Source organism: Paenibacillus sp. sg306046 (assembly GCF_059821225.1).
The window spans coordinates 1-115343 of the sequence record NZ_JCAMRT010000011.1; the positions used below are offsets into that span (position 1 = coordinate 1).

The window sequence follows — 115343 nt, forward strand, 5'->3', positions numbered from 1 at the left end:
GCCGGACAACTGCCGTCTCAGCTAATCTTTCTTCATCATACACTCGCTCCCATCTGTCTGCTAGGTGGGGGGGCTATTTGACGCTCACGTGGAAGAAGCCGAGAACGAAGGCGAAGAACCTGCGAAAGCTGGGTGTACCGGAAGGACAGGCCTACCAATGGGGAAACACAAGACTGGGCTACTGGCGAATAGCCGGGAGCGCAATCTTGAATCGCTCTGTTACAAACGAAAGGCTCGCACAGGCAGGGTATTATGACTTCCCTGCGCAGTACGAGCGTCTACGTCAAATGCACTCAAACGGTTGAACCGCCGTGTACCGAACGGTATGCACGGTGGTGTGGAAGGTCGGCTGCTCAACTAATAGGTAGCCTCCTATCCGATTCTCTGGATTGATGTTTTCCTCACCCGAAGTTGACTTGTGGGAATTTAGTGTTATAATTTGTTTGAACGTTCATTCAACATTAGGGGGTTTATATGGGACCAAAAACAGATAACAACACCAAGATCAGACTTGTTGCAGCAGCCTTGAAAGTGCTTGCCGAGCAAGGATATCATAAAACCTCGATGAAGGAAATTGCCAGAGAGGCTGGTGTCGCGCAAGGCTTGATCAATTATTATTTTCCCAGCAAGGACGATCTGATGTTTGAAGTATTCCAGATGGAGAGTCTTAAATATGCGGAGGAGATGCAACGGATCGCGGACATCCCGAAGGGCGAGCATTTCATACGGCATGCCCTGGAGGTTCCCAAGGGGATGGTGAATGCCTACCCGGACTGGCATCGATTGCGTTACGAGCTGTTTGCAATCGGACTTCGCAGCGAGGCTGGTAGACAAAAAATAAAAGAAAGCCTGGCTGCAGGACGTCGTCTTGTCCATCAATATTTGGATACTTTTTCGAATAACGATCATGTCAACAAATCGGCATTGGCCTCGATTATAAACGTGGTCATCGATGGACTTGCGCTAGAGCTTATGGCGGACCCGAATTATGATATTGAAGCCGCCTATCTTACATTTGCAGAGCTGCTCGAAGCTTATTTGTCGGAGGGAAGGAGATGATTTTTTTTGAAATATTGTTGAATGAACGTTCAAACAAAAAATGGAGGAGATAAGCAATGCTAGAGTACGCAAGCCTGGTTTTATGGCTGCCTTATATCGCTTTATTGGTACACACAATAGAGGAACTGCCCGAATTCTCATCGTGGTCGACCCGTCATTTTCGAGATATGTCTGCCATGCAGCATGCCGTCATCCAATCTATTATGTTGATTGTTTTGTTAGTATGCTCCGTCATGGCAACGGCGGAGGAGAGCAATGGCGTCTGGATCATTATAGTTGCAGGATTTCAGCTTCATGTCGGTCTTAATGCATTGTTTCATATCGTCATGGCCGTTCGTTTTCGTGAATATTCTCCAGGGATGCTGACGGGCATCGCGGTGTCTCTTCCGACGACCTTCGTGTTTTTTGGTTATGTAAGCCAGCATGCCATCCTGACAGGGACGGCATACGCGATTGCGATAACGGCCGGAGTGCTGCTGGCGGCTGCTGCTGTCGGAACTTTATTTCTACCCCGCAAGTCCAACAAAAAAACGATGAGGGCGGAGATATAATATGATTTTGTTCCTTGTAGTGCAAATGCTTCTCGCTATTCTTTTCCTTTTCTCCGGCTCTGGCAAGCTACTCGGCTGGTCTTCATACAAAAGAAGCTTTAAGCATTTGCGATTGCCCAAACGCATTCGCATTCTGGCAGGAATTGTTCAATTAATGGGGAGCATTGGATTAATTACAGGCTTTTGGTTCTCCTCGGCGACGGCAGCATCTGGCCTATTATTGTCGTTAACGATGTTTGCGGCCATTGCATCGCATATTCGAGTCAAGGATACACTGGTTCAAACCGCGCCTGCGATCTTTGTATGCATGCTCACCGTTTTACTGCTCTTCATATAGGCAGCGTTGCATCTGATGACCGGTCTCAAAAAGAGTTTTCAAAAACTATGAGGTGTGCCGTTTTCGCGAATCCAAACTAAGCAACCCGCCTTCCAAGGGGCAACACAGACGCATTTCAAGTCGGGCAAGAGGTTTTAGTGACTGGCTTTGAAATGGGAATGACACATACGGGCGGTTTTTCGGAGTATGTGCAAGTTTCCGAAAGATGGATTGTTCCACTTCCAAGCAGGCTTTCCTTGCGTGATGCAATGGTCATCAGTACAGCTGGTTTTACTGCCGCCCTCTCAATTGATACGTTGGAAAGCAAAGGGATGACAAAATCTGAACAGCCTGAAATTTTGGTAACCGGAGCTTCTGGCGGTGTGGGTAGTGTGGCACTTCGGCTTTTATCGCAAAGCGGCTATAAAAATATATCTGCACTAAGTCGCAAAAAACAAGAAGAAAGGCTGTTTTTATCACTTGGAGCGAAAGAAGTTGTTTACCCGGAAGATGTGATAGCAGAGAAATCAAAACCTTTGGGGCAGCAGCGATTCCATTATGTACTTGATACAGTAGGCGGGAATGTGGCATCTGCTCTAATTCCTCAAATATACTATGGTGGAAGTATCAGCATGTGTGGCAATGCTGGCGGTATTAAAATGGAGACGACGGTGCTTCCATTCATACTACGCGGAGTGAATATACTTGGCGTTGATTCCGTAAATTATCCCATAGAAAAGCGCACTCATCACTCATATATGGAAGCGATTTGCGGATGAATGGCATATCATGGACTCATTATGCATTCATGAAATTGAATTAGATGAATCAGGCAGTACGTTCTCCGCAATTGAACAGGGAACGCATGTCGGGAGAACTATAGTTAAAATTAATTAATAGATTCGGTGAACTACCAAGCACAAAGTTAACGAAAAAGAGGGCGCCAAATCAGGTGTCCTCTTTGCGTTGTACAGCTAGCCGTTAGACCACCACAGCGGGATAGTGGAAACATTGTAATATTCTAAAATTTAGCAATAAGACTGCTTCTTCGAGTTTCTGCAAGGAGTAATGGTAAATCATCAGCATAGGAAAGGCTTCATGAAAATTTCATGGCTCTCAAGTTAGAGTCGCATTGCTGCTCAGTTGCCCTGTAGAGAAGCGAGCTGCTTTTTCATGCCAAGGTTGACTTAGGTAGAGGACAAAAAGGAATGTGTTCGAAGCCGAGCTGGAAGTGACTGGGTAGGCCGTATGTCCAATGATAGTTTTCAGCAAAAAGGCGTTAGCACCCTATAGCGGCTTTTTGCTTTCAAGATTTTTCGATTGAGCGAGAAAACTATTGCCTCTCCTACCCGATTCTGCCCCCAAAATGAACAGGCTTATAGAAAGAGAAATTCGATGCTGCTCCTTGTTACGGAGAGCAGCAGATTTGCAGCAAGGAGGCATGTGTGATGGATAACAGCAGGCACTTCCTCCCCTTTTTTACTTCGACCGAATTGCCGGGATCTAACAAAAGGAAGGTGGATGAAGGACAAAAGGCGATGGAAAGCGGATCAATACGCGAGATTCAACTGGGCCGAACTCCATACATCGTGCACAGCCATTACAGTGGAACGGATATCATGAGGGAGAAACTCAGGAGACTGGTGCTAAGAGGTTGGCAGGACGAACAGCATACGCCTTCTTCATCTTACTGGCAGCGAAAAACGCTTGCTTCCGCTATCCGGCGTTAGGTAAACTAGGGGTACCAGATTGCTGCCGCAGGTGCAGGCAGATCACCGAAGGAGCTACTTAATTTGAACAAGCGTCATCTTTATCTCGATTATACGTCCATCTCATTGCGATTGGATGCTCTCGCCGAGGAAATCCGGCAGGCTCAGTTCGACGGCATCATGATTATTTTGCGAGGCGGAGCGTTTGCTGGCATTCATCTGGCTTTTTTGACCGGAGTCCCTTTTTATTTTGTCCGGTATGACCGCTCTAGCCGCGAGGTTGTGCCGATCGGACAGCTGCCGCCGGCGGGCGCTTCGCTGCTGCTGTGTGAGGACTTTGCGGGCAGCGGTAATACGCTGCTGGATTGCAAGGCATTTCTGCAAAACATGGCTTACTCTTGCTCTACGCTTGTCGTGTGCCGGGACCAGTTGTCCGCTTCGTTGCCGGATTACAGCTGCTTCTATTATGAAGGAACGGATGCGCGGTTTATTTTGCCGTGGGAGCGGTACCGCATCAATCAGCAGGCCGTGGAGGAGCTGCAGGTGGAGGCGGATCATACGTATGAACGGACCGCATGGGATATGGACGGTGTATTTGTCCGTGATGTGGAGTCCGCGCATTACCGGGAAAGCCTGGACGATGCGCTCGCGCTGCGCGACACGCTCCGACCGGCCCCGTATGCGCCGCAGGTGGCGGAAGGGGATATGATCGTAACCGGACGCCCGCTGGTGGACCGCGAACGGACGCTGGCTTGGCTGCACCGGCATGGCTTGGCCGTACCGGCCGTGTTTCGCGACGATGAGATTATCGAGCCGACATCGGAAAGCACCGCCCGTTGGAAGGGCAAGCGCGCACTGGAGCTGGGCTTTACCCACTATGTGGAAAGCGACGCCGAGCAGGCGGCGCATCTCGCTGCGTTGTACCCGGAGCTGCGTGTAACCTGGTGGAATGAAGGGAAGCCGGTGCAGCTGCAGGCGGCGCACTCGTCGAATTATTCGTTTCATCAGGCGCAAAGTGTGGGGTAGGTAGGCTGGGAGCGTGATCGAGGGGGCGGAAATAATCTGTGAGTGAGACCGAAACCGAAACTTGCGTTCCAACGGGTGTGAAGCTAAAAGAGACCGGCTTCGGATACACCTTGTCCTTAATTGGCGGAAAATATAAAATGGTGATTATGTATTGGCTATATGAGCATAAAGTGATGAGACATAACGAGCTAAAGCGAAGCATAGGCAGCATTTCCTTTAAAACGTTAAGCGTTATGCTAAAGGAAATGGAAGCAGACGGACTCATCATTCGCAAGGAATTTCCCCAAGTGCCTCCGAAGGTTGAATATTATTTGTCTGAACGAGGGCAATCGCTTGTCCCGCTGCTGGACCTGATGTGCAGGTGGGGAGAGCAAAACCGGTTGCCTGCTTCCGCTTCTGTTTTCGCTCCGGCCTCTGCCACACGCGAGTAGCTTTCATGCATCAAATCAGAAGAAGTATCTCCTTCTACAGGACATACTTCTTCTTTGCTTGTGATCCAATCGAGATCAGAGGAGGGCAGTTGAACCAATAGATTGGGAACTGCAGCACAAGATGCTGATGAGCCTCGATTAATTGTTGTTCGTTTGCTGTATTCAGCAGTCCGTCCGGGTAAGCCGTATACAACTCGTGCACGGTGTATGCTTCAGGATGTTTGTTAAGCTCCTGGACCCATCGTTTGTTGATCGCTGATGTTTCGATACTTGGATGGGCTACGACAATAAGTGTCTTCAAAATGTTGTCCTCCTCGCCTTGTATGCAACAGCTTGAGTATAAAGCTCCTGCTTCAAAAAGATAAGTATGCACTTTTCGTACAGCTACTTACCTAAAGGTGAGTGTAGCCGATGATCGTCTGCGGGCGAAGCATCGGCTTTTTGCGCTTGAAGTTTCTTTCGTCGTTTCCGGTAGAAACGGGTAGGGCGGATTTTACAATAAATTCACACAATATTCAATAAAACGTCATGGAAATGCAACAAAGGAGGCGAAACCTTTGATCAGCTTTCATCAGGTGCAAAAGCATTACGGCAGCTTTCACGTGCTCAAGGACATTCATTTGCACATCAATCAGGGCGAGGTCGTCGTCGTCATTGGTCCGTCCGGCTCCGGCAAAAGCACGCTTGTCCGCTGTATCAATCAGCTCGAAACGATTACGAGCGGCGAGCTGATCGTGGACGGGGTCAAGGTAAATGACCGCAGCACGGATCTGAACAAGCTCCGCCGCGAGATTGGCATGGTGTTTCAGCATTTCAACCTGTATCCGCATAAAACGGTGCTGCAAAACATCATGCTCGCCCCGGTCAAGGTGCTCGGCGTCTCCGAGGCAGAGGCGAAGGAAACGGCTATGTTTTACTTGCAAAAGGTTGGCATTGCGGACAAAGCCGGCAGCTATCCGGCCCAGCTGTCCGGCGGCCAGCAGCAGCGGGTGGCGATTGCCCGCGGGCTGGCGATGAAGCCGAAGGTTATGCTGTTTGATGAGCCGACCTCGGCGCTCGACCCGGAGACGATTGGCGAGGTGCTCGACATCATGAAGACGCTGGCCAAGGAAGGGATGACGATGGTCGTCGTCACGCACGAAATGGGCTTCGCCCGCGAGGTGGCGGACCGGATCGTCTTTATGGACCAGGGCCGCATTTTGGAGGAGGCGCATCCGCAGGAGTTTTATGCCCAGCCGCGCGAGGAACGGGCGCAGCTGTTCCTGAGCCGTATTCTGAATCATTGATCAGCCCGGCGGCTGCACGGCAGCCGGAATTACAAATTCGAGAAAAGGGTGGATGCACGATGAAGAAAACATGGAGAAGCCTGACCGGTCTTACGCTTGCCTTATTGCTTGGAGCGACAGCGCTGACTGCCTGTACGAAGGTCGAACCGGCCTCAACAGGCAAAGCAGGCGACGGTGCAGCGGCGAGTGCCGGAGCGGGAACGCTCGGCGAGATCAAGAAACGGGATAAATTCGTCGTTGGCGTCAAATACGATCTGAACCTGTTCGGGCTGAAGGACCCGGCTTCCGGTAAGGTCGAGGGCTTCGATATCGACATCGCGAAGGCGATTGCAAAGAAGCTGCTCGGCGATGAAAACAAAATCGAGCTGAAGGAAGTGACGTCCAAAACGCGTATCCCGATGCTGCGCAACGGTGAGATTGACGCGATCATCGCGACGATGACGATCACGGAGGATCGGAAGAAGGAAGTGGACTTCTCGGATATTTATTTTATGGCCGGTCAATCGTTCCTGGTGAAGAAGGACAGCCCGATCCAGTCGATCGCGGATATGAAGAAGGGCACGAAGGTCGTCACCGCCAAGGGCTCCACCTCGGCGGCCAATATCCGGGCCAAGGCTCCGGACGCGACGGTGCTGGAATTTGAAAACTACGCGGAGGCGTTCACGGCGCTCAAGGCCGGACAAGGCGACGCGCTGACGACAGACAATGCGCTGCTCTTCGGGATGGCGAAGCAGGACCCGAGCTTCCGTGTGACCGAGGGTACGTTCACCGAGGAGCCATACGGCATCGCGATCAAGAAGGGCGACGACGAGTTCGTGAAGGCAGTCAACGATACGCTGAAGGAACTGAAGGCGAACGGGGAATACGATAAAGTGTACGAAAAATGGATCGGCGCCAAGCCGCACAACTAATTCGCCAAAGGAGCTGAGCGCATGCTTGATCTGACCGTGCTGACCGAGCATTGGGGCATGTATGCGGAAGGGTTCGTCAACACGGTCAAGGCAAGCGTGCTTGCCCTGATCGGCAGCTTTCTGCTGGGGACGGTGCTGGCTGTGTTCCGTATCGCGCCCTACCGGGTGTTGAACGGACTCGGCGCGGCCTACGTGGAATTTCTCCGCAACATTCCGCTGCTGCTCGTTGTCTTTCTGTTTTTCGTCGGCTTGCCGGCGGTGGGCATCGTTCTGGAGCCGTTCGTGGCGGGGACGCTTGGCTTGACGGTGTACACGTCGGCTTTTATTGCGGAGACGATCCGCGCAGGTATCCTGTCGGTGCCCAAAGGACAGCTGGAGGCGGCCCGTTCGTCGGGCCTGACCTACGTCCAGGCGATGACCTACATCATTTTGCCGCAGGCGATCAAAATCGTGATTCCGCCGATCGGCAACCAGTTTATTAACCTGGTGAAGAATTCCTCGATCCTCGGTGTCATTGCCGGGCTGGATCTGATGTATTTCGCCGACCTTGTGTCGACGCAAACCTTCATTACCTTCGATGTCTATATTTTCGTGGCGTTGTTTTATTTGGCGCTGACGATTCCATTAAGCTTGCTGGTCGGCTATCTGGAGCGCCGTCTGGAAGTGAACCGCTAGAGGGGGGAGACAAATGGATTTTATCGGCGCATACGCTCCCGAGCATCTGAGGTTTCTGCTACAGGGCTTCGGGGTTACGCTGGAGGTCGCATTTTACGCGATTGTGTTTAGCTTTATCCTCGGCGTTGTGCTGGGCGTGCTCCGCTTCGCGAAAATTCCGGTCGTCTCCTGGCTCGTGGTGCTCGCGGTCGAGACGGTGCGGAACCTGCCGCTTCTGCTGATCATCTTCTTCACCTACTTCGCGCTGCCGGAGATCGGGTTCAAGCTGGATAAAATGTTCGCCGCTGTGCTGGCACTCGTCATCTTCGAATCGGCGATGATCGCCGAAATCGTGCGCAGCGGTCTGAAATCCGTCGACCGGGGGCAGGTGGAGGCGGCTCGTTCGTCCGGTCTGACCTACGTGCAGACGCTGTGGCATATTTTGCTGCCGCAGGCGCTGCGCCGGATGGTGCCGCCGATGGTGAGCCAATTCATCTCGCTGCTCAAGGATACGTCGCTGGCGGTTGTCATTGCATTGCCAGAGCTGATGAACCACGCGCAAATCATTAACGCACGCAATGTCAACTACGTCATCCCGATTTTCGTCGCGGTCGCCATCATGTACTTCGCTGTCAATTATGCGCTGTCGGTGCTGTCGAGAAGATTGGAGCGCCGTGTTTCCTGACCTCGGTTAATTTTTATGCATGAAGGACCGCCATTTTCTTGTACACTAGAGATGGCGGTTTTCCTGTTCCTGACGGTTTTAAACCGGTTCATGCCGGGGCAGCCCCCATAACGGACGAAGGGAGTGAATGAGCGTGCGGGAGAAGCTTGTTATTATAGGGGTGATTATGCTGGCAACGGCCTTTTTCGGGGAAATGAAGGTCAATCCGTTTGGCGGCTCCTTCCGTTTCTCGCTGGGCATTGCCGCGTTTTTTTTCGGCTTGCTGTGGTTCCGCTCTGTCCCGGTGCTGTCCACCGGCTTCTTGACGGTGCTGTTCATCCTTTGCTTCCGCACCGGGCTGGACAAGCTGGCGTATGGGCTGCCGTTTGCGGACAGCCTGCATGCTCATCTGCCGTCGGCTGTCTTCTATATTACGTTTACGGTGCTGCTGCATCTGAGCAACGCGCGCAGCCATCTGGATTACCCGTTCCGTGTCGGACTGATCGGGACGGGACTTGATTTTATTTCCAACGTAGTTGAGCTGCTGGCGCGGCAGGCGCTGGGCGACCCCGTTGCGCCGACCTGGCAGACATTGCCGCTGCTGCTGCTGTTTGGCTCGCTTCGCAGCTTGTTTACGGTTGGCCTTTACAACAATTTCACGATCCGTCAGGTGCGCGCTGTCGGGGAGTTCCGTCGGCAGGAGCTGGAACGGCTGCGGATGATGAATACGAATTTGTACGAGGAAGCGTTCTATTTGCGCAAGTCGATGGCTCATCTTGAGGATATTACGCGGGAAAGCTACCAGCTGTACCGGCGGCTTGGCGAGGACCGGCATGACAGCGCGCCTGTGGCGCTTCGCGTCGCGGAGCATGTTCATGAGGTAAAGAAGGATTCGCAGCGCATCCTGGCCGGGTTGTCCAAGCTGATGCATCAGGAGGAGCTGGCCGAGCGGATTTCGATTGCCGAGCTGTGCCGGCTGGTTGTCAACACGAACCGCAACTATGCGGAGATGCTGGGCAAGCGGATTGCGGTTGACGAGCAGTGCGGCGTTGATCTGGCGACCTCGCGGATCTACGAGCTGCTGTCCGTGCTCAATAATCTCGTGGCTAACGCGGTTGAGGCAAGCGGGGCGGCTGGCAGGATTGAGCTGACGGTTGCGCTGGACGGGCGGGAGCTGGTGTTCCGCGTGCAGGACGATGGGCCGGGCATCCCGGAGGAGGAGCAGGAATGGGTATTTCAATCCGGCTATACGACGAAGTATGATAGAGACGGGAACGCCTCAACCGGCATCGGCTTGACCCATGTGAGAGGCATCGTCCACAGCCTGGACGGGCGAATCGAGCTGAGCTCGCGCGGGCGGGGGGCTTGCTTCGAGGTGCGTGTACCGACGAATCAACTATTGAAAAGGGAGGGCGCTTCCGATGCTCCAAATTTTCCTGATTGAAGACGATGCGGTCGTGCGGCGGATGCTGGACCGGATCATTCATGAAAGCGGACTTGGCGAGGTGACGGGACAGGCGGAGGACGGCGCGCTTGTGTCGAGCGACCAGCTGTATGGCATCGATGTGGTGCTGATTGATCTGCTGATGCCCGGCATGGACGGCATTCAGACGATCCGCAAGCTGCAGGCCGGCGGGTTCACCGGACGGTTCATCATGATCTCACAGGTTGAAAATAAAGAGATGATCGGCGAGGCTTACCAGCAGGGCATAGATACATTCATTCATAAGCCGATCAATCGGCTGGAGGTGCTGTCCGTGCTGAAGCGGGTAGCCCATCATATTTCGCTGGCGGTGTCGCTGCACTCGATCCGCAAGTCGCTGCAGCTGCTGGACAGCGCCGGTGCAGAGCCTGCTCCCGGCGGCCTCGCTGCTCGCAACGGGTTAAGTGACGCAGGCGCAGGAGCAGGTGCAGGGAGCGTTAGTCCCACCTATAGCTCCTATGAGCAAAGCGCATTGGAGCAGAGGGTCAAGCAGCTGATGCTGCAGCTCGGCATTGCCGGGGAAGCGGGAGCGCCTGACCTGCTGCTGATTATGCAGTGGCTGCAGAAGGAAGGACGGAGCGGCGAGCCGCTGCATGATCTACAGCTCAAGGAGCTGTACATCCAGACGCTGCAAAGGATGCAGCAGACGGGCGGCGGCGCGGGTGGGGCAGCGGCGGCGCTGGCGAGTGGCGGAGCGAGCGGGGCGGCGAGTGCAGCAGCGGTGGGTGCTGCGGGCGCGGGCGGTGGAGCGAATGGGACGGGGGCGAGCAAAGGCGCAAGCGCTGCAGCAGCAGAGGCGGGCTTGGCTGCGGCTGGAGACGGTCGGGCTTCGGCCTCTACTTCGGCTGATGCGCGGCAGCGTCAGCGGCAAGAGCAAGCGCCGGGCAGCGGCTTGGCCGAGCCGGACGGCGGGACAGGCGACTTGCAGCGCGAGGTGCGCGCGATGGAGCAGCGTATTCGCCGGATGGTGCTGCAGGCGTTCACGCACTTGTCCTCACTTGGCTTGTCGGATTACGGGAATCCGACATTCGAGCATTTCGCGCCGCGGCTATTCGACTTTCAAGAGGTGCGGCTGCGCATGCAGGAGCTGGAGCAGGACGAAAAGACCACGAAGTGCCGGATTAACGTGCGGAGATTTTTGTCGGTGTTTTATATGGAGCTGCATAGTGAATAGGGAGAGCGTGGCGATTAGAGTAGACCGGGTGAGTTGCTTGAAGCGGACTGGTCTGCATGAGAGGAGCGGACAGATAGGTCACTTTGTTGGAGTAGGCTTGTTGAATAGGGCTGGCTGCTATAGGGGTTTCAGTATTTGGATTATTAGGGTATTAGGAAATAAGAGTGAATGCTGACGAGCAATAGGGGCTTCGGTGCTGGGCTTCCAGCAGTGGCGTTCCGACCGGTTTTCGAGGATTGAGCCACTCTTTCGGCAGACTTTCAATCCTCGAAAAAAAGCGAAGCCAGACCCTGTACGGCGTAGCCACAAGCATTGGTTTGAAATTAAGCTGTAGTCTTGGCTGGTGGAGGCCAATCGCGAAGGAAGCTTGTTAGATGGATCACTGATTTTGATGAACGATGATGTTGTGTCTACAAAGACGAAGAAAGCGCCGTCTCCCAAAGGAGGGATTCACGGCGCTTTTCTGGCTTCACAACCCGTCAAACGTCAAAGCATGATGTTCCTTATGATTTATAGCCATAGTCTAGTCCTCCTTGACTTCTTTTATTCCAAACAGTACAAGTTCTTTGATTCCTAGATTCCTTTATTATATTGTTCGCTAAATACCAGTGATCGGGAAGGGGATTTGCTGCTACGATTTAGGACGGAAAGCCGCTGGATGAGAAAATAAAGTCGTAAGCTGCGGCTCGATCCAAGCTTTGAAAAAGCATACTGGAGAACATTTGTGAGGTGTGAGTGTTTCCAGGGTGTGAGCTGCAAAAAACGCCAATAAGAATTTCGCGTCCTGGAGGATTGGGGTAAAGTAAGGAGGCAGGGCTAAGGCTGCCGAAAAGACTCCTCCAAGACTTTCCGGCGGGTTTTCGAGGATTGAGCCACTTTTTCAGCAAACTTTCGATCCTCGAAAAAAAGCGAAGCCAGACCCTATACAGCGTAGCTGCAAACCCGCGTTGCGTCTCGATTTTTTGGCGGCCATTGACGTCGGTAGCAACGTGACCCGACAAATATAGGGAATCGAAACCGCTCAACTGCGTAGAGCGGTTGACTCAGCAACATCGCCCAGCAAATGTAGAAGATTTGCAACCTCTTCAAATCATCCGTGAGTAAAGTAATATGACCAACACCACCAGCCGTCCGAACCGGGACGGCTTTTACTTCTCCCATCCCTCCCATCCCTCCCATCCATTCCCCGTCCACCACTTCCAGTTTATAAAATTTTAAGAATTGTTTTACCTCCGCTTTAGAACTGGTTTAGCGGCAGTTAACGGCAATCGGATAAGATAGAGTCAGGGAAGCAGCAATGAGGCAGCGCAACGATGAAACAAGGCAACGTGGTTTCCCGGCATTCTGGCAAGCCAAGAAGAAAAAGGAGGCAGCAGCAAACGATGAACAAGAAGCTGGCAATGATGGGGCTGGGCGTGGCGGTAGGCGGTATGATGCTGGTGACAAGCGTGTACGCAGGGGTCGGCGAAACGCCGGGCTATGAGACGTTTAAGTCGGCGGTGAAGCAGACGGCCCGGGTGGACAATGTGACCCGTCAGGTACTCGTATCGGTGCAGGACAACGGCAATTCGCTGCTGAAGGTGACGTCTACGATGAAACAGGATCGCGGCAGTCGCTCAGGCAGCGCCGAGGTGGCGGTGACGAGCGGCGCGGATACGCAGACGGTGCATCTGTATAACCAGGACGGGAAGCAAATTGTGAAAACAGAGGATTCGGACGTGTATAAGGTACTGGAGCTGGGAGAGCGAAAAGGCAAGCTTCAGCGGGAGCATGACGGTGCTTCGCATGCACCCGATGCGCAAACGGTCGCCGAGGTGGAGCAGGTTGTCGATGCGCTCGTTGGCAATCTGAAAAATTATGTCACGATGAGCGAGGGCGCGGGGAACGTGAAGGATCTGCATTTCAAGCTGTCCGGCAGCCAAATTTCGCCAGTAGTGAACACGCTGGGTTCGCTGGCGATCAAGCATGGGACTTCGGCTCAGACGAGCACAAGTCTGCCAACGAAGGCAGACACGTTTGGCGTGGATCTCCAAACCTTGCGCAGCAGTATGCCGCAGCTGGTGAGCGACATTAAGCTTGATGTCGTCGAAGTAAATGCAACAGTGGACGCCGATAACCACCTGACGAACCAGTCGGCCGAGCTGCGTATTTCCGGCAAGGATGCACAAGGAGCCGATCATGATGTTGTGGTGAATGTAGGAATGACGCTGTCGAGCCTGAACAATACGACGCCGGATACGGTTGATTTGTCCGGCAAGCAAGTGGAGAATGTCAAGCTGGAAGGACCTTCCCATAAGCGCTGGGGCGGCAAGAGCGAATAGCTCACGCGAAGCTAGCCTGCCCGCCCGAAGCTCCACAGGGAGCTTGCCTCATTCGGCGCGCAGAAACAAACGGAGGCGGAAAGCCTGATACGCTTCCCCCTCCGCTCTACGTCTGTAAGGTAATCTGTAACGTAAAGGGTGAGTCACGATGAAGCCAGTCGCAGAGGTCAGGCAGCTGACGAAGCGCTACAGCAACCGCCGCGGTGTCGAGAATATTCAGATGACGGTGCAGCAGGGAGATATTTACGGTTTTTTCGGCCCGAACGGGGCGGGGAAAACAACGGTCATGAAAATCATGGCCGGGCTCAGCCGTCCGGACCAGGGCGAGGTCAGGCTGTTCGGGCATGCCGTAGCAACGCAGTATGAACAGGCCATGGCGAAGGTCGGCGTGCTGATCGAGACGGCGGAGGCGTACACGTATATGAGCGGGCGACGCAATCTGGAGCTGGCGGCGCGTTTTTATCCCGGTATTGGGCAGTCGCGGATCGACGAGGTGCTGGAGCTGGTCGGCCTGACGCCATACGCGCAGGAGAAGGTCGCCGGTTATTCGCTCGGGATGAAGCAGCGGCTTGGTCTGGCGGCGGCGATGCTGTCGAAGCCGGAGCTGCTGATTCTCGATGAGCCGACCAACGGCCTGGACATCGAAGGGACGGTGCAGATTCGCGAGCTGATTTTGCGGCTGGCCGGGCAGGAGCGGACGACGTTCCTGATCTCCAGTCACCTGATCCACGAAATGGAGCTGATGTGCAACCGGATCGGCATTATTCATGAAGGGCGGCTTGTGCGCGAAGCGTTTGTCGCGGAGCTGCAGGCGGCGGGCGGGACGCTGGAGCAGGCGTACTTGCGGGAGCTTGAACAGGTCAGGAGGGCGGCTGCTCATGCATAGCTTTAAGGCAAGTGTATACAATGAATGCGTCAAGCTGGCGGCCAGACGGAGAACGTTATTTTTCCTCGCGGTTGTACTCGCGCTGCCGATCCTCGCTGGCGGCTTGCTTTCGTCGTTCCAAAGCGGCATCGGGATCGGGGCGATCGCTTCCGCCGACTTTCCGATATTGATGCTGAATGTGCTGACAACGGTGTTTTTACCCTTGTTTGTCGCGATCGGGGCGGCAGATGTGTTTTCCGGGGAGATCGGCGACCGGACGATGAAGCTGACGTTGACCCGTCCGGTCAGCCGGTTTAGCGTGTTTGCAGCCAAGCAGCTGGCGCTGCTGCTGTACTTGGCGCTGTATCTGGTCGCCGGCTTGCTGTCCTCAGTTGGCTCAGCGCTGTTTTTTCAGCATTTCGGCGGGCCGGGAACGGTGCTCGATTGGCTGCTTGCTTATGGGGCGGCAATGGTGCCGCTGGCCGTGCTCAGTATTGCGGCGGTTTGTGTGGCGCAGCTGTTCGCAAGCAGCAGCACGGCGCTGACGGTCAGCCTGCTGTTGTACATCGGCCTTAAGGTGGCGGCGTTTTTCGTACCCCAGGCTGGCGTGTATTCCCCGACGGCGTATATGGATTGGCATCTGCTTTGGCTTGGCGGACCGACGGGCGACGGAAAGCTGTCCAGCATCTTTATGTTTCTGACGGCGTGTAGTATATTGTTTTTTACGGCAGGGTTTTACCAGTTTGATAAAAAGGAGTTCTGATCCGGATGTCGATTCGCTTGCGGCTGGTGCTATCCTATGTGGCAATGCTTGTGGTGCCGCTCATTCTCTCTGTGCTGGCCGTCATCCTGATCGCTGTCGCGATGCTGGGCAGCCTCAAGTCGGTATTCCAGGTCGATGCCGTGTCCGGGCACGGCAATGCGATCAAGTGGGTGGTCGAACAGGAAGCGGAGATCGCGGCTTTTGTCCAAGCGAAATCCGAAGTGAGTCCGGATCAGTTTCTGGATGCGGCCTTCGCGCAGGAGCTGGAGGAGCGGCTGCACAAGATCAACATGGGGTTGATCATTCGGAAGGGCGATCAGATTGTGTACGCTTCCCCGACGGCGAAGGAAAGCGGGTCGAGCAGCCTGGCTCAGCTTCCCCCCTACGGCAGCGGCTCCGAAAAATTCAAGCCCGGCAAGGGAGCGCTGTGGATGACGCATCAATCGGATTTTTTGTTCACGGATCAGGGAAAAGGGACGGTGTTCATTTACCTGGACGGCAGCCCGCTGCAAAAGTACTTGCGCCAATTTTCCGCTACCGCCTTTTTTGCGTTTATTGCGATTCTTGTACTGACGAACGGCGCACTGACGTATCTGGTGTCGCGCAGCATCATCCGGCCGCTCCGGGCGCTCAAGCGCGCTGCGGAGGAGATCAAGGACGGCAATCTGGATTTTCAGGTCGTCCCCCAATCAAGGGATGAGATCGGCGAGCTTAGCCGCGCCTTCGAGGAGATGCGGCGCAGGCTCAAGCAGTCTGTGCAGCTGCAGCTGCAATATGAGGAAAACCGCAAGGAGCTGATTTCCAACATCTCGCATGATCTGAAGACGCCGGTGACGGCGATCAAGGGTTATGTGGAAGGGATTATGGACGGGGTGACCAATTCGCCCGACAAGCTGGACCGGTACGTGAAGACGATTTACAACAAAGCGGTCGATCTGGACCGGCTGATTGATGAATTATTTTTGTTCTCCAAGCTGGATCTCGGCAAGGTGCCGTTCCAGTTCGAGACGGTGGATCTGAGCGCGTATGTGCAGGATTGCGCCCAGGAGCTGATGTTTGATCTGGAGAAAAAGGGAGCCAGCTTTCAGCTCAGCCAGCTGCCCGCTGTGCCGCTGCTGGTGACGGCTGACCGCGAGAAGCTCAAGCGTGTGCTGCTGAATGTCATCGGCAATGCGATCAAATACAGCGATGAAGCAGCTTGCACGATCCGCATGGCAGTGAAAGCAAGTGACGGCCAAGCCGTCATTGAAATAGAGGATAACGGGCAGGGCATCTCCCCGGAGGCGCTGCCGCATATTTTCGACCGGTTTTACCGGGCGGACGCCTCGCGTAATACGGCGACCGGCGGGAGCGGGCTGGGGCTGGCGATTGCCAAGCAGGTGATGGAGGAGCACGGCGGACGAATCTGGGCGACAAGCACCGTAGGCCGGGGGACAACGGTGTACCTGGCGCTGCCTGTGTCGGAGCCGGAGCGAGCGGAGGGACGGAGATGAGACGGATTTTAATCATTGAGGACGAGCCGAGCATTGCGGAGCTGCAGCGGGATTATCTGGAAATTAACGGCTATGAAGCGGATATCGAGCTAAGCGGGGATCGCGGGCTGCAGCGTGCGCTGAGCAGCGAATATGATCTGATCTTGCTCGACCTGATGCTGCCCAAGGTGGACGGCTTCGAAATTTGCCGCCGTATTCGCAGCGAGAAGGACATTCCGATTCTAATGGTGTCGGCCAAACGGGAGGACATCGACAAAATACGCGGCCTGGGCCTGGGCGCCGACGATTATATTATGAAGCCGTTCAGTCCCGGCGAGCTGGTCGCCCGCGTGAAGGCGCATTTGGCCCGGTATGAACGGCTGATGGGCAGACGCGAGGCCCGCAACGACGAGGTGCGCATCCGCGGTTTGCTGATCGACAAGACGGCCCGCCGCGTATTTGTGAATGACCGGGAGGTTGCGTTCACGACAAAGGAATTCGACCTGCTGACGTATTTGGCGATGAACCCGAACCGGGTGTTCAGCAAGGAGCAGCTGTTTGACCACCTGTGGGGGATGGATGCGTTAGGGGAGATTGCGACGGTTACCGTCCACATCCGCAAGCTGCGGGAGAAGCTGGAGCAGGACCCGTCCAATCCGCAATATATTGAAACGATCTGGGGCGCGGGCTACCGCTTCCGGATTTGAACCTGCGCATACAAGTCGGACTGTCTGTCAGCGGAGACGATGGTCCGGCTTGAGCTGTCGCGGCTGCGGACCGGGATTCAAAGCTCCTGCAGCCAGCGGAGCCGGTACACGTTCATGCCCGTCTGCCCCAGCTCCTCCAGCAGGCCGTAATTGGCCCAGGCGCCGACGACGGCTCCGATGCCGGGAACCAGCTGCAGCAGCTTGCGGAAATCAATCGTGTCGCGGTATTCCTGCTGCAGCTGCCGCCAGTTCACCTGCTCCCCGACGGTTTCGCCCGGAGGCAGCGTCTGCGCATAGTCGGGCCAGCTGTGGAGGGTCGCAAGCAGCGCGGGCTTTTTCTCGTGGCCGGAGTAGGCGAGCTGGAACATGTATAGAATGTACAGCCGTTCCCGGTAATCCTGTGTCGAATGCCCGTACACATGGGCCAGCTCGAACAGAAATTTCATTTTGATCCCGATCAAAATCGGAAAGTCCGCCAGGCCCAGCAGCAAGCCGCCTGCCCCGGCTCCCGCTCCTTCGGCGGCGGCCAGCTTTTTGTAGAAGCTGAGCAGCTCTTCGGCGCGCGCATCGCGCAGCGCGAGGGAGAGGTCCGTGAGCGGAGCGGTTTTCGGCGTGTAGTCCATCGTAAATAACGCGGTTTGCACGATCCCTTTGACGGCTGCTGTAATCGCGGCATGTACCTTCTCCGGAATGACCTGGTTGATGCGCGACTGAACGGAACGCGAGGTTTTCTCCAGCAAGCCGGGCGGCTTGAGCAGCTCCTTCTCCCAGCGGATCAGCGCACGGGAGGTTTGCTGTTCATACAACGTATACGATTCCTTGTTTATTCGCACGATTCTCATCCCCTTGGCTTTGTAAATGGCTCATGGTAGTTGATACGCAGCCGGAGGCTAAAGTATGCACGGGCCGGGCAAGCCGAATAGCCGGAGCTTGGGCGACAGCACCGCTGCAGGTGTGCTATGCTTGATCGTAGACAAACGTTTGAGCCACAGGGTTCTGGCGAACGGGCGAGAAGGGACGGAAAAACATGACAGAGCCAACATGCCGCTGCGGCTGGGTCAATCACGACCCGTTGTATGCAGCGTATCACGATCAGGAGTGGGGCGTGCCGATTCATGAAGACCGCAAGCTGTTTGAAATGCTCATTTTGGAAGGCGCGCAGGCCGGTCTCAGCTGGTATACGGTGTTGAAAAAAAGAGACCGCTACCGCGAGGCGTTCGATGGCTTCGAGCCGGCAGTAGTGGCCAGATACGGGGAGGACAAGCTGGCCGCGCTGCTGGAGGACGCCGGGTTGATCCGCAACCGGCTCAAGCTGGCCGGAACGGTGCGGAACGCCCGTGCGTTTTTGCAGACGCAAGCCGAGTTTGGCAGCTTCGACCGGTATGTATGGCGGTTCGTCGGCGGCTCGCCGAAGGTGAACCATTGGACCTCGCTGAGCGAGGTGCCTGCCAGCACGCGGGAATCCGAGTCGCTGAGCAAGGACTTGAAGAAACGCGGCTTCACGTTCGTCGGCTCGACGATTTGTTATGCTTTTATGCAGGCGACCGGCATGGTCATGGACCATACGACGGACTGCTTCCGTTATGCGGAGCTGGCGCACTGAGGCTGGCTTTGTCGGGTAATCCAAGTTATCCATATCAAGTATTCCGGCGCTTCCGCCCACGTCATTCGTGGACGGAGGCGTCTTTGCGTTTGTCCCGGGAGGGAGAGAGAGCCAGAGCGGGAGCCGCGGGCGCTCAAGGGGGAGATCCGCGAACCGCTGCCTTTCTGTTCTTCTTTCACGATAAAAGCAACTGTTTTCCGGAAAATGGATGTCTGCCCATCCGTGCGACGGCTTCGCTGAATAGTCTATGGATAGATCGGGCAGATTCCGTGCGGATTGCGGGCTATTTGAAAGGAGGAAAGCGGATGAAACGCCGACTGGATGCCGCGATCGTTACGCCAGGTACATTTCTCATCCCGTCAGGCACAAGCAGTTCGGTGGAGACGGTTGCTGCGGAGGTGGCAGGCCGGCTGCAGGAGCATATTTCGATCGCTGTGCTGGGTCGTCAAGGGCTTCGCCAGCGCTCAAGGGAGAGATTGAACGGCGTTGATTATGTGAGGGTCCCCGCCCCGTCGCCCGGCGTCTATATTCGTTCGATCAGCCGCCAGCTCGGTCGACTGCGCCCGTATGTGATTCAGGTTGAAAACCGGCCGAGATTCGTTCGCGTGCTCAAGCGCCGGCATCCCCGGGCGCGAATTTGGCTGGCGCTGCATTCGGTCATCTTTATGTCCAGACCCCATATCGGTCGGCGGGAGCTGAGACGTTGTCTGGCCGCGGCGGACCGGATTATTGTGAACAGCCATTATTTGCGACGGGAGCTTATCCGGCGTGCGCCGCGTGCAGCGGACAAAATTGCGGTTAACCATCTGGGCGTTGATCCGGTGCGGTTTAGTTCACGCTGGACGCCGGAAGGAATGAGCAAACGGCAAGCTTTTTTGTCCGCGCGGGGCTTGGAGGGGCGCAAGCTTATTTTGTATGTCGGTCGGCTGATTCCGATCAAAGGGGTCCATCATCTGCTTGCCGCGATGCCGGCCATCATCCGCAAGGCGCCGAAGGCGATGCTGCTCATTATCGGGAGCGCTTCTTATGGCTCCAACCGGATGACGCCTTATGTGCGGCGCTTGCGCAGCATGGCGCGCGGCTTGCCCGCGCATGTCCGGTTTGTGCCGTACGTGTCGCACCAGGAGGTAGACAAATGGTTCCGGCTCGGCGATGTGCTCGCGGTTCCTTCCGTTCGGCATGAAGCCTTCGGGCTAGTCAATGTGGAGGCAATGTCGGTCGGCGTGCCTGTGGTCGCCACCCGGACGGGCGGGATGCCCGAGATCGTGCTTGACGGTGTTACCGGATATATGGTCGATCCGGCTGATCCGGTAGGCGGTCTGGCCGACCGAATCTCGACGCTGCTGCGTGATGACAAGCTTCTGCGGACGTTCGGGGAAAGGGGCGTGCAGCGGGTCGCCAACTATTTTACATGGGACAGCACGGCCCGGCGCTGGCTGGAGCTGCTGGACGACGAGCGGACTTAGCATGTAAATTTCCAGGCATAGGGGTCATTAGGGGGCATGGCCTGGCTGCCAGAAATGACACGAGGCACGGTATTTTTGCCGCAAGTGCGCCCGCGATTACGTTTCGCGGGTTTTTTGGCTTGGGCGAAGGGCGGTGCCTATTTTTTGGAGGGCGAATGACCAAGACATAGGTAAATGCATATGTTACAAATGACTACTCAAGTGAACATAGTATGAATTGCCTTACAAGATAAGAAGGCATTAAGGAGGATCTGGAATGAAAAAGGAGAGCCGCCGTAGTCAGGGCAAACTGTTTTCGCCGAAAAAACGGCGAGGAAGTTCGTTCATTAACGAGTTAAACTGGTTGAATGAAGAAAAAAACCCGGAACTGGACACGAAAAATCTCAGCGAAATTTCTGATTCCGATATCATGAACGACGAATTAGCTTATGAAGCAGCTGATCCAGAGACGCTTTCTCCAGCCCCTGCCCCTGCTTTGCAGGATGCAGCGCCTGCTCCGGCCGCTTCGTCTCACCGTTCCGGGCAGCTGAAAACGCCGAAAACGGCGGGAGTCAAGGCGGTCGCTATTCCGCGTACGACCATGTATACGGATGACTTGGCCGATGAGTCGGTCACAGGCGAGAAAATCGCCCGTTATGCCATCGACCGTACGAAAATCAAACGCGGCGCCGTCGGAAGAGAAAGCATCGCCGATTACGCCGTAGACGGCTCGAAGCTGGCCGACCGCAGCGTAAATCAGCAGAAGCTGGTTCCGGGCGCTGTGACGGATACCCACCTCGCGCATGGCGCGGTGACGACAGACAAAATTCAGGACCGCGCCATTAGCGGCGCCAAGCTTCAAAACAACAGCATTACGTCCGATAAGCTGGCCGACAAGACGATTGATTCGATTAAAATCGCCGAAAGATCCATTCAATCGAAGCACTTGGCGGAGGAAGCGATAACCGGCGAGCAAATCCAGAATCAGTCCATTACATCGGATAAAATCAAAAGCGGCGCGGTGCACACGGTCAACCTGGCGAACAGCTCGGTCAATACGGCTAAGCTGGCTGACGGATCCGTGACGGCGGAAAAGCTGAGCGACTTATCCGTAACGGCCGCGAAGCTGGTCAACGGCGAGATCGGAGCCGATAAGCTGGCGACCGGGTCGGTTACCGAAGACAAGATGGCTCCATGGAGCGTTTCTGCGGAGCATTTGAAGCCTAAGTCGATCGTTCCCGAGCATCTGACGCCAGGTCTGATCCGCGGCATCCATATTTCCCCGAAGCAGATCGAGGCCGGTCACTTGACGGAAGAGATGGTGCAAACCGCACATCTGAGGGACGGCGTCGTTACGGGCTCGAAGCTGGCTAAAGGTACGGTGCAAGGGAAGCATTTACAGGATGCGTTGATTGAGAGCAAGCACGTTCAGGCCGGCGCGATCGAGACGCACCATTTGGCGGCGCGCAGCGTCACGGGGGAAAAGCTGGCGGCGATCAGCATCGGGACTCCCCAGCTTATCGACGGGGCTGTGACGGCGGAGAAGCTTGCCGAGCAATCGGTCAATTCGCGCAAGCTGGGGAAAGGCGCGGTGAAAAGCGAGCATCTGTCCGCAGGGGTCGTAGGTACGACGAATTTGGCCGATCAATCGGTGCAAGCTGGCAAGCTGGCGCCGAAGTCTATCGGCGTGGATCATCTCCAATCGCGCGCCGTTGCGACCGAGAAGCTGGCTGATCGCGCCGTGACAAGCGAGAAGCTGGCCCCCGGCTCCGTGCATGCGCAGCATCTGCATGAAGGCTCGGTCTTGACGGGACATCTGGGCAATCACAGTGTAACGACCTCCAAAATTTCAAGCGAATCCATCTCGACGGATAAGCTGACGAATTTGGCGGTTACGACGGAGAAAATCGGCAATGCGAGCATCACGTCGGAGAAGCTGGCCAGGGAGGCTGTTCAATCCGAGCATCTGGGACTTGGCGTCATTCAGCACATTCACCTGGGCAAGGAGAGCGTGAAGACGACGCAGCTGGAAGCCGGGGCCGTTACGCGGGAAAAGGTTCAAGACGGCGCGATTTCGACGGAAAAGCTGGCTGAAGGCTCCGTCATGTCCGGCCAGCTGGCCGAAGGCGCCGTTCAAAACCTGCATCTGGCTCCGGGCTCGGTCGATAGCAGACGGATCGCTTCTTTTGCCGTAGGTACCGGGCATCTCATGGAGAACGCTGTGACGACGGAAACGCTGGCGCCCGAATCCGTAACCGGGGATAAGCTGGCTGCCGAAACAGTGACCGGCGAGAAGCTGGCTCCATCCGCTGTGACAACAGGGAAGCTGGACGACGAGGCGGTCACGGGCGAGAAGCTGGCTGCGGAATCGGTGACGAGGGAGAAGCTCGCGCCGGAGTCGGTCACAAGTGAGAAGCTCGCTACGGATTCCGTGACGAGCGACAAGCTGGGCATCGGTGTCGTGACGAGTGATAAGCTGGCCGTCGAAGCGGTGACCAGTGAGAAGATTGCCGAGTGTGCGATTCGTACGACTCATCTGGCGACAGGTTCTATAGACAGCAGCAGGCTGGCTGTGGCGGCTGTTGGTACGGAACAGCTTGCGGAGGGCAGCGTGACGGTTGAGAAGCTGGCATCGGAAGCGGTCACGGGCGAGAAGCTGGCCGCTGAAACGGTGACAAGCGAAAAGCTGGCTTTCCATGCGGTGACGACTGATAAGCTGGGAGCCGGAGCGGTGACAGCGGAGAAGCTGGCTGCCGAGTCGGTCACGCAGGAGAAGCTTGGAGCCGAATCTGTCACCGTGGAGAAGCTTGCGGCGGAATCGGTGACGAGCGCGAAGCTGGGAGCGGAGTCTGTGGTCAGCGAGAAGCTGGGAGCGGAGTCGGTGACGACGGAGAAGCTTGCGGCGGAGTCGGTGACGAGTGAGAAGCTGGGAGCGGAGTCGGTGATCAGCGAGAAGCTGGGAGCGGAGTCGGTGACGACGGAGAAGCTTGCGGCGGAGTCGGTGACAGCGGAGAAGCTGGGAGCGGAGTCGGTGACAGCGGAGAAGCTTGGAGCGGGGTCGGTGACGAGCGAGAAGCTGGGAGCGGAGTCGGTGATCAGCGAGAAGCTGGGGGCCGAGTCGGTGACAAGTGAGAAGCTTGCGGCCGAGTCGGTGACAGCGGAGAAGCTGGGAGCGGGGGCGGTGACGAGCGAGAAGCTCGCGGGAGAATCGGTGACGAGCGGCAAGCTGGGCGAAGAGTCGGTAACGACCGATAAGCTGGCTGCCGAGTCCGTGACGAATGAGAAGCTGGGAGCGGAGTCGGTGACGACGGAGAAGCTTGCGGCGGAGTCGGTGACGAGTGAAAAGCTGATGCCCGAGTCGGTGACGAACGATAAGCTTGCGGCGGAGTCGGTGACCAATGAGAAGCTGTCGTCGGGAGCTGTCACGACGGAGAAGCTTGCGGCGGAGTCGGTGACGACGGAGAAGCTTGCGGCGGAGTCGGTAACGAGTGAGAAGCTTGCGGCGGAGTCGGTGACGAGTGAGAAGCTTGCGGCGGAGTCGGTGACGAGCGAGAAGCTTGCGGCGGAGTCGGTGACGAGCGAGAAGCTTGCGGCGGAGTCGGTGACGAGCGAGAAGCTCGCGGCGGGGTCGGTGACGAGCGAGAAGCTGGGAGCGGAGTCGGTGACGAGCGAGAAGCTGGGAGCCGGGTCGGTGACGAGCGAGAAGCTTGCGGCGGAGTCGGTGACGAGCGAGAAGCTTGCGGCGGAGTCGGTGACGACGGAGCAGCTCGCAGCGGAGTCAGTGACGACGGAGAAGCTTGCGGCGGAATCGGTGACGAGCGAGCAGTTGGCGGCGGAGTCGGTGACGAGCGAGCAGCTGGCATCCGAGTCAGTGACCAGCGAGAAGCTGGGAACGGAGTCGGTGACGACGGAGAAGCTGGCGATGGAGTCGGTGACGAGCGAGAAGCTGGGCACGGAGTCGGTGACGAGCGGCAAGCTTGGCGCTCAGTCGGTGACGAACGAGAAGCTGGGCAATCAGTCGGTGACGACGGAGAAGCTCGCTATAGGCTCAGTGACGAGCGAGAAGCTGGCGACGGAATCGGTGACGAACGCCAAGCTGGGAGCAGAGTCCGTAACATCGGGTAAGCTCGGTGCGGAGTCGGTGACCAGCGATAAGCTGGCAGCGGAATCGGTCACGGTGGAGAAGCTGTCGTCAGGAGCTGTCACGACGGAGAAGCTTGCGGCGGAATCGGTGACGACGGAGAAGCTGAGCGCGAAGTCGGTGACGAGCGAGAAGCTGGGCGCGAAAGCGGTGACGAGCGAGAAGCTGGGCGCGAAGTCGGTGACGAGCGAGAAGCTGGCGACGGAGTCGGTAACGAGCGAAAAGCTGGGCGCGAAAGCGGTGACGGGCGAGAAGCTTGCGGTGGAATCGGTGACGAGCGAGAAGCTGTCGTCGGAGTCAGTGACGAGCGAGAAGCTTGCAGCGCAGTCGGTGACGAGCGAGAAGCTGGGCGCGAGGTCGGTGACGAGCGAGAAGCTTGCGGTGGAGTCGGTGACGAGCGAGAAGCTTGCGGTGGAGTCGGTGACGAACGAGAAGCTTGCTGCGGAGTCGGTGACGAGCGAGAAGCTTGCGGTGGAGTCAGTGACGGTCGAGAAGCTGGGCGCGAAGTCTGTGACGAGCGAGAAGCTCGCCGACGAGTCGGTGACGACGGAGAAGCTGTCGTCGGAGTCGGTGACCAGCGAGAAGCTGGCGATGGAGTCGGTGACAAGCGAGAAGCTGGCACTGGAATCGGTAACGAGCGAGAAGCTGGCGATGGAATCCGTGACGGCTGAGAAGCTGGGAGCGGAGTCTGTGACGAGCGAGAAGCTGGGCGAGAAGTCGGTGACCAGCGAGAAGCTGGCGATGGAATCGGTGACGAGCTCGAAGCTGGCCGCAGGGGTGGTGACGAAGGAAAAGCTGGGCACGAAGTCGGTCACGACGGAAAAGCTGGCGCCGCAGGCGGTGACGACGGAGAAGCTGGCAATGGAATCCGTGACAGCTGAGAAGCTGGGAGCGGAGTCGGTGACGAGCGAGAAGCTGGGGGCGGAGTCGGTAGCGACGGAGAAGCTGGCGGATGGCTCCGTCACGGCGGAGAAGCTGGCGAAGCGCTCCATCCTCTCGGCCCATATTTGCGACGAGTCGATCGACGGTCTTCACATTAAGCAGGAGACGGTCTCCGGCTATCACCTGCTGCCGGGCACGATTTCCATGCTTCATCTGGAGCCAACGCTGCAAGTTCTGCTCAGCGGAGTGTCCGCAAGAAAAACGACGGCTTTCAAGGCCGCGGATTCAAGCGGTAAAGCCGCCAGAGCTTCGACTCAACTGGAGGAAACGGTCGAAGATCTTGATAAACTGGGCGTCACCTTGCATGCTTATTCGTCCGATGCCGCCGCCGATGCGAAGGAACCGGTCCACGAGGCAGGGCGGGTGTCCGCAGTTCCGGCTAAAGGAGCCATTGTGCAGCAGTTCGGGCTCGGCGCGTTTGTTCTCCTTCCGAAGGAAAAAACAGTTGAGGTCATCGTAACTTTCGATTCTGCGTTCGCCGACGATCAGTACGCGCTGGTAGCAACGTCCTCCCATACAGACAGCTATGCCGTTATCAAGCAGAAGGAGCCAGGGAGTGCAATCATTGAAATGGTGCGTGCGAAATCCGCGACGACAGCCCAGCTTGAAGGGTTCGTCAACTGGATCGCCATGGGGAATGCAGGCGAATAAGACCTCTGACCTGGCACAGGGTAAGCCTGATAGGTTCATCGTAAGCGTCAAATCAGCCTCTTTATCCGCAGCGCCTTCTTACAGGCAATGGCGGTGAAGAGGCTTTTTTCTGGCAGGCGAAGCGAACCATTTTCCACCTTCCTCACGGGTTAATCCCCCATTAATCGTACAAGTATTGTGCATATCCTAACTATAGGAAGTAAAAGAGACACGAGGATGAGGGACAACCGGGGAAGGACGGACAGAACGCTTATGAGAATTGTAGTCATTGACGGTCATTCTCTGGCCGGTCGGATGATCTTGCCGTACTTGAAGGAGCAAACGGCTTATGAGGTTTTTTATACCAGTCATGTGAAGGCACACAGGCCCTCCGGCTTTTATTTGGATGCCTGCGATGCCGTTATGGTTGAAAAGCTGCTGCGTGCGGTTCGTCCTGATGTCGTGATCAACACCTTGAGCATCAGGAACGAGCAGGCCCGGCAGCAAGAGGTAAAGGCTTACCGGCTTAACGGACTGTTTCCCCAGCAGCTGGCCGATTTGGCGGATGAATCCGGCGCGCAGCTTATTCACATCAGTACGGACAGCGTTTATTCAGGAGACCGGGGTTCGTATCCGGAGCGGCATCTTCCAGACGGCAACACGGCGTACGCCCGGACGATGGCCTTGGGCGAGGTGATGAGGCTTCCTCATCTTACGGTGCGGACCTCGCTGCTGGGACCCGAGGAAGGACAGGCGGATTTCGGACTGCTCGGCTGGTTTTTGCAGCAAAAGGGCGCGGTCAAGGGGTTTGCCAACGTTTCCTGGAACGGGATTACTACCTTGGAGCTGGCCAAGTTTGTCCATCACGCAATCCGGCAGCCGGCGCCGGTGAGCGGCGTCGTACATTTGGCGGCCCCGGTCACCATCAGCAAATACGAGCTGCTTGAGCTGCTCAAGCAGGTGTTCGGGAAAAGCGAGGTTATCGTTCGCAAGGACGATTCGATTACGCTGGACCGGACACTGCGGTCAACGCGCAGGGACCTTGGCTATTCGCCTCCGGGTCATGAAGCGATGCTCGGAGAGCTGCGCGACTGGATGATGGGGCATGAGGACTTGGCGGCACGTTAAAAAGGAGGGGGGAACCCCTCCTTTGCGTTTCAATTGCCGAGGCGGAGTGTTAGGTTAGGGCTTTCTCGCCACCTTAGCCTCCTGTGCCCGCTTCTTCACGAGCCTGCCGCGTGCCTCCAGCCGATACAGGGAGAGCAGCCTGGCTGCGGTATGCTTCCAGGTGAAATTTTGATCGACATGAAGCAGGCATTGGTCGCTCATGCTGCGGCGCAGCGAGTCGTCCTGGAGCAAGCAAGCGATGCTCTGAGCCAGCTCCTCGACAACCTGCTGCGGCTCGACCAGGTAGCCGGTCTCCCCATGCTTGACGATTTCCGGAATGCCCCCGGCCCGTGTCGCCACGACGGGCACGCCCATGGCCATCGCTTCCACGTTGACAAGGCCAAACGCTTCTCGGCCGAACGAAGGGACAGCTACGACATCGGCCAAGTTAAACCACCGATCAATTTCATCGTGCGGAACGTAAGGAACGAAGGTAACGTTGGCTTGCGTTTTCTTGACTCTGCGGTGAAGCTGACGTACATACGAAGTAAGGCGGGGCGAGCCGTAGAAGGCTCCGCCGACGACAACGAGCTGCGCTTCGGGCACCTGCTCGGCTACCGCGGGCATCGCCTCGACAAGATGATGCACCCCCTTGATCGGCAGCAGCCGGCCGACATACAGAATGATTTTTTTATCCTCAAGGCCCCAGTGCTTCAGTACCGCCTTGCGGCGCTTCTCGTTGTCCTCCGTCCAGCGCGAGCAAAACTGGCTCGTGTCGACGCCTAAATAGTTCACGACAATTTTAGATTTCGTCCACGGGTAGCGGCGAATGATGTATTGCGACAGAAACCGGCTGTTGACCACTATTTTGTCGGCCAGCCGCAGCGATTGGATTAACTCGGTCCTGGTAATAGATCTGGGAGAGATGAAGGTGGCCGAGTGCAGGGATAAATAAACCGGGCAGCCGGGCTTTCTTTTTTTCAAATAGGTGACGAACTTCGGCCGGTTTTCCACCTGGATGACTGTGGGCCTGGTCCTTAGCAGCTGCTGGCGGACGCCTTCGATATAGCTTTGCGATTTGCTTCTTCGCGGTCTGATGTACGTGATGCCATCCCGCACCTCCCGCGCCGGCAGCCGGGCTGTTTTTCTTCCGAAAATGTACAGCTTTACATCGTCCTTCAGATGCTCCGCTACTTGTTCGATGACGGTCTCGACCGAGCTGCTTTTCGGCGACGGGATGACAAATGAGCCTGGGGACACGATGCAAATTCGCGGCTTTTTCACAAGCACTCCCCTTTCGTTTGGTCTATCTCCGTTTTCTGCGTCTCCGTCTACGCATGACCTTTCCTGTTCCCTTCCCGAAATCAAGCGCGACTTTACCGGTCATTCGGGCAATCCGCGGAGCGAGAACGACAGCGTTCACCCCGCAAGAAATGATTGCGACATCGAACGACTTTCTGCTGGCTTTTACTTTTCTAAGCGTTCGATTGATTTGTTTGTAATGCGAAAAATAAATGGCGCCGGTCACCTTGAGCCGGAACGGCTTCCTGCGAAGCAGCTTCCTTAGCCTGCTCGCATGCCTGGAAATAACGAGCACTCTTCGTTTGCGCAGCGTGTTCCAAAAAACTCTCTTCATCGGCAAGGTTCGGTTGATGGTGGCATTGCAGGTAACCTTCGGTCTCAGTCCGTAAAATCTGAACACTTTGTTCGTAAGCGGCCTCTTCATGCTTTTTGGAGCTTTGATAGTGCGGTCTCTTTTGGCAAGGATGCCGACAACGGTCGCCCGGCGGATGGCATGAACCATCTGGTTGCGCAGCTTCAAGTTCGGGAGCGTAACGCCCTTTTGCCCCCGGTTTGCTCTAATGGCCCACCGCTTGCGAAGCACCTGCCTGACTTTCCACACCGAGTTTTGCGCCATGACCAGATTCTCGCCGTCTCCGATGCGAACCAAGGAGAATGGTTTTTTGGCTTTCAGCGCCCGGTTTATTCTGCGGATGAGCTGCCTCCAATTCAAATGCCTTGCCATGTTCGCTCCCTGCCTTTCTTTCGTCCTTCCCTATGGTATTCGGCTGGGGGCGAATGCTCTTGTGCGGATGTCCATCGTCATAGCGATAGATGCACATATTCAGGCGCGCCTGAGCCATTCGTCTATTCCCTTCGACATGGACGCACATAGAATAAGCTATGACTATGGGAGGTGAACATGAATCCTCATGAATCATTCAAAATTGACAGAAACAGCAAAGGCCGTTGTGGCCGTAGTCGGTTTGGGGTATGTAGGGCTTCCCCTGGCGCTGCTGTTTATGAACAAAGGTTTTTCTGTGATTGGAGTCGATTTGGACCCGCGGAAACTCAATCTTCTGAGACAAGGCAAAAGCTATGTCGAGGATATAACCGACAGCGAAATCAGCTCGGCCCTCTCATCTGGCCGTTTCCGCGCTGAGAGCAGCTATGACGACATAACAAGCGCCGGCTCCGTCATCATCTGTGTGCCGACACCGCTGAATCATTTTCATTCTCCCGATCTCAGCTACTTGATTCAAGCCGCGCGGGAAATCAATTACCGGCTCGTGAAGGGCCAGTTAGTCGTCTTGGAGAGCTCTACTTACCCGGGGACAACGACAGAGGTCGTCAAGCCTATTCTGGAGAAATCCGGATTGAAGGCAGGCGTTGACTTTCACATCGGCTATTCCCCCGAGCGTATTGATCCGGGAAACAAGGCGTTTCCTATAGAAGCGATCCCGAAAGTCATTAGTGGCGTTTCAACGGAATGTCTGCGAAGAATGGATGAATTGTATGGCGCCGTGTTCAAGAAGGTGCATCCCGTTTCATCAACCGATGCCGCCGAGTTTACGAAGCTGCTGGAAAATACGTACCGGCTAATTAACATCTCATTCGTTAATGAGCTTGCGATGGTTTGCGATACGATAGGCATTGATGTATGGGAGGTCATTAACGCAGCGAAAACAAAGCCCTTCGGATTTACCGCGTTTTATCCGGGGCCAGGCATCGGCGGTCACTGCATACCAGTCGACCCCATGTATTTGCAATGGAAAATCAGGCAATACGGGGCCGATTCGACATTTATCCGCACCGCCAACCGAATCAACCTGGATATGCCGAATTATGTGATCCGGCAGCTGCAGACCGTCCTGTCTCCGAAGCCGCTGGAGGATACGAGCATCCTGGTGTATGGCGTTGCTTATAAGCCGGATGTGGCTGATCTGCGCGAATCCCCGTCGATGGACATCTTGAAGCTGCTTGTGGAAGCGGGGGCCAGCGTACAGTACCATGATCCCCACTCGCCGGAGCTGGATTTGCTGGGGGAGAAGAAACGCTCCGCAGCACTAACGGAAGATTTGCTGAAGCAGACGGATTGTGTACTCATTGCGACGAATCACTCCGACATGCCGATAGATTTCATTTTGGAACACGCCCCGCTCGTGTACGACACACGGAATGTGACGAGCGGACGGAGCGGCAAAGCGGTTGTCGTTCGGATGGGCGGAGGAGACATAAGCTAATGCTTGCGGGAGATGACTTCTGATGCTTGTCAGGAGTCATCTTTTTCATGTTCCGATGCGCCTGCCCTGTCCATGAATGGCTTTCGCGCTTTCTCCCGATCGTCTGGCCAAACTTAAAGGACCTGCAAGCCGGCCGCTTTGTTCAAAGCGTCCAGCCTGTAGGTCCTCGTTCAAGGCAGAGCGAAAGGCGGTTCCGGCCGTCAGCGGGTTAGAGGCGAAAATTGCGGAGCGTTTTCTGGACCTTTTTCGGATTTGTTTGAAATGACCGGTTGCGAAGCAGCCGTTGATTTAACCGATTTCGCTTATGAATGACGATCATAAAGTTTTTGTTGCCTTTCCTGGTCAGCACCTTATGCTTTAGCAATTTAATAACGAAGTTATGCCCACGGGTGAGGTTATACTTGCTTCCGTTTAAATAGTTTTCCGTTTTGTAGATTAACGTATAGAAGGGCGGGGATTTGAAGGAGGCGTAGGTGACCCGGTTGCGGACAGCGTCGTAAATGTACCCCCTTTGATTGATCAAGGCTTGGGTGCCGGGCATGAAGCGCCATTGCTTCAGCTGCCTGACCATGGATTTGTGATACATATCGTCACCGTCGAGGCGAGCGAGATACAAGTAGTCGTAGCCTTTGATCAATTTCTTGATCTGGTTGTCGTAGCTGCTTCTGCTGACGAATCGAACGTTGTTCGGAAGCGGTCCGTATTTGGCAAGCTCTCGCTTGATCAGCGGCTCCGAGCTGTCGGCAAATTGAACCAGCGCCACAAAATCCTGCTCGGTTTGCCTCTTTAAGCTTCGCAGCGTGTAGGTCATAAATACCGACATGCGGTAACGGATCCAGCGGGGCGTCAAGCCGATTTTCCATTTTGGCTCCGCGGATGATCTCGAATTGAATTCAATTCCGATGATGATTCTCTTCGTTACCAACACGTATCTCTCCTTTTGCACGGTTATGGCTCAGCCTGATGTTTGCTTCGTGAAGCGATTCCATCGTGCCTGCATCCAGCCACCAGCCGTGCAGAATATCAAACGTAAGCGTCCCGTGAGAGGCGTATACGTTGTTGACATCGGTAATTTCCAGCTCTCCCCGACCGGACGGCTTAATGCGTCTGATCGCTTCAAACACGCCCCCGTCATACATATAAATGCCGGTAACCGAATACGACGATTTTGGATCGGACGGCTTTTCTTCGATGTGGAGGATGTGGTTGCCGTCAAGCACCGGAACCCCGTAGCGGCGGGGATCGTCGACCTGCTTTAACACGACCCTCGCTCCTTGCTCCTGCTTTCCGAAGCTTTCGACCATACGATCGAGCGGCTCCTCGAACAAATTGTCTCCGAGCAGGACAACGAACTTTTCAGTCGGATGTATAAAGCCTTCGGCCGCTGCCAGCGCCTGTGCGATTCCGCCGGCCTCCTCTTGTATTTTGTAGGTGATGCTTACTCCCCACGACTTGCCGCTTCCAAACAACTCGCAAAACAGGCCCGCAGACTGCGTTCCCGTCACGATTAAAATATCCGTGATTCCTGCGCTGCGCATTTTATCGACAGCATAGTAGATCATGGGGTAGTTCCCCACTGGCAGCAAATGCTTATTCATATAACTTGTCAGCGGCCGAAGGCGTGTTCCGGTGCCTCCTGCGAGTACGACACCTTTCAAAGTAAAACCTCCTCATCCTGTACATCTTGTTCATTTGACATCCTAGTATATGTGACCGGTCTGCGTAAGGTATGGACGAATACGACAAGGGGCGATTTTTCGGGCAAGAGACTATGGAGTATGCGCCGTTGCCGATGATGGGCGGGGTCATATACTGAAATGTGCGTTTACGTCAGTTGGCAGGAGCCAGGTCGAAAGGTGGAGGAACGAGTTGGCCGAATTAACTTGGGAGCAAGTACTTGAAAAAATCGAGCATGCGCTTGACGGGCAGCAGCCGCTATCGCTGGTAAGAATAGGCGATGGGGAAAATGTGGTCATGGCGCAACGGACAATATGGAGCCTCAGGAAGGTGCTGAGGACGGCATGGGCGAGACGGGCGAACCATCCGCGCCGCCGGAGGCGTAATGCCCGGATCGAGCATCGGGAGAAAGGGGTGACCCTTCCTAATTTGAGGCTGCGCAATCAGATGGTTCGCGCTATCCGGAGAGCTACGATCGTCGGGATTTTACCGCATAAGGACAACCTGTTTCCCAAAAAAGTAAGACGCGTGCTCACCAATAAAGTATTCCGATACTACAAATTGAAGCCGCGCTACACGTGCAACGCCTTCATAAACTGCACGCTGGCGACTAAACTCGAGTTCTGGGAGGCGCTAAGGAACCGGAGAATACTCCTGATTACTGAGCATGCCAAGAGGCTGGAAAAAGTGCTTCAAAGCGAACCCTACGGGCTTAACATTGCGGATGCGATCAGATTCACCCATTACAGACAGCTCGGCCGCACTTTAAGGCTGGTGAGGGCGAGGAAGAGCCAATTTGACATCGCCCTTCTATCCTGCGGGGTGAACGCCGTCGTGCTTGCGCCGGAAATTGCGAGGTTAACCGGTAAAGTCGCGATTGATTTCGGAAAAGGCACGAAAATCGTATTGGAGCAGAAGGAGCTGCCTTTGGCTGCAAAGGCCAAGGAGACTACTGACCGCGAGGTGGAGCTGCCGCCTGCCGAGCAGATCGCACAGATCGCACAGGCCGTACAGGCCGCACAGAGCGCACAAACCGAGCATATCGAGCAGGCCGAGCGTGGCGGAACGGCTGAGCCATAAAGCGATGTACAGCGCTCAGACCTGGAAAGAAGCGCTGCCGGAGTTTCAAGATGGAGCTGCAAGGCAGCAGGTCATAAGGTGCTTGCAGCGCAGCCAGGGCTATCCTCGGTCGTAGGCACGGCCTCCGGATAGCCCCTTAGATTTACCTTGAATTTGCCGGGCAAAACGGCAACATTCGAGCCTGCCCAACATACTTTGATTACACATAGTTAACGGGAGTTGAGGAAGCGATGGTTCTGCGTGCCAGGAAGCCCAGAAGAAAACAGGAAGGCGTTACGGTCATTACAGCGACGAATCGGCCGGAATTTCGCAATCAGATGCTGGACAATTACAGACGCCAGTCCTTTCCCAAGAAAGAATTGATCATTGTCTTGAATCATGATGCCGTCGATGCCGATACGTTCCTGGATAAAGACAAGCAATCGGGCGATATCCGCGTATACCAGCTTCCCGCCTCGAAGTCGCTTGGAGCTTGCTTGAACTATGCTGCGGCCAGAGCAACATACGATGTGATCGCCAAATTCGACGATGATGACTATTACGCTCCGGGCTACTTGAAGGAGGGGGTCTGGACGCTTCAACGAACTAAAGGGGATGTGACCGGAAAGCATGCCTTTTACATGTATTTGGAAGAGAATAGCGAGCTTTATTTGGCACATATGCCGCACCGCAAACGAGTGGCCGGCGCAACGCTGCTATTTCGTAAAAAAGTTTGGAATCGTGTGAAGTTCATCAACCTGCGATCCGGCACAGACATGAGATTCCTTCGGCATTGTCTGGCGAAAGGGTTCGCCCTTGTTTCCTCGTCTCCGTACAACTTTGCGGCAATCCGCAGAAAAGACCAGAGCTCGCATACGTGGAAGTGGCAGACGAATGCGAGCAAATTAAAGCTGCTCCGGGCCAAGCGGGTAGCATGTACGCAGGATTACCGGCCTATCGTGAACCGGAAGTGAGGGCTGCCGGACTAGAAGGGGACATAATGCTTATCAGGTTGAAAAGGAAGTTCTCTTCTGGCTACGCCTGCGTAATTTTCCCACTTGGATATTTTCCACTTCGTGTGCAGCCTGGCTCTAGAGTGCTCAATCTGGCTGTCTTCATGGTTATCTTGACCGCTGACCTCGCTGCCGTCGTATTCGGAATCGCGCTGTATCCCTACATTGTCGGCCGCCCATAGCTTCTTGCCGGCGATCAGGGAGCGGATACCAAAGTCTAAATGCACGTCTTGCACCGGAAGATTGCGTTCGTCAAATCCGCCGATCGTATCAATTAGCGTCCGATGCAGCATGAATCCGGAGAACTCCAGACGGTCCGTGAAGGAGCCGGTTTTACCCGCCGTGTCAGGCTGCTTTTCCGCCGAGGGCGCCGGCTGCGCCAGGCTTGGGGCAGATAAGGCGTCCGTCGTTGACGCTTTAAGCCCGGCTTGCCGCCCAGCGCCCACGATCCCGATCTCGGGGTTCGATTTAAGCCGCCAGAGCATCCGTGACAGCCAATCCTTCGACACGATCGCATCGTCGGCAAGCAGCACGATATACTCGCCTGAGGCCGCCCTGATCCCTTGGTTGAGTCCCTGAGCCACTCCTCTGCCCGGCCGGTTCACAACGACCCGGACGCCTTCCATGCTTCTCAACTCCGCCAACGCGCGCTCATTTCGGCCGTTGTCTACCATAATCAGTTCATAGGGTTTCGGGGAATACTTCCGAATACTTGCCAGGCAAGCATTCGGGAAGGCCCATTCATCCCGCCGTTGAATAATGATAGACACCAGCTCCGGCGTGTAGGATTTCAAGCGCCAGCGGCTTCGTTTCCCCATCCACAGCTTTACTCCGCTCATCACCCGGAACGATCTAGGTTCTTTTTTTTTTATTTGTTTCATTTGCTTGCTGAAAATTTTTCGCGGCCCTTTGCCGAAGTCGATCGCCACCCTGCCCGTTGATCGTGCAATCAAGGGAGCGAGGATGACGGCATTGACGCCGGCTGAAATGAGCGCCACGTCAAAGTTGGCTTTCATCCGCTTGGCTGTGCGCAACGTCGTCCTGATTTGGCTGTAATGGGAGAAGGAAATGGCGCCCGCAATTTCGATCCGGTAAGGACTCCGTTCAAGCGCTGCTTTGAGTCTGGCGGCTTGTTTCGTAATAATCAGCACTCTCCGGCCTCTCATTACATCCCAAAACTCTTTGCGCCCGGCAAAAAATCGGTTAATGCACGCGTCGCATGTATGTCTCGGCTTTAATTTATAACGTTTAAAGACTCGATTCGTCAATGGACGCTTCATATACTTCGGGGCCGCAATCCGCTTGTCGTTGGGAGGAAGAATACCGACGATCGTGGCCCGCTGCAGGCCTTGAATCATCCGGTTGCGAAGCGCCAGATTGGGGAGCCGCACCCCTTTTTGCCCCTTATTGGCCCGCTTGGCCCAGGGGGTGCTCAGTACCCGCTTGCGGGTCCAGATCGAGCCTTGGGCCATACATAAATTTTCACCGTCCCCGACGCGTACGAGAGACAACGGCTCTTTGCGGTCCAGTGCCCGCTTAATGCGTCTCAGCACCTGATGCCATCTCAAATTAGCCAAAACATTCACTCCCAAGGTTTTCTAGCTTTTAGTTCTACATGTTATGAAGCTCGAATCCGCGATGCTTGTGCTATTGTTCTGCAACAGAAGACTACAGCTGCTTCGAAAAAAGATGGATGAAACTGCTTTGCATTTGTCCACGAATATTTAATATTTTTGCATATTATAGTATATGTTTGTAGACAAGGGGGAACCTGACTTGGCCATTAAATTATTGATTGCCGGACACAATTTCAATTTCATGAAGGAGCTCATTGAAGTGTTCGAAAAGCACTCCACATTTAACATCAAGCTGGATATGTGGCAAAGTCACGATCGACACAATGAGAGACTGAGCCGAGAACTTTTGAATTGGGCAGATGTAATTATTGCTGACTGGTTCCTGGGCAATGCGGTGTGGTATTCCAAAAATAAGAAGCCACATCAAAAGTTAATTGTCAGATTTCGAAGATTTGAACTAACTAAAAAATTTCCAAAGCTAGCGAATGTAAAAAATATTGATAAAGTTATTTGTTCGAGCCGTATTTTTCAAGAGCAATTGGAAAATATGATAGGATTGCCTAAACATAAATCCATGGTCATATACAATCCTGTAAATTTGAATAAGTTCAGCTTAAGCAAAGATCTTGGTTCGGAATATCATATCGGATTGTTAGGGTATAATCGCCAGTTAAAAAGGCTGGACAGGGCTATAACGATCTTTCATAAGCTTCATCAGACTGACAGCAGGTTCAAACTCTACATTAAAGGAAGCCCACCGCAACAGATCCCCTTTATTTGGAAATACGATCATGAAAGAAACTACTTTAATCAAGTTTTTCAGCAAATTAATGCTTTGCCGAATAAACAATCAATTATATTTGAACCGCAGGGAGATAACGTGCATACATGGTTTCGGAAGATAGGGTTTATTCTCTCGCTAAGTGACGTGGAAAGCTTTCATTCTGCCGTTGCTGAAGGAATGTGTTCGGGCAGCTTGCCGATGATTACAGGATGGAAAGGCTCCAAGCTGATCTACCCTAGCGAATTTATAAAAGGAGGCACCCCCCAAATCGTGGAGTCTATTCTTTGCTATACGAGAAACACAGAGTTGTATGCTTCCAAGCAAAAAGAGGTCATCAGCTTCAGTCATAGTCGATTTGCACTTGATATCATATTCAACCAATACGTGAAGACCATCATGCATGTACTTGAGAACCATTAAGCGGAGGGCAGTTGTCCGTGCCGATGTGTACAGTCGCTTGTCTGTTAAATTTAACCAATATTGCCGAAACCACCTCATTAAAAAAAAGCGAACTTAAGCCTCATCTCAAGAAATGCTGGTGCATCCTGATGCTACCTTGCCGCTATGCAAGCAGGCATTTCATAAGTAAAGAAAGGGGCGGCCCCGAGCAAATTCGGCTTGGAGGCGGCCCCTTTGTTTATGAGGGAAGTAAAAAACAACTTGACTGAAGATGAAATCCAGGCTAATATTCAAATCAGTAAATTAGTAATTTAGTAATTTAGTAGATAAGAGAATGGAGGTAATAAAGCCGCTGATCAGCGAACGGCTTTGCACGTGATTAAACATTAAAGAATAAGAGGGAGTAGACATGTTTAGCAATCGTTATGTTCGAACTATTATTTTTTCCCGGGTGCTGTTGCAGTTAGGCATTTGGACCCGGAACTACGCCGTACTCCTTTATGTTACGGATTTGATGAACAATAATCCGGTTTATGTATCTCTGATTTCGGTGGCGGAATTTGCTCCGATCTTTCTATTCGGGCTTATTGGCGGGACATTTGCCGACCGATGGCGGCCAAAGCGCACCATGGTATGGAGCGATGTGTTGTCTGGTTTGTCTGTGGGGGCTGTGCTGCTTGCCGTCATGAATGGCGGATGGGTTGCGCTGCTCATCGGAACATTTGTTTCAGCCAGCCTGTCTCAATTTTCCCAGCCTTCGGCCATGAAGCTGTACAAGCGGCATGTGCCGGCTGAACAACTTCAGAGCGCGATGGCGATGAGCCAAACGCTGGTCGCTGTTTTTATGGTTTTGGGTCCGGTAATCGGCACGTTTATTTTCCTGAAGTTTGGAATTCAAGCCTCCTTGATGCTGACAGCCGTTTTGTTCCTGGGGTCCTCGCTTGTATTAGCGTCGCTTCCCCGTGATCCGGTGGAAGCAAAGTCCGGGAAAGCCGGCGGCTTTATCCAGGAGTTGACGGATGGGCTGCGTTATATCGGGTCGAACAAATCCTTGAGAACACTCAGTTTAACCTTCTCGGCAGTCGGCTTGGCATCCGGGCTGACCCAGCCGCTTCAGATTTTCCTTGTCATCGAAAATTTGGGGCAGGACAAGCAATTTCTGCAGTGGCTGGTGATGGCCAATGGGGCAGCCATGCTGGCAGGCGGAGCTGCGATCGTAGCCGTGGCCCACAAAGTGAAGCCGCAGCTGCTGCTTTTGTCCGGCCTGCTTGTCGCTGCCGTCTGTACAGTTGGACTGGGCGCATCAAACCAAATTTGGCTGACGATTCTTCTATTAGTCATCAGCGGCTTGTTCTATCCTTGTATTCAAGGCGGGATTCAGACGCTGCTTGTGCGGAATACCGAAGGGGCATTTATTGGCCGAGTATCTGGAACGATCATGCCTATTTTTATGGGGATGATGGTGATCGGCATGTTCATCTCCGGTTATCTCAAGGATTTCTTTTCCCTGCCGGGCGTATATTTGGCGAGTGGTGTTTTTGTGATGATCGGCGCGCTTTTGCTGCTCCCTATTGTGGTTCAGAAACGAAGTCAAGCGGAGAGTGGCGCAGCATGAATCCAACCGGATTTGACTGGCGGCAGCATTCAAGCTAAGATGAAACCGTCATTTAGTAAATTAGTAATGAGAACAACGAAATGAGGGAATGAGGATGAAAATACCTACAACGTTAAAACATAAACCTGTCGTTGTGTCGGAAAATTATGAGCAGATTGACGGACGAACGGCCGGCAACACGGACGCGAAAGGTCTTTCCCTGGGACTAGCCCAGTGGAACGATAGAGGCAAGGTCGATATTTCGGCCAAGGTATGGAGATACACGGGTGAAAAATGGTCCAGGCAATCGGAGGAGCTGCCCCTCCATCGTGTGCTTGATTTATCCATTTTAATTTGCCGGTCTCTGGAGCATTTTCGCGAAGCCTATCGTTACGAGGGGTTGTATGACCCGCAAAAACCGGTTATCGACCGGATTGGCTTGCAAGGGGATGCGATGACCGTAGCCATATGTACAGACAATGAGCGAATTAATGAAGATATCAAGCTGTTCAGCCAGGCGCTAAGCGACGATGATGAAATGATTGGCGAGCGCTTGCGCACGTTATCCAAGCTATTGAAGGATATGGGGTATTAATTATGCGCGGCTCCGTGTCCTTCCGGGAGCGGATGTGTATTTAGCGAAAGGGCGCATACGAACACAAATACCCTTCGATGCCTTGTTAAAACAAAGCACGAAGGGTAGAGTTTTCAATCCATTAGGAAGCTTCAGAACAGACGGGCAGCCTCAGGTTCCCGATTGTAATTTAAGCAGATATTTGGCGTAAGCCATCGGATTGTCGTAGGTAGCTTTCCATTCGTCCAGCATGCCGGCTTCACGAAAGCTGTAACGCTGATCCTTTCCATTGCATTCAATAAACAAAGGCAGACCATCGGTTGTGATGCCAACGTCCAATCCAAGATCGGCCATATGCGGCAGCCGGTCTGACAGGTGAGAGGCGATTCGCAGCGAGAAGTCAGAGATATGCCGGATGATGTCCTCCGCTACCCAACTCCCGTATTCCTCCTGCAAAATGCTGGACAAACGAACCGTTTTTCCGCCCTGGGCCACATTTGTGATGAACGATTCCTTCGCCGCGACCTTGGCTACGATTCCAGTCACATGCCACCGTCCGTCCGCTCGTCGCTGCACGGAGATACGCATATCGAAGGGACTTCCCTTGAACGTTGCGAGCGGCAAACGCTGCTGCACGATATGGATCGACCGCTCGACCCGTTCCCGAAGCACGGCAGGCAGCCGGCTTCCCTTCCACTCGACCGTACGCCATTGTTGGCCCTGTGTGCGATGGGGGACCGGGTACGTAAGCTTCCAGCCGGTTTTCGTCCGATCCATGCGCATCACGCCGCGGCCGAGGCCGCTATTATTCGGCTTGATAATCAGCGAGTTAAATCTCTTCATCATCCGTACGATGCCTGCCGCCGATGCGCGCCGGGACGCCGGCAGATGGGGACGCAAGCCGGGATTTTCCCACAGCAGCCGATGAATATACAGCTTCCCGAAGCGGTTGCGGCTATTGAACAGCTGCCGGCCGTCGCGCACCCATGCGGACAAGCGGCGGTAATGGTGCTCGCTCGGATAGAGAGCCCGGTTATGGATCACTCGCGGAATCGGGATTTCCTTCAGCGCATAGCCTTCGTTTTGCTTGACATAAGCCTTGACGGTTTTTTTCCCGGACCTGAGGTCTTCAAGCCGGAAGAAGCAGGGGGAAAACCCGTATTTATTGCCAGCTTCTACGTAATAGTCAATAGCCTCGTATTTCGGATTCCCTAGGGGGATTTTTCGAAACAAGTGCGTGTTTACCAGAATCCCCACGTAAGGAGCTTGCATGGCGCTCCCTCCTCTGACCGGCATAGGTGTACGTTACCTATATGACATATCTTATGTAGAGGGAGGAGGTTGCGGAATGGACAGGTGTCGTAGGCATGTATGGGATTGTTCCGCGTTTAACGCTTCACAAGCCTGGTCCAGCGCAGCAGCAGCCCGCCGTGAACGTAGCCGCCTCCGAAGCCGAACAGCAGCAGCCGTTCACCTTCCCGGAAGCGGCCTTCCCTGACAGCCTCGTCCATAGCAAGTCCAATGGTGGCAGCTGACGTATTGCCATAATGTTCGATCGTATGCAGCGTTCGCTCCAGCGGAAGGCCCGTCTTCTCGCATACCGATTCGATAATGCGCAGGTTGGCGCTGTGGGGGATGAACCAGTCAATGTCGCCGGTAGTCAGTCCCGTGAGGTCCAGCAGCTCGGCAACGCCGTTCGGCACCGTTGAGACCGCAAATTTATACACCTCGCGTCCATTCTGGACAAGCTTGCCGTCACCGCGCAGAGGAGCCCCGTTCAAGCTTGCAGCGGTACACGAGCGGTATAGCTGACGGCCGCCTGTGCCGTCGGCCCCTGCCGTATAGGCCAGAAACGACGGCTCCGCATCCGGATGGCTTGAGCGTTCCAGCAGCACGGCAGCCGCTCCGTCTCCAAACAAAATGCACGTTGTACGGTCGGTATAGTCCGTGATCCGGGACAGCGTGTCTGCGCCGATCACAAGTGCCTTGCGATGCAGTCCGGAAGCGATCATGCCGTTAGCCAGATGCATGCCGTAGACGAACCCTGCGCAGGCGCCGCTTAGATCGAGCGCAAGCGTCTGCGGAATGCCAAAATGCGCTTGCACCAGGCAAGCGGTGGAAGGGAAGGAGAAGTCGGGCGTGCTCGTGCAGACGAGCAGCAGATCCACATCATCCAGCTGCACGCCGTAGCGTTCCTGCATGTTCCGGACCGCTTGAATGGCCAAGCTGCTCGTAAATTCATCCGGTGCGGCGATCCTTCGCTCGCGAATTCCGGTGCGCTGTACGATCCAGTTGTCATCGGTTTCGACCATGCGTTCAAGCTCCGAATTGGTTAGAATACGTTCCGGTACGTAACTGCCAATAGCTGTGAGACGGGATACGTAACGTGCCTCGGCCGTAGAAGGAGCAGACTTGTCAGCAGACATACACACACCTCCATGCGAAAATGTAAATGAACGAGTTTTTTGTGACTAGAATATATGACTTAGGTTTAGTACTAAGTACTAATTTTAGGAGTTACCCGTTACGATGTCAAGAGCGGCGGCGCTGCCAGGCCATTCCGAGGCCGTTGAGCGAACCACAGTTTCGATTGGCGCAACTGGGAAAAGCCCTTATAATGAGACTAACAGGCGATGAGAACCGGAAGGAGCTGGCATTATCACACCGCATAAGCATACGATCGAGCGAGTTTTTCCTTTGCCCCGCCGCAAGGTGTGGGAGCTTCTCAGCCAGACGGACCACTTGAACCGGGTCATCGGCTTGTATCCGATTCGGCGGCGTACGCTCCGGTTTCAGGGCAGCCGTTTTTTTCAAGACCTTGAGGCGCGGGCATTCGGCATCGTCCCGATGCGTTGGCGCGAGCATCCGTTTGAATGGATTACGAACAGGAGCTATGCCGTCGTGCGCGATTATGAGGGCGGCCCGCTGCGTAAGTTTTACGGCGGGATTGAGCTGGAGGACGCCGATGAGCGACTGCCGGACGGCAGTCCGGCCACCTTTGTGCGGCTGTTTGCGGAGTTTACGCCAGCTAACCCGCTCGGATTAGTTGCCATTCCGCTCGTCGGTTTGAGGGCGATGCGCAAGACGATCGACTTTCTGGAGGAAAGCGTCAGGCAGCATGCCGCAGGGGAAGGCCATCTGCTGCCGCAAGCGAGAGCCAGCTTCGAGGTGAAGGGGGCCGAGCTGGACCGCTTGATGAAGGTGCTGCCGGAGGCTTCGTTCGAGCCGCTTCTGCTGGACCGGTTTCGCGAGCATCTGCACAGATCGGATGACGACGGGGTTGTGGATATGAGGCCGTTCCAGCTGGCGGCGTTGTGGGGCACCGACCGGGAAGCGACGCTTCGGTTGTTTTTGCATGCTACGCGGGCCGGCTTGACGAACTTGAGCTGGCAGCTCATTTGTCCGAACTGCCGCGTATCGAAGCTCGGTGCAGGCCGGATGGCGGAGATCGACCCGAGGTTTCATTGCGATTTTTGCGGAATCGAATATACGGCGAATTTCGATAACTATGTGGAGCTTTGTTTTACAGTGCATTCGCAAATTCGCCGGGCGGACAAGCAGGTGTTTTGTGTAGGCGGACCGCTGATTACCCCGCATGTATACGCGCAGCTGGAGCTTGAGCCGGGACAGGCGAAGCAGCTTGTTTATCCGGAGCTAAGCACGCCTTTGCGCATTCGGGCGCTTCGTTCGAACCGGATTGTGCTTCTGACCGGGAGCGGGGAGACGGACGGTCCGTCGCAGCCGCTCGTCTATGGAGAGGACGGCGAGTGGTCGGCGGCTGAGGCGGAGGAGCCGGAGGCTGGGGCGCCGTTTACGATCGTCAACCGCAGCACGGAGCGGATTCACGTTGTGCTGGAGCGCTCCGAATGGAGTACGGATACGGTGACCGCTGCCAAGGTGACGGCGATGCAGGAGTTCCGGACGCTGTTTTCTTCCGAGGTGCTGGCGCCCGGTCAGCAGATCGGGATTGAAAGCGTAACGCTGCTGTTCAGCGATTTGCGCGGCTCGACGGCCTTCTATGAGCAAGTCGGCGATGTGCAGGCGTACAGCCAGGTGCGGCGTCATTTTGAATTTCTGCTCGGTCATATTGAAGCCAACGGCGGAGCGCTGGTGAAGACGATCGGGGATGCGGTGATGGCCGTATTTCAATATCCGGAACATGCAGTTAAAGCGGCGCTTGATATTCAAACCGGCGTTCAGGCGGAGGCGGAGCAGGTGGTGATCAAGCTGGGGCTGTACCATGGACCGGCGATTGCCGTCAATGCCGGCGAGGTGCTGGACTACTTCGGCCGCACGGTGAACCTGGCTGCGCGCGCGCAAGGGTTGAGCCTCGGCGGAGATATTATTATTAGCCGGGAGTGCGCGCGGCGGCCAGGCGTTCGGGAGCTGCTGAATGCGTATCGGCCGGGTCAGGAATTTTTCAGTGAGCAATTAAAGGGCATTGACGGGGAAATCGAGCTGGTGCGATTGATTGTGACCGCTTAGCCTGTCGGCCGCCCGATAACCTACGAACGGGAAAGTGTGTGATGGCGATCCAAAGGTCGATGAGTACGTTAAAATGGTGTACGATTTTGCTCCCGCCGGTTGTAATTGGGGGCTTCGAATATGTGCGCCACGATTTTTTGCTGCACCTGATTTCGATGGAGACGGGCAATTTGTACATGACGCTGCTGACGCTGCTGTTGTCTTATGTATTCGGAAATTGGATGTTTCGCCGCATCGGCGCAATGAACGAAACATTGGCCGCCGAAAAAGCGAAACGCGCGGTGTATGAGGAGCGGGAGCGGCTGGCTGAGGAACTGCATGACAACATTGCGCAGGTGCTGTTTTTTCTCAACGTGCAGTTGACGAAGGGGCAGCTGCACGAAGCGCGCGAGGCGGTATCCGAAATCGACCATCATCTCCGTCAGGCGATTTTTAATTTGCGGACCGCGCCGGAGGAGGGGGCAACCTTCGAAAGCAGGCTGCGTGCCTGGCTGGAGGAATGGAGCGGCTTGACCGGCATACCTGTCGAATCGTCGCTTGCGCTGGACGGCGAACCGATTGCGCCTTCGGCGGAGGTGGCGTTGTTTTCAATCATCCGCGAAGCGTTCACGAATATTCGCAAGCATTCCCAGGCCGATCAGGCTGTGCTGGAGCTGGGCCGGCTGGCGGCTGGCGGAGCCTGGCGGCTGCGGATTGCGGACAACGGCATTGGCTATGATGCGGCGTCCGACGTCTCGGAGAGCCGGTACGGGCTGTCGATTTTGCGTAAGCGGGCGCTGGAGCTGGGGGCGGAGCTGGAGCTGCGCTCTTCGCGCGGAGGCGGCATGGAGCTGCTGCTGACCGGCAGGCTGCAGGAGGGAGGAAAGCTATGAGATACCGTGTGCTGGTAGCCGACGATCATCCGCTTGCCCGCCGCGCGGTTCGCGCGCTGCTGGGCGGCGAGCCGGACTTCGAATGGATCGGCGAAGCGTCCAGCGGCGAGCAGGCGCTTGAGCTATGCCCGGAGCTTCTGCCTGACGTGGTGCTGATGGATATCCGGATGCCGGGGCTTGGCGGGCTGGAGGCGACCCGGCGGATCAAGCAGCTGTATCCGCATATCCGGATCGTCATGCTGACCGTCTCCGACGATGTCGCCGACTTGTTCACCGCCGTTCGGCACGGGGCTCAAGGGTACTTGCTTAAAAACATGAACCCTGAGGACTGGATTCACTACCTGCGCGGCTTGCTGGACGAGAACAGCGAAATATCGCGCGGGATGGCGGACCGGCTGTTCCAGTCTTTCCGCAGCGCGGGAGGGGGCGGGGAGAACGACGTTGCGCCAAGCACGCTGTCACAGCGCGAGCACGAAATTCTCAGCCATGTAGCCGCCGGCCAAAGCAACCGCCAAATTGCCGTTGCGCTGATCATTACCGAAAATACGGTTAAAAATCATATCAAAAACATACTGGGCAAGCTGTCGCTGGATAACCGGGTTCAGCTCACGGCTTATGCGGTACGCCATGGCTTGACACAAAATGTCCAAAAACCGTCGGAAAAATAGCCCAGTCGAGTCATGTCCTCCTGCTGTCGTTTGCGGTACATTAGAAATGGAAATACTGACCGCTGTAGATCAGGAAGGGGCTATTTACGAAAAATGAAGATGATGAAACCTGCTTATGGGACATTTGTGCTTGTCCTGTTTCTGTCGCTGCTGTTGTCTGGAGTAGCAAGCGCTCACGTAACCGTGCAGCCGGCCGAGTCCACACAAGGCAGCTATGAGAAGTTTACCCTTCGCGTGCCGAACGAGAAAACCATTCCGACAATCAAGGTCGAGGTGAAATTCCCGCTGGATTCGGTGACTGTTTCCCGCTTTGAGCCCAAGCCAGGCTGGAAATACGAGCTGACCAAGGAAGGCGATAAAATTTCCGGCGTCATTTGGACTGCAACCGGTGAAGGACTCGGAGCGACCGAGTTCACCGAATTTTATATGCAGGGCAAAGTGGCTGATACCGCGACTGCGATTACCTGGAAAGCCTACCAAACGTATAACGACAATTCGGTCGTGGAGTGGGTAGGCGCAGCCGGCTCGGATAAACCGGCGTCCGTGACGAAGGTCAACCCTAAGTCAGCTGACGCGGCGACGGACAGCCACGGCCATACGGCCGCGGCCCCAGCTGCAGGCGCTAAGGCGGCATCTGAGCCGGCCGCAGCAGCTCCTGCGACTTCAAGCGCATCGTTGTATTTGTCGATTGCGGGCATTGTGCTCGGCTGCGTCGCGCTGTTGATTTCGCTCAGCCGGAGGAAGCAATAATTAACGCTACAGGCATTCGGTTTCCCTAACAGCAGGACCTCAGGCTTTCCCATCTGGAGTGAGCTGCATCCCAAGGGTTGGATTGATCTAACCTTTGAGGAGCGGCTCCGTGGGAGCCGGGGTCCTTTTTGCCGTTTAGCGGCGGCGTTTCATAATTTCACCGGGAAACGGGGATGCTGGAAGAAGAGATGGCTGTCAGGCCATTCGCCAGAATTCAGGACATCAGGAGGAATTTCGGTACATGGTGAATTCGTCGCGTTTGAAAAAACAGCTTGCTGCACTGCTGATCGTACTGCTGCTTAGCTTGTCCATGGCGGGAAGCGTGTTTGCTTTCGGCAAAGGAAGTCAAGGTCCGGACGTTTATGCGGTTCAAGGGATGCTCAAGTCGCTCGGTTATTTGCCGGGCAACATTACCGGCTACTACGGCCCCGAGACGGAAAACGGGGTGAAGCTGTTTCAGAAGGCTTACGGCCTGCCTGTAACAGGCGCTGTCGATGACAAGACTCTGGAGTCGATTTTGTGGGCTTACGCCCAGGCGAAAATTCCGAAGCAGCCGGCTCCTGCGCCGACACCTGCCCCAGCGCCGGAACCGACGCCGGAGCCGAACGTGCCGCAGCCTGCGCCTTCCGGGCTATCGGCTGAGGAGCAGCAGATGCTGGAGCTGGTCAACCAGGCGAGAGCTGCCGCAGGGCTGCCGCCGCTTGCCGCGGATGCTGAATTATCCAAGGTCGCAAGGCTCAAAAGCCAGGATATGGCCGACAAAGGCTACTTCTCCCACCAGTCGCCAACGTACGGCTCGCCGTTCGATATGATGAAGCAATTCGGCATCAGCTACCGGACGGCGGGCGAAAACATCGCCTGCAACCAGGGTGTCCAGGCCGCGCATCAGGCGCTGATGGATTCTCCGGGCCACAGGGCGAATATCCTGAGCCAGGACTACACCCATATCGGCATCGGCATCGTGGATGGAGGCCCATGCGGTAAAATGTTCACCCAGCAATTTATCGGGAAATAAGCGGCCGTCCTCGCAGCAAGCAAGTCCGGGCAAAAAGGCTCTTTTGCCTCGGGCTTGTTTGGTGTACAATGATCGACAAGAACCGACTTATGGCGATCAGGGGGAATCCGGGTGTTGAATTCGAAGCTGTGGAAGGAATTCAAAGAGTTTTCGATGAAGGGAAACATGGTCGATCTGGCCATCGGGGTCATTATTGGCGGGGCCTTCGGCAAAGTGGTCACATCCATCGTTAACGATATCATTATGCCGCCGGTCGGGCTGCTGCTGGGCAAGGTGCCGTTTAAGGAGCTGTTCGTCAGTCTGGACGGCCATTCCTACAAGACGATGGAGGAGGCCAAGGCGGCTGGAGCGGTAACGCTTAATTACGGACAATTTGTCAGTACGCTGATCGACTTTCTCATTATCGCGTTTGTCATCTTTATGGTTGTCAAGCAAATGAACCGTCTGCGCAAAAAAGAAGAGGCCAAGCCAGCGCCGAAGCCGGAGGTTAAGGAATGCCCGGAATGTTTGTCCGAAATTCCGCTCAAGGCGACACGCTGCAAATTTTGTACCGCTGTTGTCGGAGGCCAGTCCCACGGGCAAGCGTAAGCAGGATGCGGAAGCATTGCCCGTGAAAGCCAGTTAAAGCATAAGCCTGTGTCTGGCAAGGGGTTCGCAAGAGCCTGTCCGGATACAGGCCTTTTGGGTTTGGACAGCGTCAGCGCGATGCTTTACCGGGCGCCGTTTGCTGCTGTGATGTTGCCTCGCATTGTCCCGCCTATTTTTGGCCCGGAGCGGCACCAGAGTACAGTGTCCATCATACACTGGATTTGACTGTATCCCTAGACCTTGTATTGATACAAAAACCCGGCAAGGAGGGGTGACACTTTGATGGGCAACGATCACAAAAGCAAGTTTTTGCTGACGAACCGCGAGCGCGAAGTATTTGAATTGCTTGTGCAGGACAAGACAACCAAAGACATTGCGCAGCAGCTATTTATTAGCGAAAAGACCGTTCGCAACCATATCTCCAACGTTATGCAAAAGCTTAACGTAAAGGGACGTTCTCAAGCGGTAGTAGAGCTGATCAAACTTGGGGAACTGACGATTTGAGTGTTTCGCTTGGCAAGACGAACCGATCCAGCCCTCTTTTTACGCTTCTTCCGAAGCGTCGGGAGAGGGTTTTTGGGTTTGTGGGCGGGGTGCAGGTTCGCAACTATATTTCCAAGGAGATGTGGAATGCTAATTTTAGGCATCGCTTGTTTGTGGTACTTATTCGTCGGAGTCTTGGAGCTGATCCTTGCAGTCTGCAATTCTTGCAAGCTCTGGTTTTGGATAGCCAAGCCGACGGGTCTTTTTGGAACACCACCAGCAGGAACAATGAATCTTTCCTTTGGCGAAGATGCCGTCATATTTGACGAACCATCCCCACTGATTGGCTAATCGTTTTTTACGTTGAATGACCCGCTTCCTGTGATGTCGAATACTGGCTCGACTGCGATTACTTCTAAAAGGCTTCATTACCGTCACGCTCCCTCGGGAAAAGGCTCGGCCCGCAGGAAGTTCAAGGGTATAGCTTCTAGCCCAATTGGACAGCTTCAATCTTCAAAAGAGGGATGACCTGTTCATAACAGATTTCACTTGTTCCGCCAATCCCATACATTCGTTTCGCTTTTCCATGAATGAAATCAATATAGATGCCAATATGGGTAAGTAAATCCGTATCAAATATGGTCGCGGCACATCCTGTATCGAATAATACATTCGAAAGTTGAATGGTCTGGTCGTTATGAATTAAAGTTAAGGAGACAATTGGCAATCCATTGTGGAGATGTATGTTCATGTGTGTTGCCGCACACCTGAGAATATTTCTTCCACGACCTCAACATCGGTTCGGCTAGTATGGAATACGTATAGTTCTCGTGACGGGTATAACTTGTGAAAGTGCTTGTATCCGCTCCAGGCTTCTTGCGGATTATCGTAATTTTGAATAACGGTCATGTCCTCAAGATGGCGTAACTGATTGCTTGACTTGGCTTTTAATGCTTCCACCAATACAAAGCAGCTCGGGTGTTGTTCCATAATTTGTTCCCATTTCATCAGCCTCACCTCGCTTGGTCATTTGATTTTATTATAGCATAAACGTTGGAAGAACAATGAGTAGCGGCGTTTTAACATATTTTCAGATGGACGATGAAAGCAAGTAAGGCCCCGCCCCCCTTGAACCCACCCCGTATTTCCATTACACTAAATGAATGATAATTATTCTCAACAAAATGGCACAGCAGCAGGCTACACAAGGAAAGGGGACCTGCCTATGAGCAATTCGTTTAATCTGGATGAGCATGTTCGCTTGTGGACGTACGCTTCGCAGACGATCCTGGATGTCCGGAAGGCACGCCTGCAGCAGGACGAGCGGTTGCAAGCGTACCGTGTGCCGGCCAGCGTGTTTTTGGTGGTGATTCGAGGGGCGGCGGAGGTGACGCTTGACGGTCTTATCTATTCAGCCGAGAAGTTTCATATTATGCATGCAGGCAAGGGAGCCTTTCTGGAAATCAAGGTAACGGCGGAGCCGTTTGACTATTATATGTTGTTTTACAAAGCGGTGTTGCCGCCGCTGCGTGTGCCGGAGCTTCAACGGATGCTGGAGCGGTGCAACCCGTTCCAAAGTCAATATGGCTTCGCCCCGCAGCATCCGCTGTCGCTGGCTCGTCAGCTCGGCTTGCTGGAGCGCGATTGGCAGCGGTCGGGCAGTCTGGAGCGGCTGCATGCCAAGTCGTTGTTTCACCAGTTCGTCTATGAGCTGATGCGTCAGCTGGCTGATCAGGGCGTGCCGATGCTGAAGGCGGATTTGGCGGCGCAGGCGGTCCGGTATGTGGAGGAGCATTACGCGGAGCAGGTGACGCTAGAAGGCTTGGCCGAGCTGCTGGATTGCAGCCCCCGCCATTTATCGCGGTTGTTCAAGAGTCGCACCGGCTGCAGCCCGATTGATTACGTCATTCGGCAGCGCGTCAACCGGGCCAAGGAGCTGCTGCGGGATACAGATGCTTCGCTGCATCAGGTAGCGATCGAGGTTGGTTTTCAGGACCGTTATTATTTTAGCCGCATGTTTAAGAAGCTGACTGGCGTTACGCCCGTTGTTTACAAGCAGCAGGCGGAACTCACAACTCGTCCATATCGTTCATTAGCGGTGTCTGCATCGTCCATTGCTGCGCGGAGATTGCGCCCCTATACTAAATACGGTGATGATAATCATTATCAACAATTGCGTGAAGGGGTAAATACAATGAATCGCCAAACGAAACGATTGACCGTGATCTCTTTGCTGCTGAGCTTCGCCTTGCTGCTGAGCGCCTGCGGCTCCAGTCCGAATGCTGTTCCAGGCGCACCGGCCGTCGATCAAAAAACGGAGACCGCAGCAGCCGAGCGGGTACTCAAGGACAGTCTGGGCAATGAAGTGAAGGTACCGGCCAAGCCGCAGCGCATTATCGGCTCTTATTTGGAGGATCATCTCGTGGCGCTCGGCATCAAGCCGGTGGCCCAATGGTCGGTCAAGCAGACCAATGTTCAGTTTTATTTGCAGGATGCGTTGAAGGATGTCCCGACCATCCCATCGGATCTGCCGCTTGAGGTCGTCACCAGCTTTCAGCCCGACCTGTTGCTGATTGATTCCGCAGAGACGGTGGCTGGGGACAAATATGCCCAGTATGCGAAAATCGCCCCGACGTATACGGTTGGAATGGACAAAAATAATGACTGGCGCCAGGAGCTGCTGGAGATCGGCAAAGTGCTGAATAAGTCTGCGGAAGCGCAGCAGGCGCTGGACGCGTACGAAGCAAAGGTGAAGGCGGCCAAGGCCAAGCTGCAGCAAACGATTGGAACCAAGTCAGCGGTTGCGATCTGGCACAGCAAGAAAAATTTCTATGTCGTCAATGAAAAAATGTCCAGCGGCGACGTATTGTACAAGGACCTGGGCTTCAGCGTGCCGGCGGCGGTGAAGGAAGCTTCCGCATCGAGCAAAAACAACTGGATTTCGATTTCACTGGAAAAGCTCGCGGAGATGGATGTCGATTACATGTTTCTCGTAAACAGCAATGGGAAGGATGCCTCCGAGGAGCTGCAAAGACCGTTGTGGAAAAGCATTCCTGCGGTCAGCAAAGGGCAGATTTATGAATTCGGTCTGGAAAAAAGCTGGCTGTACTCCGGAACCATTGCCAACACGATGATGATTGATGATGTTTTGCAGAAGGTGATCAAGTAAGCAGGCTCGCGCACACCGAGCGTTTTCACGAGCCAGCTGTGCTGCAACAAGCCGCGGCCGATTTGACGCAGCTTATACAATTGGTCTGGCCGAGGCCAAAATACCAGCGCAACCAGCCGTCCGGATTTTCGGACGGCTGGTTGCTGTTGCCAGCGGGAGAAGCCGCAGCAGGACACGCAAGCCTCGCGGCTATGCCGCTTGCGCCGTCACGCCATTGAGCGCTCAATGGCTGCCGCGCCAGAAGGCTTGCTCCCCTACTCAAGCCTTCGCTTCGCGATGATGCCCAGGCCCGCCGATTCCACCTGGCTCAGGCCCGGGTCCGCCGGGTCCTGGCCCTCCCGGTCCAGGGCCATACCACGGTCCGTGTCCGTGCCAGCTGCCCCAGCCTGCCGGAAACGGAACAGGCACGTGATAAAAGGGCATAACGATACGGATATGGATACGATGCATGTGGAGTGCGTGGTGGGGATATGTCGAGTCGATACCTAGAAGTCTATAGTTATCAGTACTCGGCGAAGTATTTCTCCTTTGCACTGAATGAGAGCGACTATAAAAATAAGGTGCTGCGAAATACGATTAAAGTTTCGGTTGTTCTGGATTTGAAATGGGTAGATATGACGAGCGATTTTTAGCTTTCTTGTAGTGCTCAATCCGGGGAGCGACAGTGTTTCTTGTAGGCTGCATACGATGCTCCAGGCGATGCGTCCCAGTGTGCGGAAGCTGTCTGCAACGGGCTGCTCAAAGCGATTTGTCCGTCAAGTGGTGAAACACGCGCGTAGTTAGCTCCGTTTCTTGTTTCCACTCGGCTATAAAATCATTCATTTGGGCCTACATGTTTGCTCCTTTCAAATGGTCAATTTCGTTCACTTGCTGCAGCCAACGTTGCAATTCCTGTCCGATTGCGTGTGGATTTTCCTCAGCCAGATGGTGGAAGCCGTTGCCGATATCGAACAGGCTCAGGTTGAGCAAATGCTTCCGGCACCATGCGAGCTGCGGTTCACGTACCGTGCAGCCGGGGGTTGCGTAGAACAGCAACTTCGGGATTGGAGAAGAAGTAAACCACGCATTGCGTGCATTCACAGCCTCCACGACTTCGGTTGGTTGGCCTTCAATCGGAATTTGGTTAGGGAACACCCACATCGGTTTCCTGTCCTCCGGCTTGAGAAAGGGCTCCCGGTAGCGCTCATGCTCCTCCGGGCTGATCGGCCGGTTAATGATCGTATTTGTCATGCCTTCAATGAACACGCTGTTGTCTCGCATGTACGGCCACCCTTCCTCTGGATCTCGCAGTTTCCGAAACAAGGAATGGGCTTCTGGCGGTGAGAAGTCGGACCAGGCTGCATTCGGATACAACGCTTGCGGTTCGAGCAGAGCAACGGCTTTGACCTTATCCGGATGATTCATCGCGTATTGCAAGCCGATAGCCGAACCCCAGTCATGAGCAACCAGCGTAATATTGTCGAGCTCCAGTTGTTCGATGAAGCGGGTCACATAATCGACATGCTCTAGATAGGTGTAACCGATATCCGGTTTACTGGAGTGGCCCATCCCGATCAGATCGACCGCAACGCAGCGGTGGGAGGTTTGAGCGTAAGGAATGATATTGCGGAACGTGTAGGTCCAGGTGGGATTGCCGTGAAGGAACACGATCGGGTCGCCGTTTCCAACATCAATATAATGCAGTTGGCCCTTGTTTACCGTCATATAGTGCGATTCAAACGGAAACTTTTTGCCTATAGGCAACGTTTCGGGATGGGACATGGTTGAAGCAACTCCTTTGTTTGAGGTTCGATTGACAACTAAAGTGTATCATTCCCCTCGAACCGCTCATTGTAAAAATGCGACAACCTTGTTCAGCATAACAAGAAGCCTGTCCGCTGCAGCGGAGGGCACGTGTTTGTCTAAGAATTCAATAATACAAGTGTTCGCCGGAGCTGGAGGATGTTTCATTCCCATGGAAGAATCGCTTCAATTCGGGTTGAACCTCTCTGTGGAAAAATTGCTCGGGACTTACTCCGGCGAACGACTTAAAGTCTTTGGCCAAATGAGCATGGTCCGTGTAACCGCAAGCGTGAACGATATCCAGATAATCGCAGCCAGCGTTGCGCAGCCGAATCGTTTGCTGGAAACGGACAACGCCCGCGAATTGTTTGGGAGACGCGCCAATCAAGGCATTGAAGCGGCGTTCCAGCGTGCGTTTGCTCACATAAAGCTGCGCGGCCAACCGCTCAATCGACATCGCGCCGCGCCGCTGCAGGATCGCATGTGCTGCCGCCTGAACCAATTGCTCGTCCTCCTGATGCCGCAGCGCTGACAGCAAAAATTGCTGCACGATGGCAATCCGTTCACCCGCGTCGGACGAAGCGGCCAACTTCTCTTCCATCTCCCTGACGCTTTGCCGGGGGAAAACAAGCTCCAGCGGCACATCCGCATTCTGAAATTCGTGAAGCGGATACCGGGTAAACCGGGACAAGCCTCCGGGCTTGAACGATATGATAACGGTCCCTATTGCGCCAGTGCCGATGTATTCCTTTACTTTAGCATGTAGGCCAGTGATACCGCTGGATCCCAAGGGGACAGCCTGTTGATTCTCCAGTAATTTCATCGGCTCTCCGTACTGTATGCCGATGATCGTCATCGTGCTGGGCAATACTTTGACCGGATTCCGATTGGAAAAATTCACCGCATTCCAATCCTCTTGTACCAAAATGCCTTCGATATAGGGCTGCAAAATGAGTGAAGGGGTAAATTTTTGAATAAGCATGAAGTACTCCTTTCATGGCGATCCCAATCTCCATTATATCCTAATCGTTCAAAGCGTACATGAAGAGGCGATTCCCATATCGTCAGCGACTCATTCATGCTCGAATCTTGCAGCCTTTTAAGGTCTGGAAAAAGGATATGAGTCATATTTTGTCGAACAAAGCTATACACGATAGATTATTGGGTGTGGATATGAAGACGGTGCGGGAAACGGGTACAATGGGAAAACAATTGACGGTACTGATCGGCATGCTTGTTGTTTTTATCGTCGTTACATCACTATTTATCTATGGATGGCTAAATCCTACGTTTCAGTACCCGGAAGCACGCGGAGGAGTGCTGGACGCCAGACAATGGAATTTTGCAAAGCAAGGGATTGTGCCGTTGCGGGGAGAGTGGGAATTTTATGAGAACAAGCTGCTGACTCCGCAAGATTTTCACGCCAGTGGCAGGTCACTGGAAACGGAGCGCCGAATCGTTCATGTTCCTGGAGGTTGGGGGAGTGTCGTTTCTTCCGGCAGCGGGTATGGTGCGGGTACGTACCGTCTGCGAATAGCGGTTGGCGATCTGGATTTTTATAGCCTTAGAGGCAAAAAGATTCGCATGTCCAGCCACATCTATATGGATGGCTCGGATCTCGGCGGTACCGGAAAACCGGATTTGTCGGCAGATCGTTTCGTGCCTAGCAACCTTCCGTTTTTCGGTACGATCAAAGCGGAAACCGACACCATTGATATCATCGTTCAGATAGCCAGCTACCGCTATCTAAAAGGCGGATTGGTTCAAGCACCGGAATTCGGCTTAACAGATGATGTATTGGCCAGGCGCGATAATGCCCGTCTGGCGGATATGATTGTCATCACCACGATGCTGGTATTCGGGATTTATTTCGCAGGTACGTTCAAGCAATGGGGGAAGGAGCCCTATCTCGCCTTTTTCAGCTTGTTCTGTTTGTCATTAGGGTTGTTTTTCAGCATGGATAATGAAATCGTCATGGCAACCCTGTTCCCGTCGATGTCCTTCCTATTCTTGCAGAAAATGCTTTTTATCCTTACGTTTCCGTCTTCTCGTTTACTCTCTATGTCTATTTGTACCTGGATCTTAAGGGAAGCGTGGAAGTTAAGTGGCTGAGATGGGTCTCTTATGTATATCTGATCTCATTGGTCGGGATGCCGAACGTATTTTTGGTCGATATTCTTTGGCTCGGGATCGTTCTGCAAATCGTTGCTTTCGCTTTCATGATTCGTTGGATTTTCCGTTATCGGAATGGCGGGGTTCAAGTTTACTATATTTTTCTCGGTTTATTTTTCCTTGTCATTAGTTGGGTGTATGCCCAGACACGCTATCAGCTGGCGCTAGATAACCCGTATTACATGATCGTAACGCCGCTGCTTCTCGTTCTATCGCAATCGTTCCTCATGTCGGACCGGGTTCGCGAGGCGTTCTTGCGAAACGAGCGATTGGCCGAACAACTAATTGCGTACGATCGTCAAAAAGACGAGTTTCTCATCCATACGTCCCACGAGTTCAAGACGCCGCTGCACGGGATTATCAATCTGGCTCAAGTGGTTATCGACCAGAGCAGCGAAGAGATGACGCAGAGGCATCGTGAGAATCTGATCTATATCATTGGCCAGGCGACCCGCTTGTCCACGCTGGTTAACGATATTATCGATTTTCAGAGCTTGCAGCGCGGAAGCCTGACGTTTCACAATCGGTTCTTCGATGTCAGCGGCACGGTGCAGGCTACACTCGAAGTGCTGAAATTTTTACGCAGGAATGATCGGGTGCGGCTGGTCAATCAGGTGCCTCCGGGAACCTTTTATCTGTTCACCGACGAAAACCGTCTGAAGCAAATTCTCGTGAACCTGGTCGGCAATGCGTTGAAATTTACGGAACAGGGAAGCGTGGCGGTGGCCGCAGAGTCGCGAGAAGGCTGGCTGTGTCTGACATTTGCGGACACGGGAGCCGGGATGAGCGAGGAGCGGCGACGCGGGCTTTTCAAAGTTGATTTGCACGAAGGTGGCGGAGAACCTGCGGTTTCGGCGTTTCAATCTTCCGGTCTCGGTCTGAACATATCGAAGGCGCTTGCGTTGCAAATGGGCGGTGATCTGGAGCTGAGCTGGTCGGAGCAGGGAAAAGGTTCCGTGTTCGAACTGCGGCTGCCGGAGGCGACGGCAATGCAGAGGCGGCTTGGGGCCGCCCAGACGGAAACCGCTGTCGCTCCGGAGCCGCAGCCGTTGCCCGGCGCAAGCTCGCTGACGCCGGAGGAAACATCGCCGTATGCGGCGGAGCGAACCGGCGAGGTGAAGCTATTGCTGGTAGATGACGACCCCACCAACATTAAGGTGCTGCAGGAGTTGTTTGCGCACAGCCGCTATCAGGTTTTCGTGGCGTATAATGGAGCGGACGCACTCAAGCTAATCAAGCAGTATCGCGGTGCTCTGTCGCTTGTTCTGCTTGACGTGATGATGCCGGAGCTCTCCGGGTATGAAGTGTGCAGGCGTATTCGGGAGGAAAGCCCGCTCTACAAGCTGCCTGTGTTGCTGCTGACGGTACGCAGCTCGCCGGCCGACATCGCGATGGGCCTTGAGGCGGGAGCCAACGATTTTATGGTGAAGCCGTTCAACGGCAAGGAACTGCTGGCCCGGGTGGAAACGCTGCTGCAACTGAGAGAAGCAGTTGAGCAGGCCCTTCGCATGGAGACGCTGTTTCTGCAATCGCAGATCAAGCCGCATTTTGTCTACAATGCCTTGAGCGGCATTATCTCGTTATGCTACAGCGACGGCGCGCGGGCAGGCAAGCTGCTTGGCGAATTCAGCAACTATTTGCGGCTTAGCTTTGATCTTGATCCTCGTCATGCCAAGGTTAGTTTGAAGCGGGAGTTGTCTCTAACCAAATCCTACATTGAGCTGGAGCAGGCCCGTTTTGGCGAACGCCTGAATGTGAAATGGGATGTGGAGGCTTCAATGGAGACGTTGATTCCGGTGTTGATCCTGCAGCCATTGGTCGAAAATGCGATTCGCCACGGCATCATGAAACGATTGTCGGGAGGCACAGTGGTCATTCAGGCGAAGCTGGAATCGCAGGGCTTGCGGATCACGGTTCAGGACGATGGGGTCGGCATGACCGAGGAGCAGTTGGATCGAATTTTTAAGCGGGAGCGGCTTGAGGGAAGCATCGGACTGATCAACGTACATAAGCGGCTGATAAATGAATTCGGACAAGGCTTGCGGATTGAGAGCTTGCAGGACAAGGGCACAACCGTCGCCTTCCTGATTCCTTCCCGCACGAGAGTAGCCGAACCCTGACAGAGAGGTGGGCAAAGCAGGATAAGATGAGAGCCATTGTCGTAGACGACGAGCAGTTGGTTGCAGAGCAAATCGACAGAATGTTGGTCAATGCCGGAGTGAAGGTTCTGGGCCGCTGCGTGAATCCTCACGAGGCGCTCGGTATGGCGAAAGCGCTGGAGCCCGATGTGCTGTTTCTTGATATCGAAATGCCGGAGTTGAACGGACTGGAGATTGCGGAGCAGGTATATGCGGACAAGCTCGACATGGAGATCGTGTTCATTACCGCTTACAATCAATACGCGGTTGACGCGTTCCGGGTGAATGCGCTCGACTATTTGCTGAAGCCGGTGATGGAAGAGGATTTGCAGCGTTCGCTGGAACGCGTCGGCAAAAGACGGCAGCATCGCGGGGACGTCGTGGGCAGCAACGGCGGACAACGGGCGGTTGTCGCCACGCTGTTCGGCAAGTTCGCGCTGCATTTGGATGCTGGCCTGGAGCCTGTTCGCTGGGTTACATCCAAGTGCGCGGAGTTGTTCGCTTATATGCTGCTGCAGCCCTTGGAGAAGGAGGTCAGCAAGTGGGAACTGTCCGAGGCGCTTTGGCCGGCCCAGAATGCGGAGAAGGCAGGCATCAACCTTCGAAGCACGGTTAGCAGAATTAACAAAACGTTAAGAGACTGCGGCTCGGTGATTGCGCTGGCTTCTGTCAGGAATGGCTACAGGCTAGTCTTGTCCAATGATGCGCCAATTGTGGACGCGGTGGAATTGGAATTTTTCGCGCTGCACGCCTCGGAGCCGGATCCGAGTAATTTGGCTCAGGTCGAGCAGCTCGTTCACCGCTGCAGCCGACCGTTCCTGCAAGAGTTCGACAGCGCCTGGTGTGAGCCTTACCGCAAGCAGTATCGCCAGTATTTCCTGCATCTAGGGAAGAAGCTGCTCTTGTATTACGAGAAAGCCGATACGGAGCCGCTCAAGGCGCTGCAGCTGGCCGATCTGATGATCAAACACGACCCTTACGACGAATCGCTGCGGGAAGCAGCGCTGAAGCTGCACCATCACATCGGCGGTTCCCAGCGCGCGTTCGCCTACTATGATGCATACGCCGAGTTGATCCATACCGAGCTAGGGGTGTTGCCGGGGGACCCGCTGACCGCATTGCTTCGCACCTTAACAAGTTGAACTGTTTTGCATGAAGGAGCCTGTTCTCTGAAACGGGTTCCTTTTTTGTTTTGCAACAATTTTGCAACATCGCTCTGGCTATAATGGAGTGGCTATGTCCGTAGCGGCGGATGCCGGTCCTGGCGCTTATACCATCACAGCAAAGTTAGCGATGAACAGTGGCTAAATAAGGAACGGAGACGATCACGCCGGACTTGAGGAAGGACGACGATCAGGAGAGGAAGATGCAGATTGATTCCGAATATGAATCGAAGAATGGACAAGAAAAACGATCGATTCAGACAAACAGCCTATCTATTACTCGCCGTTATCCTTTGGATAGCGTTTTTTTCAAGCGGGGGTGACAAGGCTGCGGCAGCGGGGGGCTGGTCGATGATTGACGGCGGCGGACCCAACGGCCTTAACATAAATTCCACCAATCGGGCGGAGTATCCAGTCATGGCCGTATTGAACGGCGAAGTTTATCTCGCATGGCAAGAAAAAGTTGTTCCGGGCGTAACCGCAAATCAGATCAGGGTCAAGAAATATAACGGCACTGGCTGGGCGAGCGTCGACGGCAACGGTCCGAACGGCATCAACATGAATCCGGGAAAATCGGGAACGAGACCGACGATGGCAGTATCCAACGGCGCCTTGTATGTCGCATGGGTCGAAGAGGTTACATCGTCTCAAGGTCAAATCCGGGTCAAGAAATATAATGGCGGCTCAAGCTGGACAAGCGCGGAAGGAAGCTCGACCTCAATTAACTTTGATGCGACGAAGGATGCTAACTTCCCTGTTCTGGTTGAATACAATAATGCTTTGTATGCGACGTGGTCTGAAGTAGGTAAAATTTATGTCAAGATGTATAACGGCACGGAGTGGACGAGCGTTGACGGAGGCCCGAATGGATTAAATATAGATCCGACTCAAAATGGGGCGTCTTTTCCGGCATTAGCGGTACTGGGGAATGAATTGTTCGCGGTGTGGTCGGAGCTGAACGGGGGCATTTACCAGCTTAGGGCTAAAAAGTACAACGGGACAAGCTGGGCGACGATCGACGTCGGCGCGAACGGGTTAAATATGGTTAGCGGGAAACACGCGTATTACCCGTCGTTGGCTGCGGCCGACGGCGCCCTGTACGTAGCTTGGTTTGAACCGGTCGATTCGACGACGGACGACCAAATTCGGGTAAAGAAATACGACGGTAACGGCTGGACAAGCATTGACGGCAACGGGAAGTATGGAATTAACGTAGTTCCCGGTTTACGAGGCAACTACGTTAATTTAGCGGTCGTTAATCATGAAGTCTATGCAGTGTGGTCAGAATATACGGGCTTAGGCGGTGCCAGGCCCGTCTTTAAAATTCGCGCGAAGAAGTATGCCGGATTGGATTGGACGAGCGCAGAGGTCGGCTTAAACGGTTTTATCGTAGATGCTTCGAAAGCTGCTTTTTATCCTGCCGTAACCTCGCTAAACAATGCGATATTTGTAGCGTGGCAGGAGCAGAACAGTACGATTGAACAAGTTCGAGTAGCCATGTTGCCGCCTCCAGCTGTCAATAGTGTGACGGTGACTCCGAGTTCCGTTAGCCTAGCGCAAGGCGGAAGCAAGCAGCTTCAAGCTACGGTAGATGCGCAAGGAGGAGCGGCGGAGACGGTCATGTGGACAAGCAGTGATCTTAGCAATAAGGTGGCGGTGAGCAGCACCGGTAACGTAAGTGTTGCGGCGGACGCCGTGCCGGGCGATTATACGATCACGGCGACATCTACGTTCAATAACAGCAAAATAGGAACAGCGACGATTACCGTCACGCTCCCTACCGTCAACAGCGTGTTGGTAAGCCCGATTAGAGCTAACCTTACACAAGGTGGAAGCAGGCAGTTCAATGCTATAGTAGACGCGGTGGAAGGAACGGCAAAGACGGTCCATTGGACAAGCAGCGACGTTACCAATAAGGTGACGGTGAACAGTGCGGGTAACGTGACCGTAGCGTCGGACGCCTTGCCGGGAACTTATACGATCACGGCAACATCAACAGTGGACAGCGGCAAAAAAGGGACGACGGCGATTACCGTCGTCGCAGCGCCTGCGGTCAACAGCGTAACCGTCACTCCTGGCACCTCCAGCGTCGTGCAGGGCGGCCGCAAACAGCTCACGGCTTCGGTCGACGCGGTGGGAGGAGCGGCGACGACGGTCACGTGGACAAGCAGCGACATTACCAATAAAGTAGCGGTGAATAGCTCGGGTAACGTGACCGTGGCGGCGAGCGCCGTGCCGGGCGATTATACGATCACGGCAACATCAACGGCGAATAACGGTAAAATAGGAACGGCGACGATTACGGTTACGGTAGCGCCAGCCATCAACAGCGTAACCGTCACTCCCGGCACCGAAAGCATCGTGCAAGGCGGAAGCGCACAGCTTACGGCTGCGGTTGACGCGGTAGGCGGAGCGGCGACGACGGTCACATGGACGAGTAGCGACGCGAGCAACAAGGTGGCGGTCAGCGGCGCCGGGAACGTAACCGTTGCGACGGATGCCTCAATTGGCGATTATACGATTACGGCGACCTCGACGGCGGATTCCAGCAAGAAAGCAACAGCGACGATTACCGTTACGCCAATACCGCCCGCTGTCAACAGCGTAACCGTCAGCCCGGGTGCCGATACCGTCGTGCAGGGCGGAAGCAGGCAACTCACCGCTACGGTAAACGCGGTGGGAGGAGCGGCGACGACGGTCGATTGGTCGAGCAGTGACGCTAGCAACAAGGTAGCGGTGAGCGGCACGGGGAACGTCACCGTTGCGGCCGATGCCGCGCCGGGCGATTATACGATCACGGCAACATCAACGGTAGACAACGGCAAAAAAGGGATCGCGACGATTACGGTTACTTTGGCGCTGACAGCGGAGACGACACCGACGGCGGGGATCGACTACGCGGCGGAACAGCTGACGGGATTGGAGCCGAACGGTCAATACACTATTAACGGCACAGCAGTGACGGCGGACGGCAGCGGGAAAGTGGCGATCGACGGCAGCTGGCTGGGCGCAACCGTAAACGTAGTGAAGAAGGGCAACGGGACGTCGACGGCCGACAGCGCGTCGCAGACGTTGAGCCTGCCGGCTCGCCCGGCAGCTCCGGTCGATGTTACAGTAACGGATGTCACTTATAACGGAGCTAATGACGGTTCGATTCTCAACGTAAATCTTGCCATGGAGTTTAGAAAAGGAAATACCGGAACATGGACGAGCATAACCGGGACGTCGGTTGTCGGATTGGAGCCAGGCGTCTATTACGTGCGTGTAGCCGCTACGGAAACGGCGTTTGCCTCCATTCCCGCTCAAGTAACCGTTCATGACTCGGATGCAACCATTCCAGCGGCTCCGAATGTGAGTGCAGATGATGCGAGCAATGTGATTGTCGGTTTGGACACAACGATGGAATTCTCAGTTGACGGCGGACCTTATGTCCGATATAACGGACTCAACATGCCGCAGCTAAGCGGCGAGCACACGGTTCAAGTGCGGGTGGCAGCCAGCGGCTCCGTTCCGGCGGGTCCGTCTACTGCGCTGATCTTCACGACGAATGCTCCCGTTCCGGCGGGCGGTTTGACGGTAACCGTAAGAGATCCGAGCGGCTCAGCAAATGATGGAAAAACCGGAATAACGATCACGCCTGCTCCGGACGGCGAACATCGGCTGGTCTACTTCAACTTCGGCAGTGGTACGGTAGACGTACCGAATGTCGGCGATACGCTTAGCAGTTATCTAAACGTACCAAGCGACAGCATGATCCCGGCGGCGAACGGCGACAAGATCGGCATCGCCGAGGTAGACGCGCAAGGCCGCGTCGTGAAGTTTGGTCAAACCGTAGCGACCGTGATCGCCGAACAGTCGGAGTCTCAGTCTACGAGTGGAGCATCGACTAGTCCGAACGAAGAGACAGTCGACGTGCTGGTTAACGGCAAGGTTGAAAATGCCGGCAAAGCAAAAACAACGGAATCAGGCGGCATCAAGACGACGACAGTTGTCGTTGATCCGGCCAAGCTGAAGGCGAAGTTGGAAGCGGAGGGCGTACATGCAGTCGTCACCATTCCGGTCAAGTCCGCGTCGAACGCCATTGTTGGCGAACTGAACGGTCAGATGGTTAAGAACATGGAGAATCTGTCGGCGACGCTAGTTTTGCAGACAGACAAGGGAGCCTACACGTTGCCAGCCAAGGAAATCAACATTGACGAAGTAGCCGACAAGTTCGGCAGCAACGTGAAACTGGAGGACATTCAATTAAAAATCTCGGTTGCGCAACCGACGGACACAATGGCAAAGATTGTCGAGAGCATGGAGGCGAAGGGCGAGTTTTCCGTTGTCGCGCCTGCGCTCGACTTCTCAGTAACAGGTACGCACGGCGGAAAAACAGTCGAGGTCACGGCATTTAACGTCTATGTCGAACGCATGGTGGCTTTGCCGGACGGAATTGACCCGAGCAAGATTACAACTGGCGTCGTTGTTGAGCAGGATGGAACGGTACGCCACGTACCGACCAAAATCGTTCTCATTGAAGGCAACTACTACGCGAAAATCAATAGCTTGACTAACAGCACATATACGGTCGTCTGGCATCCGATCGAATTTCTGGATGTCGCGAACCACTGGGCGAAAGCCGCTGTTAACGACATGGGATCGCGGATGGTCATGGATGGCACGGGCGGCGGTCAGTTCAGACCCGACCGCGATATCACCCGAGCCGAGTTTGCAGCTATTCTTGTACGCGGCTTGGGACTGAAACCGGAAAATACGTCTATGTCATTCTCCGATGTGAGAACTTCGGATTGGTATAGCAGCGCGATCAACACGGCATATGCCTATCAACTGATTAGCGGGTTTAAGGACGGCACGTTCCGGCCGAACGACAAGATTACCCGGGAACAGGCCATGACGATTCTTTCCAGAGCGATGAAGCTTACAGGACTGAAAGCCAAACTGACCGCTCAATCGGAAGAAGCAGTGCTTCGTCCGTATGGAGACGCGACAGATGTATCCGACTGGGCGCAAAGCGGCGTTGCAGACAGCGTGCAGGCCGGTCTCGTATCTGGGCGAAGCACAGACGAGCTTGCGCCGAAGGCGTTCATTAGCCGCGCTGAGGTTGCAATTACTATTCAGAGGCTTTTGCAAACATCAGGGCTGATCTAATAACATACGGAAACTAAGAAATGGCGGTGCTTGGGAGGTTATCCCCGCACCGCCATTTTGTGTTCTCGATTTCAGGCACTCTCGATGAACTTTTCCAGCTCGTTCGCGAGTGTAAATAAATTGGCCCGGTTTTCAAACTCCGCCCGGGTCGTCGGCAGCGGAAGCTGCTTGTGATAGTCGCGGATTGCTTTCAGCTTGTCCTGGTAATCCGTGAGCGCGATGCCGGTCTGGAGGTCGCGTCCCAGCTCATCCATCAGCCGGCCGATTCGGATGCCCTGCTCCAGCGTCGATTCAACCATGGAGACAAGCAGCAGCATTCGCTCCAAAATTTGAAATTGCTGCTGCTTGTGCTCGAAATAATAATAAAACGGGTTGTCGCTGCGGGTCAGCTTGTTTTCAACCTCCTGGATCGCCAAATGCCTTGCCTGCTCCAGCTGCTTCGCGAGCGTCAGCATTTCCTTGCCGTCCCACAGTCCGTATCCTTCCATCAAATAGCGGGCAAACTGGCTGAGCACAATGGACATGTTGCGGTTGATGTCTTCCTTATATTGCTGAATCTGCTTGTCGATGCCCGGCATGTACACGTTGACGACTAGCGCGACGCCAAGGCCGATCAGAATAATACCCAGCTCATTAAGCAGAAAGGCCGTGCTAAGGCTGCCATTCATAAAAATATGCATGATGATGACCGAACTGCTGGCAATGCCGCCCTGCAGCTTCAGCTTGACGCAGATCGGAATAAATAACATATACATCGGCACGAAAATAAGCGGGTGATGACCGAAGAAATGAAACATGGCTCCCGACAAGGCGATGCCGACGAGGCAGGCGAGAAATCTTTCCCAGATCGCGGCGATCGACTGTTTGCGGGTTTTCTGGATGCAGAGCAGCGTCAAAATGCCCGCCGATACATAGAAGCTCAGGGAGAAGGCCTGGGCAAGCCAAATGGCGATGCTGACGCCGACGGCTGTTTTAAGTGTACGAAATCCGATAGTCATGAAGCCTCTCTCCTTACAGCGAGCCTAGTAGTCCTTATGTAATAATATATAACATTGCCCGCGATTTTTTAAGCCGGGTTTGCCTGGAACAGGTGAAATTCACAAGTTGTACGCAATTTCGGTCTGGGGCTTGCTAAAGGAAAGCGCCATGGCACTCCACCGCAACCCCGGCATGAAGCAGCTTTTTCATAAGAAAGCGTTCATAAAAATAGCGGAGCGCCCCGGTAGAATTGAATGTTTTTGGAAGATAGCGTCCATACTGAATGATAGACAGGTTTAGTTTGACAGGGAAAAGGAGTGAATATACGATGGATCAAATTTCAACATTGTCCGAATTGCTGGCAGTTCAGAGGACCTCGTCCTTCATTGAAATTCCGGGAACCCTCTCCAGAACGTTCGGCCAGTCCACCTTATCGGCCACGCTGCCGATGAGCAAGCTGTTTGCGATGTATGAGGTCGATCTGGAAGTTCAGCGGGCGATAGTGCCGCAAAATTTATCGCGGATGATGGATTATATCCAATTGTACCTGGAGCACGGGCAAGGGATTTATTTTCCCGGGCTGATTTTGTCTGCGCGGGGCGCGGGGGAATACGACGCGTCGGCTGGCGTTTACCGGCTGCAGGCGATTGAGAAGCTGTATGTTGTGGATGGGCAGCACCGGTTAGCGGCTTTCCGCCGTCTGATGGAGACGCTGCAAAGCGCGATGGCGCGAGCCAAGGACCGCCGTGAGGATGAGCGGATGGAGGAAATCGGCAAAAAGCTGAGCAAGCTGTATCAATTCCCGATGTCCACGATGATTTATCTGGATATTCATGCGCGTCAGGAACGGCAGCTGTTCTCCGATATCAACAAGCTTCCCCGTAAAATCGGCGGCAATCTGGCGGTGCTGCGCGAGCAGCGGCGGTTTTACCATGTGCTTGCGACCCGGCTTGTTCATGAATCGCCGATTATGAAGCAATTGTCGGTGGATATGTATACGGAGAGGGGCAAGGGGCCGGAATATTTATTTTCGTATCACCTGCTGATTGAAATTTTGATCGGCTTGCTGGAGGGACGGCTCAAGTCGGCTGCGCGGGGCAACGGCTATTCCTTTGCGGATCAGGATGTCGAGGAGCAGATGAAGGTGGCCGAGCATTACTTTGCTGGATTGCTGCGGCATCTTCCGACGCCGGAGAAGGGCGAGCTGTGCTGGTCGGAAAATTTACAAATTGCGCTGGCAATGTTTTTCCACAGCGAAGCGACCAAAAGCGGCGGTTTCAACAAGTATGCGCTGGATTATGCGCTGCACATATTGCCTCATCTGGACTGGAACGCCATCTACAGCGGCGATGAGAAGGACAGGCTGCCGCGCCGTTCGCGGATTATGAAGGCGTATCAATATGTGAAGGGCTTTTATGAAGAACATCATCTGTTCCTCATCCGGGAATCCGAGATGCTGGATGCGATGATGGAGGAGCTGGACGCGAAGGAGGATGTCGGCTGATGGAAGGCTTGCGGCTTACGATGACGATTCACCCGTTTTGCGAGCGCTACGGGCTGGCTACGGTGCCGATTCAGGTGCAGGATTTGCTGAACTATACGATGATTGACCCGATGGTGCAGCGCAAGCTAAGCGGCGGACAGCGCCGGAAAATTGCGAATTATTTGCAGGAGCGGGATTTGGATCGCGTGTTTTTCGGACCGATTACTTTGTCGCTGCGCGACGTGGTCGGTCTGGCGAAATCCGGAGACGGCGTTACGCTGCGTCCGGGCTCTAAGCTGAGCATTCTCGACGGGCAGCACCGGGTGCTGGCGCTCGGGTATGTGAATGAACAGCTGCTGAAGGAAACGAGGCGGCTGGAGCGCAAGCTTACCTCTTTGAAGCTCGTGCTGCGCAAGGAGCCGGAGCAAGCCGAGGCCGCCACGGAGCTGGAGCTGCTGACGGGTCAGCTGGAAGCGCTGGAGCGCCGGCGGCTGGAGTTGATGGAAAGCGAGCTGGGCGCACAAATTTATATCGGACTGAGCGAGGAGGAGGAGAAGCAGCTGTTCGGCGACATCAATTCCAAGGTGCAGCTGGTCAGCAAGGAGCTGGGTCATTCCTTCGATTCGATTGACCCGCTTAATCTGGTGATTCAGCAGGTCGTCGATCACCATGTTTTTCTCAAGGGAGCAGGCGTGGAGCGCCGGGCCAACCTGACCGCTTATAACAAAAACTTCACCTCGTTCAGCTGGCTGTATTCCACCGCAACGATGCTGTTTTCCGGCAAAATGCAGCCCTCCTACGAGCTTGCCCGCAAAATCCGCAAGGACCCGGGCGCTTATGTTGAGATCTTGCATCAGTTCTACAATGCGCTGCTGCCGCTGATGCCGGAGCAGCCGGGCCTGCCGCAATACAGCTCGTCGGCGCGGGCGATGCAGGAAAGCATTGCGTTGTTTGCGCACCGTTTCCTGTTTACAGACGGGCAATATACGCCGAACTGGACGGCTTGCCTGCGCATTTTCGAGGGCTTCGACTGGTCGCAGGAAAACAGGCTGCTCGCCGAGCGGTTCGGCGTGCTGGACAATGGCAAGCTGAACCTTATTCATGAGAAGTCGCTGCGCAAGCACGGGCGGCTCGTCCAGCTGTTTCAGGAGCTGCACAGCGGTCCCGGAGCAGCGGAGGACGAAGCGACAGCTTAGCTTGGCGCTTGGCGCCGGATCAGGCTGCTAGCCAAAACGCTGCAGCGCTCGGCCCGGGCAGGCATAGGCTCCGTGAGGGGACATTGTGCCACAGGCGGACTGTCTGCTAGCCGCATCAACCCAAACAGCCCCGATCAGGCAGCATGCTCGCCAGAGCCGCCGGATCGGGGTTTTGCCTGTGTGCGGACGGCATGCTATAGGCCGGTTACAGGCTAGCTACAGGCTGGTCAGCCGATTGATCACCAGCAAGGCGGCCCCGGCCGCCAGCCCGTCCTCGCCCAGCGAGCCTTGGCTGAACACGACCTGATACTGCGGGTAATGATAGGCGCGCTGGATCGCGGTCCGGGTCGCCGTATGGAAAAATACGGGGTGGCTGCTGATTAGCGCGCCGCCGAGAATGACTTTTTCCGGGTGCAGGATGTTCAGCAGGTTCGCCAGGCCGATTCCGAAATACGTCGCGGCCTGGGTGAACAGCTCAACCGTCAGCGGGTCCTGCTCCAGCAGCGCCTGCTGCAGGTGGGCGAACTGAATTCGCTCCGGGTCCGGCTCCAGACGCAGCAGCACGCTGTCCCGCCCTTGCTTCAGCCGGGCTTGCGCTTGCTGCTCCAGCGTATGCAGCGAGACGTAGGATTCCAGCGCGCCGAAGTTGCCCTGCCCCCACATCCGTGGGCCGTCGGTCTGAATAATCATTTGGCCGAGCGAGCCTTCCATATCGACCGCGCCGTAGACGACCTGGCCGCCTGTCATCATGGCCGAGCGTAAGCCGACGCCGACATGCACATACAGCAGATGCCGGTAATCCCGGTCGCGCACGGACCAGGATTCGGCAAGCAACGCCGTGTTGGCGCCGTTATCCAGCATGCAGGGGAAGCCGAGCCGTTCTTCCAGCCAAGCGGTCAGCGGCACCTGGCTCCAGCCGGGCGCTGGAAAGTGCAGCGGCTCCAGCAGCATGCCGGTGCTGCGGTTCAGCGGCCCGACAGCGCCGATGCCCATCCCAAGCACCTGGGCGCTGTCGATTCCGCGTTTTGCGAGCATCGCCTCCGCTTCGGCGGCGATTTCGCCCAGCAGCGTCTGCGGCGTCATCCGCTCGTTCATCGTCCAGCGTTTGGCTTCCAGCTGATTCAGCTGCAGGTCAAACAGCATCAGCCGGGAATAAATGCGGGATATATCCAGTCCGAACACATAGGCATAATCGGAATTAATCGTATAAAGAATCGGCCGGCGTCCGCCTGTGGACTCACCGAGCCCTGCCTCCGCGATCAAGCCTTGGCCGGTCAGCTCCTCCAGCGTGCGGGTGAGGGTGCTGCCCGTCAGACCGCTGCGTTCAAGCAGCTCGATTTTCGATACGGTTCCGTGCTTGCGAATATGCTCGTATATTTCCTTAGCCTTGCGTCCGTTAATCCGTTGCTCGGCAGGTATTCGACTCATAGCCATTCCTCCATCGTCAGCAAGGGCATGTTCAAGCATTCATTATACTACACCTGTCAAGGGGACACCATAGATTTTCCATTCCGCTATCTGGTAGAATGTAAGGATAGTTTGCGTTAAGTAAAAGGAGCCGGGAACGAATGTCGGATTGGTATACGAAAAGTTTCGGAGACGATTACCTGATCGTCTACAAGCACCGCGATCTGCAAGGCGCGTATGAGGAAGTCAGACGGATGATGGAATGGCTGGAGCTGGCTGAAGGCTCGGAGGTGCTTGATCTGTGCTGCGGCATGGGCCGCCATTCGATGGCACTGACGGATTTCGGGTTTCATGTGACGGGTGTTGATTTGTCGGAGGTGCTGCTGCGCGAAGCGCGCAAGCAGGATGAGCAGGGCGAGGTTGTTTGGGTGCAGGGCGATATGCGCGAGGTTCCGCTGGACGGTCCTTTCGATGCGGTGGTCAACTTGTTCACGTCCTTCGGATATTTCGACGACGATGCGGAGCATGAGCGGGTGCTCGGCGAAATTCGCCGGCTGCTGCGGACCGAAGGCCGGTTTATTATCGACTTTCTGAATCCGCAATATGTGCGCAGCTATCTGGTGCCGCATTCCGTGCGGACCGAAGAGGGGCTGCGCATCGAGGAAACACGGACGATCGAGCGCGGTTACGTGTGCAAAACGATCGTACTGCAGGAGATCGGCTCGCCTGAGCAGCGGGTGTACCATGAACAAGTAAAGCTGATTGAACTCGATGCTTTCCGCGCGATGCTGGCCAAAGCCGGGCTGACAGTGGATGCGGTGTACGGGGGCTATGATGCTTCGGCGTATTCGGCTGCGGAATCGAAGCGGATGATTTTCGTCGGTCGGCGGGGAGCCGGAGATGAGTAACGGGTCGGCGGGACGTCCGGGACGGCTGGAGACGATGACCCGGCATCCGGACGCAGTTCAGGTTCGGGTGCCGCTGCCGTTTGCGCTGCGCTGGGTGAATGCGTATGTGCTGCAGGGACCCGATGGCTGGACGGTGATCGACCCCGGACTGCACACGGCGGAAGCCGAGCAGGTGTGGAGGCACGTCTTCAGCGAGATGGAGCTGCAGCCCCGGCATATTGAGCGGATCGTGCTGACGCATCACCACCCGGACCATTATGGCTTGGCGGGCTGGCTGCAGGAGCAGACGAATGCGCCGGTGCTGTTGTCGCGTACAGGGCTGGAGCAGGCTCGCCTGCTCTGGGGCGAGGCGACGCCGCTGACGGAGCGGCTGCTGTCCTTGTTCCGGCGGCACGGGCTGCCGCAGGAGCTGGAAGCGCCGATGCGGGCGCATATGGACGGCTTTGTCGAGGCGGTATCTCCGCAGCCGAAGGTGACGCTGCTGGAGGCGGGGGAGGATGTGCCGCTGGGAAGCCGAAGCTACCGGACGCTCCACACGCCCGGCCATGCGGCCGGTCATCTGTGCTTGTACCAGCCGGAGACGAAGGTGATGTTTTGCGGAGATCATGTGCTGCCGCAAATTTCGCCTAACGTCAGCTATTTGACGGATGAAATTGATGCCAATCCGCTGGCCAGCTATTTGGACAGTCTGGAGACGGTTAGCGGGTACGAGGTCCGGTTTGCTTATCCGGGGCATCGGGAGCCGTTTGCGCGGTTCGCGGACCGCGCCCGTGAGCTGATCGGGCATCACGCCGAGCGGCTTGCCGCGATGGAGGCGCTGCTGGCGGAGCCGCAGTCCGCCTACCAGGTATGCCGGGCGATGTTTGGCGAGCAGCTCAGCTTCCATCAGCTGCGTTTTGCGCTGGCGGAAACGCTTGCCCATCTGATCTGGCTGCACAAGGCAGGCCGGGCGCTGCGGGTGGAGCGGCAAAGTTATGACACGTATGTACGTGCAGCCCAATAGGCTGCGGAACCGGCAGGCTGTCGAAGCTGCCAAGCTGCTGAACAAGTAAGCACCGTTACGGGCGATAACCGGGACGGTGCTTTTTGCTGCGCAAAGCTGTGTGCATAAGAGCGAAGGGATATGGGAATAGTAGGAATTCATGAGGAATCAGACAGCTCAGGCAGCGAAGGAGATACGGAATGGACAAACCGTGGACGACCGACGAACAAATCAAAGCTTCGCCAGCGCGGCGGGCCAAATGTGAGCGAGCCGGGTACGCACTCACGGCAGCGCTGCTGCTGGCGCTAGGCTGCACCGGCTGCGCGGCTGGCGGAACGAAGGAGGGTGCGCCGGGATCGTACACCGGAGCGGGCCTCGTCATGGCAGGCATCGACGAAGGTGCGGGCGGGGTCCGGGTGACCGCGCTGCGAACAGCGGCAGACCACGCGGGCACAGGCTTGCAGCCGCTGGCTGCGGGTGGCGGCGTTGAGTCGCGTTCCTTTGTTTCGCTTGCCGACGCGGCTGCGCCGTGGCGCAGCCGTCAAGCTCCCCGGCTCGTCGTGATTGGCGAAGGCTGGGTCACCCGCCACGGGCTGCCCGCCTCCTGGGTAGCCGAGCTGCGCCGACTTGGCTTGCGTGAGGGCACGCGGCCTGTTCTCGCTGTTACCGCAGGCGCAGCCGAGTCCTTTGTCCGGCATCCTGCGGCGCTGCTGCTTGGCCGGGAGGTGGTCGAACGGCAGGGAAGCGTCCGCGATTCGCTGCGTGTGACCCGGGCGACGGACGAAGCGGATCAGGCGCTGCCGCTGCTGCCGGAGCCATCGTCTTTGCCGGAGGATGGGAAATATTCCCCTGTTTCATGGCAGACGGTGCTGTTTAAGAAACAGAAGCTTGTCGGCCGACTGACTGCCGGGGAAACACGGTTGCTCGCTTGTCTCCGCGGAGGCAAGCAGCTGCCGTTTCCGCTGTCGGGAGAGCAGCCAAACTCAGATACATCGTGGTCCGGCGTACAGATTGTCTCTTGCAGGACCGGCGTTGCCGCCAATGGCGACTGGAAGCGCCCGCGCGTGCATATTTCGGTCCAGGCCTACGGGCGTTACACGAATGACACCAGCGCCGGCAGCCGGTCCGCGGCTTCCGTTCAACAGCAGCTGCATACAGAGGCTGTCGCCCTGATTGCCAAGCTGCAGCAGCTTGGCGTTGACCCGCTCGGCTGGGGGGAAGCGGCGGAAGCGCAATTCCCCGGCTACTGGAGCGCCGACAGGTGGCACAGCTCTTGGACAAGAGCCGAAGTGACGGTGAAGCTGGATACACATCTGAGAGAAGCAGGAGGATGAGACGATGTCTGATTTGAAAGGGAAACGCAAGCTTATACTGGCTGCAGCCGTTGTGCTGGCAGCAGCTTCGCTGGCCACGGCTTGCTCGAAGAAAGCGGCGGAGGAGCCGGCCGCTCCGCCGCAGACGGCTGCGCCAGCGCCGGGGAGCACGGAGCAGCCCGCCGCGCCGGGTACGGCACAGCCCCCTGCGGGCGGCAGCGCTCAAGGCGGCGGTTCGGGCGGGGCTTCCGGCAACGCGAACCAGCCGGCTCAGGCCAGCGGGCCAACCGAGCCTGTCAAGCTGGCAGCGCTGGAATTTCCCGAGCCGTACAAAAAGCCGGTGCTGGATTCGGCCAAGTCGTTGGGCATCAAAACCGTCTACGTGCCAAAGCAGGGCGCGCAGGACGACCGCGTCTCGCAGGTGCAGGGGATGGAGAAGTCGCTCGCTATCCAATATTTAAATATGGAGCTGACGGAATCGGCCCAGGAAATCAAGCCGACGGGCAGCGTGGACACGGAAAAGCCGGTTCAATTAAAAATCGGCAGCGGGAAATGGGTTACGGTCGGCGGCAAGTCTGCCTTGTATGTGAAGGCAGGGGATACGCATCTGGTGCTGCGCCCGCTGCAGAAGCTGTCTACGGCTGATGTCGAGAAGATCGCCGAGTCGCTGGCTCCGTTGCAATAGATGAAGCGGGGGAAGCGATTCCTGATTCAGGCGAGCGCAGCCGAGCTGCATAAATGAAGACAAATCCCGCCGGGCAGCTGCCCGGCGGCGCAACGAAAAGCCCGGCTGGGGATACGTTTCCCCAGCCGGGCTTTCGTTGTGTCGGTGATGTCAAGCTACCTGCGGGCAATTCGCGCCGTGGCGTCGGGGCGTCGGAGTGCCTTGCCTACGTGTTGCGACCGTGCAGCAGGCCCTTGCTTTCCAGCTCCGCCTGCTTCCGGTGGGCAATCCGGCTGCTGGCCGAGGCGGCGATTGCGCCGACGATGTCATCCAGAAACGTATGCTTGTGCGGCCCTGACTTGTCATTTAACGTGTTCACGATGCCGGGCTTCAGCTTGTCGATGTAACCGAAGTTAGTCAATCCGATGCTGCCGTACACATTGACGATGGACAGCGCGAGAATTTCGTCGCAGCCGTACAGCCCTTCATCGTTTTCGATCATTTCCTGCAACGGAGAAAGCAGCTTGCCCTCCTCGGCCAGCACATCCAGCTGGATGCCGGTTAATACGGCGTTATGCACCTCGCGTTTGGACAACACCTGCTCTACGCTGTGCCTGCATTCCTCCAAGGTCAGCGAGTCGTAATAATCCTTCTGCAGCGAATAGGTCAGGTCTGCGATATCGTCGATCCGCACCCCCCGCTTGGCCAGCCATTCATGGGCGGCGGCGGCGACTTTCTGGCTGTCGAGACTATAGTTCATGCGTATCCCCTTCCGGATTTCTGAAGAAACGGAGCTGGTTTTTGCCGAACTGCTTCGAGGCATACATCGCGCTGTCTGCGCGCTGGAGCAATTCGTCCCCATCTTGCCCGTCATCCGGATAGAATGCCCCTCCGATGCTGCTGGATATGCGGATCAGATGTCCGGCTATGTCAAAAGGCTGCCGGAGCGCTTCATTGATGCGGCGGCCGATTTTTACGACATCCTCTAACTGATCGAAATGTTGCACCAGCACGACAAACTCATCGCCGCCCATCCGGCAGACCGTATCGGGATCGCGTATGGAATGCGCCAGGCGATAGGCGGCTGATCTCAGCAGCTCATCGCCAACAGCATGGCCGTAGGTGTCGTTGATCTGCTTGAAGTCATCGAGGTCCAAATACAAAATACCAAGTTTATGATGATAGCGCCGGGCCGTATGAATCGCCTGCATGAAGCGGTCCTGAAACAACCGCCGGTTGGGCAGGCCTGTCAGCGCATCGTAATAAGCGAGCTTCGTAAGCCGTTCTTCCTGCTGCTTGTATAATGTAATATCCCGGGCTGTCAAGGCAGCCGTCCAGGCATTTTCGCTCTCGTCGTCGCATACCGGATATCCTTTGGCTTCCAGCCAAAGCAGGGAGCCGTCCGGCTGCACCGCCCGAAAATGGGTAACGAACGGACGACGCTCGCGCCAAAGCGTCTGACACGCCTCCTGCAGAGCGTGCACATCGTTCGCGTGTGCAAAATCATACAGCGATTGTCCGGCGTGCTGCACCGGCGCTGCGCTGATCGGGGTTCCGCTGTGGTCGAAAATCCAAAGCCAATCCGGCGATTGCCTGATGACGGCTTGATAGACGCGATCCGGGAAAAGCTCTGGCAGACGGTTATCCATGGCAATCACCTCTATTTGGAAAAAGACATCCTTTATTATAGGCTTTTAGTACCGGGTAATCAAGATGACATGCAACCGGAGAACCAAATTAGTTTCTGGCCGAAAATGGACAAACAGCAGGCATAAACTTGTCTTCCGCCCGTATACATAGAAGTAAACGGACAACTTCCCAAACCAAGGAGGAACAAGTACATGAACCTGAATAAGCCGATCCGGTGGGCCGCCGTTACGGGCCTGATCTTGGTGATGACGACAGGCTGCTCACTGCTGGAAACGAAGGAACAATCCCGGCAAATCGACCCTCCGCCAGGCGGTGTGGAAGCGAAGCCTACGGCTGCGCAGGCGACGGCGGCTGAACTGGTAAATCCAATGTCTCTGACTTTGTATGCGAAGGACGAGCGCGGCTTCGTGGCGCCGGTGACCGTACAAATCGAAAAAGCTGTTGATACGGCGAAAAAAGCGCTGGAGTACATGGTGGACGGCGGACCGGCCGAGGGCCGGATGCCTGCAGGCTTTACCGCGCTGCTGCCCAAGGGAACGCAGGTGAAGGGAATTAACATTATAGCTGACCAGAAGCTGGCGGTTGTCGACTTCTCCAAGTCGTTCAACGATTATAATGTCCAGGATGAGCGCAAAATTTTGGAGGCCGTGACCTGGACGCTGACCGGGTATCCGACCGTGGAAAAGGTGCAAATCCGCGTCGAAGGCACGGCGATTCCGGAAATGCCTGTCGGCGGCACCCCGCTTGACGAGCCGCTGTCCCGCACGATGGGGATCAATCTGGAGAAGCCGGAGAGTGTCGAGTACGGTCAGGCAACGCCGGTCACCTTGTATTTCCTGAGTCACAATCAGGAGGATTACCTGTATTATGTGCCAGTGACCCGGCTAATAAAACGGACCGATCAAGTGGCCGAGGCGGTTATCCAGCAGCTGATCGCCGGACCGGACCAGAACAAGGGGCTGGCGGCTGTGCTGGATGCAGGCAGCGAGCTGCTGAACGTAACCAGCTCGCCGGATGTCATTACGGTCAATTTCTCGGATAAAATGCTGGGGCCGGACCAGAAGGCGCCTGCCGAGGCGCTCAAGTCGGTCGTCCTGTCCTTGACGGAAAACGCCGGAGCCGGTAAAAAGGTGCAAATTTTGATTAATGGCGACGCCAAGGTGAACGCAACGGACAATCAGAGCTACGCGAAGCCTGTGTCCCGTCCCTCTAACGTCAACCCGACGAAGTTGTAATCAAATAGCGACAGCGGACCCGGCGCAGCAGTCGCCGGGTTTGCTTTATGCCTCGCAGGCCGACCGTATTCGCCTTGCTCGCTGCCGTCCGAAAGCGCCGGAAAACCGGTTTGGTTTTCCAGGGACCCTTTGGTACAATGGGGTACGAGCAGCAGGCCAAAGGAGGACATACGACGTCTATGAGAAGCGATGGGAGAAGGAACGACCAGACGAGACCGATCAGCATCACGACCAATTATACGAAGCATGCGGAAGGCTCGGTGTTGATCGAGGTCGGCGAAACAAAGGTCATTTGTACGGCGTCTGTTGAGGAACGGGTGCCGCCTTTTATGAAAGGACAAGGCAAGGGCTGGGTGACGGCGGAATATTCGATGCTGCCCCGCGCTACAGCTGTCCGCAATCAGCGGGAAGCGGCCAAGGGCAAGCTCGGCGGCCGCACGATGGAAATTCAGCGGCTGATCGGCCGCGCGCTGCGCTCAGTGGTTAACCTGGAAGCGCTCGGCGAGCGCTCCATTACGCTTGATTGCGACGTCATTCAGGCGGACGGAGGAACGCGGACGACGTCGATTACCGGCGCCTTTGTCGCGATGGCGATCGCGATGGACAAGCTGGCCCGTGAGAAAAACTTGAGCCGCTTTCCGATTCAGGATTTTCTCGGCTCGGTCAGTGTCGGGATTGTGCAGGAGGCGGCTTCTCTTGATTTGAACTACGAGGAAGATTCAAAAGCAAAGGTCGATATGAACGTGGTGATGACCGGCCAAGGCAAATTCGTCGAGGTTCAGGGAACCGGCGAGGATGCGCCGTTTTCCCGTGAAGAGCTGGACACGCTGCTGGCGCTCGCCGAAGTCGGCATCCGTGCGATGAATGCCGAGCAGGAGAAGGCGCTGGGGCCGATTGCCGACCGGATCAGGGGGAACTTGCCGCATGCAGCCGCTCAAGCCTGACTTCTCCGAAATTGTGATCGCGACGCAAAATGCCGGGAAGGTCAAGGAGTTCGCGGCGATGTTCGGCGCTCAAGGCGTGACCGTGCGCAGCTTGCGCGATTATCCGGACATCCCCGACATCCCGGAGGATGGCGATACGTTTCTCGCCAACGCGCTGATTAAGGCGCGGGCCGTGGCGGCTGTGCTCGGCGTGCCCGTTATCGCCGACGACTCCGGGCTGGCCGTGGACCGGCTCGGCGGCGCGCCGGGCGTGTATTCGGCCCGCTACGCAGGCGAGCCGGCCGACGACGCGGCCAACAACCGCAAGCTGCTCGCCGAGCTGCGGCAGCTTGGTCCTGTGCCGACGGGCGCCGCCGCCCCCGTCGCGGAACAAGACGCCCGCCCCGCAGGCGAGGCGAGCGGGTTGCGCGGAGCGGCGGTACTGAGCGCCGCGCAGTTTGTAAGCTGCATCGTCTTTGTCGATGCGGAGGGCAAGTCCATTGCCGAGGTGCAGGGCGAATGCCCCGGCTTGATCGTAGACGAGCCGCGCGGCGACGGCGGCTTCGGGTATGACCCGCTGTTTTACGTGCCGCAGCTCGGGCGCACGATGGCGGAGCTTTCCATGGATGAGAAAAATGCGATCAGCCATCGCGGCCAAGCGCTTCGCAAGCTGTGGGCGGCGCTGCAGCGGACCGGCGGCGCTAGCTCAGCCGACTGAGCGTCCTTCCGGCTTTCGGCTAAGCGAAGGGCGTAGGTGTGCAACGGCCAAGCATGCGACAGACAACGGTTGGTCAGACATCGTCTGACGACGATAAACGAAGAAAAAGGCAGTCATGGACAGGATAGGCGTCCAGGGCTGCCTTTTTCAGCGGGAAACGGAGGAATGACTAACGTTGGGCTGTGGTCAGCATGCCAAAAACGAAATCCCGGGGCTAGCGAATCTAGCGGATCGACACCTTGTAGTGGCGCAGCCACGTATCGACCTGGGCCAAATAAGCGAATAGCTGCGGCCCGGTCATCAGTTGTCCGAACCACGGCAAATTAAATTGCCCGTTGTCTTGCTCCGCCAGCGCGCGGATTTTTTTCACATCAATAAAGGGCAGCAGCGGCGAGGAGGAGTCGTTTAAAATATCGAGCACCCAGCTGCGGACGGCAGTTAAGTAATTCGGGTTATGCGTTTTCGGATACGGGCTTTTTTTGCGCGTTAGCACATCCTCAGGCAGCACGCCGCGCAGCGCTTTGCGCAGGATGCCTTTCTCACGGTCGCCGGACGTCTTGATTTCCCAAGGGATATTCCAGACGTATTCCACCAGCCGGTGGTCGCAGAACGGCACGCGCACCTCCAGGCCGACGGCCATGCTCATCCGGTCCTTGCGATCGAGCAGCGTAGGCATGAACCGGGTAATATTCAAATAAGACATTTCCCGCATCCGGTTTTGCTGTTCATTCTCACCAGCAAGACGCGGCACCTCGGCCAGCGCCTGGCGGTAGCGGTCCTGTACATATTGCTCCGGCTTGACCCAGTCCGTGAAGTCCGGCGACAGCAGCGCGACCCGTTCCGGGGTAGCGAGCGACCAGGGGAAGGTGCCGGCCTGGAGCGCTTCGTCGCGGTGAAACCACGGATAGCCGCCGAAAATTTCATCCGCAGCTTCGCCCGATAACGCGACGGTCGCATCCTGCTTGATTTCCCGGCAAAACAAGTACAAAGAGCCGTCTACATCGGCCATCCCGGGCGTATCGCGAGCGAATACGACCGTTTTGAGCGATTCGACCAGCTCGGGCGTGTCAAATTCCTTCGCATGATGCACGGTGCCGAGTACATCGGTCATCCGTTTAATCCACGGAGCGTCGGCATTTGGCTGGAAGGCGTTGGCTTTGAAATGCTTGTCATTATCGACATAATCAATCGAATAGGTGTGCAGCGCGCCGAGTCCGCGCTCCTTATAGTAGGAAGCGGCGAAGGAGGTCAGAGCGCTGGAATCCAGCCCGCCTGACAGCAGTGTGCAGATCGGAACGTCCGAGGCAAGCTGGCGGATGACCGTATCCTTCAGCAAATCATGCACATGCGAGGCAGTTGTCTCCACATCGTCCGGGTGAGGCTTGCTTTCCAGCTTCCAATAGGTAGTGATGCGCAGACCGGAGGCGTCCATCGCCATCGCATGTCCGGGCTTCAGCTCGTGCATGTTGCGGTAAATGCCATGCCCTGGCGTCCGTGCAGGCCCGACGGCAAAAATTTCGGCTAAGCCCTCGCCGGATACCTCCGCCGGGAAGTCAGGATGAGCCAAAATCGCCTTGGGCTCGGAGCCAAACAGCAGGCGTCCGGGCGTATGGGCGTAGAACAGCGGCTTGACGCCAAGCCGGTCTCTGGCCAGAAATAAAGCCTGCGCTTCATCGTCCCAAATCGCGAAGGCAAAGATGCCGTTCAGCCGGTCCAGGCAGGCGCGTCCCCATTCGATGAAGGAAACAAGCAGCACCTCCGTATCGCAAGTGGTCGAGAAGCGGTGGCCGCGAATTTCCAGCTCCTTTTTCAGCTCCGGGGCATTGTACAGCTCCCCGTTATATACGATGGCAAACGTGTTGTCCCCGTATTTGCGGAGCATCGGCTGCGCGCCGTTGGCCGGGTCCATGACGCTCAGTCTTCGATGTCCGAGCGCGCAGCGAGGCGTAATCCAGGTGCCGGACGCATCCGGCCCGCGCAGCGCGAGCGTATCCGTCATATTGACTAAAACCGACGGGTGCAGAGTCAGGTCCAGGTTCCAATCAATCCACCCCGTGATGCCACACATAGGTCTTCATCCTCTCTGGTCTTGAAAATGACGGCGATTCAGCCTGTTGCAGGCGAGGCGCAAGATGTTTAAGCGTATGCGTCAGCCAGGCGTATCATGTCTGTCCAAGCCGTGCTGAGCCCCCCTGCGAAGGAAAGGGAAACATTGGACAAACGGGCGCGGACAAGCTACACTAAGGGAATTGGAAGGATTGGAAGCTCCCGTGTGTTCCTTGCATGCATAGAAAGGAACGGTTTTATCCCAACCTATAGCATATGGCGAGACTTGGGTGACTCAAGGGATCAACAAGAAAGGTGGTCGTCATGATGAAGAAAACGATGTCTGAGCAACAAAAGGAGTACAAAGAGGCAAAAGAGCTGTTCCAGGCAGCGAATGGCGAGTTCGAAAAAAAGCTGGCCACAACCAAGAAGCTCGGTAAAGTGGATCAGGAGGTTATGGAGCGCCTTGTGGAAGACACGGGTCTGCATACAGCCTTGAACCGTTTGGGCGCAGCCGAGAAGGCATTGCTTGAATGGTCGCATGAGATGATTCGCAATGAGCGTGATTATTTGAAAAATAAAGATTCCGTCGACCGCATGTACGCGTTCATTGACCAGAATCCGAATATTAAAGCGCAGCTGATCCAGGCTGCCATGAAGATGGAATAGTCGCGACACGTCATGACGGGCGGCCGGAGAAGAAACTCCGGCCGCCCTTTTTGTGACGCGTCCGCCAGCCTTGCGTTGCAGGCGGGCGGAGCTTGAGGCGGGCGCGAGAGCGCTCGCGTGCCGCCGGATCGTTGCTTGCGCGCCTGCTCTTTTGCCGGCTGCGCCGGGGAATCCGCAGCTGTTCCTGGGCCGGGCGCGGAAATTTTGCTTTCACGTGTGATATCCGTTACACTGCTGTCAAAGAGCCCCGATGAAAGGCGGTGGTGACCATGAGTTCGCTGCCACATGATAAATCGCATGATAATGTCATTCTTTTTCCAAAAACAGTGGAGTATTACCAGTATGAGCTGACCCGGCTGCTGGAGGCGGAGCGTTACGCGGAAGCGATGAAGCTGCTCGTGTTTTTGCTGGGCTGTCAGTCGGATGACGATACGGCCCGAGAGGAGTGGCAATCGCTGCTCGACTGGATGCGGATGATGTTTCCTGATCTTGCGGGCGGGGAACTGCCCGAAGAGGATGCTGACGAATCTGAAGCCGACCTGCTGCGCAGCCATCTGCTGGCCAAGGGCGAGCAAAGCGAGGCTTACGCGGAACGGTTGCTGGACACGATTCGCAGCCAGCAGGCTCCGGATAAGCTGATGCTTGCGCTGGACCAGCTTGCCTTTCTGGACCATGACCGGATTGACGACGCGCTGATTCGCTGGCTTCACGAGACGGAGCTGCACCCGCTGATCCAGTTCAAGACGCTGCAGACGCTGAGAAAGCGGGGGGCCGCCGGCTCCATCACTTTACATAAAAATGGGGAAAGCATTGTTTGCGACATTGAGGATACGCCGGAGGATTTCAATCGCTTTCCATCTCAGATTCAGGAAATTATTGTACGCGTGCAGGAAATCAGCGAGGTCAAGCACCCGGCGTTATCTTATTTCGCGGCCCAGACGTGGAATGAGTTTCTCGCTTACAGCTACGGTACCTCGGCTTACCGGCAAATGCTCAGGCAGGACGCGTCCTGTATTGACGTATGGGCGGCTGCGCTGCATCTTACGCTACTGGAGCGTGTATTCGACGGCGGAAACAAGGAGGAGCTGATGGAGCTGTACGGCATCACCTCGGACCTTATTTTCCAGTGGGAGCAAGCGTATCGCATGATGCAGCAGTTTGCGGCGGCGGTGTTCAAGCGAGGGCTGTAAAGGCGGCCGGATGGCTGTGAATACTTGGGTCGTCAATCATCTTGAAAACCTCAAGCTTTACGGGTATAATATAGTGGTTATATTGGCGGGCTTGTCCGTAATGCGGAACTAGGCAGCCAGGACGTGAAAATTGATTATGGACCATTTTTGGAGGGGAAGGCATAAAATGAAAGCAAGTTGGGAAAAAATAGAGAAGAACGTAGGCGTTCTTGATATCGAGGTTGACGCGGATCAGGTGGCCGCCGCTCTGGACAAGGCTTTCAAAAAAGTTGTAGCCAAAGTTAACGTTCCAGGGTTCCGCAAAGGCAAAGTGCCTCGCTCCATTTTCGAATCGAAATTCGGTGTGGAAAGCCTGTACCAGGATGCGCTTGACATCATCGTTCCGGATGCTTATGTAGCAGCCGTGCAAGAGACTGGCATTGTGCCGGTAGACCGTCCTGAAGTAGACGTCGAGCAATTCGCCAAGGGCCAAATCCTGAAGTTCAAAGCTAAGGTTGTCGTGAAGCCTGAGGTTGAGCTGGGCGAATACAAAGGCATCGAGCTTGAAGCGGGCGACTCCAGTGTGTCCGAAGACGAGATCGCGGCTGAGCTGGATCGTCTGCAGAAGCGTCATGCTGAGCTTGTTCCGGTTGAAGAAGGCGAAGCGCAAAACGGCGATGTCGTTGTCATTGACTTCGAAGGCTTTGTTGACGGCGTAGCATTTGAAGGCGGACAAGCTGAGCGTTACTCCCTGGAGCTGGGCTCCGGCAGCTTCATCCCTGGCTTCGAAGAGCAAGTAGTCGGTCTGGCCAAGGATGGCGAGAAGGACGTAACGGTTACATTCCCTGAGAACTACCATGCAGAAGAATTGAAGGGCAAAGAAGCCGTTTTCAAAATCAAGCTGCATGACATCAAGCGCAAAAACTTGCCTGCACTCGACGACGAGTTCGCCAAAGACGTCAGCGAGTTCGAAACGCTGGATGAATACAAGGCTGACCTGGCTGTAAAGCTCGGCGAGCGCAAAGAAAAAGAACTGAGCGGCAAAAAAGAAGCTGACGCGGTTGAAGCTGTTGCTTCCGCAGCGCAAGTGGAAATTCCGCAAGTGATGATTGATGACGAAGCGGAGCAAATGGTGAAGGAATTCGAAAACCGTCTGCGCACACAAGGTATGAACCTGGAGATGTACTACCAGTTCTCCGGTCAAACGCAAGAGGATCTGAAGGGTCAAATGGCTGGCGATGCTGAGAAGCGCGTCCGCAACAACCTGGTTCTCGAAGCGGTTGCCAAGGCTGAAGGCATCGAAGCTTCCCCAGAGGAAATCGAAGCCGAGCTGAACAACCTGGCTGGCATGTACGGCCGTTCGGTTGATGAAATCCGCAGCATTTTTGCGCAAAACGGTACCCTCGGTACGCTTGTGCAGGACGTTGTGGCTCGCAAAACGGTCAAATTCCTCGTAGATAACAGCAAAACGGCTTAAAGCTCCGGTTTCCGGCGCGTTATAGACAACAAAGGCACGTGTGTACTTATGCGTGCCTTTGTTTTATAGTTGGGCTGTCTGGGACATAGGGTTACATAGGCGTGAAGCCACATACATATGAAGTACATACGGTCGGCGCATCCGGATGGATGCAGCCGGCAAACGAGGTTACATAGGCGGAGTCAGGCTCGATATGACTTTGCCAGTCAAACGTGTTACAATATCGGGTAAGGCAAAGTAAGGCTAGGCACTTTTCGAAGTAAAGGGGTTGGAATCGTTGACTCTGGTACCTATGGTTGTCGAACAGGAAGGTCGCGGCGAACGCTCGTACGATATTTATTCGCGTCTGCTCAAGGACCGCATCATTTTTTTGGGGAGCGCGATTGATGACGACGTCGCCAACCTGGTCATTGCCCAGTTGCTGTTTTTGACTGCGCAGGACTCTGAGAAAGATATCAGCTTGTACATTAACTCTCCGGGCGGTTCGGTGACGGCCGGGATGGGTATATATGATACAATGCAGTTTATTAAGCCGGACGTATCCACGATTTGCGTCGGGATGGCCGCAAGCATGGGTTCGCTGCTGCTGACGGCTGGCGCCAAAGGCAAACGTTTCGCGCTGCCGAACAGCGAAGTGATGATTCATCAGCCGCTGGGCGGTGTTCGCGGGCAAGCTTCGGACATCAAGATTCACGCCGACTGGATTATCAAGACGAAGCAGAAGCTCAACCAGATTTACGTGGAACGCACCGGTCAGCCCTACGAACGTATTGAACGCGACACAGACCGAGACAACTTCATGAGCGCTGAAGAGGCCAAAGCTTATGGGCTCATTGATGCGGTTATCACTCGCAGTGATTTGACTTAGAAAAGGAGTGATTCCATGTTTAAGTTTAACGATGAGAAAGGTCAGCTGAAATGCTCCTTCTGCGGCAAATCCCAGGAGCAGGTGCGCAAGCTGGTCGCCGGTCCCGGCGTTTATATATGCGACGAATGCATCGAGCTTTGTACGGAAATCGTGGAAGAGGAGCTGGGCCACGAGGAAGAGCTTGATCTGAAGGATGTGCCGAAGCCGAAGGAAATTCGCGCGATTCTCGATTCCTACGTCATCGGTCAGGAGCAAGCGAAAAAATCAATGTCGGTAGCGGTTTACAATCACTACAAGCGGATTAACTCGCAAGGCAGCAAGACGGATGAGGTTGAGCTGCAGAAGTCCAACATCGTGCTGGTCGGTCCGACCGGAAGCGGGAAAACGCTGCTGGCGCAGACGCTTGCAAAAATTTTGAACGTGCCGTTTGCGATCGCCGATGCGACGTCCTTGACCGAAGCGGGTTATGTCGGTGAAGATGTAGAGAACATTTTGCTCAAGCTGATTCAGGCTGCTGATTACGATGTGGAGAAAGCCGAGCGCGGCATTATCTACATCGACGAAATTGATAAAGTGGCTCGCAAGTCGGAAAATCCGTCGATTACCCGCGACGTTTCCGGCGAAGGCGTTCAGCAGGCATTGCTGAAAATTCTGGAAGGCACGGTCGCTTCCGTTCCGCCGCAAGGCGGGCGCAAGCATCCGCACCAGGAATTTATCCAGATTGATACAACAAACATTTTGTTTATTTGCGGCGGCGCTTTTGATGGATTGGAGCAAATTATTAAACGCCGGATCGGGAAAAAGGTGATTGGCTTCGGTACGGACGGTCAGAAGGCTGACTTGAAGCCGGGCGAATATTTATCCCTCGTTCTGCCGGAAGATTTGCTCAAATTCGGTCTTATTCCAGAGTTTGTCGGCCGTTTGCCGGTCATCTCGACGCTGGAGCCGCTTGACGAAGCCGCTTTGGTTCGGATTTTGACGGAGCCGCGCAACGCGCTTGTCAAACAATACCAGAAGCTGCTCGACATCGACGGCGTTACGCTGGAATTCGACACCGAGGCGCTTGAGGAAATCGCGAAGGAAGCGATCAAGCGGAATACGGGAGCACGCGGACTGCGCGCCATCATCGAGGGCATTATGCTTGAAGTGATGTACGAAGCTCCATCGCGCACCGAATCGTCCAAATGCGTCGTTACGAAGGAAGCCGTTCAAGAGAAAATCGCGCCGCCGATTACGGCTGTCGATGCTCCATCGGTGAAGAAAAAGGAAGAAAGCGCGTAAGCGTATAAATACAAACAAACCCGGACACCTCCAATTTGCGATCGGAACCCCCTTTTCATCGAAGGCGCGTTTCGCCCTTCGCAAAACGGAGGATGTTTGGGTTCATGGGAGAGAAGAGACGAACATGTTCCACAGATCGGAAACGATACCGGTTAAAGTCGGCAACTTGACCATCGGCGGAAGCAACGAGGTCATCATCCAGAGTATGTGTACGACCAAAACGGCTGATGTGCAAGCGACCGTGGCAGAAATTCACCGCTTGGAGGAGGCTGGCTGCCAAATCGTGCGAGTGACGGTCAATAATAAAGAAGCGGCGGAAGCCATCAAGGAAATCAAGAAGCAAATTTCAATCCCGCTCGTCGCTGACATCCACTTCGATCACCGGCTGGCATTGCTGGCGATCGAAAATGGCATTGACAAGGTTCGAATCAACCCAGGCAACATTGGTCGCCGCGAGAAGGTCGAAGCCGTAGTGAAGGCGTGTAAGGAGAGAAATATTCCGATTCGGATCGGGGTTAACGCAGGCTCGCTGGAAAATCATCTGCTGGAGAAGTACGGCTATCCGACGCCGGAAGCGATGGTGGAGAGCGCCTTGTACCATATCGGCATTTTGGAAGAACTGGACTTCCATAATATTATCGTCTCGCTGAAAGCTTCCGATGTGCCGATGGCGATCGCGGCTTACACGAAAGCTGCTGCGGCTTTCCGCTATCCGCTCCATATGGGCATTACGGAAGCAGGCACGCTGTTTTCCGGAACCGTGAAGAGCGCGGCCGGTCTCGGGGCACTGCTCAGCATGGGGCTTGGCTCTACGATTCGCATCTCGCTGAGCGCTGACCCGGTTGAGGAGGTCAAGGTGTGCCGTGAGCTGCTCAAATCCTTCGGACTGATTACGAATGCCGCGACACTCGTTTCCTGCCCGACCTGCGGCCGACTGGACATCGACCTGTTTTCGATTGCCAATGAGGTCGAAGAGTACATCTCCAAGCTCAAGGTGCCAATTAAAGTATCCGTGCTTGGCTGTGCCGTAAACGGACCGGGGGAAGCGCGGGAAGCCGATATTGGCATCGCGGGTGCGCGCGGCGAAGGGCTGCTGTTCCGCTACGGAGAGATGATCCGCAAAGTGCCGGAAGCTGAGCTGCTAAGCGAGCTGAAGAAAGAAATTGATGTCATCGTGGAGCATTTCGAACGGACGGGAGAAATCCCGGGTCGCAAGCATCACGCCGGCGTGTAGCTGAATAAGCACTGCAATGCGAAAACGGACGCTCGGTGGAGCGTTCGTTTTTGTAATTTTAATTTGGTTGAGCGATTCGGGAACAAATGTTTCATTTCCGATTCATCATCAGCATGGTAAGGCCTACAAATTTTGCTTTCAAGCAAGCGCGTGCTTCTGGAGCTGTTACAAAGCTTTGTAAGTCGCAGCTGGGTACAGCGAATTGACGAGGAGCATAAGGCCATGAATGGTTCGGAGATGAATTGCTTAATTTTCGCTATATATTGTTTGATGTACACACGTATAACGAAGAAAAGCAGCTGGAACTGTCGAATTTCATCGGATTGGAACAGATGCATGGGGATATATTTCCATTGTCCCGCACCTGGATCAAGCTGGTGACACATGACGATAAGCTAAGGTGTAGAAATGGAGGTCCCACATGATGGGACTTTTTTTATGCCCGTTTCTGTATAGTTTTTTGCCGGGCCGCACACAATGAACATGCTAAATCATTCCACGTCGAAAGAGGCGAGCATGTTGAAAATAAAATCTGCGGCTGTTTTGGTCGCTTGTGTGCTGCTTACGTTAGGGACACTGCCCTGGGCAGGTTCAGCGGCAGCGGTTGCTTCACCATTGAAGCCTGCGCCGGAGCCGGGTGAGCTGCGGCGAGTTGCGCTTGTCATTGACGATTTCGGCAACGACATGCAGGGGACGGAGCAAATGATGGCGCTGCCCGTTCCTTTTGCTGCGGCTGTCATGCCATTTTTGCCTACGACCAAGCGAGATGCGGAATGGGCGCATAAAGTCGGCCAAACGGTTATTGTCCATATGCCGATGGAGCCGAATGCGGGTAAGCCCGAATGGCTTGGTCCAGGGGCCATTACGGCCGGGTTGACAGATGAGCAGGTGCGCCAGCGCATCACAGCCGCTATTGACGATGTGCCGCATGCGGTCGGCATCAATAACCATATGGGCTCCAAAGTGACGGCCAACGAACGGATCATGCGGATCATTTTGACCGTGTGCAAGGAACGTGGGCTCTTTATGCTGGACAGCCGGACGACGGACAAAAGCGTAGTCGGCCGCATCGCTGCAGAGCTTGGCGTGCCGACCGCCGGCAATGATTTGTTTATGGATGACGTCTACACGCGCGGTCATATCGGCAAGCAGGCGGCCAAGCTGCAAAGGTTGGCCAATACCCGGCAGAAAACCATTGTTATCGGCCATGTTGGCGTACCGGGCAAGCTGACCGCCGAAGCGCTGAAACGGGTGATCCCGGTGATCCAGCAATCGGGATCGAAGTTTGTGCCGCTTGCCGAGCTGATGCAATGAACAGAAATACGGTTTTCTGAACTGGCTATTGGTCCCGGTTCCTACGGGCTGCTTTCGGCATGATCGCGTAAATAAGCGGCCACGCCGTCCGCTACCTGCCGGGCGATTGCCTGCTGTCCTTTCTCGCTGACCAGCAGCTCCCGGTCCTGGGCATTCGTAAGAAAGCCGACCTCCACGATGACGGTAGGCGCTTTGGAGTATTTCAGCAAGTAATATGTGCGTCCGTAAACCGGCTCGTGCGGGATGCCGTAAAAATCGTTAAGACGAGCTTGCAGCGCCTTTGCCAGCTCATGGCTGCCTTTATCCTTCTGGTGCAAAATGATCGCGCCACGGGCCCTTGCGCGTTTGGCGGCGTTCACGTGCAGGCTGATGACGACACGCGGCTTTACTTCATTGGCCAGATGCGCCCGCTGCGCCAAATCTTTGATATGGCGCGATTTGGAGCGAAGCCACAAATTTTCCGCGCTGAGCGCATAGTCGCCGGTGCGGTTGATCAGCACCAGATAACCTTGCTGGCGCAGCAAATCATAGGTTTGTCTGGCTATCGCCAAATTGATGTTTTTCTCTTCGATGTCACCGTACATGGTGCCGCTGTCGATGCCGCCATGCCCCACATCAATGACGACATCTACGCCGGACATGGCGGGGTGGTCGGTTTTAATTTCGGGCAGCAGGAAGGATTCGGGCAGCGATTGAGGGGCAGCGGCGGCGGCCGTGGTCGGCGAGCTGAGCAGCAGCAGGCTGACGAAAGCAATCCGGCAAAAGCTGCGAACTGTTGGCAAAGTCATATCGGCTTCCTTTCCCGGAGCACCGGATCGAAATTAAAGACTCATGCTTAGCTTTCCGAAAAAGTTTGCGCCTTATAGGGATTAATGCTGTAAGCGGAGGGCAATACTACCAATTAGTATTCGCAAGCAGGAGGGAGAAGGAAACATGAACATCAGTATGGTTTTAATGGTGATCCAATTGTTTTTTGCCATCGTCATCGGTTTGTACTTTTGGAATTTGCTGCGCAACCAACAAACCAATCGTTCGGCCGTGGATAAAGAATCGAAGAAGGAGCTGGAGAAGCTTCGCCGCTTGCGGACCATTTCCTTGAACAAGCCGCTTGCCGAGAAAACAAGGCCGCAGGCGATGGACGATATCGTCGGTCAAAAGGAAGGGCTGCGTGCGCTGAAGGCATCCCTGTGCGGCGCTAATCCCCAGCATGTGATCGTCTACGGTCCTCCGGGCGTCGGTAAAACGGCAGCGGCTCGCGTCGTCCTCGAAGAAGCGAAAAAAAATCCGGAATCGCCGTTCCGGCCCGATGCAAAATTCACTGAAATTGACGCGACAACGGCGCGATTTGACGAACGTGGCATTGCCGACCCGCTGATCGGCTCCGTGCATGACCCCATTTACCAGGGAGCCGGAGCGATGGGCGTTGCCGGTATACCGCAGCCGAAGCCGGGCGCTGTAACCAAGGCGCATGGCGGCATTCTGTTTATCGACGAAATCGGCGAGCTGCACCCGCATCAGATGAATAAGCTGCTCAAGGTGCTGGAGGACCGCAAGGTGTTTCTGGAGAGTGCTTATTACAATTCGGAGGATACGAATGTTCCGAGTTATATTCATGATGTGTTCCAAAACGGACTGCCCGCAGACTTCCGGCTCGTCGGCGCGACGACACGGAATCCGTCTGATTTGCCGCCGGCCATTCGCTCGCGCTGCATGGAAATTTTTTTCCGTCCGCTGCTGCCGGATGAAATTGGTTTGATCGCGGCCAAGGCGCTGAAAAAAATCGGCTTTCCCGATAACCCGGCCGCCGTCGATGTGGTGAAGCGATACGCGACGAACGGGCGCGAGGCGGTTAACGTCATTCAGCTTGCTGCCGGCATGGCGCTGACCGACCAACGGCGCGAGCTGACGGCGGCCGATGTGGAGTGGGTCGTGAACAGCTCGCAAATTTCCCCGCGTCCCGAGCGGAAAATTCAAAGCCGTCCCGAAATCGGTCTCGTCAACGGACTGGCCGTGTACGGGCCGAATCTCGGCATGCTGCTCGATATTGAGGTGACGGCGATTGCCGCCGCCCGTCCGGGAGCCGGTCAATTTACGATCACAGGTGTTGTCGATGAGGAAGAAATGGGCGGCGGCTCGCGGACGCTGCGCCGCAAAAGCATGGCTCGCGGCTCGGTGGAAAATGTGCTGACCGTGCTGCGCCGCAAGCAGCTGAACCCATATGATTATGATCTGCATATCAACTTTCCCGGCGGCATTCCGATTGACGGGCCTTCGGCCGGGGTGGCGATGGCCGTCGCGATTGCATCGGCGATCAAGCAAATTCCGGTCGATAATCAAATTGCCATGACCGGCGAAATCAGTATTCATGGCAAAGTAAAGCCTGTAGGCGGCGTCATTGCCAAGGTGGAGGCGGCTTTTCAGGCGGGGGCAACCCGCGTTCTTATTCCGAAGGAAAACTGGCAGGAAATATTTGCAGGGCTGAACGGACTGGAAGTCATCCCTGTCGATTCCATTGAGGAGGCGCTGCACCATTCCCTCGGTTTGCAGCTTACCGAACGGGTGGAGCATGAACCGCTGCCTGCCGATGTTGCCGCTCCTGCTTCCGTTAAAGTGCTGCACGCCGACGCGCTCGAATAGAGCGCGTTTTTGGTTTGCCGCGCGCTCGGGCTCTCTTGCTAACGCCCGTTGCGCACCGATTTCCACTTATAACGCTGCTTGTTTCGGGAGAAACTCCATGAAGAACAGCTTCCCTTATTGGTGTTTTACGGCTAATTTTGCTAAGATAAAGAAAGCGTAAAGCGACGATCATCACGTCAGAACAGTGTGGAGGTGCCCTGAGGATGGGACCGAGCAAACATAAAATGCGTCGGCTGCCGCTGCTGCCGCTGCGGGGACTGCTGGTGTATCCGAGTATGGTGTTGCATTTGGACGTAGGGCGGGAAAAGTCGGTTCGAGCTTTGGAGAAGGCGATGGTGGACGACAGCCTGATTTTGCTCTGCTCACAGTCCGAGGTCAATATTGAGGAACCGAAATCGGAGGACATTTACCGGATCGGCACGATTGCCAAAGTACGGCAGATGCTTAAGCTTCCGAACGGAACGATTCGAGTGCTGGTTGAAGGCATCGTGCGAGCTGAAATCGCCGAATTTCTCACGAACGAGGAATATTATGAGGTGAATGTCCGCGAGCTGCCGGAGCAGGAAACGTCCGATCCCGAAATTGACGCGCTGATGCGCACGGTACTGAACCAATTCGAGCATTATATTAATTTATCAAAGAAAGTGACGCCGGAGACACTCGCCGCTGTATCGGACATTGATGAGCCGGGCAGACTGGCCGATGTCATCTGCAGTCACCTGTCGTTGAAAATTAAAGATAAACAGGAAATTCTGGAAACGGTTGACGTTCGGCTGCGGCTGGAAAAGCTGCTAAGCATTCTCAACAATGAGCGGGAAGTGCTGGAGCTGGAGCGTAAAATTAGCCAGCGCGTCAAAAAGCAGATGGAGAAAACCCAAAAGGAATATTATCTCCGCGAGCAGATGAAGGCCATCCAGAAGGAGCTTGGCGAGAAGGAAGGCCGCGCCGGTGAGGTTGAGGAGCTGCGCAATCAGTTAAACGACAGCGATGTGCCGGGAAAAGTGCGCGAGAAGATCGAGAAGGAAATCGAGCGTCTGGAGAAAATGCCGGCGACCTCGGCAGAAGGCTCGGTTATCCGCAACTATATCGACTGGCTGCTCGGGCTGCCATGGTCACATCTCACCGAGGATGACCTCGATATTCACAAGGCCGAGGAAATTTTAAATCAGGATCATTACGGACTGGAGAAGCCGAAGGAACGGGTGCTTGAATACTTGGCCGTCCAGAAGCTGGTCAAAAAGCTCAAGGGGCCGATTTTGTGTCTGGTCGGACCTCCAGGGGTCGGTAAAACGTCGATCGCCCGCTCGATTGCCCGCTCGCTGAATCGCGAGTTTGTCCGGATTTCGCTCGGCGGCGTGCGCGACGAAGCGGAAATTCGCGGTCATCGTCGTACTTATGTCGGTGCGATGCCGGGACGTATTATTCAAGGCATGAAAACGGCCGGAACGGCGAACCCGGTGTTCCTGCTTGATGAAATCGACAAGATGGCGATGGATTTCCGGGGTGACCCGGCGTCTGCGCTGCTGGAGGTGCTTGACCCGGAGCAAAACAGCACATTCAGCGACCATTACGTCGAAGTGCCATTTGACTTGTCCAACGTTATGTTTGTGACCACGGCTAATGCCGTTCATAATATTCCGCGCCCGCTGCTGGACCGGATGGAAGTGCTATACATTCCGGGTTACACGGAAATCGAGAAGCTGAACATCGCTCAGAACTACCTGCTGCCCAAGCAGAAGCGTGATCACGGCCTGGAGGAGACGCAGCTTATCTACGAGGAAAGCGCCGTGATGCGTACGGTGCGTGAATACACTCGGGAGGCCGGTGTCCGCAACCTGGAGCAGCAGCTCGCGTCTGTGTGCCGGAAGGCGGCCAAGCAGATCGTCGGCGGTGCAGCGCAGGTGCATGTGTCGCCGGATAATCTGAAGGAGTTTCTCGGCGCGGCCAAGTTTCGCTTCGGCGTCGCCGAGGAGCGCGACCAGATCGGCGCAGTTACGGGGCTGGCCTGGACTGAGGTGGGCGGCGATACGCTGGTCATCGAGGTGACGGTGATGCCGGGCAACGGCAAGCTGACGCTGACGGGCAAGCTCGGCGACGTCATGAAGGAATCGGCGCAGGCGGCGTTCAGCTATACCCGCTCGCGTGTCGAGCAATTCCGCATTCAGCCGGACTTTCACGAGAAGTTCGATATTCATATTCATATCCCCGAAGGCGCGATTCCGAAGGACGGACCGTCCGCGGGCATTACGATGGGGACGGCGCTGATCTCGGCGCTGACGAATATTCCGGTGTCGCGGCAGGTGGCGATGACCGGCGAAATAACGCTGCGCGGCCGTGTGCTGCCAATCGGCGGACTCAAGGAAAAATGTCTGGCTGCGCACCGCGCCGGCATCCGCACGATTATTTTGCCGAAGGATAATGAGAAGGATATTGAGGAAATTCCGGAAAGCGTCCGCGCTGAGCTGACCTTTCACCCGGTTTCCCATATGGACCAGGTGCTGGAGCATGCTTTGGTGAAGCCAGCCCGGGTGTAGACCAATGAAACACGAAATGAGTGAGTGCAGCAATGAAGGTCAATCAAGCTGAGTTTATTATCAGTGCGGTTGGTCCGAGTCAGTATCCTGCGGATGCCTTGCCGGAGCTAGCTTTGGCAGGGCGTTCCAATGTCGGGAAGTCTTCGCTGATCAATCGGATGATCAACCGCAAAAATTTAGCCAGAACGAGCTCCAAGCCCGGCAAAACGCAGCAGCTGAACTATTACCGGATTAATTCGGATTTATATTTCGTGGATTTGCCAGGCTACGGCTACGCTCAGGTATCCAAGACGGAACGGGAGAAATGGGGCAAGTTTATCGAAGCGTACCTGCTGGAGCGTGAGCCGCTCAAGCTGGTGCTGCTGATCATCGACTTGCGCCATCCGCCGTCCAAGGATGATCAGGCCATGTATGACTGGCTGAAGCATAACGGCGTGCCCATTTGTATCGTCACAACGAAGGCGGATAAAATTCCGAAGGGCAAGTGGCAGAAGCACGTCAAGATTGTGCGGGAAACGCTCGGTGCAGACAAAGACGATCAACTGGTGCTGTTTTCCTCGGAGCTTGGCCTCGGCAAAGACGAGCTGTGGAGCATCATTGAGCAGCGAATCGGTTACGGAGCCGATGATGCGTCCATTTCATCAGAAGCGTCGGAGCAGCCGGAGTCGTCTGAGCCGGCTGCGCAGGCGTCGAACGATCCGGCTTAGCGGCAGATCGTTGCAGACTGGCTACGTCAAAGAAGACCATTTCCATCGGAAAAGGTCTTCTTTGACGTAGCGGCTCGATTGATTTCCGTTAAACGAGCTGCGCAGCAGATTAAATGAGCTTGACCGAGATCGGGCCGCTACAAAATCTATTCCGATTTATTTTAACATCAATATTGGGGTTTGTTTTCAGAGTTACATCCATGCCTATAGCCTCTTTTCTTGCTGCTTAACGGCTTTTCACTAGCAAATCAATAGCTTGCTGAACGATTTTGCTCGAATCTCTTCCGGCTTCCTTTTCTTCCATAATACATTGCTCAAGATTGACAGCGACAATGTACGCAATGGCTTTATCCGCAGCGCTTCTTACGGCGGACAATTGGGCCACAACGTCTTTGCAGGACTGCTCTTCCTCCATCATCTTCAATACGCCGCGAATTTGCCCTTCCACCCGCTTTAATCTTTTTTTAACATCCTCATCATATTGCATGCCGAGACCATCCTTTCAAATATACCCATACAGGTATATTATTGCCGATCCGTCTCCTAAAAACAATGCCGCTTGGCTGCATCAAATAAACAAATTAACTTTGGCATCCGCAGCATCACCTAAGTACGCGGCAACGCCTGCAAAGTCGATCCCGTCCAACAGCTCTTCTTTCTGTAAGCCAAGCAGGTCCATCGTCATGGTGCAAGCAACCAATTTGACATCTTGTTCCTGAGCGAGTTCGATAAGCTGCGGCAGCGTCATAGCGTTGTGCTTCTTCATAACGTGCTTAATCATTTTGGGACCCAGGCCGCCGAAATTCATATTGGACAAGCCAAGCTTGCTCGCGCCGCGGGGCATCATTTTGGCGAACAGCGTCTCTAGCCAGCCTTTTTTTACAACAACAGCTTCATCCTTACGCAGAGCATTCAAGCCCCAGAACGTGAAGAAAATCGTCACCTCGTGATCATAAGCGGCGGCCCCATTGGCAATAATGAATGCAGCTATCGCTTTATCCAGCTCCCCGCTGAATAAGACAATCGTGGATTTTTCTTTATTCATTTGGAGGCAGTCACTTGTCATTTTTCGCCACCACAATCAAATCAGCCATGAATATTCTTCTCCTTTTACGATAAATTAGTGATGATGAACGGCACAGCGATTCGGTCCAATTTCAAGCTGTACCGCGTGGCCGGGCTCTACGTACAGCTCGCCGCGATTGATGGCGATAATTTCTTCGAAATTCGGGGGCTTTTCCGTGGAAGCAGCTCCTGCGACCTGTTCCGTAAATGCTTCGCGGTCCGTAGTTCGCATGATTTCGTTATTTCTTCGGATGTCGCCAAGCATCGCTCCGACGATACCGTCATCATTCGTTTCCCGAATATCGGCGTAATGGGCCGGCAAAACCAGCACATCGTCCGATAGCTCACTTATTGTGCCGAACACGGTATCGTACAAGTCCTGCGCCCATTCCTTCGCTTTGCCGCCCAGGTCAGGCCGACCTAACCCGCCGACAAAGATCGTGTCACCCGACATCAAATATTGGCGATTCAGCAAAAATGATGTGGAGCCCGGGGTATGTCCCGGCGTCGGCATCGCCAGGATTTCCACTGCGGCTTGACCAAAGTGAATGGCTTTGTGCTTCTCCAACGGCTCATAGCTCAAGGCGGTTCCCTTGGCTTCTCCGGAGGAAATATAGTAGGTCGCTCCTGTCCTTCTCGCAAGCTCTGGCCCGCCAGAGATGTGGTCGGCATGTAAATGGGAATCTACGATATGCTCAATCGTAAAGTTGTGCTGCTTGGATAATTCGAGATAGAACTCAATCCTTTGGCTCGGATCGACGAGCATGCCTTTTCCTTGAGAAATGATAGCGTAGGAAAGACATCCCTTGGCCAAGCGGTTAATCTGAAGCAGCTTCAGGTTGTCTTCAAGGATGACGACTGCTGGATGGTGGAATTGGCTCCAGGCCAGCATTCCTCCATCCAGCACAGAGGTTTTGTAGCCTTTTTCAGCTAGTGCTTCTGCAACGAATTGAGCCGATCCCCCTTTGGAGCAAACGATCACGATCTCCTCGTTTTCCGGCAGAGCCTTTAGGATGCTCTCGTCCTCCTCCAGAAAATTGAAGTAAGGAATATTCATGGAAACCACTTGTTTCCCTTCGATTTTCCAGCTTTCAAATTCCTCGTTATTGCGTACATCCAGAACGAACACGCTCCCGCCATTGCTCATCCTGGCATGCAAATGCTCGGCGGTGGTTAATGAAACTTTACTCATGTCGACTCCTCCGGTAATCATATTGGAAATCAGGCTTACTTGAACAAATGAAATTAATCTTGCTCCAGTTCATCTGCCCACGCCAGCATGCCGGGAATTACATTTTTAATGCGTGAAAATCCATGCTCTGCCAGCAGCTGGCAAGCCATATCGCTTCGGGTGCCTGTACGGCATATCACATAATAGTCCTTATTAGGGTCCAGCAAAGACAGCTGTTCTTCAAGGAGGCCCAGAGGGATCGAGATGGCGCCCGGAATGCGACCGAATGCATACTCGACCGGTTCCCGAACGTCAATGATATTCAGTGCTTCTGCTGAGATTAGTTTGGCGTGAAGCTCTTGATTTGTTGTCGTATGGGGATACGTGTTTTCGGTTTTCGTTTCGGCGGCTTCACCTTTGCGAATAAAATGGCGGAAAACGTCGTTTTCTTCCTTCAAGCCTACATACTGATGCCCGCTCCGACTGGCCCAGCTCTTTAAGTCAGCAACCGAGCCTTTATCGGTCGTACGGATTTCCAATACTTCGCCGGCTTTCATGTCATCAACGGCTTTCTTGGTTCGTACGACGGGCAATGGGCACGCGAGCCCTTCACATTTCAGTGTGCGATCTGCCAGTAAAGTTGTCATGATAAACCTCCAGATATTTAAAATAGTTAAGGACTTCGCAAACAAAGAAGCTGCTGCCAGACGAAAATACGATTTTATACCCATACCCGTTGGGGTATACAGAAACTATAATTATTTTTGTGCTTTTCGTCAAGCCCTTTGTGAACGAGGTCAGAAACTGCCTTGCTTTTCAGTGAAGCGCACGTTTTCGGTCATTGGGAAACAATTGCGAAAGAAATTGAGGTTTCTGGCGTTTCCTTTGGCTCAATTCCGATAAAAAGCAGATTTTTCTGAAATCCGGCGAAATACCCGAGTTTGCAAGCAGGAATATGAAATAAATATGTAGTATAATGGATACGGAATACTAACGTGTTAACGTATCGTGTTTCATCAGAGGCTTTCCAGGTTCGAAAACAATGAATTGAGGGATTTTTATGGCAAATAGGTTAGCGACCGTATATGTCAAAACCTGCCTACAGTTAACGGAAGCCGAGATGAGCAGCTTTATTCGGATGTTCGGCGATCATGGAGCTTCTATGCAAGTGCAAGTGCTGGAAAACGGGAATCATGAGGTTGTACTGGAGGATGACGCAGGCGAAGCGATTATCCTGTCCTTCGAACGCCACATGAATATGTATGTTTGTCAGGGTACTTGCCGCATTCATAACAAAAATCTCGTCAACGCCATGCGGAAAGCGGTATCCTTGTTCAAAGGCGATGCCGTTGTTCACCGGATTTACGCTGGTTACACGATGATCTATACGTACAAGCAAGGAGCCGTCGTTAAAATTACGGAGAACACGGATACTGCGGAAAGGCTTGTGTACGAATACCGCGATACGCTTGGCCAATTGGAGCAGCTGTTTCACAAAAACGAAGTGGAAGCTGAAATCAATGCCATCCGCAAGCAAATCAACCAGCTGCTCGATTTGAGAAACGAGATGCAGGACAATGGCCTGCGGGAGCAAATTGATGGCCGCTTGCACAAGCTGACGCACCGCTTATTTATACTCGAAGCCTGAATTCCTATATGTGAAAATGCGCATTTGTTTAGAAGACCCGTCTGGTTCGCTGCAATTGGCGATCGCCGGGTTCTTTTCTATTTCAGGGGCTTGTCCGCAAGCGGCTCGAAAAATAATGAGGTCTGTCTGCTGTAAAGCTTACACATCGGTCATGCCGCTGACATATTGTGCTCATGTACGTTACAGGAAAAATCTTAATAAATTAGTTTTCGAAAAAGTATTGCATTTCTGTTCGGTAGATGTTATTTTTATTTTCGTTGAAAACAAAATAGGAACCAGGATTCACTCAGGACATTGAATGTTGCGAGAGATTTTTCCCTCGAGAGAAGTGAATGACGTAGGTCCTAGCGGATGAAATTTTCAAAACATTTTATTCCTAGGAAGGGGGAACCGAAAGATGGAATACTCAACTTTCGGAAGACACGTAGCCGTAGACACATGGGGAGTTAACTTTGAACTTCTCAACAGTGCGGAATGGCTGCAAGCGCAAATGGTAGAAGCTGCTGAGGCATGTGGTGCAACGGTGATGTCGGTACAATCCAAGCAATTTGAGCCCCAGGGAGCAACGGTACTTGTATTGCTTTCGGAAAGTCATCTCTCCATTCATACGTATCCTGAGAGAGGATTCGCGGCTCTTGATTGTTACACTTGCGGCGAAACGGTTGATCCTCAACTCGCGATCGAGCACATGCTGTCTGTATTGAAGCCTGAGAAGGTACACGCGAAGAAAATCGTTCGCGGGATCGGCGAATTGCAAGTGGAGACGCCGGTTATGAATTATGCTTTGGTGAAATAAGAAACGACACTCTAAAAAAGTTACTGACATATGATAGTCTCGGAGCTTTCAAGCTTCGAGGCTATTTCTTTTACAGCCGTATAGGATTGGGTAAATGCGATAAAACTGACAGAGGAGGCGTGATGAGCGTCCGTTTGCCGGGCTGTGACGAAGCGCACAGTGATGCGTTTCACAGCCTGATAAAATAAATTTGTGAAAGCGAGTTAAAAAAACTTTCATAAATGTTGTCGAAGAATCGCACATAGCTGTGCTATAATGAAGTGAAAATTTAGAGGAGGGGGCAGGTGAACCAGATGCATATCGTCGTGGCGGGGTTGAATTATCGGACGGCACCCGTGTCTATTCGCGAGAAATTTACATTCGCCGATGGTGATTTGCCGTTGGCGCTGCAAGAGCTAAAAGCAACCAGGAGCGTGATGGAATGCGTCATCGTGGGCACCTGTAACCGGACGGAATTGTATGTGGCCGTAGATACGCAGCAGCTGTGCGCGCGTTATTTGCGCAACTTTTTTGAACAGTGGTTTCATGTGCCCAAGGAGCAGTTCAACGAGCACTTATATATTTATGAGCATGAGGAAGCTGTCGAGCATTTGCTGCGGGTAACGAGCGGGCTGGACTCGATGGTCATCGGCGAGACGCAAATTCTCGGTCAGGTACGCGACGCGTTTTTGCTGGCGCAGCAGTTGAAAACAACGGGCGTGTTGTTTAACTCGGTGTTCAAGCAGGCGATTACGATGGCGAAGCGGGCGCATTTCGAGACTGGCATTGGAGAAAATCCGGTATCTGTCAGTTATGCGGCAGTAGAGCTGGGCAAACGGATTTTCGGCAGCTATGAGAATAAAAAAGTGCTGATTATCGGAGCGGGCAAAATGAGCGAGCTTACGGTGAAGCATCTCTGTAGCAGCGGCGCCAGCAAGGTGACGGTGATCAACCGCACTTTAAGCCGTGCCAAAGAGCTGGCAGAACGCTTCGGAGGCGTGGCAAGTACCATGGACAAGCTCTCCGTTCACCTGGAGGAGGCGGATATTGTAATCAGCTCGACCGGCTCGTCCGGTTATGTGCTGACCGCCGAGCAGGTGTCCTGTATTTTGCAGCGGCGCAGAGCGCGACCGCTGTTTATGATGGATATTGCTGTACCGCGAGATTTGGACCCGCGTCTTGGCGAGATGCCAAACGTGTTCCTGTATGATATTGACAATCTGCAATCATTGGTGAATGCCCATATGGAAGAACGACACAAGGCGGCTGTCCAGATTGAAGAAATGATCAAAGCCGAAATGGTCGCCTTCGAGCAATGGTCCAAGACGCTTGGTGTCAGTCCCGTCATCCAAGCGCTGCAAACGAAAGCCTCCCTCATCCATGAGGAAACGATGGACAGCCTGATGAAGAAGCTGCCGGAGCTGGATGAGCGGGAATTGAAGGTCATCGGCAAGCTGACCAAAAGCATCGTGAACCAGATGCTGCGCGATCCGATTGTCCGCATTAAAGAAATGGCCGCAGAGCGTCACGGCGATGAGGCGCTGGACTTGTTCACGAAAATTTTTGCTCTTGAGGAGCAATTGGATGGGCAGAAACGGGCGGAGCAAGAGCTGCGGCAGCGGGAAGCGGAGGACGCGCAGGAGCGCGCCAAAGAGGAACTGCTGGCCAAGGTGCGGGCGACCGTGCCCGGCGAGCTGCTGGCTAAGGCCTGATCCGGAAAGGATAGACCATGGTCACCCAAACCTGGTTTTACGATGCGATACTTTATACGTATGCCCTGAGCCTCCTGTTTTACTTCGCGGATTTCAACAATCCGAATCGAAGCGCAAAACGGATGGGGACAGGGTTGCTTCTTTTTGTCTGGGTTCTGCAAACCGGTTATTTGATTTCCAGTCTCAGCTCTCATGTTTCCTTATCCGCATTTTCCGTGTTTGAAACGTTGTTTATTTTTGCCTGGCTGCTGGTGACGATCTCCCTTGCGGTCAGCCGGTTTTTCCGGATCGAGCTGTTTGTGTTTCTCGTCAACGTGCTTGGATTTGCTGTGCTGGCGCTGAATATGTTTTCGAAGCCGGACGTGTCGCCTGCTTTGTCGAACTGGAATATCAAGGATGAGCTGTTGTTTATTCACATTTCGCTTGCAGTGGCCGGATATGCGGCTTTTGTCGTATCGGCGGTGTTTTCGGGGATGTACCTGTTTCTTCACCGCAAGCTCAAGGAGAAGCAATGGTCGCAAAATATGCAGCGGCTGCCCAGTCTGGAGAAAATGGACCACTTCGCGCTTGTGTCGGTGCTGATCGGCGCTCCGCTGCTGCTGTTGACAATTTCGCTCGGTATTGTATGGATTTCGCTGCAGGGCGATTACCGGCTGTTTTTTGATCCGAAGGTATTAAATTCGTGGTTTGTGCTATTGGCTTATATTTTTTATTTGTTTCAGCGGACGATGCTCAAGGCGCCCGGCAATCGGCTTGCTTTGTGGAATTTGGCGGCATTCGTCATTACATTGACCAATCTGGTGCTCAGCAATTATTATTCGACCTTCCATCAGTGGTCGTAAGAAGGGCGGTTCGGCCATGACGCTATATCCGGTAATGCTGCGGCTGGGCGGGAAGCGCTGCTGTGTCGTTGGCGGCGGGCGGGTAGCTGCGCGCAAGGCCGCCGGTTTGCTGGCCGCAGGAGCTATGGTCACGGTGATCGCCCCGCAGGCCACGGCGGAGCTGGAGCGGCTGGCGGAAGCCGGGCAGCTGGAGCTGCTGCGGCAGCCTTATGCGGCTGGACTGGCCGTTGTCGGCCAGGCGACGCTGCTGTTCGCGGCTACGGACGATGCCGCTGTCAATCAGGCGGTCCGCGAAGAAGGAGCGGCGCTGGGGATTTGGGTCAATGGCGCGGATGAAGCCGACCATGGCGATTTTTTGCTGCCTGCGATCTATCGGCAAGGGCGGCTGACGGTTGCCGTTTCGACCGGCGGGGCCAGTCCCGGAATGTCGCAGCATGTGCGCGATGAAATCGGCGGCTGGCTGGGCGACGGCTATGAAGCGTATCTGGAGCTGCTGCTGGAGCTGCGGCAGACGGTTCAGCAGCTGGCGGGCGACTCTAGCGAGCGGCAGGCGATGTTTCGCGGCATGCTGCGCTGGAACTTGCGGGCGCATCTGAGGGAAGCAGGCAGCCTGCCTGACCATCTGCGGACAGAGCTGTTCGAGCGGCTGCGCCGGAAGCCGACGCCGGAGGGCATAAGCGAGCTTGAGGCGTGGCTGGAGCAGTACGACTATACGGAATGATTGGAGCTGTACGTTATGCGGACGATCGTAGTAGGAACGAGACAAAGTGCGCTTGCGCTGACCCAAACCGGCCAAGTCATTGAGCATCTGCGGAAGCTGTGCGCGGAGCACGGCATTGAAGCGGAATTTGAAATTAAAAAAATCGTGACAAAAGGTGACCGGATTCTGGACGTCACCTTGTCGAAGGTTGGCGGCAAAGGGCTGTTTGTGAAGGAGATCGAGCAGGCGCTGCTGGATGGCGAAGCTGATTTCGCGGTACATAGTATGAAAGATATGCCGTTCGAGCTGCCGGAAGGACTCGTCATCGGCGCGGTGCCTGAGCGGGAGGACCCGCGTGATTGTCTGATTATGCGAAACGGCGGCAGCCTTGAGGACCTGCCTCAAGGGGCGCGGGTCGGAACAAGCAGCTTGCGCCGGTCAAGCCAGCTCCAGCATGCTCGTCCGGATCTGGCGATCGAGCCGATCCGCGGCAATATTGATTCCCGGCTGCGCAAGCTGGAGACGGAAGGCTTTGATGCGATTGTGCTGGCCGGGGCCGGTCTGCACCGGATTGGCTGGCAGGATCGCATCTCGTCGTATTTGGAGCCGGAGCATTGCTTGCCTGCCGTCGGCCAGGGGGCGTTGTGCATCGAATGCCGCAGCGATGATGCTTTTCTGCTGGAGCTGCTGGCGTTGTACCGCCATGAAGCGACGGCCATCGCTGTTGCAGCGGAGCGCAGCTTCCTCGGCAAGCTGAACGGCGGCTGCCAGGTGCCCATCGGCGCGTACGCGCAGCTTACGGGCGAGGTTGACGAGGCGGGCCGTCCGTGCCTTCGGTTGACCGGGATGGTCGGCTCGCCGGACGGGAAGGACATGCTCAAGGCTGCGTTAACCGGCTCCGACCCAGAAGCGCTCGGCTTGCAGGTGGCCGAGGCGCTGATCGGCAGAGGAGCGGCGGAGCTGCTGGAGGCGGCGCGCGAATAACGCGGGCGGCGGCTCGCAGGTCTGGCTGTAGAGAGAGATCCGCACAGGTGAGGAGAGAGAACGTTCATGAGCAAGGTAACCGTTTATTTGGTAGGAGCGGGTCCCGGCGACCCTAAGCTCATTACGCTGCGCGGGCTGGAAGCGATCCAGAGGGCTGACGTTGTCGTCTACGACCGTTTGGCTAATCGGCGGCTGCTGCGGCATATGAAGCGGGGCGCGGAGAGCATTTTTGTCGGCAAGCTGCCTGACAAGCATATGCTCAAGCAGGAGGAGATCAGTCAACTGCTTGTTGATCTGGCGCTGCAAGGCAAAATCGTCACCCGGCTGAAAGGCGGCGATCCGAGCGTATTCGGACGCGTGGGCGAGGAAGCGGAGCTGCTGGCAGACAACGGGATTCCGTTTGAAATCGTGCCGGGCATTACATCGGCTATCGCGGTTCCGGCTTATGCAGGGATTCCGGTGACGCACCGTGATTTTACGTCCTCCTTCTCGATTGTAACGGGGCATGAATATAAAAATAAAACGTATTCCAGCGTCAACTGGCCGAATATTTCGCAGGCATCCGGCACGCTCATTTTTCTGATGGGCGTCGCGAACCTGGATACGATTTGCTCCCAACTGATCGCTGGCGGCAAGCCGCCGGAAACGCCGATTGCCCTGATCCGCTGGGGAACGTGGATGGAGCAGGCGACAATTACAGGCACCTTGGCGGATATTGTCGAGAAGGTGCGGAGCGCCGAGTTCAAATCACCGGCTGTGACGATTGTCGGCGAGGTGGTCAGGCTGCGCGAGAAGCTGGCCTGGTTTGAGAAAAAGCCGCTGTTCGGCCGCCGCATTCTCGTTACGCGGGCGCGCAGCCAGGCCAGTGAGCTGGTCGGCCAGATCGAGGAGCGCGGCGGCGAGGCTGTTGAGTTCCCCGTCATCCGGACGCAGCCTTCGAGCAAGCCGGAAGCGCAGGCGAAGCGCGATCACGCGCTGGAAAATTTGGGCGACTTCGATTGGGTCATCTTTACGAGCGTAAACGGCGTGGAGGCGTTTTTCGACCGGTTGAAGGAGCTGCGCCGCGACATTCGTTCACTCGCTCAAGCTCGCCTGATTGCCGTCGGGCCGAAAACGGCTGCCGCACTGGAGCAGCGCGGGCTGCTAGTGGAGGCGATTCCCCCTGTCTTCCAGGGCGATGCGCTGCTGGAGACGCTGATTCCCCGGCTGAAGGCCGGAGAACGCGTGCTGCTGGCGACGGCGGATATCGCGCGAACGACGATGCCTGACAAGCTTGTCGAGCTGGGCATGGACGTTGTCAAAATCGACATTTACGAAAATGTGCTGGAAACCGACGGCGGCGATGAAGTCATCGGGCTGCTGCGCGAAGGCATGATTCATATCGTGACGTTCACCAGCTCTTCGACGGTGACCAACCTGCTGCAGGCGCTGGAGCGTCTGGGCGTGGAAGCGCCGCTGGAGCTGCTGAAGGGCTGCCAAATTGCCTGTATCGGACCTTTGACGGCGCAGACAGCTGAAAAGCTGGGGCTGAAGGTTGATTATGTGGCCGACGAGGCGACCGTGGATGCACTTGTGCGCAGCATTCAGGAGCCTTCCGCCGCATCAGACGGTGCATAGAACGGACTTGATCTAAAAATCCGATGAAAAGCAGCAAGGAGGAATTCAACGATGAGTTTTCCGATCAATCGCAACCGCAGGCTGCGCGCTTCGGCAGCCATGCGTAACCTGGTGCGCGAGCATGCGGTCCATGTGCATGATCTGATTTACCCGATCTTTGTTACGCATGGCACCGATGTGCAGGAGGAAATTTCCTCGATGCCGGGCGTATACCATTGGTCGCTCGACCGGCTGGAGGCCGAGATTCGCGAGGTCGTTGCGCTCGGTATTCAGGCGGTGCTGTTGTTTGGCGTGCCGCATGAGAAGGATGCGCACGGCAGCCCGGCGTACGATCCGAACGGCATCGTGCAGCAGGCGACGCGGCTGATCAAGCGCTGGGCGCCTGAGCTGCTTGTTGTGGCGGATACATGCCTGTGCCAATTTACGGATCACGGCCATTGCGGCGTTGTTCATGTAAATGAAGCAACCGGGCGGGCGGACGTTCAGAACGATCCGTCGCTGGAGCTGCTGACCCGGACCGCGGTATCGCAAGCGGAGGCCGGGGCGGATATTATCGCGCCCTCGAATATGATGGACGGCTTCGTCCATGCGATCCGGCAAGGCTTGGATGCCGCAGGGTACCACGATGTGCCGATCATGTCATATTCGGTCAAATACGCGTCGTCCTTCTACGGACCGTTCCGCGACGCCGCGCATTCGACCCCGCAATTTGGCGACCGCAAAACGTACCAGATGGACCCGGCCAATGCCCGGGAGGCGCTGCGCGAGGCGGAAAGCGACATCGCCGAGGGCGCCGATTTCCTTATGGTGAAGCCTGCGCTGGCGTACATGGATGTGTTGCGGATGCTGCGCGACCGCTACGAGCTGCCGCTGGTCGCTTATAATGTGAGCGCCGAGTATTCGATGGTCAAGGCGGCGGCGGCGCAAGGCTGGATTGATGAGCGGTCGATCGTGCTGGAAACGATGGTCGGCTTCAAGCGGGCTGGCGCTGACCTGATCATTACGTATTTTGCCAAGGACATCGTCCGCTGGCTGCGGGGGTAGCCTGAGGCAGCCGCATGAGGCACATGCAAAAACTTGTCAGTATTTGAACGTCCTGCTTCCGCTTTGGGGGTCAGGACGTTTTTTGCAAACGCGGGCGCTGTCAAACTTTTGTCGGAAAACGCCGCCGCGATACATTGTTACCTCGTTTCAAATAGGGCATAATGGTACATATAGCTTGGAAGTTTGCGGAAAAGAGGATGCGTTCATGAGTTATAATGATTTGTTTATACGTGCTTGTAAGAGTCAGCCTGTTGACGTGCTGCCGGTCTGGTACATGCGTCAGGCGGGCAGATATGACCCGGATTACCGTAAAATCAAGGAGAACTACAGCCTGCTCGAAATTTGTCAGCAGCCGGAGCTTGCGGCGGAAGTGACGATGATGCCGGTGAAAAAGCTGGGCGTTGACGCGGCGATTTTGTACTCGGACATTATGAATCCGGTTGCTTCGCTTGGCATTGACTTTGATATTGTCAAAAATATCGGCCCGGTCATCGACAATCCGATCCGGACAGCGGCGGATGTCGAACGACTCCGTCCGATTCAGGTCGAAGCCGACCTGTCCCACATTTTGCGGACGATCGAGCTGCTGGTCGGTCAGCTGGAGGTGCCGCTGATTACGTTTGCAGGCGCGCCGTTTACGATTGCCAGCTACTTGATCGAGGGCAAGCCGTCCAAAAGCTATATCCGGACGAAGGCGCTGATGTACGGCGAGCCTGCCGTCTGGTTCAAGCTGATGGACAAGCTTGGCGATATGGTGATTACGTATTTGAAGGCGCATGTCGCCTCTGGCGCAAAGGCGTTCCAGGTGTTCGACAGCTGGGTTGGCGCGTTGTCGCCTGCGGATTTCCGCGTGTTTGTGCTGCCGACGATGCGCCGTATTTTCAGCGAGCTGCGTCATCTGGACGTGCCGAACATTTATTTTCCGGGCGTCAGCTCCGGCGAGCTGCTGCCTGAGCTGCAAGGAATTCAGGCCGATGTGATCGGGCTCGACTGGCGGGTGTCGATTTCCGAGGGCAGACGTCGTCTGGGCGGCGGCTATGCCGTTCAAGGGAATCTTGATCCGTACGTGCTCACCGCGCCGATGTCGGTCATTCAGGAGCAGGCCAAGGCCATTATCGACGAAGGCATCCGTCAGCCCGGTTATGTGTTCAACCTCGGCCACGGACTGTTCCCCGAAGCTTCGCTGGAGAAGCTGAAGGAGCTGACGGATTTCGTGCATGATTATTCGCGGCAAGCGTTGAAAGCGCAAGGAACCATCCAGCAAGGGAGCGGCGTTTAACATGAGCGATTCCACGAACAGCCGGACGGAGCGCCGGACAATCGGCGTGCTGGTCATGTCTTACGGGACGCCGGAGAGCATTGAGCAGGTCGAGGCTTATTACACGCATATTCGCCGGGGCAATCCTCCGTCAGCGGAGCAGCTGAAGGATTTGACTGATCGCTATGAAGCGATTGTCGGCGGCGTATTCCCGCTGCGCGAAAATACGAATCTGCAGGTTCAGGCGCTGGAAGCGAAGCTGAATGAGGCGCATCCGGATGTAACGTTTGTCTGTTACCAAGGCTTGAAGCATGCGGCGCCGTTTATCGAGGACGGGGTGGCACAGATGGCGGCTGACGGTATTACCGAGGCGGTTGGCGTCGTGCTGGCGCCGCATTATTCCGTGATGAGCGTCGGCGGGTATATCAAGCGTGCCCAGGAGAAAGCGGACGAGCTTGGCTTGCGGATGAGCTTCGTGCGCAGCTACCAGCTGCATCCGAAGCTGATCGAAGCGCTCACGCTGCGTGTCGAGGAGGCGCTGGCTCGTTTCGAGGGCGTCGCGAAGGACGACGTGCTCGTGATGTTTACGGCGCATAGTCTGCCGGAGAAAATTTTGGAGCTGAAGGACCCGTATCCCGAGCAACTGCTCGAAACGTCGCGCGCGATTGCGGCGAAGGCCGGCATCACGACCTGGCAGTTCGGCTGGCAGAGCGCGGGGCAGACCGGCGTTCCTTGGCTTGGGCCGGATCTGCTGGACGTGCTGCGCGCCGTGAAGCAGGAGCAACGGGCAAACCATGTGCTCGTATGTCCGGTGGGCTTTGTCTCGGATCATCTGGAGGTGCTGTATGACCTCGATATCGAAGCGCAAGCGACGGCCAAGGAGCTTGGCCTTCATCTGGAGCGTACGCGTTCGTTGAACACAGACCCGCTCTACATGGAAACCTTGAGCGATGTTGTGGCTGCGCAGGCGTTCGCCGAAAAGGAATGACGAAAATGGAAGCAACGCCCAGGCGCATCGCCGTCATCGGAGGCGGCATTACCGGGCTTAGCGCGGCCTATTATATGAAAAAACAGCTGGAAGCGGACGGCGTTCCTTTTCAGCTTACCGTTTATGAGAAAAGCGAAACGTTCGGCGGCAAAATCAAGACGCTGCGCCGCGACGGCTTTGTGATCGAGCAGGGGCCGGACTCGTTTCTGGCCCGCAAGCCTGCAATGGTGGAGCTGGCCCGCGAGCTTGGGCTGGAGGGTTGTCTGACCGGCACCAATCCGCATGCAAAGAAAACGTATATTTTGTCCGGCGGCAAGCTGCACCGGATGCCTCCGGGGCTGATGCTTGGCATCCCGACGCGGCTCGGACCATTTATGCGGACCGGCCTGCTGTCGCCCAAAGCGAAGGCCCGCGCTGCGCTTGATCTGCTGCTGCCAAAGCGGACCAGCACGGAGGACGAATCGCTGGGCTCGTTTCTGGAGCGGCGATTGGGGCGCGAGGTGCTGACGCAAATTGCCGAGCCGCTGCTTGCGGGCATTTATGCCGGTGATACGTACGCGCTTAGCTTGCAGGGGACGTTTCCGCAGTTTCACAGCATCGAGCAGAAGCACCGCAGTCTTATTCTCGGCATGATGCGAAACCGCAAGGAAGGCGGTCAGGAAAGCCGGACATTGCCGGAGGTTGCGAAAAACACGACGTTCCTGACGTTCAAGGACGGACTGGAAACGATTATTCACGGCTTGCTGGATGCACTGGATAATGTGCGGTTTGTGAAGGGCTGCGGGATCACGTCGCTGAATCGTGCCGGGGACGGCTACCGGCTGATCCGCGAGGACGGGGAGCAGGATGTAGTGGACGGCGTCATCGTGACGCTGCCTGCTTATGCGACGGCTGGACTGCTTGCAGAAGCGGCTCCAGGCCCGGCGGCCGAGCTGAAGGCGGTTGAGCACGTATCGGTGGCCAATATTGTGCTGGCGTACGACGAAAGCGATCTGAAGGAGAAGCTGGACGGCTCCGGCTTCGTCGTGCCGCGCGGAGAAGGGCGGTTTATTACAGCCTGTACATGGACCTCCGTCAAATGGCTGCATACAGCGCCCGCAGGCAAAGTGCTGATCCGCTGTTACGTGGGACGCTCCGGCGATGACCGGTGGATGCACATGACGGAGGATGAGGTGATCCGCGCTGTGCGTCGCGACCTCAAGGAAACGATGGGACTATCGGCGGAGCCGCTGTTCACGGAGATGACGCCGCTGCTGCGGTCGATGCCGCAATATCCGGTCGGACACCCGCAGCGTATTCGCCGTGTTCGCGAAGGGCTTGCTTCCAGCTTGCCTGGGGTCATTGCGACAGGAGCAGCCTTCGATGGCGTCGGCTTGCCCGACTGCATCCGTCAAGGCAAAGCAGCGGCGGAGGAGCTGGCCAAGCGGCTGGCTGGCCGGGCGTGAAGGCTTCGCTGGCGGCTTAAAGGTGTGACGGCGGAAGGACGGGACAGCACAGCACATGAGGCCCCGGGAAATGGGAGCTTTCTGTACCATTGAGGCAAGCGAGCGGGTATGGAGGATTGGTTAGCTCTGCCAGACGAGTGTAAGAGCCGGAGAAGCGCTTGACTCGTCTGTTCAGCTAAGCATGGAGGGAAACGCAGGCCGCCGGTTAAGGGGCGTTCAGCTTGCTCAGGTTCAGGATCAGATCGTTTCCTTTCGTGGTCAAAATCTGTTTTTCCTGAAGATCGCGCATGACCTGCAGAAGAACCGGCTTCTGTACACTCGCCAGCTGTGAAATTTCGGTGTAGTCCAGCATCGTGCGGATGGTGACGATAAAGCCGTCGCGGGAGCCGCTTTGATTGGCGAGCTTGATCAAGCTTTTGATGACGCGTGAGCGGGCATCGAGGAAGGTCAAGTCGTACACATGCTGGTTCGTGTCGCGCAGCCGTCCGCACAGCTCTTGCATAATCAGCAGGGAAATATCAAAGTTGCTGCGCAGCAGATCCAGGAAGCTGCTGGCCGCGAGCGTAATCAAAACGCTGTTCTCCAGCGTCTGCGCCGAAGTGGAGCGGGGCTTGCCGTCAATCAGCGACAATTCACCGAAGCTGTCCCCTTCCTTGAAGACGGACAAAATTTTCTCCTCGCCGATCGGGGAGCGGGTATAAATTTTGACGGACCCTTTAAACACAATGTAGAAGACGGAGCCGGGCTCCCGTTCCTCGAACAGGACCGTTCCGCTTGCGAACGTTTTTTTCTGACAAATGGCGGCAATGCTGTTGAGCTGATGAGTATTCAGGCTGCTGAACAGGGGGACATTCATTAGAAATTCAAACATGATTTCTCCTCGCTTCTCTCTGGATCGAATAGGGGCCGCCAAGTCTGTTCTGCAGGATGTTCGGTCATTTCCGGGTTCATTATATAGCGCTTTTTGTCGGTTTTCAAGTTAATTTATGGGAAAGGTGTGGTAGGTATGAACGAACGTCGTCAGCGGTCGGAAGCCCGCTCCGCAGCAGCATTTCAGGAAGCGAAGCAAGTCATTCCGGGAGGGGTCAACAGCCCTGTCCGCGCCTTCAAATCAGTCGGTTTGACGCCGCTGTTTATGGAGCGTGGAGCCGGCTCGCGTGTTTATGATATCGACGGTAATGAATTTATCGACTACATCGGCTCCTGGGGGCCGCTTATTCTCGGGCATGCGCATCCGAACGTTGTTGAAGCGGTGAAGCGTACGGCTGAGCTGGGCACAAGCTTCGGCGCTCCGACGGAGCTGGAGACGGCGATGGCCAAGCTGGTGATCGAGCGTGTCCCGTCGATGGACCTCGTGCGCATGGTCAGCTCGGGTACGGAAGCGACGATGAGCGCGTTGCGCCTGGCACGCGGCTACACGGGACGCAACAAGATCGTGAAGTTCGAGGGCTGCTATCACGGGCATGCTGACTCGCTGCTGATCAAGGCCGGCTCAGGCGTAGCTACGCTTGGCCTGCCGGACAGTCCCGGCGTGCCGGATAGCGTCGCGGTAAATACCATTACCGTTTCTTATAATGATTTGGATGCGATTCGGACCGCCTTCGACAAATTTGGCGAGGAAATCGCCGCTGTAATCGTCGAGCCGATCGCAGGCAATATGGGCGTTGTGCCGCCGCAGCCGGGCTTTCTGGAAGGCTTGCGCGAGATCACGACGGCGTACGGCAGTCTGCTCATTTTCGATGAGGTCATGACCGGCTTCCGTGTCGGCTTGCATGGCGCGCAAGGCCGCTTCGGCATTACGCCCGATCTGACCTGTCTCGGTAAGGTCATCGGCGGCGGCTTGCCGGTCGGCGCTTACGGCGGTCGTCAGGATATTATGGAGCAAATTGCGCCGGTCGGCCCGATTTATCAGGCAGGCACGTTGTCGGGCAACCCGCTTGCGATGGCAGCCGGGTATACGACGCTGAAGCTGCTTGGCGAGCCTGGCGTGTACGAACAGCTGGAGCGCCATGGGGCCAGACTGGAGCAGGGCTTCGCCGCCAATGCGGCTGAGCGGGGTGTCCCGCTGACGATCAACCGTGTCGGCTCGATGGTATGTCCATTTTACACCGATCAGGCTGTCACGAACTATGAGCAAGCGAAGACGTCGGATTTGCAGCGCTTCAATCAAGTGTTTGCCTCGCTGCTTGACCAAGGCGTCAGCATTCCTCCGTCCCAGTTCGAGGGCTTGTTTATTTCGACCGCGCATAGCGACGAAGACATCGAAGCGACTATCGCCGCCCATCGCGAGGCGCTGCGGCTGCTGTAAGGGTCACAGGCAGCCGAGGCTTCCTTCGAATAGAACTAACTTAAATTCAAATAAAACCTTGACGGCTGTTTGGCGCTGTCAAGGTTTTTGGCTGTTGGTGGAGCGGACGGGCCCAAATAGAGGCGATTTCAATAAAACAGCGACAGCCTGAGACTTTGTTTTCACGTCTTTCGCTGTCGCTGTTTCCATTTTCAGGCTGTAAAAAAACCGCCCGGAGTCGCCGGACGGTTCATGCTAACAGGCGAACCCTGCCGCGATAAGGTATGTAATGTACCACATTCGAGCTTGCAGCGCCTCTGATTGATCGGCCCAACTGAAGCAGTCGAGGAATAGTCGTAGCCGCATGTCTTATTTGGCCGTATCTGCCTTCGCCGGGTCAGTCGTCTTCTCGGTTGAACTGGAAGGCGTGGTTCCGCCGGCTGCCGATCCTGTTGATGGCATAGCCGGTGCGGTTGTGGCCGATGGCTTCGCTGGAGCAACAGCTCCCGTGTTTTGCCCGCTGTCCGTTTTACCTGCAGGGTCTGTGGTTTTGCTGCCGCCTGCCGGAGCAGAGGAGGAACCGGAGGAAGCTCCGGCTCCTGTTGTCCCATTCCCCGTCGTGTTTCCTTTTGCAGCAGTGTCGTCGCTTCCGGTTGAGGTTCCTTTGTCGCTGCTGCCGCCTGTACCTGTTGCAGGCAACGTACCGTTCGCATCCGTCTTCGCCGGCGTTTGCGTGCTTCCGGTATCCGGCTTGCCAGCTGCCGGGCCGGTTTCTTTCCCTGAACCGGCAGCCGCGCCGCTGTTGGCGCCATTTTCGCTTGTCGTGCCTTTGCCTGTGCTGCCGCTTCCGTTGCCTGTTGTGCCTGACGCGGGAGACGTGGACGATTTATTGCCAGTCGTTTTACCGTCGGTTGCGGTACCGCCAGTTGATGTTTTACCCTGGTCCTGCTTGCCGGTCGGTTCCGTTTTAGCGCCGCTTGCTTTGGACTTGTCGGTCTCAGTGGCCGGTTTGGTTGAAGTGGAAGCGGGTGTCTGCTGCCCCTTCAGCTTCTTCTCCGCCTGCTCCCGCAGGAAGTCCGGATGGTCATACGAGCCGCCAGCGTCGATTTTCTCGATGCCGTCCCAAATTCGCGGTGCCCGGACCGAGGCCGGATTGTCGTAAACGAGAAACGCAGACGGAAGTCTCCGCTCGCCGTATCGGCTGGAAGGCTTGGTGACCAGCTCACCGTCCACGACCAGCTCGGAGGATGCGCCGCCGTCCAGATTGCCTGCGATGACGCAGCCCTCCGCAAGCAGCAAGTCTTGCATTTCCTTGAGCGTCGCGCCTACGCTATGGGTTTGGCGTCCATCCACCACGATGAAAATGACGGTGCCGTCGGCCCGCTGTCCGACGACCGTGCGGGGCGCGCGGCCCCAGCCGCCGTCGCCGCTCGTAATCAACGGCTTGCCGTTGGCGATCAGCCGGGGATAGAAGGATACGGCTTCGGTTACGCCCATATCTCTCAGCTCAAAAGCATCATATTTGCCGATAACGAGACGGCCTTCCTTGGTAAACCCTACAATATGCTGCGGAATGGAGCCATCCTGGTCGGTGAAAATGATGTCGCCTTCCGAAATAATCATGCCCAGCGCCGCAAATCCGTTGCCGAGTCCTTCAGGGTCGTTGAATGCGCCGCCGTTCAGTCCGGCTACCGCGCCTGTCCGCTCGACCATCGAGGTAATTTTTTCTCCCTCGCCGACCTTGCTCGGAGTCATGATCTTGATGGTAGTCGGATCATACACATACATCTTCTTGCCTTTGTAAAACTGCGTTGAAATATCCTCGACTTTGATCAATTCGTCGAGGGAACGATGCTTCTCAAGATTTTTACGAACCGAAACGAGTCCGAGGTTTTGTTTCTCCAGAGCGGCGATTTCAATATCGTCCTGCATCTTTTTAACCATTAAATCCCGTCGTTCGGCTCCCACGAAAATCCATGCCCAACTGCGGTGCTGCGTCGTAATGACGGTTTCGGCCATCCACTGGCGCATCTTGCCTCCAGGCGTGGTCAGGTACAAAAAGCTGGATGTGAAAAAGGTAAGCAGCGCGATGACAAACAATGTCTTCTTGATGAAACTCCACTGACGAATCGCTTGCAAACTGCCGTTCAAATGTTTTCCTCTCCTAATAGAAGGGCGTGGCCCTAGTAAGCTATGAATCCTCAACTATTCTATCATAGTTAGACTTTTTTTAACAGAAAATGATACAGTTAGATGAAGGGATTGCTGGAAGTGTAACCGCTTGAGCAGCTATGAAAAAGGATAAATTAATGGATATGAAGCAAGGAGGCGGGACATGTGCTGGAACGGTATCAATTTTACGGATTAACGCTGGAAACGCTGCTGGTGTTCGGCCTGATCGGACTGGCGCTGGCGGCAATCGCGGGTTACGGGCTTTATGAGCACCGTCGCATGATGCGGCTTAGCCGCGTTCTGAAGGAGAGGGGGACGGACCCGGTATGCTAAACGGGCAGCGCAAGGGCGAATGGCTGGAGTGGCAGCATGTTGAGGAAATCGGAAGCCGTGAGCAGGCGCAGCAGTTGGCCGCCGCGCTGATCGGCGACAAGTGGAGTCGGACTTTGCTGCATAACGGGGAGCTGCTTTGGAGCGGCAGCCAGCTGCGTATCCGGCTGTTTCCGCCCGAAAGCGGCGAGCATAGCGTACGGGATGCGGGGGCGGCGGAGCGGATTGAGCTGCTGTATGAAGACGATGTGTGCCTGGTCGCGGGCAAGCCGGCCGGGATGAAGGTACACCCGACGGAGCCGGGAGAAGGCGGTTCCTTGTCTCAGGCGGTCAGCCTGCTGCTGGAGCGGGAAGGAAGGCCGTGCCGCCCCCGCCATATTCACCGGCTGGATGAGGATACGACCGGCCCGGTGTTGTTTGCCAAGTATGCGTGGGCGCAAAGCCGACTGGACGTCTGGATGAGCGAAAAGCGGATCGACCGCACGTATATTGCGTTTGTACAGGGGCGGGTAGCGCGGCCCAAGGGGCGGCTGGACGGCAGCATCGGACGCGATCGGCATCATCCGACCCGGCGGCGCGTATCGCCCTCGGGCGACCGCGCGGTGACGCGGTATGAGCGGCTGCAAGTATTCAAGGGAGCGACGCTGGTACGGCTAAAGCTGGAGACCGGCCGCACCCATCAGATTCGGGTTCATCTTAGTCATTTGGGTCATCCGCTGCTTGGCGATTCGTTGTACGGCGGGCCGGAGGACGCGATCAAGCGTCAGGCGCTGCACGGAGAAAGGCTGACATTTCCGCATCCGCTGACCGGTGAGCAGGTGACGGTGGAAGCTCCATGGCCTGACGATTTGCTGGCGCTGCGGGCGCGGTTGTCAAAATAGCAGTCATGCTCCTCCCTGAAGTGCCATATACATAGGATAGGACAACGGCGCTCTAGCAGCTTTCTTTTCTATGATTCATGATTGGACGACGAAAGGGAGGACATGACCTTGACAACCCCATCAAATGGATTGCGATTCGATATTTACGAACGGGTTCACGTCAGTGATGAAGTGCTTGGCATCAGACAGCTGGAGGGAATCGAGCTGGTTCCGCATATTCAGGTGCTCACACAAGGGGAACAAGCTGTGCTGCGGGGCAACTTGTTGCTGACCGGGAGCTATGTGGATGAGCAGCAGCGCGAGGGCCAGCGGCTGGAGCATCTGATCCCTGTAGAGATTACATTGCCGATGAACCGTGTAACCCGCGTGGAGGAAATTTCGGTTGAAATCGAAAACTTCGACGTCGATCTGCTTTCGCCTCGCAGCCTGAACATTACCGGCGTGCTTTCGCTGAATGGTCTGGAAATGTCCAGCTTTGTCGATGAGCAGGAAAGCGCCTGGCGCGAGCCGCAGGAAGAGGTTGTATTTGTACACGAAGCTGCGGATTTGCGCCAGGACGCGTACATTGCGGAAGCGCAGAGCAGGCGGCGCGAGGATTCGCAGCTTGGGCAGCGTGAGGAAACGCAGGGGCAGGCGGCTTTTCAGGTGCCGGAGGCGGACCCGGCGAACGAATATGGCAACCGCCACGAGGAGTCGCAGCCGCAGCCGATCGCTGCGGAAGAGACGACGCCGGAGCCGGAGCAAGTCGCGCCTGCTCCGCCTGCGGCGGCTGCACCCGCAGAGAACGCGGCTAATGACTGGCAGCCGCAGCATGAGCCTGAGCCGAACGCTGCCCCGGAGGATGACAAGAAGGAGCTGAAGGTCGGCTTCGGCAGCAAAAAGTCTAAAGGCGCGAAGGAAGAGTCTCCGGCAGCCACGGCGCCTGCCGCTCCGAGCAAAAGCAGCGCGTTCGGGCTGGCTTCCCTGATTAACTACAGCGCGTCCAAGTCCGAGGCGCGAGCCGCCGAGGAAGCCGCACAGGCTCAGGCTGCGGCCGAGGCCGCACAAATCAAGAAGGGCGAGTGGCGTAATCTGCTGCTGGCACGACGCGGCGAACAGCAGGAATTTAAGAAGGTCCGACTTGTCATCGTACAG

The 115343-nt window shown here is 55.4% G+C and carries 98 protein-coding genes and 1 pseudogene (1 of these 99 running past the window's edge); 74 read left to right on the plus strand and 25 right to left on the minus strand.

Annotation, left to right across the window (positions count from 1 at the left end; translation table 11 throughout):
• The first annotated feature begins 474 nt into the window (after positions 1-474).
• The 7 genes from AC6ROY_RS12800 (at position 475) to AC6ROY_RS12830 (ending at position 5092) form a co-directional block, all read left to right on the plus strand.
• Complete coding sequence (locus AC6ROY_RS12800; protein WP_500100882.1) at positions 475-1059, plus strand: TetR/AcrR family transcriptional regulator; 585 nt, start codon at positions 475-477, stop codon at positions 1057-1059.
• A gap of 56 nt (positions 1060-1115) precedes the next feature.
• Entirely contained in the window at positions 1116-1610 is a 495-nt protein-coding gene (locus AC6ROY_RS12805) for an HXXEE domain-containing protein (RefSeq protein WP_214628663.1), read from the plus strand.
• Between the two features lies 1 nt (position 1611).
• Entirely contained in the window at positions 1612-1947 is a 336-nt protein-coding gene (locus AC6ROY_RS12810) for a DoxX family protein (RefSeq protein WP_500100883.1), read from the plus strand.
• Positions 1948-2084: 137 nt separating this feature from the next.
• Positions 2085-2705 carry a zinc-binding dehydrogenase gene (locus AC6ROY_RS12815; protein ID WP_500100884.1) on the plus strand — a complete coding sequence of 207 codons (621 nt, stop codon included), beginning with the start codon at positions 2085-2087 and terminating at the stop codon, positions 2703-2705.
• Positions 2706-3374: 669 nt separating this feature from the next.
• A complete protein-coding gene (locus tag AC6ROY_RS12820; protein WP_500100886.1) occupies positions 3375-3656 on the plus strand; it encodes a hypothetical protein in 282 nt (93 codons plus the stop codon).
• Positions 3657-3719: 63 nt separating this feature from the next.
• Complete coding sequence (locus AC6ROY_RS12825; RefSeq protein ID WP_500100887.1) at positions 3720-4661, plus strand: phosphoribosyltransferase; 942 nt, start codon at positions 3720-3722, stop codon at positions 4659-4661.
• A gap of 38 nt (positions 4662-4699) precedes the next feature.
• Positions 4700-5092: a winged helix-turn-helix transcriptional regulator gene (locus AC6ROY_RS12830; RefSeq protein WP_500100888.1), complete on the plus strand. Its 393-nt coding sequence runs from the start codon at positions 4700-4702 to the stop codon at positions 5090-5092.
• 73 nt (positions 5093-5165) lie between these two features.
• Here AC6ROY_RS12830 and AC6ROY_RS12835 read toward each other — a convergent pair.
• Positions 5166-5393 (minus strand): annotated as a pseudogene (locus AC6ROY_RS12835) (NAD(P)H-dependent oxidoreductase); the annotation flags it as partial.
• 256 nt (positions 5394-5649) lie between these two features.
• On the opposite strand from AC6ROY_RS12835, the gene AC6ROY_RS12840 reads away from it, so the two are divergent.
• The 11 genes from AC6ROY_RS12840 to AC6ROY_RS12890 all read left to right on the plus strand — a co-directional run bounded on the left by AC6ROY_RS12840 (position 5650) and on the right by AC6ROY_RS12890 (position 17392).
• On the plus strand, positions 5650-6378 hold the full coding sequence (locus tag AC6ROY_RS12840) for an amino acid ABC transporter ATP-binding protein (protein ID WP_500100889.1): 729 nt from the start codon (positions 5650-5652) through the stop codon (positions 6376-6378).
• A gap of 59 nt (positions 6379-6437) precedes the next feature.
• Positions 6438-7289 carry a transporter substrate-binding domain-containing protein gene (locus AC6ROY_RS12845; protein ID WP_500100890.1) on the plus strand — a complete coding sequence of 284 codons (852 nt, stop codon included), beginning with the start codon at positions 6438-6440 and terminating at the stop codon, positions 7287-7289.
• 21 nt (positions 7290-7310) lie between these two features.
• Positions 7311-7964 carry an amino acid ABC transporter permease gene (locus AC6ROY_RS12850; RefSeq protein ID WP_500100891.1) on the plus strand — a complete coding sequence of 218 codons (654 nt, stop codon included), beginning with the start codon at positions 7311-7313 and terminating at the stop codon, positions 7962-7964.
• A 13-nt stretch (positions 7965-7977) separates the two neighbouring features.
• On the plus strand, positions 7978-8628 hold the full coding sequence (locus AC6ROY_RS12855; protein ID WP_500100892.1) for an amino acid ABC transporter permease: 651 nt from the start codon (positions 7978-7980) through the stop codon (positions 8626-8628).
• 133 nt (positions 8629-8761) lie between these two features.
• Positions 8762-10051, plus strand: coding sequence for a sensor histidine kinase (locus AC6ROY_RS12860; protein WP_500100894.1), 1290 nt, complete (start codon positions 8762-8764; stop codon positions 10049-10051).
• Positions 10029-11264, plus strand: a complete 1236-nt coding sequence (locus AC6ROY_RS12865; protein WP_500100896.1) for a response regulator — start codon at positions 10029-10031, stop codon at positions 11262-11264. Before AC6ROY_RS12860 ends, AC6ROY_RS12865 begins: the two co-directional genes overlap by 23 nt.
• Before the next feature lie 1382 nt (positions 11265-12646).
• Positions 12647-13585, plus strand: a complete 939-nt coding sequence (locus AC6ROY_RS12870; protein WP_500100897.1) for a hypothetical protein — start codon at positions 12647-12649, stop codon at positions 13583-13585.
• A gap of 148 nt (positions 13586-13733) precedes the next feature.
• Entirely contained in the window at positions 13734-14471 is a 738-nt protein-coding gene (locus AC6ROY_RS12875; RefSeq protein WP_500100898.1) for an ABC transporter ATP-binding protein, read from the plus strand.
• Positions 14464-15213 (plus strand): DUF2705 family protein, encoded by a 750-nt coding sequence (locus AC6ROY_RS12880; protein ID WP_500100899.1) that lies wholly within the window; start codon positions 14464-14466, stop codon positions 15211-15213. Before AC6ROY_RS12875 ends, AC6ROY_RS12880 begins: the two co-directional genes overlap by 8 nt.
• A gap of 5 nt (positions 15214-15218) precedes the next feature.
• Entirely contained in the window at positions 15219-16706 is a 1488-nt protein-coding gene (locus AC6ROY_RS12885) for a sensor histidine kinase (protein WP_500100900.1), read from the plus strand.
• A complete protein-coding gene (locus tag AC6ROY_RS12890; protein WP_500100901.1) occupies positions 16703-17392 on the plus strand; it encodes a response regulator transcription factor in 690 nt (229 codons plus the stop codon). Before AC6ROY_RS12885 ends, AC6ROY_RS12890 begins: the two co-directional genes overlap by 4 nt.
• A gap of 77 nt (positions 17393-17469) precedes the next feature.
• Here AC6ROY_RS12890 and AC6ROY_RS12895 read toward each other — a convergent pair whose 3' ends face one another.
• Complete coding sequence (locus AC6ROY_RS12895; RefSeq protein WP_500100902.1) at positions 17470-18225, minus strand: EcsC family protein; 756 nt, start codon at positions 18223-18225, stop codon at positions 17470-17472.
• A 194-nt stretch (positions 18226-18419) separates the two neighbouring features.
• On the opposite strand from AC6ROY_RS12895, the gene AC6ROY_RS12900 reads away from it, so the two are divergent.
• The 4 genes from AC6ROY_RS12900 to AC6ROY_RS12915 all read left to right on the plus strand — a co-directional run bounded on the left by AC6ROY_RS12900 (position 18420) and on the right by AC6ROY_RS12915 (position 27281).
• Positions 18420-18995 (plus strand): DNA-3-methyladenine glycosylase I, encoded by a 576-nt coding sequence (locus tag AC6ROY_RS12900; RefSeq protein WP_500100903.1) that lies wholly within the window; start codon positions 18420-18422, stop codon positions 18993-18995.
• Positions 18996-19300: 305 nt separating this feature from the next.
• Positions 19301-20461 carry a glycosyltransferase family 4 protein gene (locus AC6ROY_RS12905; protein ID WP_500100905.1) on the plus strand — a complete coding sequence of 387 codons (1161 nt, stop codon included), beginning with the start codon at positions 19301-19303 and terminating at the stop codon, positions 20459-20461.
• Between the two features lie 343 nt (positions 20462-20804).
• Positions 20805-26174: a WIAG-tail domain gene (locus AC6ROY_RS12910; protein WP_500100906.1), complete on the plus strand. Its 5370-nt coding sequence runs from the start codon at positions 20805-20807 to the stop codon at positions 26172-26174.
• 252 nt (positions 26175-26426) lie between these two features.
• On the plus strand, positions 26427-27281 hold the full coding sequence (locus AC6ROY_RS12915) for a sugar nucleotide-binding protein (protein WP_500100907.1): 855 nt from the start codon (positions 26427-26429) through the stop codon (positions 27279-27281).
• A gap of 54 nt (positions 27282-27335) precedes the next feature.
• Here AC6ROY_RS12915 and AC6ROY_RS12920 read toward each other — a convergent pair whose 3' ends face one another.
• Both AC6ROY_RS12920 and AC6ROY_RS12925 read right to left on the minus strand, forming a co-directional pair.
• Positions 27336-28544: a glycosyltransferase family 4 protein gene (locus tag AC6ROY_RS12920; protein WP_500100908.1), complete on the minus strand. Its 1209-nt coding sequence runs from the start codon at positions 28542-28544 to the stop codon at positions 27336-27338.
• Positions 28545-28566: 22 nt separating this feature from the next.
• Positions 28567-29286 (minus strand): GT-D fold domain-containing glycosyltransferase, encoded by a 720-nt coding sequence (locus tag AC6ROY_RS12925; protein WP_500100909.1) that lies wholly within the window; start codon positions 29284-29286, stop codon positions 28567-28569.
• 187 nt (positions 29287-29473) lie between these two features.
• Here AC6ROY_RS12925 and AC6ROY_RS12930 point away from each other — a divergent pair, with 187 nt between their 5' ends.
• Entirely contained in the window at positions 29474-30784 is a 1311-nt protein-coding gene (locus AC6ROY_RS12930; RefSeq protein WP_500100910.1) for a nucleotide sugar dehydrogenase, read from the plus strand.
• A gap of 208 nt (positions 30785-30992) precedes the next feature.
• Here AC6ROY_RS12930 and AC6ROY_RS12935 read toward each other — a convergent pair whose 3' ends face one another.
• Positions 30993-31709 carry a glycosyltransferase gene (locus AC6ROY_RS12935; RefSeq protein WP_500100911.1) on the minus strand — a complete coding sequence of 239 codons (717 nt, stop codon included), beginning with the start codon at positions 31707-31709 and terminating at the stop codon, positions 30993-30995.
• Positions 31678-32442, minus strand: a complete 765-nt coding sequence (locus AC6ROY_RS12940; RefSeq protein WP_500100912.1) for a sugar phosphate nucleotidyltransferase — start codon at positions 32440-32442, stop codon at positions 31678-31680. Before AC6ROY_RS12940 ends, AC6ROY_RS12935 begins: the two co-directional genes overlap by 32 nt.
• A 211-nt stretch (positions 32443-32653) precedes the next feature.
• Between AC6ROY_RS12940 and AC6ROY_RS12945 the strand changes: the two genes are divergently transcribed.
• Positions 32654-33541 carry a GT-D fold domain-containing glycosyltransferase gene (locus AC6ROY_RS12945; protein ID WP_500100913.1) on the plus strand — a complete coding sequence of 296 codons (888 nt, stop codon included), beginning with the start codon at positions 32654-32656 and terminating at the stop codon, positions 33539-33541.
• Between the two features lie 230 nt (positions 33542-33771).
• Positions 33772-34494 (plus strand): glycosyltransferase family 2 protein, encoded by a 723-nt coding sequence (locus tag AC6ROY_RS12950; RefSeq protein WP_500100914.1) that lies wholly within the window; start codon positions 33772-33774, stop codon positions 34492-34494.
• Between the two features lie 11 nt (positions 34495-34505).
• On the opposite strand, the gene AC6ROY_RS12955 is transcribed toward AC6ROY_RS12950, so the two are convergent.
• Positions 34506-36110 carry a GT-D fold domain-containing glycosyltransferase gene (locus AC6ROY_RS12955; RefSeq protein WP_500100916.1) on the minus strand — a complete coding sequence of 535 codons (1605 nt, stop codon included), beginning with the start codon at positions 36108-36110 and terminating at the stop codon, positions 34506-34508.
• Between the two features lie 199 nt (positions 36111-36309).
• Between AC6ROY_RS12955 and AC6ROY_RS12960 the strand changes: the two genes are divergently transcribed.
• The 3 genes from AC6ROY_RS12960 (at position 36310) to AC6ROY_RS12970 (ending at position 39482) form a co-directional block, all read left to right on the plus strand.
• Positions 36310-37314: a glycosyltransferase family protein gene (locus AC6ROY_RS12960; RefSeq protein WP_500100917.1), complete on the plus strand. Its 1005-nt coding sequence runs from the start codon at positions 36310-36312 to the stop codon at positions 37312-37314.
• 388 nt (positions 37315-37702) lie between these two features.
• A complete protein-coding gene (locus AC6ROY_RS12965; protein ID WP_500100918.1) occupies positions 37703-38908 on the plus strand; it encodes an MFS transporter in 1206 nt (401 codons plus the stop codon).
• Positions 38909-39002: 94 nt separating this feature from the next.
• A complete protein-coding gene (locus tag AC6ROY_RS12970; RefSeq protein WP_500100919.1) occupies positions 39003-39482 on the plus strand; it encodes a DUF6530 family protein in 480 nt (159 codons plus the stop codon).
• 150 nt (positions 39483-39632) lie between these two features.
• Here the strand turns inward: AC6ROY_RS12970 and AC6ROY_RS12975 are convergent, their stop codons facing one another.
• Both AC6ROY_RS12975 and AC6ROY_RS12980 read right to left on the minus strand, forming a co-directional pair.
• Positions 39633-40733: a YheC/YheD family endospore coat-associated protein gene (locus AC6ROY_RS12975; RefSeq protein WP_500100920.1), complete on the minus strand. Its 1101-nt coding sequence runs from the start codon at positions 40731-40733 to the stop codon at positions 39633-39635.
• A gap of 116 nt (positions 40734-40849) precedes the next feature.
• A complete protein-coding gene (locus tag AC6ROY_RS12980; RefSeq protein ID WP_500100921.1) occupies positions 40850-41887 on the minus strand; it encodes a ketoacyl-ACP synthase III in 1038 nt (345 codons plus the stop codon).
• A gap of 271 nt (positions 41888-42158) precedes the next feature.
• Here AC6ROY_RS12980 and AC6ROY_RS12985 point away from each other — a divergent pair, with 271 nt between their 5' ends.
• The 7 genes from AC6ROY_RS12985 (at position 42159) to AC6ROY_RS13015 (ending at position 48343) form a co-directional block, all read left to right on the plus strand.
• The gene (locus AC6ROY_RS12985; RefSeq protein ID WP_500100922.1) at positions 42159-43946 is read left to right on the plus strand and encodes an adenylate/guanylate cyclase domain-containing protein; all 1788 of its coding nucleotides are present in this window, start codon (positions 42159-42161) and stop codon (positions 43944-43946) included.
• A 59-nt stretch (positions 43947-44005) separates the two neighbouring features.
• Positions 44006-44818: a sensor histidine kinase gene (locus AC6ROY_RS12990; RefSeq protein ID WP_500100923.1), complete on the plus strand. Its 813-nt coding sequence runs from the start codon at positions 44006-44008 to the stop codon at positions 44816-44818.
• Positions 44815-45486: a response regulator gene (locus tag AC6ROY_RS12995; protein WP_500100924.1), complete on the plus strand. Its 672-nt coding sequence runs from the start codon at positions 44815-44817 to the stop codon at positions 45484-45486. Before AC6ROY_RS12990 ends, AC6ROY_RS12995 begins: the two co-directional genes overlap by 4 nt.
• Before the next feature lie 102 nt (positions 45487-45588).
• Positions 45589-46236, plus strand: coding sequence for a YcnI family copper-binding membrane protein (locus tag AC6ROY_RS13000; protein ID WP_500101070.1), 648 nt, complete (start codon positions 45589-45591; stop codon positions 46234-46236).
• A gap of 241 nt (positions 46237-46477) precedes the next feature.
• A complete protein-coding gene (locus tag AC6ROY_RS13005; protein WP_500100925.1) occupies positions 46478-47251 on the plus strand; it encodes a CAP domain-containing protein in 774 nt (257 codons plus the stop codon).
• Positions 47252-47377: 126 nt separating this feature from the next.
• On the plus strand, positions 47378-47839 hold the full coding sequence (gene mscL, locus AC6ROY_RS13010) for a large conductance mechanosensitive channel protein MscL (RefSeq protein WP_500101071.1): 462 nt from the start codon (positions 47378-47380) through the stop codon (positions 47837-47839).
• Positions 47840-48118: 279 nt separating this feature from the next.
• Positions 48119-48343, plus strand: a complete 225-nt coding sequence (locus AC6ROY_RS13015) for a helix-turn-helix domain-containing protein (protein ID WP_341418418.1) — start codon at positions 48119-48121, stop codon at positions 48341-48343.
• Positions 48344-48809: 466 nt separating this feature from the next.
• Here AC6ROY_RS13015 and AC6ROY_RS13020 read toward each other — a convergent pair whose 3' ends face one another.
• Both AC6ROY_RS13020 and AC6ROY_RS13025 read right to left on the minus strand, forming a co-directional pair.
• Positions 48810-49073: a hypothetical protein gene (locus tag AC6ROY_RS13020; protein ID WP_500100926.1), complete on the minus strand. Its 264-nt coding sequence runs from the start codon at positions 49071-49073 to the stop codon at positions 48810-48812.
• A complete protein-coding gene (locus AC6ROY_RS13025) occupies positions 49070-49330 on the minus strand; it encodes a hypothetical protein (protein WP_500100927.1) in 261 nt (86 codons plus the stop codon). The genes AC6ROY_RS13020 and AC6ROY_RS13025 overlap by 4 nt, the downstream gene beginning before the upstream one ends.
• A 217-nt stretch (positions 49331-49547) precedes the next feature.
• Between AC6ROY_RS13025 and AC6ROY_RS13030 the strand changes: the two genes are divergently transcribed.
• Positions 49548-51491 carry an ABC transporter substrate-binding protein gene (locus AC6ROY_RS13030; RefSeq protein ID WP_500100929.1) on the plus strand — a complete coding sequence of 648 codons (1944 nt, stop codon included), beginning with the start codon at positions 49548-49550 and terminating at the stop codon, positions 51489-51491.
• Positions 51492-52319: 828 nt separating this feature from the next.
• Here the strand turns inward: AC6ROY_RS13030 and AC6ROY_RS13035 are convergent.
• A complete protein-coding gene (locus tag AC6ROY_RS13035) occupies positions 52320-53252 on the minus strand; it encodes a haloalkane dehalogenase (protein ID WP_500100931.1) in 933 nt (310 codons plus the stop codon).
• A 148-nt stretch (positions 53253-53400) separates the two neighbouring features.
• Positions 53401-54255 carry a helix-turn-helix domain-containing protein gene (locus AC6ROY_RS13040; protein WP_500100932.1) on the minus strand — a complete coding sequence of 285 codons (855 nt, stop codon included), beginning with the start codon at positions 54253-54255 and terminating at the stop codon, positions 53401-53403.
• A gap of 218 nt (positions 54256-54473) precedes the next feature.
• Between AC6ROY_RS13040 and AC6ROY_RS13045 the strand changes: the two genes are divergently transcribed.
• From AC6ROY_RS13045 to AC6ROY_RS13060, 4 genes are all read left to right on the plus strand, one after another.
• Positions 54474-55385 carry a hypothetical protein gene (locus AC6ROY_RS13045; protein ID WP_500100933.1) on the plus strand — a complete coding sequence of 304 codons (912 nt, stop codon included), beginning with the start codon at positions 54474-54476 and terminating at the stop codon, positions 55383-55385.
• Positions 55367-57565 (plus strand): ATP-binding protein, encoded by a 2199-nt coding sequence (locus AC6ROY_RS13050; RefSeq protein WP_500100934.1) that lies wholly within the window; start codon positions 55367-55369, stop codon positions 57563-57565. The genes AC6ROY_RS13045 and AC6ROY_RS13050 overlap by 19 nt, the downstream gene beginning before the upstream one ends.
• A gap of 26 nt (positions 57566-57591) precedes the next feature.
• A complete protein-coding gene (locus AC6ROY_RS13055; protein WP_500100935.1) occupies positions 57592-58725 on the plus strand; it encodes a response regulator in 1134 nt (377 codons plus the stop codon).
• Between the two features lie 438 nt (positions 58726-59163).
• Positions 59164-63897: an S-layer homology domain-containing protein gene (locus tag AC6ROY_RS13060; protein ID WP_500100937.1), complete on the plus strand. Its 4734-nt coding sequence runs from the start codon at positions 59164-59166 to the stop codon at positions 63895-63897.
• A 71-nt stretch (positions 63898-63968) separates the two neighbouring features.
• On the opposite strand, the gene AC6ROY_RS13065 is transcribed toward AC6ROY_RS13060, so the two are convergent.
• Positions 63969-64895 (minus strand): aromatic acid exporter family protein, encoded by a 927-nt coding sequence (locus AC6ROY_RS13065; RefSeq protein WP_500100938.1) that lies wholly within the window; start codon positions 64893-64895, stop codon positions 63969-63971.
• A gap of 308 nt (positions 64896-65203) precedes the next feature.
• Here AC6ROY_RS13065 and AC6ROY_RS13070 point away from each other — a divergent pair, with 308 nt between their 5' ends.
• Complete coding sequence (locus AC6ROY_RS13070; RefSeq protein WP_500100939.1) at positions 65204-66379, plus strand: DNA sulfur modification protein DndB; 1176 nt, start codon at positions 65204-65206, stop codon at positions 66377-66379.
• On the plus strand, positions 66379-67554 hold the full coding sequence (locus tag AC6ROY_RS13075) for a DNA sulfur modification protein DndB (protein ID WP_500100940.1): 1176 nt from the start codon (positions 66379-66381) through the stop codon (positions 67552-67554). Before AC6ROY_RS13070 ends, AC6ROY_RS13075 begins: the two co-directional genes overlap by 1 nt.
• Before the next feature lie 216 nt (positions 67555-67770).
• On the opposite strand, the gene AC6ROY_RS13080 is transcribed toward AC6ROY_RS13075, so the two are convergent.
• Entirely contained in the window at positions 67771-68982 is a 1212-nt protein-coding gene (locus AC6ROY_RS13080; protein WP_500100942.1) for an ROK family protein, read from the minus strand.
• Positions 68983-69122: 140 nt separating this feature from the next.
• Between AC6ROY_RS13080 and AC6ROY_RS13085 the strand changes: the two genes are divergently transcribed.
• From AC6ROY_RS13085 to AC6ROY_RS13100, 4 genes are all read left to right on the plus strand, one after another.
• The gene (locus tag AC6ROY_RS13085) at positions 69123-69869 is read left to right on the plus strand and encodes a class I SAM-dependent methyltransferase (RefSeq protein WP_500100944.1); all 747 of its coding nucleotides are present in this window, start codon (positions 69123-69125) and stop codon (positions 69867-69869) included.
• On the plus strand, positions 69862-70872 hold the full coding sequence (locus AC6ROY_RS13090) for an MBL fold metallo-hydrolase (protein ID WP_500100945.1): 1011 nt from the start codon (positions 69862-69864) through the stop codon (positions 70870-70872). The genes AC6ROY_RS13085 and AC6ROY_RS13090 overlap by 8 nt, the downstream gene beginning before the upstream one ends.
• A 179-nt stretch (positions 70873-71051) precedes the next feature.
• On the plus strand, positions 71052-72185 hold the full coding sequence (locus tag AC6ROY_RS13095; RefSeq protein ID WP_500100946.1) for a Ger(x)C family spore germination C-terminal domain-containing protein: 1134 nt from the start codon (positions 71052-71054) through the stop codon (positions 72183-72185).
• A 4-nt stretch (positions 72186-72189) separates the two neighbouring features.
• Positions 72190-72849 carry a hypothetical protein gene (locus AC6ROY_RS13100; RefSeq protein ID WP_500100947.1) on the plus strand — a complete coding sequence of 220 codons (660 nt, stop codon included), beginning with the start codon at positions 72190-72192 and terminating at the stop codon, positions 72847-72849.
• A 205-nt stretch (positions 72850-73054) separates the two neighbouring features.
• Here AC6ROY_RS13100 and AC6ROY_RS13105 read toward each other — a convergent pair whose 3' ends face one another.
• The gene (locus AC6ROY_RS13105) at positions 73055-73588 is read right to left on the minus strand and encodes a phosphatidylglycerophosphatase A family protein (RefSeq protein ID WP_500100948.1); all 534 of its coding nucleotides are present in this window, start codon (positions 73586-73588) and stop codon (positions 73055-73057) included.
• Positions 73578-74477 (minus strand): diguanylate cyclase domain-containing protein, encoded by a 900-nt coding sequence (locus AC6ROY_RS13110; RefSeq protein WP_500100949.1) that lies wholly within the window; start codon positions 74475-74477, stop codon positions 73578-73580. The genes AC6ROY_RS13105 and AC6ROY_RS13110 overlap by 11 nt, the downstream gene beginning before the upstream one ends.
• A gap of 192 nt (positions 74478-74669) precedes the next feature.
• Here AC6ROY_RS13110 and AC6ROY_RS13115 point away from each other — a divergent pair, with 192 nt between their 5' ends.
• The 3 genes from AC6ROY_RS13115 (at position 74670) to AC6ROY_RS13125 (ending at position 77354) form a co-directional block, all read left to right on the plus strand.
• The gene (locus tag AC6ROY_RS13115) at positions 74670-75713 is read left to right on the plus strand and encodes a GerMN domain-containing protein (RefSeq protein WP_500100950.1); all 1044 of its coding nucleotides are present in this window, start codon (positions 74670-74672) and stop codon (positions 75711-75713) included.
• Between the two features lie 179 nt (positions 75714-75892).
• Positions 75893-76657, plus strand: a complete 765-nt coding sequence (gene rph / locus AC6ROY_RS13120; protein WP_500100951.1) for a ribonuclease PH — start codon at positions 75893-75895, stop codon at positions 76655-76657.
• Complete coding sequence (locus tag AC6ROY_RS13125) at positions 76638-77354, plus strand: non-canonical purine NTP pyrophosphatase (protein WP_500100952.1); 717 nt, start codon at positions 76638-76640, stop codon at positions 77352-77354. The genes rph and AC6ROY_RS13125 overlap by 20 nt, the downstream gene beginning before the upstream one ends.
• A gap of 223 nt (positions 77355-77577) precedes the next feature.
• Here AC6ROY_RS13125 and asnB read toward each other — a convergent pair whose 3' ends face one another.
• Positions 77578-79422 carry an asparagine synthase (glutamine-hydrolyzing) gene (asnB, locus tag AC6ROY_RS13130; RefSeq protein WP_500100953.1) on the minus strand — a complete coding sequence of 615 codons (1845 nt, stop codon included), beginning with the start codon at positions 79420-79422 and terminating at the stop codon, positions 77578-77580.
• A 305-nt stretch (positions 79423-79727) separates the two neighbouring features.
• Here asnB and AC6ROY_RS13135 point away from each other — a divergent pair, with 305 nt between their 5' ends.
• From AC6ROY_RS13135 to AC6ROY_RS13165, 7 genes are all read left to right on the plus strand, one after another.
• Positions 79728-80069 carry a hypothetical protein gene (locus AC6ROY_RS13135; protein ID WP_500100954.1) on the plus strand — a complete coding sequence of 114 codons (342 nt, stop codon included), beginning with the start codon at positions 79728-79730 and terminating at the stop codon, positions 80067-80069.
• A gap of 269 nt (positions 80070-80338) precedes the next feature.
• Positions 80339-81259, plus strand: a complete 921-nt coding sequence (locus AC6ROY_RS13140) for a hypothetical protein (RefSeq protein WP_500100956.1) — start codon at positions 80339-80341, stop codon at positions 81257-81259.
• 166 nt (positions 81260-81425) lie between these two features.
• On the plus strand, positions 81426-82715 hold the full coding sequence (gene tig / locus AC6ROY_RS13145; RefSeq protein WP_500100958.1) for a trigger factor: 1290 nt from the start codon (positions 81426-81428) through the stop codon (positions 82713-82715).
• A 277-nt stretch (positions 82716-82992) separates the two neighbouring features.
• Positions 82993-83583, plus strand: a complete 591-nt coding sequence (gene clpP / locus AC6ROY_RS13150; protein WP_500100960.1) for an ATP-dependent Clp endopeptidase proteolytic subunit ClpP — start codon at positions 82993-82995, stop codon at positions 83581-83583.
• A gap of 15 nt (positions 83584-83598) precedes the next feature.
• Entirely contained in the window at positions 83599-84864 is a 1266-nt protein-coding gene (gene clpX, locus AC6ROY_RS13155; protein WP_500100962.1) for an ATP-dependent protease ATP-binding subunit ClpX, read from the plus strand.
• 124 nt (positions 84865-84988) lie between these two features.
• Entirely contained in the window at positions 84989-86098 is a 1110-nt protein-coding gene (ispG, locus tag AC6ROY_RS13160; protein ID WP_500100963.1) for a flavodoxin-dependent (E)-4-hydroxy-3-methylbut-2-enyl-diphosphate synthase, read from the plus strand.
• Positions 86099-86614: 516 nt separating this feature from the next.
• Positions 86615-87412 carry a divergent polysaccharide deacetylase family protein gene (locus AC6ROY_RS13165; RefSeq protein ID WP_500100964.1) on the plus strand — a complete coding sequence of 266 codons (798 nt, stop codon included), beginning with the start codon at positions 86615-86617 and terminating at the stop codon, positions 87410-87412.
• Positions 87413-87453: 41 nt separating this feature from the next.
• On the opposite strand, the gene AC6ROY_RS13170 is transcribed toward AC6ROY_RS13165, so the two are convergent.
• Positions 87454-88200, minus strand: coding sequence for an N-acetylmuramoyl-L-alanine amidase family protein (locus tag AC6ROY_RS13170; protein WP_500100966.1), 747 nt, complete (start codon positions 88198-88200; stop codon positions 87454-87456).
• A gap of 145 nt (positions 88201-88345) precedes the next feature.
• Between AC6ROY_RS13170 and lonB the strand changes: the two genes are divergently transcribed.
• The 3 genes from lonB to yihA all read left to right on the plus strand — a co-directional run bounded on the left by lonB (position 88346) and on the right by yihA (position 93290).
• Positions 88346-90049, plus strand: a complete 1704-nt coding sequence (gene lonB, locus AC6ROY_RS13175) for an ATP-dependent protease LonB (RefSeq protein ID WP_500100968.1) — start codon at positions 88346-88348, stop codon at positions 90047-90049.
• A gap of 203 nt (positions 90050-90252) precedes the next feature.
• On the plus strand, positions 90253-92583 hold the full coding sequence (gene lon, locus AC6ROY_RS13180) for an endopeptidase La (RefSeq protein ID WP_500100969.1): 2331 nt from the start codon (positions 90253-90255) through the stop codon (positions 92581-92583).
• Between the two features lie 32 nt (positions 92584-92615).
• A complete protein-coding gene (yihA, locus tag AC6ROY_RS13185) occupies positions 92616-93290 on the plus strand; it encodes a ribosome biogenesis GTP-binding protein YihA/YsxC (RefSeq protein ID WP_500100970.1) in 675 nt (224 codons plus the stop codon).
• A gap of 226 nt (positions 93291-93516) precedes the next feature.
• On the opposite strand, the gene AC6ROY_RS13190 is transcribed toward yihA, so the two are convergent.
• The 4 genes from AC6ROY_RS13190 to AC6ROY_RS13205 form a co-directional block, all read right to left on the minus strand.
• On the minus strand, positions 93517-93777 hold the full coding sequence (locus AC6ROY_RS13190; RefSeq protein WP_500100971.1) for a metal-sensitive transcriptional regulator: 261 nt from the start codon (positions 93775-93777) through the stop codon (positions 93517-93519).
• Positions 93778-93858: 81 nt separating this feature from the next.
• Positions 93859-94335: a DsrE/DsrF/DrsH-like family protein gene (locus AC6ROY_RS13195; protein WP_500100972.1), complete on the minus strand. Its 477-nt coding sequence runs from the start codon at positions 94333-94335 to the stop codon at positions 93859-93861.
• A gap of 75 nt (positions 94336-94410) precedes the next feature.
• On the minus strand, positions 94411-95547 hold the full coding sequence (locus AC6ROY_RS13200; protein ID WP_500100973.1) for an MBL fold metallo-hydrolase: 1137 nt from the start codon (positions 95545-95547) through the stop codon (positions 94411-94413).
• Positions 95548-95600: 53 nt separating this feature from the next.
• On the minus strand, positions 95601-96173 hold the full coding sequence (locus AC6ROY_RS13205) for a sulfurtransferase TusA family protein (protein ID WP_500100974.1): 573 nt from the start codon (positions 96171-96173) through the stop codon (positions 95601-95603).
• Positions 96174-96586: 413 nt separating this feature from the next.
• On the opposite strand from AC6ROY_RS13205, the gene AC6ROY_RS13210 reads away from it, so the two are divergent.
• From AC6ROY_RS13210 to hemG, 11 genes are all read left to right on the plus strand, one after another.
• Positions 96587-97174: a non-ribosomal peptide synthetase module gene (locus tag AC6ROY_RS13210; RefSeq protein WP_500100975.1), complete on the plus strand. Its 588-nt coding sequence runs from the start codon at positions 96587-96589 to the stop codon at positions 97172-97174.
• 397 nt (positions 97175-97571) lie between these two features.
• Entirely contained in the window at positions 97572-97970 is a 399-nt protein-coding gene (gene speD, locus AC6ROY_RS13215) for an adenosylmethionine decarboxylase (protein ID WP_500100976.1), read from the plus strand.
• Positions 97971-98263: 293 nt separating this feature from the next.
• Positions 98264-99661 carry a glutamyl-tRNA reductase gene (hemA, locus tag AC6ROY_RS13220; RefSeq protein ID WP_500101072.1) on the plus strand — a complete coding sequence of 466 codons (1398 nt, stop codon included), beginning with the start codon at positions 98264-98266 and terminating at the stop codon, positions 99659-99661.
• A gap of 17 nt (positions 99662-99678) precedes the next feature.
• Entirely contained in the window at positions 99679-100503 is an 825-nt protein-coding gene (gene ccsA / locus AC6ROY_RS13225) for a cytochrome c biogenesis protein CcsA (protein ID WP_500100977.1), read from the plus strand.
• Positions 100504-100519: 16 nt separating this feature from the next.
• The gene (locus AC6ROY_RS13230; RefSeq protein WP_500100978.1) at positions 100520-101224 is read left to right on the plus strand and encodes a precorrin-2 dehydrogenase/sirohydrochlorin ferrochelatase family protein; all 705 of its coding nucleotides are present in this window, start codon (positions 100520-100522) and stop codon (positions 101222-101224) included.
• Positions 101225-101239: 15 nt separating this feature from the next.
• Complete coding sequence (gene hemC, locus AC6ROY_RS13235) at positions 101240-102187, plus strand: hydroxymethylbilane synthase (RefSeq protein ID WP_500100980.1); 948 nt, start codon at positions 101240-101242, stop codon at positions 102185-102187.
• A 66-nt stretch (positions 102188-102253) separates the two neighbouring features.
• Entirely contained in the window at positions 102254-103804 is a 1551-nt protein-coding gene (cobA, locus tag AC6ROY_RS13240; protein WP_500100981.1) for a uroporphyrinogen-III C-methyltransferase, read from the plus strand.
• A 51-nt stretch (positions 103805-103855) separates the two neighbouring features.
• Complete coding sequence (gene hemB / locus AC6ROY_RS13245; RefSeq protein WP_500100982.1) at positions 103856-104848, plus strand: porphobilinogen synthase; 993 nt, start codon at positions 103856-103858, stop codon at positions 104846-104848.
• Between the two features lie 205 nt (positions 104849-105053).
• On the plus strand, positions 105054-106127 hold the full coding sequence (gene hemE / locus AC6ROY_RS13250) for a uroporphyrinogen decarboxylase (protein WP_500100983.1): 1074 nt from the start codon (positions 105054-105056) through the stop codon (positions 106125-106127).
• Position 106128: 1 nt separating this feature from the next.
• Positions 106129-107094 carry a ferrochelatase gene (hemH, locus tag AC6ROY_RS13255; protein ID WP_500100985.1) on the plus strand — a complete coding sequence of 322 codons (966 nt, stop codon included), beginning with the start codon at positions 106129-106131 and terminating at the stop codon, positions 107092-107094.
• Complete coding sequence (gene hemG / locus AC6ROY_RS13260) at positions 107091-108539, plus strand: protoporphyrinogen oxidase (protein WP_500100986.1); 1449 nt, start codon at positions 107091-107093, stop codon at positions 108537-108539. Before hemH ends, hemG begins: the two co-directional genes overlap by 4 nt.
• Positions 108540-108744: 205 nt before the next feature.
• On the opposite strand, the gene AC6ROY_RS13265 is transcribed toward hemG, so the two are convergent.
• Entirely contained in the window at positions 108745-109410 is a 666-nt protein-coding gene (locus tag AC6ROY_RS13265; protein ID WP_500100988.1) for a Crp/Fnr family transcriptional regulator, read from the minus strand.
• 135 nt (positions 109411-109545) lie between these two features.
• Here AC6ROY_RS13265 and hemL point away from each other — a divergent pair, with 135 nt between their 5' ends.
• Entirely contained in the window at positions 109546-110847 is a 1302-nt protein-coding gene (gene hemL / locus AC6ROY_RS13270) for a glutamate-1-semialdehyde 2,1-aminomutase (protein WP_500100990.1), read from the plus strand.
• A gap of 348 nt (positions 110848-111195) precedes the next feature.
• On the opposite strand, the gene AC6ROY_RS13275 is transcribed toward hemL, so the two are convergent.
• Complete coding sequence (locus AC6ROY_RS13275) at positions 111196-112977, minus strand: phosphodiester glycosidase family protein (RefSeq protein ID WP_500100991.1); 1782 nt, start codon at positions 112975-112977, stop codon at positions 111196-111198.
• 186 nt (positions 112978-113163) lie between these two features.
• Here AC6ROY_RS13275 and AC6ROY_RS13280 point away from each other — a divergent pair, with 186 nt between their 5' ends.
• From AC6ROY_RS13280 to AC6ROY_RS13290, 3 genes are all read left to right on the plus strand, one after another.
• Positions 113164-113331 (plus strand): hypothetical protein, encoded by a 168-nt coding sequence (locus AC6ROY_RS13280; RefSeq protein WP_500100992.1) that lies wholly within the window; start codon positions 113164-113166, stop codon positions 113329-113331.
• The gene (locus AC6ROY_RS13285) at positions 113325-114209 is read left to right on the plus strand and encodes an RluA family pseudouridine synthase (protein WP_500100993.1); all 885 of its coding nucleotides are present in this window, start codon (positions 113325-113327) and stop codon (positions 114207-114209) included. Before AC6ROY_RS13280 ends, AC6ROY_RS13285 begins: the two co-directional genes overlap by 7 nt.
• A gap of 108 nt (positions 114210-114317) precedes the next feature.
• On the plus strand, positions 114318-115343 hold the 5' portion of the coding sequence (locus tag AC6ROY_RS13290) for a LysM peptidoglycan-binding domain-containing protein (RefSeq protein WP_500100994.1). 123 nt of this gene lie beyond the right edge of the window; the window shows 1026 of its 1149 coding nt (coding positions 1-1026); its start codon is at positions 114318-114320; its stop codon lies beyond the right edge, outside the window.

What these genes read in the sequence shown, in the direction of transcription:
- AC6ROY_RS12875 (WP_500100898.1), top strand. Translation starts at nt 13,734, where the DNA reads ATGAAGCCAGTCGCAGAGGTCAGGCAGCTGACGAAGCGCTACAGCAAC.
- ispG (WP_500100963.1), top strand. Translation starts at nt 84,989, where the DNA reads ATGTTCCACAGATCGGAAACGATACCGGTTAAAGTCGGCAACTTGACC.
- AC6ROY_RS13170 (WP_500100966.1), bottom strand. Translation starts at nt 88,200, where the DNA reads ATGACTTTGCCAACAGTTCGCAGCTTTTGCCGGATTGCTTTCGTCAGC.
- AC6ROY_RS13230 (WP_500100978.1), top strand. Translation starts at nt 100,520, where the DNA reads ATGACGCTATATCCGGTAATGCTGCGGCTGGGCGGGAAGCGCTGCTGT.
- AC6ROY_RS13105 (WP_500100948.1), bottom strand. Translation starts at nt 73,588, where the DNA reads ATGAACTATAGTCTCGACAGCCAGAAAGTCGCCGCCGCCGCCCATGAA.
- AC6ROY_RS13000 (WP_500101070.1), top strand. Translation starts at nt 45,589, where the DNA reads ATGAAACCTGCTTATGGGACATTTGTGCTTGTCCTGTTTCTGTCGCTG.
- AC6ROY_RS13075 (WP_500100940.1), top strand. Translation starts at nt 66,379, where the DNA reads ATGGAAGGCTTGCGGCTTACGATGACGATTCACCCGTTTTGCGAGCGC.
- yihA (WP_500100970.1), top strand. Translation starts at nt 92,616, where the DNA reads ATGAAGGTCAATCAAGCTGAGTTTATTATCAGTGCGGTTGGTCCGAGT.
- AC6ROY_RS12880 (WP_500100899.1), top strand. Translation starts at nt 14,464, where the DNA reads ATGCATAGCTTTAAGGCAAGTGTATACAATGAATGCGTCAAGCTGGCG.
- AC6ROY_RS12810 (WP_500100883.1), top strand. Translation starts at nt 1,612, where the DNA reads ATGATTTTGTTCCTTGTAGTGCAAATGCTTCTCGCTATTCTTTTCCTT.
- AC6ROY_RS12800 (WP_500100882.1), top strand. Translation starts at nt 475, where the DNA reads ATGGGACCAAAAACAGATAACAACACCAAGATCAGACTTGTTGCAGCA.
- rph (WP_500100951.1), top strand. Translation starts at nt 75,893, where the DNA reads ATGAGAAGCGATGGGAGAAGGAACGACCAGACGAGACCGATCAGCATC.
- ccsA (WP_500100977.1), top strand. Translation starts at nt 99,679, where the DNA reads ATGGTCACCCAAACCTGGTTTTACGATGCGATACTTTATACGTATGCC.
- AC6ROY_RS13090 (WP_500100945.1), top strand. Translation starts at nt 69,862, where the DNA reads ATGAGTAACGGGTCGGCGGGACGTCCGGGACGGCTGGAGACGATGACC.
- AC6ROY_RS13210 (WP_500100975.1), top strand. Translation starts at nt 96,587, where the DNA reads ATGGCAAATAGGTTAGCGACCGTATATGTCAAAACCTGCCTACAGTTA.
- AC6ROY_RS13045 (WP_500100933.1), top strand. Translation starts at nt 54,474, where the DNA reads ATGGGAAAACAATTGACGGTACTGATCGGCATGCTTGTTGTTTTTATC.
- AC6ROY_RS12915 (WP_500100907.1), top strand. Translation starts at nt 26,427, where the DNA reads ATGAGAATTGTAGTCATTGACGGTCATTCTCTGGCCGGTCGGATGATC.
- AC6ROY_RS12820 (WP_500100886.1), top strand. Translation starts at nt 3,375, where the DNA reads ATGGATAACAGCAGGCACTTCCTCCCCTTTTTTACTTCGACCGAATTG.
- AC6ROY_RS13065 (WP_500100938.1), bottom strand. Translation starts at nt 64,895, where the DNA reads ATGACTATCGGATTTCGTACACTTAAAACAGCCGTCGGCGTCAGCATC.
- AC6ROY_RS12870 (WP_500100897.1), top strand. Translation starts at nt 12,647, where the DNA reads ATGAACAAGAAGCTGGCAATGATGGGGCTGGGCGTGGCGGTAGGCGGT.
- AC6ROY_RS12995 (WP_500100924.1), top strand. Translation starts at nt 44,815, where the DNA reads ATGAGATACCGTGTGCTGGTAGCCGACGATCATCCGCTTGCCCGCCGC.
- AC6ROY_RS12990 (WP_500100923.1), top strand. Translation starts at nt 44,006, where the DNA reads ATGAGTACGTTAAAATGGTGTACGATTTTGCTCCCGCCGGTTGTAATT.
- hemE (WP_500100983.1), top strand. Translation starts at nt 105,054, where the DNA reads ATGAGTTATAATGATTTGTTTATACGTGCTTGTAAGAGTCAGCCTGTT.
- AC6ROY_RS12885 (WP_500100900.1), top strand. Translation starts at nt 15,219, where the DNA reads ATGTCGATTCGCTTGCGGCTGGTGCTATCCTATGTGGCAATGCTTGTG.
- AC6ROY_RS13085 (WP_500100944.1), top strand. Translation starts at nt 69,123, where the DNA reads ATGTCGGATTGGTATACGAAAAGTTTCGGAGACGATTACCTGATCGTC.
- AC6ROY_RS13110 (WP_500100949.1), bottom strand. Translation starts at nt 74,477, where the DNA reads ATGGATAACCGTCTGCCAGAGCTTTTCCCGGATCGCGTCTATCAAGCC.
- AC6ROY_RS12980 (WP_500100921.1), bottom strand. Translation starts at nt 41,887, where the DNA reads ATGTCTGCTGACAAGTCTGCTCCTTCTACGGCCGAGGCACGTTACGTA.
- AC6ROY_RS12925 (WP_500100909.1), bottom strand. Translation starts at nt 29,286, where the DNA reads ATGGCAAGGCATTTGAATTGGAGGCAGCTCATCCGCAGAATAAACCGG.
- lonB (WP_500100968.1), top strand. Translation starts at nt 88,346, where the DNA reads ATGAACATCAGTATGGTTTTAATGGTGATCCAATTGTTTTTTGCCATC.
- hemL (WP_500100990.1), top strand. Translation starts at nt 109,546, where the DNA reads ATGAACGAACGTCGTCAGCGGTCGGAAGCCCGCTCCGCAGCAGCATTT.
- AC6ROY_RS12805 (WP_214628663.1), top strand. Translation starts at nt 1,116, where the DNA reads ATGCTAGAGTACGCAAGCCTGGTTTTATGGCTGCCTTATATCGCTTTA.
- hemC (WP_500100980.1), top strand. Translation starts at nt 101,240, where the DNA reads ATGCGGACGATCGTAGTAGGAACGAGACAAAGTGCGCTTGCGCTGACC.
- AC6ROY_RS13190 (WP_500100971.1), bottom strand. Translation starts at nt 93,777, where the DNA reads ATGCAATATGATGAGGATGTTAAAAAAAGATTAAAGCGGGTGGAAGGG.
- AC6ROY_RS13205 (WP_500100974.1), bottom strand. Translation starts at nt 96,173, where the DNA reads ATGACAACTTTACTGGCAGATCGCACACTGAAATGTGAAGGGCTCGCG.
- AC6ROY_RS12965 (WP_500100918.1), top strand. Translation starts at nt 37,703, where the DNA reads ATGTTTAGCAATCGTTATGTTCGAACTATTATTTTTTCCCGGGTGCTG.
- AC6ROY_RS12975 (WP_500100920.1), bottom strand. Translation starts at nt 40,733, where the DNA reads ATGCAAGCTCCTTACGTGGGGATTCTGGTAAACACGCACTTGTTTCGA.
- AC6ROY_RS13125 (WP_500100952.1), top strand. Translation starts at nt 76,638, where the DNA reads ATGCAGCCGCTCAAGCCTGACTTCTCCGAAATTGTGATCGCGACGCAA.
- AC6ROY_RS12950 (WP_500100914.1), top strand. Translation starts at nt 33,772, where the DNA reads ATGGTTCTGCGTGCCAGGAAGCCCAGAAGAAAACAGGAAGGCGTTACG.
- AC6ROY_RS13195 (WP_500100972.1), bottom strand. Translation starts at nt 94,335, where the DNA reads ATGAATAAAGAAAAATCCACGATTGTCTTATTCAGCGGGGAGCTGGAT.
- AC6ROY_RS13070 (WP_500100939.1), top strand. Translation starts at nt 65,204, where the DNA reads ATGGATCAAATTTCAACATTGTCCGAATTGCTGGCAGTTCAGAGGACC.
- AC6ROY_RS12845 (WP_500100890.1), top strand. Translation starts at nt 6,438, where the DNA reads ATGAAGAAAACATGGAGAAGCCTGACCGGTCTTACGCTTGCCTTATTG.
- AC6ROY_RS13080 (WP_500100942.1), bottom strand. Translation starts at nt 68,982, where the DNA reads ATGAGTCGAATACCTGCCGAGCAACGGATTAACGGACGCAAGGCTAAG.
- AC6ROY_RS13115 (WP_500100950.1), top strand. Translation starts at nt 74,670, where the DNA reads ATGAACCTGAATAAGCCGATCCGGTGGGCCGCCGTTACGGGCCTGATC.
- AC6ROY_RS13140 (WP_500100956.1), top strand. Translation starts at nt 80,339, where the DNA reads ATGAGTTCGCTGCCACATGATAAATCGCATGATAATGTCATTCTTTTT.
- hemA (WP_500101072.1), top strand. Translation starts at nt 98,264, where the DNA reads ATGCATATCGTCGTGGCGGGGTTGAATTATCGGACGGCACCCGTGTCT.
- AC6ROY_RS12900 (WP_500100903.1), top strand. Translation starts at nt 18,420, where the DNA reads ATGACAGAGCCAACATGCCGCTGCGGCTGGGTCAATCACGACCCGTTG.
- AC6ROY_RS12890 (WP_500100901.1), top strand. Translation starts at nt 16,703, where the DNA reads ATGAGACGGATTTTAATCATTGAGGACGAGCCGAGCATTGCGGAGCTG.
- hemH (WP_500100985.1), top strand. Translation starts at nt 106,129, where the DNA reads ATGAGCGATTCCACGAACAGCCGGACGGAGCGCCGGACAATCGGCGTG.
- AC6ROY_RS13025 (WP_500100927.1), bottom strand. Translation starts at nt 49,330, where the DNA reads ATGAAATGGGAACAAATTATGGAACAACACCCGAGCTGCTTTGTATTG.
- AC6ROY_RS13200 (WP_500100973.1), bottom strand. Translation starts at nt 95,547, where the DNA reads ATGAGTAAAGTTTCATTAACCACCGCCGAGCATTTGCATGCCAGGATG.
- AC6ROY_RS12865 (WP_500100896.1), top strand. Translation starts at nt 10,029, where the DNA reads ATGCTCCAAATTTTCCTGATTGAAGACGATGCGGTCGTGCGGCGGATG.
- AC6ROY_RS13035 (WP_500100931.1), bottom strand. Translation starts at nt 53,252, where the DNA reads ATGTCCCATCCCGAAACGTTGCCTATAGGCAAAAAGTTTCCGTTTGAA.
- AC6ROY_RS13100 (WP_500100947.1), top strand. Translation starts at nt 72,190, where the DNA reads ATGTCTGATTTGAAAGGGAAACGCAAGCTTATACTGGCTGCAGCCGTT.
- AC6ROY_RS13135 (WP_500100954.1), top strand. Translation starts at nt 79,728, where the DNA reads ATGAAGAAAACGATGTCTGAGCAACAAAAGGAGTACAAAGAGGCAAAA.
- tig (WP_500100958.1), top strand. Translation starts at nt 81,426, where the DNA reads ATGAAAGCAAGTTGGGAAAAAATAGAGAAGAACGTAGGCGTTCTTGAT.
- lon (WP_500100969.1), top strand. Translation starts at nt 90,253, where the DNA reads ATGGGACCGAGCAAACATAAAATGCGTCGGCTGCCGCTGCTGCCGCTG.
- AC6ROY_RS13165 (WP_500100964.1), top strand. Translation starts at nt 86,615, where the DNA reads ATGTTGAAAATAAAATCTGCGGCTGTTTTGGTCGCTTGTGTGCTGCTT.
- AC6ROY_RS12905 (WP_500100905.1), top strand. Translation starts at nt 19,301, where the DNA reads ATGAAACGCCGACTGGATGCCGCGATCGTTACGCCAGGTACATTTCTC.
- cobA (WP_500100981.1), top strand. Translation starts at nt 102,254, where the DNA reads ATGAGCAAGGTAACCGTTTATTTGGTAGGAGCGGGTCCCGGCGACCCT.
- AC6ROY_RS12850 (WP_500100891.1), top strand. Translation starts at nt 7,311, where the DNA reads ATGCTTGATCTGACCGTGCTGACCGAGCATTGGGGCATGTATGCGGAA.
- AC6ROY_RS13040 (WP_500100932.1), bottom strand. Translation starts at nt 54,255, where the DNA reads ATGCTTATTCAAAAATTTACCCCTTCACTCATTTTGCAGCCCTATATC.
- AC6ROY_RS13055 (WP_500100935.1), top strand. Translation starts at nt 57,592, where the DNA reads ATGAGAGCCATTGTCGTAGACGACGAGCAGTTGGTTGCAGAGCAAATC.
- AC6ROY_RS13285 (WP_500100993.1), top strand. Translation starts at nt 113,325, where the DNA reads ATGCTAAACGGGCAGCGCAAGGGCGAATGGCTGGAGTGGCAGCATGTT.
- AC6ROY_RS12855 (WP_500100892.1), top strand. Translation starts at nt 7,978, where the DNA reads ATGGATTTTATCGGCGCATACGCTCCCGAGCATCTGAGGTTTCTGCTA.
- AC6ROY_RS13020 (WP_500100926.1), bottom strand. Translation starts at nt 49,073, where the DNA reads ATGAACATACATCTCCACAATGGATTGCCAATTGTCTCCTTAACTTTA.
- AC6ROY_RS12930 (WP_500100910.1), top strand. Translation starts at nt 29,474, where the DNA reads ATGAATCATTCAAAATTGACAGAAACAGCAAAGGCCGTTGTGGCCGTA.
- AC6ROY_RS13095 (WP_500100946.1), top strand. Translation starts at nt 71,052, where the DNA reads ATGGACAAACCGTGGACGACCGACGAACAAATCAAAGCTTCGCCAGCG.
- clpX (WP_500100962.1), top strand. Translation starts at nt 83,599, where the DNA reads ATGTTTAAGTTTAACGATGAGAAAGGTCAGCTGAAATGCTCCTTCTGC.
- hemB (WP_500100982.1), top strand. Translation starts at nt 103,856, where the DNA reads ATGAGTTTTCCGATCAATCGCAACCGCAGGCTGCGCGCTTCGGCAGCC.
- AC6ROY_RS13030 (WP_500100929.1), top strand. Translation starts at nt 49,548, where the DNA reads ATGAGCAATTCGTTTAATCTGGATGAGCATGTTCGCTTGTGGACGTAC.
- speD (WP_500100976.1), top strand. Translation starts at nt 97,572, where the DNA reads ATGGAATACTCAACTTTCGGAAGACACGTAGCCGTAGACACATGGGGA.
- AC6ROY_RS13265 (WP_500100988.1), bottom strand. Translation starts at nt 109,410, where the DNA reads ATGTTTGAATTTCTAATGAATGTCCCCCTGTTCAGCAGCCTGAATACT.
- hemG (WP_500100986.1), top strand. Translation starts at nt 107,091, where the DNA reads ATGACGAAAATGGAAGCAACGCCCAGGCGCATCGCCGTCATCGGAGGC.
- AC6ROY_RS12970 (WP_500100919.1), top strand. Translation starts at nt 39,003, where the DNA reads ATGAAAATACCTACAACGTTAAAACATAAACCTGTCGTTGTGTCGGAA.
- AC6ROY_RS13005 (WP_500100925.1), top strand. Translation starts at nt 46,478, where the DNA reads ATGGTGAATTCGTCGCGTTTGAAAAAACAGCTTGCTGCACTGCTGATC.
- asnB (WP_500100953.1), bottom strand. Translation starts at nt 79,422, where the DNA reads ATGTGTGGCATCACGGGGTGGATTGATTGGAACCTGGACCTGACTCTG.
- AC6ROY_RS13060 (WP_500100937.1), top strand. Translation starts at nt 59,164, where the DNA reads ATGGCCGTATTGAACGGCGAAGTTTATCTCGCATGGCAAGAAAAAGTT.